The organism is Kitasatospora sp. NPDC056731 (assembly GCF_040687675.1).
GTDB lineage: Bacteria > Actinomycetota > Actinomycetes > Streptomycetales > Streptomycetaceae > Kitasatospora.
In genome coordinates this window covers 1-113,645 of record NZ_JBFBNR010000009.1, presented here as the reverse complement: position 1 = coordinate 113,645, position 113,645 = coordinate 1, and the positions used below count along the sequence as shown (strand labels likewise).

The 113,645-nt window shown below is 73.5% G+C and carries 93 protein-coding genes, 5 tRNA genes and 2 pseudogenes; 49 read left to right on the top strand and 51 right to left on the bottom strand.

Translation table 11 applies throughout. From position 1 onward, the window contains the following. Positions 1-120 precede the first annotated feature (120 nt). A complete protein-coding gene (locus tag AB0R04_RS11750) occupies positions 121-948 on the top strand; it encodes a putative adhesin (RefSeq protein WP_363370216.1) in 828 nt (275 codons plus the stop codon). Positions 949-1,041: 93 nt separating this feature from the next. Here AB0R04_RS11750 and AB0R04_RS11745 read toward each other — a convergent pair whose 3' ends face one another. After that, the gene (locus AB0R04_RS11745; protein WP_363370214.1) at positions 1,042-2,031 is read right to left on the bottom strand and encodes a zinc-binding dehydrogenase; all 990 of its coding nucleotides are present in this window, start codon (positions 2,029-2,031) and stop codon (positions 1,042-1,044) included. Between the two features lie 142 nt (positions 2,032-2,173). Here AB0R04_RS11745 and AB0R04_RS11740 point away from each other — a divergent pair, with 142 nt between their 5' ends. Further along, complete coding sequence (locus tag AB0R04_RS11740; protein ID WP_363370212.1) at positions 2,174-2,551, top strand: helix-turn-helix domain-containing protein; 378 nt, start codon at positions 2,174-2,176, stop codon at positions 2,549-2,551. Between the two features lie 31 nt (positions 2,552-2,582). On the opposite strand, the gene AB0R04_RS11735 is transcribed toward AB0R04_RS11740, so the two are convergent. Beyond that, a complete protein-coding gene (locus AB0R04_RS11735; protein WP_363370210.1) occupies positions 2,583-3,350 on the bottom strand; it encodes a CDP-alcohol phosphatidyltransferase family protein in 768 nt (255 codons plus the stop codon). 261 nt (positions 3,351-3,611) lie between these two features. Here AB0R04_RS11735 and AB0R04_RS11730 point away from each other — a divergent pair, with 261 nt between their 5' ends. Together AB0R04_RS11730 and AB0R04_RS11725 are read left to right on the top strand one after the other, a co-directional pair. Then, positions 3,612-4,202, top strand: coding sequence for an NUDIX domain-containing protein (locus AB0R04_RS11730; RefSeq protein WP_363370208.1), 591 nt, complete (start codon positions 3,612-3,614; stop codon positions 4,200-4,202). Positions 4,203-4,231: 29 nt separating this feature from the next. After that, entirely contained in the window at positions 4,232-4,918 is a 687-nt protein-coding gene (locus AB0R04_RS11725; protein ID WP_363370206.1) for an HAD family hydrolase, read from the top strand. A 69-nt stretch (positions 4,919-4,987) separates the two neighbouring features. Here the strand turns inward: AB0R04_RS11725 and AB0R04_RS11720 are convergent, their stop codons facing one another. Continuing rightward, positions 4,988-5,683, bottom strand: a complete 696-nt coding sequence (locus tag AB0R04_RS11720) for a YidC/Oxa1 family membrane protein insertase (RefSeq protein WP_363370204.1) — start codon at positions 5,681-5,683, stop codon at positions 4,988-4,990. Between the two features lie 81 nt (positions 5,684-5,764). After that, positions 5,765-6,058 (bottom strand): DUF6412 domain-containing protein, encoded by a 294-nt coding sequence (locus tag AB0R04_RS11715; protein WP_363370202.1) that lies wholly within the window; start codon positions 6,056-6,058, stop codon positions 5,765-5,767. A 209-nt stretch (positions 6,059-6,267) separates the two neighbouring features. Between AB0R04_RS11715 and AB0R04_RS11710 the strand changes: the two genes are divergently transcribed. After that, on the top strand, positions 6,268-6,552 hold the full coding sequence (locus AB0R04_RS11710) for a type II toxin-antitoxin system prevent-host-death family antitoxin (RefSeq protein WP_063349249.1): 285 nt from the start codon (positions 6,268-6,270) through the stop codon (positions 6,550-6,552). Continuing rightward, the gene (locus tag AB0R04_RS11705) at positions 6,545-6,967 is read left to right on the top strand and encodes a type II toxin-antitoxin system VapC family toxin (protein WP_363370200.1); all 423 of its coding nucleotides are present in this window, start codon (positions 6,545-6,547) and stop codon (positions 6,965-6,967) included. The genes AB0R04_RS11710 and AB0R04_RS11705 overlap by 8 nt, the downstream gene beginning before the upstream one ends. 97 nt (positions 6,968-7,064) lie before the next feature. Here the strand turns inward: AB0R04_RS11705 and AB0R04_RS11700 are convergent, their stop codons facing one another. Beyond that, positions 7,065-8,153 carry a Gfo/Idh/MocA family oxidoreductase gene (locus AB0R04_RS11700; protein ID WP_363370198.1) on the bottom strand — a complete coding sequence of 363 codons (1,089 nt, stop codon included), beginning with the start codon at positions 8,151-8,153 and terminating at the stop codon, positions 7,065-7,067. Positions 8,154-8,339: 186 nt separating this feature from the next. Here AB0R04_RS11700 and AB0R04_RS11695 point away from each other — a divergent pair, with 186 nt between their 5' ends. From AB0R04_RS11695 to AB0R04_RS11680, 4 genes are all read left to right on the top strand, one after another. Beyond that, positions 8,340-9,119, top strand: a complete 780-nt coding sequence (locus tag AB0R04_RS11695) for an HAD-IIA family hydrolase (RefSeq protein ID WP_063349252.1) — start codon at positions 8,340-8,342, stop codon at positions 9,117-9,119. 83 nt (positions 9,120-9,202) lie between these two features. After that, entirely contained in the window at positions 9,203-10,471 is a 1,269-nt protein-coding gene (locus tag AB0R04_RS11690; protein ID WP_363370196.1) for a low temperature requirement protein A, read from the top strand. A gap of 78 nt (positions 10,472-10,549) precedes the next feature. Next, complete coding sequence (locus tag AB0R04_RS11685; protein ID WP_363370194.1) at positions 10,550-11,278, top strand: uracil-DNA glycosylase; 729 nt, start codon at positions 10,550-10,552, stop codon at positions 11,276-11,278. A 195-nt stretch (positions 11,279-11,473) separates the two neighbouring features. Continuing rightward, on the top strand, positions 11,474-12,571 hold the full coding sequence (locus AB0R04_RS11680) for a glycoside hydrolase family 6 protein (RefSeq protein WP_363370192.1): 1,098 nt from the start codon (positions 11,474-11,476) through the stop codon (positions 12,569-12,571). A gap of 104 nt (positions 12,572-12,675) precedes the next feature. Here AB0R04_RS11680 and AB0R04_RS11675 read toward each other — a convergent pair whose 3' ends face one another. The 4 genes from AB0R04_RS11675 to AB0R04_RS11660 form a co-directional block, all read right to left on the bottom strand. Beyond that, a complete protein-coding gene (locus AB0R04_RS11675) occupies positions 12,676-14,535 on the bottom strand; it encodes a galactose oxidase-like domain-containing protein (RefSeq protein ID WP_363370373.1) in 1,860 nt (619 codons plus the stop codon). 156 nt (positions 14,536-14,691) lie between these two features. Continuing rightward, positions 14,692-16,776, bottom strand: coding sequence for a cellulose synthase catalytic subunit (locus AB0R04_RS11670; protein WP_363370190.1), 2,085 nt, complete (start codon positions 16,774-16,776; stop codon positions 14,692-14,694). A 623-nt stretch (positions 16,777-17,399) separates the two neighbouring features. Then, complete coding sequence (locus AB0R04_RS11665; RefSeq protein WP_363370188.1) at positions 17,400-18,119, bottom strand: 3-oxoacid CoA-transferase subunit B; 720 nt, start codon at positions 18,117-18,119, stop codon at positions 17,400-17,402. Between the two features lie 4 nt (positions 18,120-18,123). Next, the gene (locus tag AB0R04_RS11660) at positions 18,124-18,885 is read right to left on the bottom strand and encodes a CoA transferase subunit A (RefSeq protein ID WP_363370186.1); all 762 of its coding nucleotides are present in this window, start codon (positions 18,883-18,885) and stop codon (positions 18,124-18,126) included. 332 nt (positions 18,886-19,217) lie between these two features. On the opposite strand from AB0R04_RS11660, the gene AB0R04_RS11655 reads away from it, so the two are divergent. From AB0R04_RS11655 to AB0R04_RS11630, 6 genes are all read left to right on the top strand, one after another. Continuing rightward, positions 19,218-20,492, top strand: coding sequence for a substrate-binding domain-containing protein (locus AB0R04_RS11655; protein ID WP_063349258.1), 1,275 nt, complete (start codon positions 19,218-19,220; stop codon positions 20,490-20,492). Positions 20,493-20,497: 5 nt separating this feature from the next. Beyond that, a complete protein-coding gene (locus AB0R04_RS11650) occupies positions 20,498-21,310 on the top strand; it encodes an ABC transporter ATP-binding protein (protein WP_363370184.1) in 813 nt (270 codons plus the stop codon). 59 nt (positions 21,311-21,369) lie between these two features. Next, positions 21,370-22,176, top strand: a complete 807-nt coding sequence (locus tag AB0R04_RS11645; RefSeq protein ID WP_363370182.1) for an ABC transporter ATP-binding protein — start codon at positions 21,370-21,372, stop codon at positions 22,174-22,176. Then, positions 22,176-23,042, top strand: a complete 867-nt coding sequence (locus AB0R04_RS11640) for a branched-chain amino acid ABC transporter permease (protein WP_063349260.1) — start codon at positions 22,176-22,178, stop codon at positions 23,040-23,042. Before AB0R04_RS11645 ends, AB0R04_RS11640 begins: the two co-directional genes overlap by 1 nt. A 251-nt stretch (positions 23,043-23,293) precedes the next feature. Beyond that, positions 23,294-24,379, top strand: a complete 1,086-nt coding sequence (locus tag AB0R04_RS11635) for a branched-chain amino acid ABC transporter permease (protein ID WP_347878547.1) — start codon at positions 23,294-23,296, stop codon at positions 24,377-24,379. Continuing rightward, positions 24,376-25,281 carry an alpha/beta hydrolase gene (locus AB0R04_RS11630; protein WP_363370179.1) on the top strand — a complete coding sequence of 302 codons (906 nt, stop codon included), beginning with the start codon at positions 24,376-24,378 and terminating at the stop codon, positions 25,279-25,281. The genes AB0R04_RS11635 and AB0R04_RS11630 overlap by 4 nt, the downstream gene beginning before the upstream one ends. A gap of 106 nt (positions 25,282-25,387) precedes the next feature. Here the strand turns inward: AB0R04_RS11630 and AB0R04_RS11625 are convergent, their stop codons facing one another. Both AB0R04_RS11625 and AB0R04_RS11620 read right to left on the bottom strand, forming a co-directional pair. Further along, positions 25,388-26,668, bottom strand: a complete 1,281-nt coding sequence (locus tag AB0R04_RS11625; protein WP_063349262.1) for a hypothetical protein — start codon at positions 26,666-26,668, stop codon at positions 25,388-25,390. Between the two features lie 389 nt (positions 26,669-27,057). Then, complete coding sequence (locus tag AB0R04_RS11620) at positions 27,058-27,648, bottom strand: VTT domain-containing protein (protein ID WP_244293667.1); 591 nt, start codon at positions 27,646-27,648, stop codon at positions 27,058-27,060. Between the two features lie 511 nt (positions 27,649-28,159). Here AB0R04_RS11620 and AB0R04_RS11615 point away from each other — a divergent pair. After that, entirely contained in the window at positions 28,160-29,251 is a 1,092-nt protein-coding gene (locus tag AB0R04_RS11615) for an LLM class flavin-dependent oxidoreductase (RefSeq protein ID WP_363370177.1), read from the top strand. A gap of 88 nt (positions 29,252-29,339) precedes the next feature. Here the strand turns inward: AB0R04_RS11615 and AB0R04_RS11610 are convergent, their stop codons facing one another. Then, a complete protein-coding gene (locus tag AB0R04_RS11610; protein ID WP_363370175.1) occupies positions 29,340-31,298 on the bottom strand; it encodes an EAL domain-containing protein in 1,959 nt (652 codons plus the stop codon). 591 nt (positions 31,299-31,889) lie between these two features. Then, positions 31,890-32,315, bottom strand: coding sequence for an OsmC family protein (locus AB0R04_RS11605; RefSeq protein ID WP_363370173.1), 426 nt, complete (start codon positions 32,313-32,315; stop codon positions 31,890-31,892). Between the two features lie 263 nt (positions 32,316-32,578). Between AB0R04_RS11605 and AB0R04_RS11600 the strand changes: the two genes are divergently transcribed. Beyond that, on the top strand, positions 32,579-32,914 hold the full coding sequence (locus AB0R04_RS11600) for a chorismate mutase (protein WP_063349265.1): 336 nt from the start codon (positions 32,579-32,581) through the stop codon (positions 32,912-32,914). Positions 32,915-33,071: 157 nt separating this feature from the next. Further along, positions 33,072-33,881, top strand: a complete 810-nt coding sequence (lepB, locus tag AB0R04_RS11595) for a signal peptidase I (RefSeq protein ID WP_363370171.1) — start codon at positions 33,072-33,074, stop codon at positions 33,879-33,881. Here the strand turns inward: lepB and AB0R04_RS11590 are convergent. The 3 genes from AB0R04_RS11590 to AB0R04_RS11580 form a co-directional block, all read right to left on the bottom strand. Beyond that, positions 33,844-34,920 (bottom strand): DMT family transporter, encoded by a 1,077-nt coding sequence (locus AB0R04_RS11590; protein WP_363370169.1) that lies wholly within the window; start codon positions 34,918-34,920, stop codon positions 33,844-33,846. The genes lepB and AB0R04_RS11590 overlap by 38 nt on opposite strands. A 153-nt stretch (positions 34,921-35,073) precedes the next feature. After that, on the bottom strand, positions 35,074-37,515 hold the full coding sequence (locus tag AB0R04_RS11585) for a transglycosylase domain-containing protein (protein WP_363370167.1): 2,442 nt from the start codon (positions 37,513-37,515) through the stop codon (positions 35,074-35,076). Positions 37,516-37,738: 223 nt separating this feature from the next. After that, a tRNA-Lys gene (locus AB0R04_RS11580) sits at positions 37,739-37,812 on the bottom strand. Between the two features lie 202 nt (positions 37,813-38,014). Here AB0R04_RS11580 and AB0R04_RS11575 point away from each other — a divergent pair. Both AB0R04_RS11575 and AB0R04_RS11570 read left to right on the top strand, forming a co-directional pair. Then, on the top strand, positions 38,015-38,755 hold the full coding sequence (locus tag AB0R04_RS11575; RefSeq protein WP_363370372.1) for a DUF998 domain-containing protein: 741 nt from the start codon (positions 38,015-38,017) through the stop codon (positions 38,753-38,755). Then, complete coding sequence (locus AB0R04_RS11570) at positions 38,752-39,633, top strand: alpha/beta hydrolase (RefSeq protein ID WP_363370165.1); 882 nt, start codon at positions 38,752-38,754, stop codon at positions 39,631-39,633. The genes AB0R04_RS11575 and AB0R04_RS11570 overlap by 4 nt, the downstream gene beginning before the upstream one ends. A gap of 101 nt (positions 39,634-39,734) precedes the next feature. Here the strand turns inward: AB0R04_RS11570 and AB0R04_RS11565 are convergent. From AB0R04_RS11565 to AB0R04_RS11550, 4 genes are all read right to left on the bottom strand, one after another. Beyond that, positions 39,735-39,808 (bottom strand) — tRNA-Lys (locus tag AB0R04_RS11565). 97 nt (positions 39,809-39,905) lie between these two features. Further along, a complete protein-coding gene (locus tag AB0R04_RS11560; protein WP_363370163.1) occupies positions 39,906-41,987 on the bottom strand; it encodes an ABC transporter ATP-binding protein in 2,082 nt (693 codons plus the stop codon). Further along, on the bottom strand, positions 41,984-42,913 hold the full coding sequence (locus AB0R04_RS11555; RefSeq protein WP_363370161.1) for an ABC transporter permease: 930 nt from the start codon (positions 42,911-42,913) through the stop codon (positions 41,984-41,986). Before AB0R04_RS11555 ends, AB0R04_RS11560 begins: the two co-directional genes overlap by 4 nt. 16 nt (positions 42,914-42,929) lie before the next feature. Further along, complete coding sequence (locus AB0R04_RS11550) at positions 42,930-43,910, bottom strand: ABC transporter permease (RefSeq protein WP_063349271.1); 981 nt, start codon at positions 43,908-43,910, stop codon at positions 42,930-42,932. A gap of 346 nt (positions 43,911-44,256) precedes the next feature. Here AB0R04_RS11550 and AB0R04_RS11545 point away from each other — a divergent pair, with 346 nt between their 5' ends. Beyond that, the gene (locus AB0R04_RS11545) at positions 44,257-45,960 is read left to right on the top strand and encodes an ABC transporter family substrate-binding protein (protein ID WP_363370159.1); all 1,704 of its coding nucleotides are present in this window, start codon (positions 44,257-44,259) and stop codon (positions 45,958-45,960) included. A 453-nt stretch (positions 45,961-46,413) separates the two neighbouring features. Further along, the gene (locus tag AB0R04_RS11540; protein WP_363370157.1) at positions 46,414-47,604 is read left to right on the top strand and encodes a low temperature requirement protein A; all 1,191 of its coding nucleotides are present in this window, start codon (positions 46,414-46,416) and stop codon (positions 47,602-47,604) included. Between the two features lie 82 nt (positions 47,605-47,686). On the opposite strand, the gene AB0R04_RS11535 is transcribed toward AB0R04_RS11540, so the two are convergent. Then, the gene (locus AB0R04_RS11535) at positions 47,687-48,661 is read right to left on the bottom strand and encodes a LysR family transcriptional regulator (RefSeq protein ID WP_244293453.1); all 975 of its coding nucleotides are present in this window, start codon (positions 48,659-48,661) and stop codon (positions 47,687-47,689) included. Positions 48,662-48,921: 260 nt separating this feature from the next. Here AB0R04_RS11535 and snpA (AB0R04_RS11530) point away from each other — a divergent pair, with 260 nt between their 5' ends. From snpA (AB0R04_RS11530) to AB0R04_RS11510, 5 genes are all read left to right on the top strand, one after another. Beyond that, on the top strand, positions 48,922-49,563 hold the full coding sequence (snpA, locus tag AB0R04_RS11530) for a snapalysin (RefSeq protein ID WP_363370154.1): 642 nt from the start codon (positions 48,922-48,924) through the stop codon (positions 49,561-49,563). 341 nt (positions 49,564-49,904) lie between these two features. Beyond that, positions 49,905-50,528, top strand: a complete 624-nt coding sequence (snpA, locus tag AB0R04_RS11525) for a snapalysin (protein ID WP_363370153.1) — start codon at positions 49,905-49,907, stop codon at positions 50,526-50,528. 182 nt (positions 50,529-50,710) lie between these two features. Next, positions 50,711-51,370, top strand: a complete 660-nt coding sequence (locus AB0R04_RS11520; protein ID WP_363370151.1) for a pentapeptide repeat-containing protein — start codon at positions 50,711-50,713, stop codon at positions 51,368-51,370. 207 nt (positions 51,371-51,577) lie between these two features. Further along, the gene (locus tag AB0R04_RS11515) at positions 51,578-53,653 is read left to right on the top strand and encodes a phosphocholine-specific phospholipase C (protein ID WP_363370149.1); all 2,076 of its coding nucleotides are present in this window, start codon (positions 51,578-51,580) and stop codon (positions 53,651-53,653) included. Between the two features lie 226 nt (positions 53,654-53,879). Further along, positions 53,880-54,689: a hypothetical protein gene (locus AB0R04_RS11510; RefSeq protein WP_363370147.1), complete on the top strand. Its 810-nt coding sequence runs from the start codon at positions 53,880-53,882 to the stop codon at positions 54,687-54,689. A gap of 29 nt (positions 54,690-54,718) precedes the next feature. Here the strand turns inward: AB0R04_RS11510 and AB0R04_RS11505 are convergent, their stop codons facing one another. Then, a complete protein-coding gene (locus tag AB0R04_RS11505; RefSeq protein WP_363370145.1) occupies positions 54,719-55,753 on the bottom strand; it encodes a helix-turn-helix transcriptional regulator in 1,035 nt (344 codons plus the stop codon). A gap of 323 nt (positions 55,754-56,076) precedes the next feature. Here AB0R04_RS11505 and AB0R04_RS11500 point away from each other — a divergent pair, with 323 nt between their 5' ends. Beyond that, positions 56,077-56,226 (top strand): hypothetical protein, encoded by a 150-nt coding sequence (locus AB0R04_RS11500; protein WP_363370143.1) that lies wholly within the window; start codon positions 56,077-56,079, stop codon positions 56,224-56,226. Continuing rightward, positions 56,223-57,353 carry a protein-L-isoaspartate(D-aspartate) O-methyltransferase gene (locus AB0R04_RS11495; RefSeq protein ID WP_363370141.1) on the top strand — a complete coding sequence of 377 codons (1,131 nt, stop codon included), beginning with the start codon at positions 56,223-56,225 and terminating at the stop codon, positions 57,351-57,353. The genes AB0R04_RS11500 and AB0R04_RS11495 overlap by 4 nt, the downstream gene beginning before the upstream one ends. Positions 57,354-57,530: 177 nt before the next feature. Here the strand turns inward: AB0R04_RS11495 and AB0R04_RS11490 are convergent, their stop codons facing one another. Continuing rightward, a complete protein-coding gene (locus AB0R04_RS11490) occupies positions 57,531-57,659 on the bottom strand; it encodes a DUF397 domain-containing protein (protein WP_363370139.1) in 129 nt (42 codons plus the stop codon). Positions 57,660-57,711: 52 nt separating this feature from the next. Continuing rightward, positions 57,712-57,987 (bottom strand): annotated as a pseudogene (locus AB0R04_RS11485) (Scr1 family TA system antitoxin-like transcriptional regulator); the annotation flags it as partial. Between the two features lie 29 nt (positions 57,988-58,016). Between AB0R04_RS11485 and AB0R04_RS11480 the strand changes: the two are divergent. Beyond that, positions 58,017-58,247, top strand: coding sequence for a hypothetical protein (locus AB0R04_RS11480; RefSeq protein ID WP_363370137.1), 231 nt, complete (start codon positions 58,017-58,019; stop codon positions 58,245-58,247). 9 nt (positions 58,248-58,256) lie between these two features. Here the strand turns inward: AB0R04_RS11480 and AB0R04_RS11475 are convergent, their stop codons facing one another. Next, complete coding sequence (locus tag AB0R04_RS11475; RefSeq protein ID WP_363370135.1) at positions 58,257-59,063, bottom strand: phosphoribosyl-dephospho-CoA transferase MdcG domain-containing protein; 807 nt, start codon at positions 59,061-59,063, stop codon at positions 58,257-58,259. Positions 59,064-59,236: 173 nt separating this feature from the next. Between AB0R04_RS11475 and AB0R04_RS11470 the strand changes: the two genes are divergently transcribed. Continuing rightward, on the top strand, positions 59,237-59,470 hold the full coding sequence (locus AB0R04_RS11470) for a hypothetical protein (protein WP_063349281.1): 234 nt from the start codon (positions 59,237-59,239) through the stop codon (positions 59,468-59,470). A gap of 40 nt (positions 59,471-59,510) precedes the next feature. Here the strand turns inward: AB0R04_RS11470 and AB0R04_RS11465 are convergent, their stop codons facing one another. Continuing rightward, positions 59,511-62,714 carry a S41 family peptidase gene (locus AB0R04_RS11465; protein WP_363370133.1) on the bottom strand — a complete coding sequence of 1,068 codons (3,204 nt, stop codon included), beginning with the start codon at positions 62,712-62,714 and terminating at the stop codon, positions 59,511-59,513. A 234-nt stretch (positions 62,715-62,948) separates the two neighbouring features. Here AB0R04_RS11465 and AB0R04_RS11460 point away from each other — a divergent pair, with 234 nt between their 5' ends. Both AB0R04_RS11460 and AB0R04_RS11455 read left to right on the top strand, forming a co-directional pair. Next, entirely contained in the window at positions 62,949-64,658 is a 1,710-nt protein-coding gene (locus tag AB0R04_RS11460) for a glycosyl hydrolase family 18 protein (protein WP_363370131.1), read from the top strand. Between the two features lie 62 nt (positions 64,659-64,720). Next, entirely contained in the window at positions 64,721-65,911 is a 1,191-nt protein-coding gene (locus tag AB0R04_RS11455) for an MFS transporter (RefSeq protein WP_363370129.1), read from the top strand. Here the strand turns inward: AB0R04_RS11455 and AB0R04_RS11450 are convergent. The 4 genes from AB0R04_RS11450 to AB0R04_RS11435 all read right to left on the bottom strand — a co-directional run bounded on the left by AB0R04_RS11450 (position 65,908) and on the right by AB0R04_RS11435 (position 68,711). Next, positions 65,908-66,543: a DJ-1/PfpI family protein gene (locus AB0R04_RS11450; protein ID WP_363370127.1), complete on the bottom strand. Its 636-nt coding sequence runs from the start codon at positions 66,541-66,543 to the stop codon at positions 65,908-65,910. The two genes, AB0R04_RS11455 and AB0R04_RS11450, sit on opposite strands and share 4 nt — an antisense overlap. Further along, positions 66,543-67,514, bottom strand: a complete 972-nt coding sequence (locus tag AB0R04_RS11445) for a GlxA family transcriptional regulator (protein ID WP_363370125.1) — start codon at positions 67,512-67,514, stop codon at positions 66,543-66,545. The genes AB0R04_RS11450 and AB0R04_RS11445 overlap by 1 nt, the downstream gene beginning before the upstream one ends. A gap of 141 nt (positions 67,515-67,655) precedes the next feature. Next, positions 67,656-67,729, bottom strand: a tRNA-Lys gene (locus AB0R04_RS11440). 73 nt (positions 67,730-67,802) lie between these two features. Next, on the bottom strand, positions 67,803-68,711 hold the full coding sequence (locus AB0R04_RS11435) for an NADP-dependent oxidoreductase (RefSeq protein ID WP_363370123.1): 909 nt from the start codon (positions 68,709-68,711) through the stop codon (positions 67,803-67,805). Positions 68,712-68,904: 193 nt separating this feature from the next. Here AB0R04_RS11435 and AB0R04_RS11430 point away from each other — a divergent pair, with 193 nt between their 5' ends. Both AB0R04_RS11430 and pgi read left to right on the top strand, forming a co-directional pair. Then, positions 68,905-70,488 carry a Na+/H+ antiporter gene (locus tag AB0R04_RS11430; RefSeq protein WP_167745871.1) on the top strand — a complete coding sequence of 528 codons (1,584 nt, stop codon included), beginning with the start codon at positions 68,905-68,907 and terminating at the stop codon, positions 70,486-70,488. 175 nt (positions 70,489-70,663) lie between these two features. Continuing rightward, the gene (gene pgi / locus AB0R04_RS11425) at positions 70,664-72,325 is read left to right on the top strand and encodes a glucose-6-phosphate isomerase (protein ID WP_363370121.1); all 1,662 of its coding nucleotides are present in this window, start codon (positions 70,664-70,666) and stop codon (positions 72,323-72,325) included. Positions 72,326-72,448: 123 nt separating this feature from the next. Here the strand turns inward: pgi and AB0R04_RS11420 are convergent. From AB0R04_RS11420 to AB0R04_RS11410, 3 genes are all read right to left on the bottom strand, one after another. Then, a tRNA-Lys gene (locus tag AB0R04_RS11420) sits at positions 72,449-72,522 on the bottom strand. Between the two features lie 68 nt (positions 72,523-72,590). Further along, complete coding sequence (locus tag AB0R04_RS11415; RefSeq protein ID WP_347878548.1) at positions 72,591-73,271, bottom strand: bifunctional DNA primase/polymerase; 681 nt, start codon at positions 73,269-73,271, stop codon at positions 72,591-72,593. A gap of 47 nt (positions 73,272-73,318) precedes the next feature. After that, positions 73,319-73,693, bottom strand: a complete 375-nt coding sequence (locus AB0R04_RS11410) for a hypothetical protein (RefSeq protein ID WP_063349289.1) — start codon at positions 73,691-73,693, stop codon at positions 73,319-73,321. 250 nt (positions 73,694-73,943) lie between these two features. Here AB0R04_RS11410 and AB0R04_RS11405 point away from each other — a divergent pair, with 250 nt between their 5' ends. Further along, positions 73,944-74,276, top strand: coding sequence for a hypothetical protein (locus AB0R04_RS11405; protein ID WP_363370118.1), 333 nt, complete (start codon positions 73,944-73,946; stop codon positions 74,274-74,276). 17 nt (positions 74,277-74,293) lie between these two features. On the opposite strand, the gene AB0R04_RS11400 is transcribed toward AB0R04_RS11405, so the two are convergent. Genes AB0R04_RS11400 through AB0R04_RS11390 form a run of 3 tightly spaced genes read right to left on the bottom strand, consistent with a single transcriptional unit; the run spans position 74,294 to position 78,577 of the window. Continuing rightward, positions 74,294-75,658, bottom strand: a complete 1,365-nt coding sequence (locus AB0R04_RS11400) for an AAA domain-containing protein (RefSeq protein WP_363370116.1) — start codon at positions 75,656-75,658, stop codon at positions 74,294-74,296. Beyond that, on the bottom strand, positions 75,655-77,280 hold the full coding sequence (locus AB0R04_RS11395; protein WP_363370115.1) for a hypothetical protein: 1,626 nt from the start codon (positions 77,278-77,280) through the stop codon (positions 75,655-75,657). The genes AB0R04_RS11400 and AB0R04_RS11395 overlap by 4 nt, the downstream gene beginning before the upstream one ends. Before the next feature lie 55 nt (positions 77,281-77,335). Further along, the gene (locus AB0R04_RS11390; protein ID WP_363370113.1) at positions 77,336-78,577 is read right to left on the bottom strand and encodes a hypothetical protein; all 1,242 of its coding nucleotides are present in this window, start codon (positions 78,575-78,577) and stop codon (positions 77,336-77,338) included. Between the two features lie 287 nt (positions 78,578-78,864). Here AB0R04_RS11390 and AB0R04_RS11385 point away from each other — a divergent pair, with 287 nt between their 5' ends. Further along, positions 78,865-79,521, top strand: a complete 657-nt coding sequence (locus tag AB0R04_RS11385; protein ID WP_363370111.1) for a histidine phosphatase family protein — start codon at positions 78,865-78,867, stop codon at positions 79,519-79,521. A 21-nt stretch (positions 79,522-79,542) separates the two neighbouring features. On the opposite strand, the gene AB0R04_RS11380 is transcribed toward AB0R04_RS11385, so the two are convergent. Beyond that, positions 79,543-81,138 carry a tetratricopeptide repeat protein gene (locus AB0R04_RS11380; protein ID WP_363370109.1) on the bottom strand — a complete coding sequence of 532 codons (1,596 nt, stop codon included), beginning with the start codon at positions 81,136-81,138 and terminating at the stop codon, positions 79,543-79,545. Positions 81,139-81,577: 439 nt separating this feature from the next. Between AB0R04_RS11380 and AB0R04_RS11375 the strand changes: the two genes are divergently transcribed. Both AB0R04_RS11375 and AB0R04_RS11370 read left to right on the top strand, forming a co-directional pair. After that, positions 81,578-82,102, top strand: a complete 525-nt coding sequence (locus AB0R04_RS11375) for a hypothetical protein (RefSeq protein WP_208869100.1) — start codon at positions 81,578-81,580, stop codon at positions 82,100-82,102. Between the two features lie 140 nt (positions 82,103-82,242). After that, on the top strand, positions 82,243-83,169 hold the full coding sequence (locus AB0R04_RS11370; RefSeq protein ID WP_363370107.1) for a fused MFS/spermidine synthase: 927 nt from the start codon (positions 82,243-82,245) through the stop codon (positions 83,167-83,169). Positions 83,170-83,246: 77 nt separating this feature from the next. On the opposite strand, the gene AB0R04_RS11365 is transcribed toward AB0R04_RS11370, so the two are convergent. The 5 genes and pseudogenes from AB0R04_RS11365 to AB0R04_RS11345 all read right to left on the bottom strand — a co-directional run. Next, complete coding sequence (locus AB0R04_RS11365) at positions 83,247-84,146, bottom strand: hypothetical protein (protein ID WP_363370105.1); 900 nt, start codon at positions 84,144-84,146, stop codon at positions 83,247-83,249. 109 nt (positions 84,147-84,255) lie between these two features. After that, the gene (locus AB0R04_RS11360; RefSeq protein WP_063349298.1) at positions 84,256-84,702 is read right to left on the bottom strand and encodes a DUF4442 domain-containing protein; all 447 of its coding nucleotides are present in this window, start codon (positions 84,700-84,702) and stop codon (positions 84,256-84,258) included. A 133-nt stretch (positions 84,703-84,835) separates the two neighbouring features. Beyond that, positions 84,836-84,911: transfer RNA gene (locus tag AB0R04_RS11355), tRNA-His, on the bottom strand. Between the two features lie 127 nt (positions 84,912-85,038). Then, the gene (gene orn, locus AB0R04_RS11350) at positions 85,039-85,641 is read right to left on the bottom strand and encodes an oligoribonuclease (RefSeq protein WP_063349299.1); all 603 of its coding nucleotides are present in this window, start codon (positions 85,639-85,641) and stop codon (positions 85,039-85,041) included. A gap of 935 nt (positions 85,642-86,576) precedes the next feature. Beyond that, positions 86,577-87,575, bottom strand: a pseudogene (locus AB0R04_RS11345) (helix-turn-helix domain-containing protein); the annotation flags it as partial. A 985-nt stretch (positions 87,576-88,560) separates the two neighbouring features. Here AB0R04_RS11345 and AB0R04_RS11340 point away from each other — a divergent pair. After that, positions 88,561-89,361, top strand: a complete 801-nt coding sequence (locus AB0R04_RS11340; protein WP_363370102.1) for a GNAT family N-acetyltransferase — start codon at positions 88,561-88,563, stop codon at positions 89,359-89,361. A gap of 144 nt (positions 89,362-89,505) precedes the next feature. Here AB0R04_RS11340 and AB0R04_RS11335 read toward each other — a convergent pair whose 3' ends face one another. Both AB0R04_RS11335 and AB0R04_RS11330 read right to left on the bottom strand, forming a co-directional pair. After that, positions 89,506-90,573 (bottom strand): HAD-IA family hydrolase, encoded by a 1,068-nt coding sequence (locus tag AB0R04_RS11335; protein ID WP_363370100.1) that lies wholly within the window; start codon positions 90,571-90,573, stop codon positions 89,506-89,508. Positions 90,574-90,999: 426 nt separating this feature from the next. Next, positions 91,000-91,551: a hypothetical protein gene (locus AB0R04_RS11330; RefSeq protein WP_363370098.1), complete on the bottom strand. Its 552-nt coding sequence runs from the start codon at positions 91,549-91,551 to the stop codon at positions 91,000-91,002. Positions 91,552-91,623: 72 nt separating this feature from the next. On the opposite strand from AB0R04_RS11330, the gene AB0R04_RS11325 reads away from it, so the two are divergent. Further along, the gene (locus AB0R04_RS11325; protein WP_063351389.1) at positions 91,624-92,103 is read left to right on the top strand and encodes a universal stress protein; all 480 of its coding nucleotides are present in this window, start codon (positions 91,624-91,626) and stop codon (positions 92,101-92,103) included. Positions 92,104-92,286: 183 nt separating this feature from the next. On the opposite strand, the gene AB0R04_RS11320 is transcribed toward AB0R04_RS11325, so the two are convergent. From AB0R04_RS11320 to AB0R04_RS11305, 4 genes are all read right to left on the bottom strand, one after another. Beyond that, positions 92,287-93,477, bottom strand: coding sequence for an acyl-CoA dehydrogenase family protein (locus tag AB0R04_RS11320; protein ID WP_063349303.1), 1,191 nt, complete (start codon positions 93,475-93,477; stop codon positions 92,287-92,289). Positions 93,478-93,649: 172 nt separating this feature from the next. Next, positions 93,650-94,636, bottom strand: coding sequence for a hydroxymethylglutaryl-CoA lyase (locus tag AB0R04_RS11315; RefSeq protein ID WP_363370095.1), 987 nt, complete (start codon positions 94,634-94,636; stop codon positions 93,650-93,652). Next, positions 94,633-96,942 (bottom strand): biotin carboxylase N-terminal domain-containing protein, encoded by a 2,310-nt coding sequence (locus AB0R04_RS11310; RefSeq protein WP_363370093.1) that lies wholly within the window; start codon positions 96,940-96,942, stop codon positions 94,633-94,635. Before AB0R04_RS11310 ends, AB0R04_RS11315 begins: the two co-directional genes overlap by 4 nt. 187 nt (positions 96,943-97,129) lie before the next feature. Continuing rightward, positions 97,130-98,842 carry a carboxyl transferase domain-containing protein gene (locus AB0R04_RS11305; protein ID WP_363370091.1) on the bottom strand — a complete coding sequence of 571 codons (1,713 nt, stop codon included), beginning with the start codon at positions 98,840-98,842 and terminating at the stop codon, positions 97,130-97,132. Between the two features lie 132 nt (positions 98,843-98,974). Here AB0R04_RS11305 and AB0R04_RS11300 point away from each other — a divergent pair, with 132 nt between their 5' ends. Both AB0R04_RS11300 and AB0R04_RS11295 read left to right on the top strand, forming a co-directional pair. Then, positions 98,975-99,616, top strand: coding sequence for a TetR/AcrR family transcriptional regulator (locus AB0R04_RS11300; protein WP_107452927.1), 642 nt, complete (start codon positions 98,975-98,977; stop codon positions 99,614-99,616). Between the two features lie 345 nt (positions 99,617-99,961). Further along, positions 99,962-104,023, top strand: a complete 4,062-nt coding sequence (locus tag AB0R04_RS11295) for an ABC transporter transmembrane domain-containing protein (RefSeq protein WP_363370089.1) — start codon at positions 99,962-99,964, stop codon at positions 104,021-104,023. Positions 104,024-104,078: 55 nt separating this feature from the next. Here AB0R04_RS11295 and AB0R04_RS11290 read toward each other — a convergent pair whose 3' ends face one another. Further along, positions 104,079-105,068, bottom strand: coding sequence for an ATP-grasp domain-containing protein (locus AB0R04_RS11290; protein ID WP_363370087.1), 990 nt, complete (start codon positions 105,066-105,068; stop codon positions 104,079-104,081). A gap of 95 nt (positions 105,069-105,163) precedes the next feature. Here AB0R04_RS11290 and AB0R04_RS11285 point away from each other — a divergent pair, with 95 nt between their 5' ends. Beyond that, a complete protein-coding gene (locus tag AB0R04_RS11285; protein ID WP_363370085.1) occupies positions 105,164-105,697 on the top strand; it encodes an NUDIX domain-containing protein in 534 nt (177 codons plus the stop codon). Positions 105,698-105,807: 110 nt separating this feature from the next. On the opposite strand, the gene AB0R04_RS11280 is transcribed toward AB0R04_RS11285, so the two are convergent. Beyond that, complete coding sequence (locus AB0R04_RS11280) at positions 105,808-107,022, bottom strand: hypothetical protein (protein WP_363370083.1); 1,215 nt, start codon at positions 107,020-107,022, stop codon at positions 105,808-105,810. A gap of 118 nt (positions 107,023-107,140) precedes the next feature. Then, on the bottom strand, positions 107,141-108,256 hold the full coding sequence (locus AB0R04_RS11275; protein WP_363370081.1) for an iron-siderophore ABC transporter substrate-binding protein: 1,116 nt from the start codon (positions 108,254-108,256) through the stop codon (positions 107,141-107,143). A 321-nt stretch (positions 108,257-108,577) separates the two neighbouring features. Between AB0R04_RS11275 and AB0R04_RS11270 the strand changes: the two genes are divergently transcribed. The 4 genes from AB0R04_RS11270 to AB0R04_RS11255 all read left to right on the top strand — a co-directional run bounded on the left by AB0R04_RS11270 (position 108,578) and on the right by AB0R04_RS11255 (position 113,296). Beyond that, positions 108,578-110,149 (top strand): APC family permease, encoded by a 1,572-nt coding sequence (locus AB0R04_RS11270; RefSeq protein WP_363370079.1) that lies wholly within the window; start codon positions 108,578-108,580, stop codon positions 110,147-110,149. 229 nt (positions 110,150-110,378) lie between these two features. Next, positions 110,379-111,461: a tryptophan--tRNA ligase gene (trpS, locus tag AB0R04_RS11265; protein ID WP_363370078.1), complete on the top strand. Its 1,083-nt coding sequence runs from the start codon at positions 110,379-110,381 to the stop codon at positions 111,459-111,461. A 172-nt stretch (positions 111,462-111,633) separates the two neighbouring features. Next, on the top strand, positions 111,634-112,590 hold the full coding sequence (locus AB0R04_RS11260; protein WP_363370076.1) for an LD-carboxypeptidase: 957 nt from the start codon (positions 111,634-111,636) through the stop codon (positions 112,588-112,590). Positions 112,591-112,621: 31 nt separating this feature from the next. Beyond that, positions 112,622-113,296 carry a nucleoside/nucleotide kinase family protein gene (locus tag AB0R04_RS11255; protein ID WP_363370074.1) on the top strand — a complete coding sequence of 225 codons (675 nt, stop codon included), beginning with the start codon at positions 112,622-112,624 and terminating at the stop codon, positions 113,294-113,296. Positions 113,297-113,645 lie beyond the last annotated feature (349 nt).

Here is a 113,645-nt window from a genome sequence, read left to right as displayed (position 1 = left end):
GGCGCGGCAGGGCACCGCGCGGTGCGCCTTCAGGCAGCGGGCACTGCCCGTACGGACCTGGCGCCCGGGCCGACGCCACCGATATCCAGGAGAGTGAGCTTTCGAGTCGAGAGGGGGACGATGCACGCCCACGACAGGACCAAGGGTGCCGCCGGCAAGGCCCGCACGCCAGCCCGCACTTCGGAGTCGGCGACCAGGAACCCGAACCGGGCGCAGGCCGCCGCCCAGTCGCTGCTCGGCCTCCAGAGCAGCCATGGCAACGCGGCCGTCGTGCAGATGCTCCGCGCGACCGGGATCCAGCGTGCGGCCGACCAGAACCGGCCGATGATCAATCACCAGAACCCGGACGACGACTGGGAGGCCGACAACACCGCGCCCGCGCGTACGGACGGTCTCGTGCTCAGCGGTCACGGCGCCTGGGAGGCCGCGAACGGCAGCTTCCGGGTGCCCGCGGGGACGAGGGTGCACTTCTACACGCAGCACGGGATGGTCCTCCCCGACGACCTGGGCGGGCAGGTGGAGAACGGCGCCAACCGGGGCGGCAGCGTGGAACAGGGGCAAGATCGTGGCGCCACGCGCACCGTGGTGGGCGGGCGGAGCCTGCAGAACTACACCATCTCCTACCCCAGCGGCCTCACCATCCGGGGGAACCCGGCGATCGCCAGCCCGGTGGGCGGCGGGTACGACGTTGAACTCGACCCGGGGACGCCGGCCGCCGCCGTCATCAACGTCGCCACGCTGACCGACCCCCAACTCGCGGGCCGCTCGATCGTTTTCGACGGCGATGTGCTGCTGAGCGACATCCTGCGGCCCGGCATGGGGGACGTGCACTTCGCGGCCTGCCGCTTCGTCGAGACCAACAGGCCCGGGACGCGCAACCAGGGCCGTCCTCAGGGCTACAACGGCCCCGGCGATCCCGGCGAGGCCGGCGGCCTCTACAACCCCTGACCCGCCCGGCCTCCAACGCTCCGGGCTCCGCGCTCCGCGTAGGAAGTCGGCCGCGCCGACTTCCTACGCGAGGGGCGCCGCCCCGAGCAAGGCTCAACCGGCCACGCGCACCACGTACTTGCCGGTGGCCCGGCCCTCCGCCATGGCATCGTGCGCGGCGGGGACGGCGGCCAGGCCGGGGACTTCGGTGACCGGTAGCGTGAGGTCACCGGCGGCGAGCAGGTCGAGGACCGTGCGGATGGCGCGGGCCAGCCGCTCGGGGGCGGTGGCGGCCAGGGCGCGGTGGCTGAAGCCGGTGACGGTGAGGTTCCCGGCCATCAGGCGGCCGAGCGGCGGCAAGTCGGCGACGGCGCCGCCGCCCGCGTTGCCGAAGAGGACGATCCGGCCGCCGGGTGCGGTGAGTTCGAGGTCGAGCTCCAGGGCCTCGGTGCCCAGCGGGTCCAGCACGAGGTCGACGCCCCGGCCGCCGGTCGAGGCCCGGACGGCCTCGGGCAGCGCCTCGTCGCGGGCGAAGGCGTGGTCGTAGCCGGAGGCGACGGCGGCCGCCGCCTTCTCCGGTCGGCCCACCGTGCCGATCAGCCGACCGCCACCCCCGATCAGCGGGACCAGTTGGGCGACGGCGTGGCCGATCCCGCCGCCGGCCGAGTGCACCAGGACGGTGTCCCCGGCGGTGAGCCGGCCGGCGTCGGTGAGCAGCAGCACGGCGGTGGCCAGGCCCAGCGGGGCGGCGGCGGCCTCGCGCAGCGCCAGCCCGTCCGGGACGGGCACGGTGAGCGCGGCTTCGGCGAGCACCACCTCGGCCAGGCCGCCGCCGACGGGCGCGGCCGCCACCCGGTCGCCCACCGCCAGCCCGGTGACGCCCTCGCCGACCGCCCGGACGGTGCCGGCCACCTCCTTGCCCGGCCGGTACGGCCAGGCGGTGACGTAGCCGGCGTCGCCCCGGCGGCCCATCACGTCGACGAAGTTCAGCCCGGCGTAGGCGACGTCGACCGCCACCTGGCCGGGGCCGGGGCTCGGGGCCTCGACCTCCCGGATCTCCGTGTGCTCGGCCCCACCGGGTGCGGTCATCACCAGTGCGCGCATGTCGGTCCCCCTCGGCTACGATGTTCGACGAACGGCGAAATTGACGTGAGACAGTGGTACCACGCAGTTTCGATGATTGTCGAACATTGCAGATCAAGCGCGGATCAGGCGCAGGTCAAACGCAGATCAGAGAGGTCGGATCATGCCCCGCAGCACCCGGCGCCGACCGGCGCTCGCCCACCCCGCGACCGGGGAGATCGACCTGCTCGACGTCCTGCACGCGCTCTCCGACCCCACCCGGATGACCATCGTGCGCATCCTGCGCGCCGAACCCGAGCGGGCCTGCGGCACCTTCCCGGTGGACGTCGCCCCCTCCACCCTCAGCCACCACTTCAAGGTGCTGCGTGAGTCCGGCCTGATCCACCAGCGCGAGGAGGCCAACCGCAAGCTCTCCGCCCTGCGCGCCGTCGACCTGGAACAGCGCTTCCCCGGCCTCCTCGACACCATCCTCGCCGCCCACGCGCGGGCCGAAGCCGACGCGCAGGCCGAGACCTACGCGCGGGCCGAAACCCGCGCGTAGGCAGCCGCCCGCGCGCAGCGGCGCGGCCCGCTCAGCGCAGGCGCGAGGAGGACAGGATCGACGCCAGGTGCGCCACCACCATGCCCCAGGTGATCACCGCGATCCCCGCGACCGCCGCCCGCGTCGCGTCCAGGTTGCCGAGCGCCGCGTCCACCACGGCCGCCGCCAGCAGCACCAGGGAGGCCTCGATGCCGTTCGTCACCCGGTGGATCTTGAACACCGAGGCGAGCCGGCGCGCGGTCGCGATGCCCTGCGAGCGCGGCTGGGTGGACTCCTCGTCCGCCGGGGCCTGCCCGCTGCGGGCCCGGGCCACGTCCACCAGGTCCGTCGAGGCCTTGAGCAGCACCACGCCCAGCGCGGCCGCCAGGCCCACCGACACCCACAGCTCCGACCCGCCCCGGGCCGCCCGCACGCCCGCGCCGATCATCAGCGCCGCGTCCGCCAGATAGGCGCCGAGCCGGTCCACGTAGACCCCGGCCATGCTGAACTGACGCTTCCAGCGCGCCACTTCGCCGTCGACGCAGTCGAAGAGCAGGAACAGCTGGAACAGCACCGCCGCCAGCACGGCGCCGGTCAGACCGGGGATCAGCAGGGCCGCCCCACCGCCGACCCCGCAGACCGCCATCACCCAGGTGAGGGTGTTCGGCGACACCGAGGTCCGCACCAACTGCCGGGTCGTGCGCAGCGAGATGCGGCGCATGTACAGCCGTCCCGCCCAGTGCTCACCGTTGCGGCTCTGCAGCTTGGCCTGCGGCTGGCACACCTCGCGCAAGTCCGCGAGCGCCGGAGCAGCCACCATGACGACATCCCTCCACCTGTCCCGAAACGATCACCACAGGCTACGGCCTCCCGGGCGCTGCCCCGACCGGCCCTTCGTGGCCGTCCGGAGGCGGGGGAGCTGGTTGTCGGGCGGCCCCGGGAGGAAAACCGGTGGGCCGCCGGAAGGCCCCGGGGCTAGGCTTCGCGGGTTCGCCGGAACCGGAAGCCCCGGCCCCGATCACCCGCCCCCGCAAGCCGGTTGACGTTGACGTGGTCCGGAGCGCAACGAGGAGTGCTGATCATGGTGACCACAGGCGGCGCGGCGCACAGCCCGGGCCTGACCGAACTGCTGGCCGGCCACCGGCCGCAGGGCCCGACGGAGACCGCCGACCACGAGCGCGTCCGCCACCTCGCCGGGGCCGCCGACGCCTGGGACCGCGGGACGCCGCTGCACTTCACCGCCTCCGCGCTGATCGTCCACCCGCCGACCCGGCGCGTCCTCCTGCGCTGGCACGTCCGCCAGCAGGCCTGGCTCCAGGTCGGCGGCCACGGCGACCCGGGGGAGACCCGGCCGCTGGACATCGCGCTGCGCGAAGGCCTGGAGGAGACCGGGCTCACCGACCTCACCCCGTGGCCCGACGCCGCCCTCGTCCACCTCGCCGTCGTCCACCTCGCCGTCGTGCCCGTCCCGGCCTCGCCCGTCGAACCGGCCCACGAACACGCCGACCTGCGCTTCCTGCTGGCCACCGGCACCCCGGAGCGGGCGCGGCCGGAGAACCCCGCCGCCCCGCTGGAGTGGCTCACCATCGCCGAGGCCCGGCAGCGGACCACCGAGGAGAACCTCCGCGAGACGCTCGACCGGGCCGGCCGCCTGCTCGACGCCCCCGCCTGACCTTCCGAACCCCGCTGGAGCACACCCGGATGCACACCGACCAGACCCTCATCTTCGACGCCGACGACACGCTCTGGGAGAACAACGTCCTCTTCGAGCGCGTCATCGACGGCTTCCTGGACTGGGTCGCCACCCCGGCCGACCGCGACCGTGCCAGGGCCGTCCTCGACGAGATCGAAGCCGCCAACTCCGCCGCCCTCGGCTACGGCGCCGCCGTGTTCCGGCAGAGCCTCGCCGACTGCCTGCGGCGGCTGAACGGCGACCGCACCCCCACCCCGGTCGAAGAAGCCCGGATCGACGGCCTCCTCACTCCGCTCAGCAGCCGCGAGATCGAGCTGATCCCCGGCGTCGCCGACACCCTCGCCGACCTCGCCGGACGCCACCACCTGCTGCTGCTCACCAAGGGCGACCTCGACGAGCAGCAGCGCAAGGTGACGGCCTCCACGATCGACCACCACTTCCGCGGCGTCCACATCGTGGCCGAGAAGTCGGCGGACACCTACCGGCGGCTCAGCGCCGAGCTCGGCCTCGACCCCGACCGGACCTGGATGATCGGCAACTCGCCCAAGTCCGACATCGCCCCGGCCCGCCGGGCCGGCCTGCGTACGGTCTTCATCCCGCACCAGCACACCTGGGTCCTGGAACACCAGGACCTCGGCCCCGACGAGGCGACCCTGCAACTGGCGGCCTTCCCCGAACTGCTGCGGCACTTCTGACGCAGGCCGGCGGGGTCGGCGGCCTCGGCGAGATCGGCGGGTTCGGCGGCGGTGTTCACAGCGCGAGGCTCACAGCGCGAGCGCCGCCGCCGTCGGCGCCGGTGCGCCGCCCCGGTGCAGCCAGGCCCGCTCCGCAGCCGTCCACGTGCTCGTCGTCACCAGATGGAGCGCCGCGGCCACCGGCACCAGCATCGCGAACAGCACCGACCCGAAGGACAGGTACGGCAGCAGCCCCGCCCCCGGCTGAGGGGTCGGCTGCGCGGCCGCCGCCCGCCTGGCCCGGCGGAAGTTGACGTACCCGACCGCCGCCAGCCCGGCGTACAGCAGGCCGAACACCGTCAACTGCCCGGCGCCGTGCGCGCTCCCGACGTGCAGGCCGAGCGGCACGCCGAACAGGGTGTGGTCCAGCAGGCCGTTCGGGGTGGTGAACAGGCGGTACATCACCGAGAAGAACGGAACCTGCACCAGCATCGGCAGGCACCCCGCGAACGGCGAGGCCCGCTCCTCCCGGTACAACTCGGCGAGCGCCTCCCGCAGCTTCTCCGGGCGGTTCTTGAACCTCCGGTTCACCTCGGCGACCTTCGGCGCCAACCGCGCCCGGGACTTCTCCCCCCGCGCCGCCGCGCGCGCGAAGGGATGCAACGCCAGCCGGACGGCGACGGTGAACAGGACGATCGCCAGCGCGGTCGGCAGTACCTGGGCCAGCGCAGCGACGGCGGCATGGGCGACGGCGACGGCCGGGTCGAGAACAGCGAGAACGGACATGGTGGAGCGAGCCCTCCGGGGGTCTCGGAAAACGAGTGGTCGACGGAGGACGGCCGCGTGGAACGGCGGAAGACGACGAAGCTACGCGGCCGCCGGGGCCGCACCCGGCGCCCTCGGGCGTCGCCTGCCCCGGGCATCGGGATCGCGCTGCGGCAGGAAGGCCGTACGGAACGCGCGCCGCCGCAACACCCCGCTGCGCACCGCCGTGGGCGCCCGCGGGCCCAGCAGCCGCGCCCCCGCCAGCGTGCCCGCGACCGCACCGGCCAGCAGCGCCACGGCGGCGACCGCAGCCACCGACGCGACCGTCCCGCCCTCGGTCACCAGCTCCCCGGTCAGCACCCGGAGCAGCCCGAGGAGCATCGCGACGACGGTCATGCGCTGCTCCTCCTTCGACGTGACGGACTTGGGGCCCCACGGGCTTGGGGCCGGACTTCAGACGTTCAGGACGATCGCCGAGCCCGCCGAGTTCCCGCCCGGCGCGGAATTCCCGTGGCGCACCCGTGGCGCACCCGTCGCGCCGAGGTGCTTTCGCGGGGCGGTGCAGGGGCGTAGCCGCGGGTGCTACGCGGGGCTACCGTGGAGGGATGAAGACGATTACCCAGCGGGAGTTCCGGAACAACTCCGCCGCGGTGATGGATGCGGTGGAGGCCGGGGAGACCTTCCACATCACCAGGAACGGGGTCGAGGTCGCGGAGCTGCGACCGGTGTCCGGGCGGCGGCGGCTCACGGCGGAGGAGCTGGTGGCGCGGCACGTGAAGCTGCCGCGGGTGGACTACCAGCAGATGCGCAAGGAGGCCGAGGAGTACTTCGGCCCGGAGGAACTGGTGGGCGACGAGGGCGACGACCCGTTCGAGCGGCGGCGTGGCTGAGCGCAGGCGGGCAGCCCGGCGGCGGCCGGCCGGGGTGCTCGACACCTGTGTCTATATCGATCTGGCCCTGCTCTCCCCGGCGAACCTGCCGGCTGTGCCGGAGCTGACCGCGATCACCTTCGCTGAGCTGCAACAGGGCGTGTCGATGGCCCGCGACGCGGTCAGCCGGGCCGCGCGGCTGGAGGTGCTGGGCGCGGCGATGGCCGACTTCGACCCGCTGCCCTTCGACGCGGCGGCGGCCGCCCGCTACGGCACGCTGGTGACCCTCACCATCGCGGCCGGGCGGCAGCCGCGCCCGCGCCGGATCGACCTGATGATCGCGGCCGTGGCCTCGGCCCACGGCCTGCCGCTGTACACCCGCAACGTCGCGGACTTCCGGGGCCTGGGCTCGGCGGTGGAGGTCATCGGGGTGTGACGGCCGCCGCTCTTCGCGTCGGTGGCCTGCCGCCCCCTCTGGTTGATCATCTAAGCAGCTTAGAAGTGGAATTGGGGGGCGGCAGGCCCGGCAGCCCTCAGCCCAGGCGGACCGTGGTGCCTGTGGCGGCGGAGGCCCGGGCGGCCTCCAGGACGGCCAGGGTGGCCACCGCGTCGCGCGGGTCGACCGGGGGCGGGGTGCCCGGGGAGGCCAGGGCGGCGGCGATGCCCGCGTAGAAGGCGGGGTAGTCGCCCGGTTCGGTGGGCAGCGCGATCGAGGACTCGTCGGTGCCGAGGGTGCCGTACTGCGAGGGCTGGTCGGCACCCCACGGGCGGGCGCCGTCCGGTCGGTGCCCGGCCCGCAGCTCCGCCTCCTGCGGGTCCATGCCGGGCTTGACGTACCCGGCGGCGTCGCCGAGCACCCGCAGCCGGGGGCCGATCAGCGGGGTGATGGCGCTGGTCCACAGGTGCGAGCGGGTGCCGGAGGCGTGGGTGAGGGCGAGGAAGGCGTCGTCGTCGACGACCGCGCCGTCCCGGCGCACGTCGACCTCCGCGTACACCGTCTCCACCGGGCCGAACAGCGTCAGCGCCTGGTCCACCAGGTGGCTGCCCAGGTCGTACAGCGTGCCGCCGACCTCCGCCGGGTCGGCGAGCTCGCGCCAGCCGGGCTTGGGCTTCGGGCGGAACCGCTCGAAGCGGGACTCGAAGCGGTGCACCCGGCCGAGCGCGCCGCCCCGGACCAGCCGGGCGGCGGTCAGGAAGTCGCCGTCCCAGCGCCGGTTCTGGAACACGGAGAGCAGGGTGCCCCGGGCCTCGGCGAGCTGGCACAGCTCCAGCGCCTCGGCGGCGGTGCCGGCCAGCGGCTTGTCGACGACGGTGGCCAGCCCGGCGCGCAGGGCGGCGCGGGCGAGCGGGGCGTGGGTGCGGTTGGGCGAGGCGACGACGACGAGGTCGAGCGCGTCCGGGTCGGCGAGCAACTGCTCGGGGGTGTCGACGGCGCGGGCGCCGGGGTGCTCGCGGCTCAGCTGCTCGCGGCGCTCGGGGCTGGCGGTGACCACGGCGTCCAACCGCAGCCCCGGCGTGGTGGCGATGAGCGGGGCATGGAAGGCGGAGCCGGCCAGGCCGTAGCCGATCAGGCCGACGCGGAACGGGCGGTCCGGGGAGGACGAGGGGGTCGAGGCGCTCATGCGCCCACTCAATCACGAGGCGCCCGGTTGCTCCCGGTTTCGCAGGGGGCGGGGCCAGGGAGGCGGGGCGGGGCGGTGGTGCCGGTCCCGTGGGACGGAACGCGCTGTCGTCGGGCAGGCGTGCGGATTAGGCTGTGCCGCGTCAGGGCCTTCGACAGACGTTGCAACACTTCGGGAGACACGCACGTGGCAGACCGCAAGCCCATCGAGTCCTGGCTGACCGACATGGACGGCGTCCTCATCCACGAGGGCACGCCCATTCCCGGTGCGAAGGAGTTCCTGCGCAGGCTGCGGGAGTCCGGCAAGCCGTTCCTGGTCCTCACCAACAACTCCATCTACACCCCGCGCGACCTCAGCGCCCGCCTGGCCGGGATGGGCCTGGAGGTGCCGGAGGAGTGCATCTGGACCTCCGCCCTGGCCACCGCCAAGTTCCTCAAGGGCCAGCGTCCGGGCGGCACCGCCTACGTGATCGGCGAGGCGGGGCTCACCACCGCGTTGTACCAGGCCGGTTACGTGCTGACCGACAACAACCCGGACTACGTCGTCCTCGGCGAGACCCGCACCTACAGCTTCGAGGCGCTCACCAAGGCGATCCGCCTGATCAACCAGGGCGCCCGGTTCATCTGCACCAACCCCGACGAGACCGGCCCGTCCCCCGAGGGCGTGCTGCCGGCCACCGGCTCGGTCGCGGCCCTGATCACCAAGGCGACCGGCGTCGAGCCGTACTTCGTCGGCAAGCCCAACCCGCTGATGATGCGCGAGGCGCTGAACACCGCCGGGGCCCACTCCGAGACCGCCGTCATGATCGGCGACCGGATGGACACCGACATCGTCGCGGGCATGGAGGCTGGCATGGAGACCATCCTGGTGCTCACCGGCCTGACCGCCGCCGCAGACGTCGAGCGCTTCCCGTACCGGCCGACCCGGGTGGTCAAGTCGATCGCGGACCTGGTCGAGCTGGTCTAGCCTCTGCGGTGCTGTCATGGGCCCCGTCCCGGCCGGTCGCCGGGCCGGGGCCCGTTTCGTACCTGTGGGGAGGCAACGGCGCAATGAGTGCGACGGGGGATGCGGGGCCGCCGGAGGCGCGGCGGGATGCCGGGGGCGTCGGCGGGGAGGCCGACGAGAAGCGGGTCACCTGGGCTGAGCTCTACTTCGACCTGGTCTTCGTCTTCGCGATCACCCAGGTCTCCGGGCTGCTGCACCACCACCACGACGCCACCGGGCTGGCCCGGGCGCTGGTGGTGTTCGTGCCGGTGTACTGGTGCTGGGTGGGCACCACCGTGCAGGCCAACATCCGGGACGTGGACAACCTGCGGGACCGCCTCGGCATCCTGGCGGTCGGGCTGGCCGGCCTGTTCATGGCGCTCGCCGTCCCGGGCGCGTACGGCGGGCGGGGCGTGCTGCTCGGCGCCGCGTACTGGCTGGCCCGGCTGGTGCTGCTGCTCCTGCTGATCCGCCTGCCGGGCGTCTGGCGCGGCCCGTACGGCGCCGGCGTGCTGGTCAGCGGGCCGCTGCTGGTCGTGGGCGGGCTGTTGCCGGACGGGCCGCGGCTGGCCCTGTGGGCGGCGGCAGCGCTCTGCGACCTGGCCGCGCCGCTGGTGTTCCGGCGGCGGCTGGCGGCGGTGGCGTACCACCCCTCGCACATGCCGGAGCGGTTCGCGCTGTTCCTGCTGGTGGCGCTCGGCGAGTCGATCGTCGGCATCGGCGGGACGGCGGCCGGCGCCCGGCTGGACATGGCCGAACTCGCCGCCGTGGCCGTGGCGTTCACCATCTCGGCGGGGCTGTGGTGGCAGTACTTCGTGTACGCGGCGGACGCCATGCGGTACGCCGTCGAGGTCGCCGACTCCCGGCGGGACGTCGTCCGGCGGATCTTCCAGTACGGGCACCTGGCGCTGGCCGCCGGAGTGATCGGGGTGGCGGTCGGCTTCGGGGAGACCGTCGCGGACCCGTGGCAGGCGCTCGGCCCGGGGTCGGTGGCGCTGCTGTACGGCGGGTGCGGGCTGTACCTGCTGACCTTCGGATACACCCGCTGGATGATGTTCCGCAAGGTGGCGGCGACCCGGCTCGGTGCGGCGGCGGTGGTGCTGGGGCTGGCGCCGGCGGTGGTGCGGCTGCCGGCGCTGGCGGTGCTGGTGGCACTGGCGGTGCTGCTGGTGGCGCTCAACGTGGTGGAGCACGTCCGGGTGGTGCGGGCGGCCGGTTCGGGCCCCGCGCCGGTGGCTCCCTCGGGGTCGGCGCTGCCTGTAGTTCCCGCTGGGGCCCCGCTGCCTGGTGGGTCCGCGCTGCCTTCTGCGGCTTCTGCGGCTTCGGCGGAGTGAGTTGTCGGTGGGGCTGTGTAGCGTTCGGGGTGAAAGAGGGCGTGCGGCACAACAGCCGCGGTGTGGGAGGTAGATGTCGTGACGGACACGGTCGAGGCGGGCGTGGTGGAGGCCGGCGAGGGCGGCGGGCTGGAGTTGCCCGAGTCCTGGCGCCCGGTGCTGGGCACCGAGACGGAGAAGCCGTACTTCGCCGAACTGGCGGCCTTCGTGGCGGCCGAGCGCGCGCAGCACCAGGTGTTCCCGCCGAGCGGCCAGGAGTTCGCCGCGCTGGAGGCCACGCCGTACGAGAAGGTCCGGGTGCTGGTCCTCGGGCAGGACCCGTACCACGACGACGGCCAGGCCCACGGCATGAGCTTCTCGGTGCTGCCCGGCACCAGGACGCCGCCCTCGCTGCGCAACATCTTCAAGGAGCTGGACGCCGACCTCGGCATCCCCGCCCCGGACAACGGCTACCTGATGCACTGGGCCGAGCAGGGCGTCCTGCTGCTCAACGCGGTGCTCACGGTGCGCGCGCACGAGGCCAACTCGCACAAGGCGAAGGGCTGGGAGAAGTTCACCGACGCCGTGATCAAGGCGGTGAGCGAGCGCGAGGAGCCGGTGGTCTTCGTGCTGTGGGGCAACTACGCGAAGAAGAAGCTGCCGCTGATCGACACGTCCAAGCACGTGGTCGTGCAGGGGGCGCACCCGTCGCCGCTGTCGGCCAAGCTGTTCTTCGGCAGCCGTCCGTTCTCGCAGATCGACACGGCGCTGGACGGCTTCGGCGGCGAGTCGATCGACTGGCAGGTGCCCAACCTGAAGCAGGGCTGAGCACCTGGGGCTGAGCGCCCGGGAGTTGGGTGAGGGGTGGTCCGGGCGGGCGGGGTCGCCCGTCCGCCCGCTCACGGCCACCCGGCGTTCACCGCCCGTCGCGGGCGGGCGGTGGCCGGTGTGCTTAGCTGGTGCCGACCGGTCGCCGGACCGGTTCTGGGGGAGGGGCGGTACGTGCGCCGGGTGGGACGGGTAGTGGCAATCCGACGGGCCGTGGGGGCGGCCCTGGTCGTGCTGTTGGCGGGGGCCGCGGGCTGTAGCGGTTCGACCGCCGGATCGGCCAAGGGATCATCCGGCGGCCCGGGCGGCGGGGCCTCGGCCGGTGCCGCGGCCGGCGGGACCGCCGCCGTACCCACAGCCGCGCCCACCGCCTCCGCCGCGAACCCGGGCACCGGCCCCGCGAGCCTCGCCCAGCTCCCCGGCCAGGCCTTTTACGTCTCCGACCAGACCAACGCCGCCCGGCAGGTGACCGTCCTGCGCGGCCAGGGCCGGCCGGCGGAGGCCGACACGCTGCTGCGGATCGCCGCCCAGCCCTCCTCGCAGTGGCTCGGCGAGCAGGGCGCCAAGGAGATCGCCGAACAGGTCAGCCGCCGGGCCGCCGAGGCGGACCGGACAGCGGTCTTCGTCGCCTACAACATCCCGCACCGCGACTGCGGCCTGTACTCGGCCGGCGGCGCCGCCGACGCCGCCTCCTACCGGGCCTGGATCAGCGGTGTCGCGGAGGCCCTCGGCGACCGCAAGGCCTGGGTGGTGCTGGAGCCGGACGCCGTCGCGCACACCCTGGACAGCTGCGGGATCAAGGGCGACCTGGCCGCCGAGCGGTACGGCCTGCTGGCCTTCGCCGTGCAGGAGCTGAAGAAGCGTCCGCAGGTGCGGGTCTACCTGGACGCGGGCAACCCCGGCTGGTCGCAGGACCCGGCCGAACTGTCCACCGCGCTGCGCAAGTCGGGGATCGCGGCGGCGGACGGCTTCGCGGTGAACGTCGCCAACTTCTACGACACCGGCCGCAACACGGCCTACGGCGGCCAGCTTTCCGCCGCCCTGGGCGGGAAGCACTTCGTCATCGACACCAGCCGCAACGGCAACGGCCCGCTGGGCGGCGACGCCTGGTGCAACCCGCCCGGCCGCGCGCTCGGTGAGCGGCCGACCGCCGACACCGGCCGGGCCGGGGTCGACGCCTACCTGTGGATCAAGAACCCGGGGGAGTCGGACGGCGAGTGCGGGCGCGGCGAGCCCCGGGCGGGCGAGTTCTGGCTGCCGTACGCGCTCGGCCTGGCGCAGGCCGCCCGCTGAGGGGGCTGATCCGCACCAGTGCCGGCCCGCACCAGTGCGGGTACGTGCCAGGCCGCGACGCGCCAGTGCGAGTCCGTACCAGGCCGTGACGCACCCGGTGTCGCTCAGCCGGTCACCTGGATCCAGCGCGCGACCGACGGAGTGCCGGCGGCGTCGGTCAGGAACAGCATGTACCAGCCGGGCGGCAGCAGGTTGGGGTTGGCGGGGAGCGTGAGCGAGACCCCGTCGGCCGTGCGACCGCTGATGTCCAGGGCCACCGACCGCTGTTCGACGTCGGTCACGTGGGTGACCGAACTCGGCCGGATCAGCTTGGCGGTGGCGACCGCGTCCGGCCGGGCGGTGCCGATCCGCACGGTGGTGCCGAGCTTCGCGGCCTCCGGCGCGGCGGCCACCTGTGGGCGGTCGCCGTGGAACAGGTACGGCGGGGTGTAGATCTCGATGCGCTGCTCGAAGCCGCCCGGCGTGGTCTCGGCCTTGTCCGCGAACAGCGGGTTGGAACCGAGCACGGCCACCCGGCCGTCCGGCAGCAGCAGCGCCTCGGAGTGGTAGTTGCGGCCGACGGCGGGCTCGGCGGCGGTGCTGAAGCTGTTGGTGTCCGGGTGGTACACCTGCGCCTTGAGCAGGTCGCTGGCGCCCCGGCCCCGGTAGCCGCTGGAGCCGCCGGTGGTGAACACGGTGTCGTCCGGGAGGATCACGCTGTTCAGGTAGCGGGTGCCGCCGGCCGGCAGGTCCGGGCCCGGGGTGAAGGCGGGCTTGGCGGCGGAGAGGTCGACGATGTCGGTGCGGGCGGTGGACAGCGGCGACTCGCCGACGCCCCCGCCGCCGAGCACCATCACCTTCTGGGCCTGCGCGGGCGGCAGCAGCACCGAGGACGAGGTCTCGGTGAGGGCGGGGTCGCGCAGGCCGGGGACGGGCTGGAAGCCGTTGTTCGACAGGTCCCACACCCCGGGGTCGCGGCCCTTGTCGGCCGGGCCGTAGCCGCCGTTGGAGCCCGAGTAGAAGAGCTTGCCGGAGGCGGTCAGGAAGATCGACGGGTAGGTCGGGAAGTAGCGGTCCGGGCCCTTGGACCAGGTCTTGTTCTTCGGGTCGTAGATCTCGTTGTCGTTGCCGTTGAGGATCTCCCCGGTGTCGTCCAGGCCCGAGACGGTGACCACCCGTCCGTCCCCCAGTCCGGTGAGCGTCGGGTACCAGCGGGCGTACGCCATGTCGGTGACCTGCTCGTACAGCTCGGTGTCCGGGTTGAACTCGAACGCGGAGCGGATGCCCTGGTACTCCTGCTTGTCCAGGGTCAGCTTCGTGCTCTGCCCGTACAGGTTGTGGGCGTCGACCCCGGCCAGGCCCTTGATCCGGTACTGGGCGGGGGAGTCGGTGACGTAGTCGGCGCCCTCGCCGACCGCCTCGACGAACACGTGCTGCTCGCCGGCGGTGACGACGGCCTGCTTGCCGGCGCCCGTCTTCACCGCGGCCGGGACGGTCACCGGCACGGTGGAGGCGTACTCGCGTCCGTTCGGGCCGACGAAGACGGTGCCCTTGGGGAACGTCCTGGCGCGCTCGGGGCTCTCGTTGCGCACCCGCATGACGCCGGCCGCCCTCTTCACCACGCCCGCCAGCTTCTCGTACCGCTGGGTGCCGCCGGCCACCAGGACGCGGCCGTCCGGCAGCGAGGCGTGGCCGCCGCAGAACATGTCGGCCGGGGTGGGTATCAGCTTGTAGGTGTTCGCGGCCGGGTCCCAGAGCAGGCTGCGGAAGCTGCCCGCGTCGAAGCGCTTCTCGTCGTTGCCGGAGCCGGCCACGATGAGGACCTTGCCGGTGCGCAGCAGCGTGGCGTGGACGGCGTTGACCCGGAACTCGGCGGGGAGCGTGAGGGTCTGCCAGTGGCCGTACTCCGCCTTGTAGTCGGGGCGGTTGATCACGTACTGGTGGTACTGCTGGCTGGCGAAGCCGAGGACGGCGGGCGCGTTCATCCCGGCGACGGTCAGCGCGACGGTGCTGCCGAGGGCGAAGCGCTTGGTCCGGCCGGTCTTGTGGATCTTCACGGTGGTTGGTCCCCTCGTGAGGTTCGGGAGCTCGTGAGGTTCGGGGTGGCTGGCGGGTCGGGGGTGCTGGCGGGTCGGGCGGCTTCAGCGGGTGGTGGTGGTGCGCTCCGCCCGGTCGGGTGCCGCGGGGACGCCCAGCGGCGCGGCCGGCGCGGCCCGGCCGTGCCGGGGATCGCGGGCGTGCCGGGGACGGCGCTTCTCCAGGACGACCCTCGGGGTCGCCGCCGGACCGCCGGTGACGGTGAGCGTGGCCGTGGGCCGGGTGCGCCGGCGGCGGACGGCGTCGCCGGCCAGCACCAGGATCGGCAGCACGGTCAGGACCAGGGCGATCCAGGCCCAGGTGCGCATCGCGACGTGGTCGTAGCCGGTGAAGAAGGAGGCCGCTATCGCGCCGCCGAACACCAGCGTCCAGAACAGGTGGAAGCGGAAGGTGCTCACCCGGTCCGTGCTGGCCGAACGGCCCTTCGGCGTCACCACGAAGCGGCTGCGCCGCCGCAGCAGCGCCTGCACCAGCGAGGCCGCGTAGACCGGGCCGCAGAGCGCGGACATCAGCATGCCCGCGACCCCGGAGGAGCCGGCCGGCTCGTGCGGGCTCACGTTGTGCTTGCGGTTCCAGGTGTAGAGCAGCAGTTGGAGCGCGGCGGCGTCGCTGTACAGCATCATCCAGATCTCGGAGGACACGTGGACCCCCGAGGCGCCGAACACCAGGTAGAGCACGCTGGACAGACCGCCGAGCAGCCAGGTGAGCGCCGCCATCGGGTAGAAGCCCACCATCAGCGAGTAGTTGAGCAGCCGCCCGGGCGACAGCCGCCAGAGCACCCGCCAGTACTGGGTGAGCAGGGTCTCGTAGGTGCCGCGGCTCCAGCGCAGCTGCTGGGAGAAGAAGTCGGTCCAGGAGGACGGGCCCTCGCCGACCGCGAGCACGTCCGGGGTGTACACGGATTTCCAGCGTTCACCGGTCTCGGCGTTCCGGCTCCGGTGGAACTCCAGGCCGGTCGCCATATCCTCCGTGATGGAGTCGTACAACCCGCCGATCGACTGGAGCGCACGGATTCTGACGGCGTTGTTGGTGCCGACGAACATGGGCGCGCCGTAACGGTTTCCGGCGCGCTGGATGAGTGCGTGGAAGAGGTACTGCTGGCTCTCGGAGAATTTGGTGACGGCCGATCCCGAGCTGCGGTAGTTCCCGTACACCTGGGGTCCGACCACGAATGCCACGTCGGGGTCGCGGAAGTAGCCGAGCATCCGCTCGCAGAAGTCCGGCAGCGGGACGTGGTCGGTGTCCACCGAGACCCAGAAGTCGTAGTCGTCGCCGTGCGCCTGCAGCCAGGCGTTGTAGTTGCCGTGCTTGGTGCCGGTGCGGAACCGGCCCTTGGGCTGGTTCCAGTACGGGCGGCCGAAGCGGCTGAAGTGGCGGACGCCCAGCTCGGTGCAGAGCGCCTGCATCGCAGGATCGTTTCCCTCGTCCAACAGCCAGACGTCGTACGGGCCGTCGTGCCGGACGGCGCGGGCCGCGACCAGCGTGGCCCGCACCATCTCCGCCGGCTCCTTGCCCGGCACGCAGGCGGTGACGAACGCGACCCGGGTACCGGACTCCGGCGTCACCGGTATCGGATCGCGGGCGACGAGCGTGGCGTGGGTGTTGGACACGACGTTGACCAGCCGGAACACCTCGACCACGGCGATGATCCCGATCATCACCTGGTCTCCCAGCAGCACCAGGGTGTGCGTCTCGCCGGGGCGCTCCGGCCAGTGCTCCGGCAGCAGCAGCCACACCAGCAGCACCACCTCCACCAGCGGGGCCGCCACCATCAGCAGGGCGGCGCGGATCCGGTGCGGCTCGCGGCGCAGCAGGCTGCGGTACTGGACGCGGTAGGGGGCGGTGGGGGGCTCTTGCGCGGCCTCTTGCGCGGCCTCTTGTACGGCCTGGTGCGCGTGCCACGGTGTCGGCGGGGCTCCGTGCCGGGCGGGCTCGGGCCGGTAGACGCCGCCACCGAGGTCGTCCTCCTCGTCCGGGTCGTGCGCCGGGCCGGCCAGCCGGCTGAAGTGACCGTAGTCGTACGGGGCTTCGGGTACGGGAACGGCGGCCAGGTCGTCGTCGAGCCGCCGCCCGGCGCCTCGCCCGCGGGCCGTCACGGCGTCCTTCTGTCGCGCGAACGGCGTGGTCATCGTCTGCTCCCCCCGGCCGGGGCCCGGCCGGGGCGGCGGGCCCGTTGGTACGTGTTCAGACCGGGGGTATGCGATCCGCCGTCCCGTGGCGCGCCTGGCCGGCCGCGTTCGGCGGGGCTGGTTCGCTCCCCCCGGAGCTTTGCTTCGCCTTGCCTCTTGCCTCGAAAGCCGTCCCCGTGAAACACCGCCCGGTGGACCGCCGTTGTTTCCAAGCGGTTTTCGGGCCGTCATTCGCGTCATGCGTCTGCTTGCGCCGGTGGGCGTTTGCGAGCGGAATTCATTGCGCGCCTGCGGGGACTTCGAATGCGGATCCCGGCGCGCTCCCGGCTTCCCCTCCGGGCACGCGGGATCCACAGCGCCCCCAACTCTCCCGGAGGGCAACCGTGATCGCAACCGGTCTGGGAAATGATCACCGCGCAAGCATGAAGATCCTACGGTTCCCGGCCAATCCGCACCGCAGTGGTGCTAATGCAGCGAATTCGGCGGACGGGGCGACGGCAGCGGCGGCACGGAGGCAAAGCGAACGGCCGGACCTCCCCGACGGGAGGTCCGGCCGCTGCTGCGGGGCGGGGTCGGTGTGTCCGGTCCGGTTGGTGCTGGCCGGTCCGGTCGACCCGGTCTGGTCAGAGCGGTGGAAGGAGGGCGGCGCCCGTCGCGGCCTGGACGTCCGCGAACCCCGTGCCCGGGGCCGTCTCCACCACCCGCAGCCCGTCCGGCGTCACGTCGATCACGGCCAGATCGGTCACGATCCGGTTGACAACTCCTCGGCCGGTGGCGGGAAGTGAGAGTTCCTCGACGATCTTCGGGGAGCCGTCCCGGGCGGTGTGCTCCATGACCACGATCAGTCGACGGGCCCCGTGCACGAGGTCCATCGCGCCGCCCATGCCCTTGACCATCTTGCCGGGGATCATCCAGTTGGCGAGGTCGCCGGCAGCCGAGACCTGCATGGCGCCGAGCACCGAGACGTCGATCCGGCCGGCCCGGATCATGCCGAAGGAGAAGGCGGAGTCGAAGTACGAGGCGCCGGGGGCGATCGTCACCGTTTCCTTCCCGGCGTTGATCAGATCGGCGTGCTCCGCGCCCTCGACCGGGTACGGGCCCACGCCCAGGATGCCGTTCTCCGAGTGCAGCACCACCTCGACGCCCGGCGGGAGGTGACTGGGGATCAGGGTGGGCAGGCCGATGCCCAGGTTCACGTACTGGCCGTCGCGCAGTTCGCGGGCGGCTCGGGAGGCCAGGGCGTTGCGCGGGTCGAGGCCGGGCTGCGGGTGGCGGACGGCCTGCGGTCGGTGGGCGGTCTGCGGGGTGGGCGCGGGGGACCGGGTGCTGGTCGGGGTGGACATCGGTTCAGGCCTCCTGGAGTGCTGGGCGGACGGTCCGGCGCTCGATACGGCGGTCCGCGGGATCGGCGGCCACCACCCGGTCCACGTACACGCCGGGCAGGTGCACGGCGTCCGGGGCGAGTTCGCCCGGCTCGACGATCCGGTCCGCCTCGACCAGGGTGATCCGGCCCGCGGTCGCGCAGAGCGGGTTGAAGTTGCGGGCGGCGGCGTGGAACACGCAGTTCCCGTGCCGGTCCGCCACCTCGGCCCGGACCAGCGCGAAGTCCGCCGTGATGGCCTCCTCCAGCAGGTACCGGCGGCCGCCGAACTCCCGGACCTCCTTCGCCGGTGAGGCCAGTGCCACCGAGCCGTCCGCCGCGTAGCGCCAGGGCAGCCCGCCCTCCTCGACCTGGGTGCCGACCCCGGCCGGGGTGTAGAACGCGGGGACGCCGGCGCCTCCGGCGCGCAGCCGCTCGGCCAGCGTGCCCTGCGGGGTGAGCTCCACCTCCAACTCGCCGGAGAGGTACTGCCGGGCGAACTCCTTGTTCTCGCCCACGTACGAGGAGGTCATCCGGGCGATCCGGCCCGCCCGCAGCAGCAGGCCGAGCCCCCAGTCGTCCACCCCGCAGTTGTTCGAGACCACCTGGAGGCCGGTGGTGCCGGTGTCCGCCAGGGCACCGATCAGGGTGCTCGGGATGCCGCAGAGGCCGAAGCCGCCGACGGCCAGCACCGCGCCGTCGGGGATGTCCCCGACCGCGTCGGCGGGGGAGTCCAGGACCTTGTCCAAGGGATCACCTCGTGAGGAGTGGGATACGGGAGAGGGCACGCCCGGGCCGGGCCCGGTGGGATGGCTCGGCGGCCGCCGCCGGACGGCTGCCGAGCCCCTCCACCGTCACCGGACGCGGGCCGCCGCAGCCATGGCGGCTCCCGCCATGGGCGGGTACCAGCCCGTGTCGGCCGGCCACACCCGGACGTCCGGGGAGCGGCGCTGCCCGGGTGGTATGTCGGCCGGAGCCACATCACGATGGGCCGATGCGTCGCCCGGGCACATGTCGCCAGTCCCACCGCACACCTACGGTTCCGGCATCCACCCCGCCGCACCCTCAGGAGTCGGTCATCATGCGCAGCTCGACAGCCCCCACTCGGCCCGCCTCCGGCGCCCGCCCGGGCGAGACCCTGACCGGCGGCCCGGCCCGGAAGCTCGCCGCCGTCGCGGCGTGCGTCCTGCTCGCCGCGGGCTGCGCCAAGGCCGGCACCGCCGGGACGGCCTCGGCGGACGGTGGTGGTGCGAAGAGCCCGGTCAAGGTCGGCCTGGTGTACTCCAAGACCGGACCGCTGGCCGCCTACGGCAAGCAGTACCTGGAGGGCTTCAAGGCGGGGCTGAGCTACGCGACCAAGGGCACCGGCGCGGTCGACGGACACAAGGTCGAATTCGAGGAGCAGGACGACGCGGGCGACCCGGCCAAGGCGGTGTCCGCCGCCAAGGACCTGATCGGCAAGGGCTACAAGGTCCTGGCCGGCTCCACCGCCTCGGGCGTCGCCCTCCAGGTGGGCCCGATCGCCGCCCAGAACAAGGTGCTCTTCGTCAGCGGCCCGGCCGCCGCCGACAAGGTCACCGGTTTGAACAAGTACACCTTCCGTTCCGGCCGCCAGTCCTTCCAGGACATCCGCACCGCGGCCTCGTTCATCGGTGACGCCAAGGGCAAGAAGGTCACCGTGCTCGCTCAGGACAACGCCTTCGGACAGGCCAACGTGGCTGCCGTCAAGGCCGTGCTCGGCGCCCAGGGCGCGACGGTCGACCAGGTGCTCGCCCCGCCGAGCGCCACCGACCTCACCCCGTTCGCCACCCAGGCCAAGACCGCCAAGCCCGACCTGCTGTTCGTCGCCTGGGCCGGCGACAGCTCCTCGGCCCTGTGGACAGCGCTCAACCAGCAGGACGTGTTCGCCGACACCAAGGTCGTCACCGGCCTGGACCTGGCCGCCTCCTACCCGCTGTTCGGCCCGGCGGCCGAGAAGATCTCCTTTCTGAACCACTACTTCAGCGGCGCCGCCGGCACCCCGGTGGAGAAGGCCATGGACGAGGCCGTCACCGCCGCCGGCGGGAAGACCGACATCTTCACGCCCGACGGCTTCACCGCCGCCCAGCTGATCGTGCACGCCGTCGAGGCCAACCACGGCTCCACCGACGACACGTCGGCCCTGGTCAAGGCGCTGGAGGGCTGGAGCTTCGACGGGGTGAAGGGGCGCACCACGGTGCGCGCCGAGGACCACGCCCTCCTCCAGCCGATGTTCCAGGCCCGGCTGACCGGCACCGGGGCCGCCGCCAAGCCCTCGGTGGAGAAGGCCCTGACCGCGGACGAGGTGGCGCCCCCGGTCACCCCGATGGCGGGCTGATCCCGATGCCCGCTCCCACCGCCCCCACTCCCTCCCCGGCCGGTTCCCCGGCCACGGCCACGGCCTCGCCCGCCCCGGTGCTGCGGCTGGACGGACTCGGTTGGTCCGTCCGCGGGGTGCCGATCGTCGAGGACGTCTCCTTCTCGGTCGGCGAAGGCGAGTTCATCGCCTTCATCGGCCCCAACGGCGCCGGCAAGACCTCCCTCTTCAACCTGATCTCCGGCATCTATCCGGCGACCCACGGCAGCCTCCACCTCGACGGCGTGGACGTCACCGCCGAGGCCGTGCACGCCCGGGCGCGCCGCGGCCTCGGCCGCACCTTCCAGACCTCCTCCCTCTGGCCGGGGATGACCGTCGCCGACCACGTCCGACTGGCCGCCCAGGCGGCGGCCGGACCGCGCGCCTCGTACCGGCTCTGGCGCCGTGCCGACCGGTACCAGGAGCAGCTGGCCGAGACCCTCCACCGCACCGAACTCACCCACCGTGCGGACACCTTGGCGGGCGCGCTCTCGCACGGCGAGAAGCGCAAACTGGAACTGGCCGTCCTCCTCGTCTCCGATCCGCGGCTGATCCTGCTGGACGAGCCGATGGCCGGGGTCAGCGCCGAGGAGGTGCCGGCCCTCACCGAGCTGATCCGGTCCGTGCACCGCGACCTGGGCCGGACCGTCCTGATGGTCGAGCACCACATGGACGTCCTGCTCGGTCTGGCCGACCGCCTCGCGGTGATGCACCACGGCACGCTGCTCGCGCTGGACACCCCCGAGGCCGTGATGGCCGACCCGACCGTGCAACAGGCCTACCTGGGCGAGGCGCTGTGACCTCCTCTCCGCTTCCCTCGCCCGTTTCCACCTCCACCGCTGCCTCTGCCTCCGCGGCCGTGCCTACGTCTCCTGCCGCCCCTCTCCTGTCCGTTCGCGATCTGCGGGTGGTCATCGGCGGGCTGCACATCCTGCACGGTGTCGACCTCGACGTGGCCCCCGCCGGGGTCACCGCGCTCCTCGGCCGCAACGGCGCCGGCAAGACCACCACCGTCAAGGCCGTGATGGGCCTGGTGCCGCGCACCGGAAGCGTCCGCTTCTCCGGTGTCGAACTCGCCTCCCTTCCGACACATCTGGTGGTCCGTCACGGCATCGGCTACGCCCCCGAGGACCGGGGGATCTTCGCCGGCCTGACGGTCGCCGAGAACCTCCGCCTCGCCGAGCGCGCCGTCCGGGGCGGGGGCGAGGCGGACGAGCCGAACTATCCGCTCGTCCACGAGCTCTTCCCCGAACTCAAGCAGCGGGCCGGCCAGTTGGCCGGGACGCTCTCCGGCGGCCAGCAGCAGATGGTGGCGATAGGCCGGACGCTGCTCAACCGCAACCGGTTGATCATCGCCGACGAGCCGACCAAGGGTCTGGCGCCGAAGATCGTGGCTGAGGTGGCCGAGGTGCTGGCGCGAGCGGCCGAGGCCGTGCCCGTTCTCCTGGTTGAGCAGAACCTCGCCCTCGTCCGACGGCTGGCCGGCACCTGCGCCGTCCTGGCCGACGGTCGTACCGCCCACCGGGGCGACACCGCCGAGCTGTTGGCCGACGAGGAGGCCGCCCGCCGCCTGCTCGGCGTCGGCTCCCGTCACCCGCTCGCCGGCGGACCCCGGCCCGCCGCTTCTCCGGCCGCCCCTGTCGTCACCGTGGAGGTGAAGCCCTGATGGACACCGTCGTCCTCCTCTCCTGTACCGGACTAGGTCTTGGTGCGCTGTACTTCCTGGTCGCCTCCGGTCTGTCGTTGATCTTCGGTCTGATGGACGTGCTCAACTTCGCGCACGGCGCCCTGCTCTCCATCGGCGCCTACGCCACCTGGTGGGCCGGTACCGAGGCCGGCCTCTCCTTCTGGCTCGCGGTGCCGTTCGGCACCCTGGTCGGAACGGCCGCCGCCGTCCTGCTGGAGCTCTTCCTGATCCGCCCGCTCTACAGCCGGCCGCGCGATCAGATCCTCGCCACCGTCGGGGTCGGGCTCGCCGTGCCCGCCCTCCTGATGGGGGTCTGGGGCGCGGACGCCCGCCCCTTCCCCCAGCCGGCCGTGCTCTCCGGCACCTGGCACGTGCTCGGTGCGACCGTCCCGGTCAACCGCTTCGTGCTCGTGGCCGCGGCCGCGCTGCTGCTGCTCGCTCTTCGGTTGTTCCTCGCCCGTACCCGCTACGGGCTGATCGTCCGGGCCGGCGTCGAGGACCGGGCCATGGTCACGGCGCTCGGCATCGACGTCCGGAAGGCGTTCACCCTCGTCTTCGCCATCGGCGGGGCGGCCGCCGCGCTCGGCGGTGCCCTCGGTGGCCTCTACTTCGGTTCGGTCAATCCCGGCCAGGGGACCGGGCTGCTCATCTTCGCCTTCGTCGTCGTGGTGATGGGCGGCATGGGCTCCGTCACCGGGGCCGCCGTCGCCTCCGTGGGCGTTGGTCTCGTCCAGCAGTTCGCCAACTACTACACCGGCGCCGGGCTCGGCGACCTCTCGGTCGTCGTCCTGCTCGCCGTGCTCCTTCTCGTCCGACCCCGTGGACTCACCGGGAGGCTCGCGTGAGCGCCGAAACTCCGATCACGAGCACCGGTGGCCCCGCGGCCGACCGCAGCGCCGCCACCATGACAGAGGGGACTGACACCAGCCCTGCCATGACCGCCATGCTGGCAGAGGGGACTGACACCAGCTCCGCCAACACCGTCACTGTGGCAAGGGGGACTGACACCAGCCTTGCCGAGACCCATTGTGAACACACGACCGACCTCGGCGCCATCCCTCGAACAGGTGATTCAGTCACTAATCGCTGGACGCCGGTGCACAGAGCGCTACGCTGGTGGCCGATCGCCCTGCTGATCACGCTCCTTGTCGCCCCATATAGTGCGCTTCCCGTCCCGGGACTGCTCGACGGCCCGCTCGGCAGCCCCGGCAGCCTGCAACTGCTCGCCCTGTGCCTGCTCTACGGGGCCCTCGCCTCCGGCTACGACCTCCTGCTCGGCCGTACCGGACTGCTCTCCTTCGGCCACGCGCTCTACTTCGCGACCGGCCTCTACGCCACCGACCTCGGGATGCTGGAACTGCGACTGCCGTTCGCCGCCGCGGCGGTCTTCGGTGTCGCCTGCACCGTCGCGCTGGCCCTGCTGCTCGGCTCGGTCAGCCTCCGCGTCACCGGCATCGGCTTCTCCATGGTCACCCTCGCCTTCGCCCAGGCCGGCTCGATCCTCGTCCAGCGCAACCCCGGTGGCGTCACCGGCGGTGAGGAGGGCCGCTCCGCCCCGGCCGACCTGCTGCCCTCCGGCCTGCTCGGGATCGAGAACACCGCCAACCTCTACTGGATCGCCGTCGGCTACCTGGTGCTGACGGTCGCCGTGGTCCACTGGGCCGTCAACTCGCCGGCCGGTCGGGTCTGGGAGGGGATCAAGGAGAACGAGCGCCGGGTGGAGGTGCTCGGACTGCGCCCCTACGGCTACAAGTTGGTCGCCTTCGTGCTTGCCGGCGGCCTCGCGGGGCTGGGCGGGGTGGTCTACCTGCTGCTGACCGGCGGCGCCACCCCGCAGGCCGCCGGCTCCGACGCCACGCTCGCCCTGCTGGTGATGGTGGTGCTCGGCGGCTCGGGGACCCGCTGGGGTCCGCTGCTCGGCGGTGTCCTCTACACCTGGGCCAGCCACCGGCTCGGCGACCTCGCCAACTCGACGACGATCGCGGACCTGCCCGCGGTCCTGCGGGTGCCACTCTCCCAACCCCTGTTCCTGCTGGGCACCCTGTTCGTCGCGGTGGTCTACCTGCTGCCCGGCGGCCTGGCTAGACTGCCTGCCCGCATCCGCGCCGCCCGATCCGCCCGTGCGGTCCGCACTCCGGCCGCTGCCCGGACCGCCCGTCCCACCGGAGGTACCCCCGCGTGAGCCAGTCGCCCCTGAAGCCCGAGGAGTTGACCGTCGCCGTGCCCGGAGGGGAGCTGGCGGTCCTGCGCTGGCCCGCCGCCGAGCCGGGCGCCCCGACGATCGTGGCGGTGCACGGCATCACCGCCAACGGCCTCGCCTGGTACGAGGTCGCCCGTCAACTCGCCGGGCGGGTCACCCTGCTCGCGCCCGACCTGCGGGGGCGCGGCGGGAGCCGCGCGGTCGCCGGGCCGTACGGGCTGGCCCGGCACGCCGACGACGTGGCCGCACTGATCACGGCCCTCGGCACGGGCCCGACCACCGTGGTCGGCCACTCGATGGGAGCCTGGGTCACCGCCCTGGCCGCCGTCCGGCACCCGGAACTCGTCCGCCGGGTGCTGCTGGTGGACGGCGCGCTGACCTTCCCGCTGCCGGAGGGCATCCGTGAGGAGGACGCGCTGGCCGCGGTGCTCGGCCCCGCGCTGGCCCGGCTGTCGATGACCTTCCCGGACCGGGACGCCTACCGGGAGTTCTGGCAGCAGCACCCGGCCTTCGGGACGGCCTGGTCGGCGGAGATCGACGCCTACACCCAGCGCGACCTGGTCGGCGTCGAGCCCGAACTGCGCTCCTCCTGCGTGCTGGAGGCCGTACAGACCGACGGCGCCCAGGTCCTGCTGGACCGGGACGCGGCCACCGCAGTGCACCGGCTGCCCTGCACGGCCGAACTGCTCTGGGCCGAGCGCGGCCTGCTCGACGAGCCCCAGGGCCTCTACGACCACCAGCGGATCGGGCTGGCCGGGCTGGACCAGGCCCGGGTGCCGGCCTCACTGGTGCCGGACACCAACCACTACTCGATCCTCTGGGGAGAGCCGGGGGCCGAGCGCATCGTCCGCGGCCTGCTCGCGGACGTCACCGCCGCGGGGTAGCGGGCCCGGCTCCGACGACGGCGGCCGGCGGGGTCCGTCCACCCCGCCGGCCGCGCCTGTCCCGGTCTGCCCTGTCCCGGCCCGCCCTGTCCCGGTCTGCCCCGTCTCAGCCCGCGGCGCCGAGGAAGGTCTCCCAGCCGCCGCTCGGCGCCTGGCCGACGTTGAGCGTGCGCAGCTTGCGCAGGGTGGACTGGTCCTGCACCTCCAGCCACTCGACCAGCTGCCGGAAGGAGACCAGCCGGACGTCCGGCTTGCCCGCGATGGTCTTGAGGGTCTCCTCGACGGCGTCCATGTAGATGCCGCCGTTCCACTGCTCGAAGTGGTTGCCGATGAAGAACGGCGCACGGTTGCTGTTGTAGGCGCGGTCGAAGCCGGCCAGGTAGGAGTCCTTGGCCTGGGTGCGCCAGTCGTTGTACTTGGACGGGTCGCCCTTGGTGCTGCCCGCGGACTGGTTGGCCAGGATGTTGTAGTCCATCGACAGCACCTGGAAGGTGTGCCCGGGGAACGGGATGGACTGCAGCGGGAAGTCCCAGACCTTGCCGTCCTGCACCTTCTGCGGCCATATCTGCAGGCCGCCGGAGGAGCTGGCGTCGTACTTCCAGCCCAGCTTCGCGGCCGTCGGCAGGAGCGCCTTCTGACCCTCCAGACAGGGGGTGCGGCCGCCGATGAGCTCCTTCTTGTAATCGAAGGGGAGCGGGTCGACGTCGGTGAAGCCCGTGTTGGTCCGCCACTGGGTCACGAAGCCGATCGCCTGGTCGATCTCGCTCTGCCAGTCCTCCGGGGTCCACATGTTGACCCCGTTCTTGTCCGGGCGGCTGGAGCAGAAGTGCCCGTTGAAGTGGGTGCCGATCTCGTGCCCGGCCAGCCATGCCTGGCTGACGAGCTTGAGCGTGCTCTTGACCGCACCGTCCGACAGGTACGGGATGTCGGAGGCGCCGACCGAGTGCTTCGGCGGGTGGTACAGGTCGGCCTTGCCCTTGGGCAGGGCGTAGATCCCGGAGAGGAAGAAGGTCATCGTGGCCTTGTACTGCTCCGCCAGCTTGAGGAAGCGGGGGAACTGGCCGTCGTCGGTGCCACCCGCGCCGTCCCAGGAGAACACCACGAACTGCGGCGGCCGCTCACCGGGCTTGAGCTTCTCGGGCTTCGGCTGGTTCGGCTGCGGGCCGGTGTCGGCGTTGGAGCCGTCGCCGATCGGAGTGCCCTTGGGCACCCCCGTCTTGGTCGGGTCGGTCGTGCCCGCCGGGGTGGTGCCGGGGCTGCCGCCGGTCGTGGGGGAGGAGGAGTTCTGGCTCGAACCGGATCCGCTGCTGGAACAGGCCGCGACCGCGCCGAGGGCCGCGGTCGCAGCGGTCGCACTGAGCACCGTCCTGCGCGAGATGCTGGTCATGGTCTCCCCTGGGTGCCGATTCCGGTGGTGAGGGCGGCCCGGGGCCGCACCGGTCAAATCGGGCAATTGATGAATTTTCCGCCGTTAGCATGCCATGTGGCCGCAGCGGCCACCAAGGCCGTCGACCCTCTACGAGAGTCAACACGTCAGCAGGGCCGGGCTGGGCTGCAAGGATTCGTCGTCTGTTGCCGTCCTGTGACGCTTCGCTCCTCGCGCCGCCAGGGGAGTACGGTACCGCCGGTCCGGCGGGGCGGGTCAGAGTTCGTCAGCGCTCGGTACGGCTCGTCGCCCGTCCGGGCAGATCTCGCCCATGGCGGGGGCGCGGCGAGGGGCGAGGCGAGGGGCGACCGGGACGCCCGGGGCCGGGGGTGCAGGCCGAGGCGCAGCGGTCAGAGCGCGGCGAGCCGTCGTCGGTTGCGGCGCACTATTCGCGCGATCGCGGTGCTGACGATGGTGGCAGCGGTGCAGGACACCGCGAGGCTCAGCCAGGCGGTGTCGAACCAGTGGCTGTTCAGCCAGCCCAGCGTCACGATGTAGGCGGCCCAGACCAGCGCCGCCAGTGCCGACCAGTGCAGGAAGCGGTGCGGGTGGGCGGGGGAGTGGCCGATGGCCACGTCCAGGACGGTCCGCCCGGCCGGGACGAACCGGGCGACCACCACCATGGCCGCGGCCGCCCCGTGAGGGCGTTCGACCAGGGCCTGTTGGACCCTGGTCACGCTGGCCGCCAGTTCCGGGCGCCGGGCGAGCCGGCGCTGGAGCAGCGGGGCACCGCGCCGGGCGAGGTGCAGGAGGAGGAGGTCGCCGAGGAAGGAGGCCACTGCCACGCCCAGGCCGAGCAGCACCGGGGCGCCGTCGATCCGCGCCGTCTTGAGCACCGCCAGGATGACCAGTGTCCCGCTGGGGATGAAGGGCAGGAGGGCGTCTCCGAGCACGGCGAAGAGCGCCAGGGCGCAGATCCACGAGGATCCGATCGCCGCCACGAAGTTCAAGGCCTGTACTCCCTCCACGCCGCCCGGGGGAGCAGGTGGCCGCTGAGGTCAACGCTAGCGCCTCGACTTTTCATGCCATGAAGCACCCCGGTATGCCGCGGGTCACAGACCCCGGCCCCGACCTGCGCAAAGGCGCGAGCCCTCCACCCGGTGACTTCCGGCGCCGGCATGAAGTCGCCAGGAGTGTCCGCCCGCTGGCTCTCCGTCATCCGAATGGTCGGTCGGCGGCACCGTACCGGGCCGTGCCCGCCGGCGCTGGGCGGGATCGAAGCGAGGCCGAAGCGGGGCCGGCGTACGGGTCGGAGCGGGCCGCTGCACGGGCCGCGGTGGAGCGGGCGTGAGGTCGGCGCGGTGGTCGGTGTGCAGGTCGGAACGTGCCGGATGCGGGAACAGTCGGCCCGGCGCGGTGGTTGACCCCGGTCGGCAGCAGCGACCGCCGGGCCACCCGAGACCCGCGGTCGCCCACCAGGGCCGGCTCAAGAAAGCCAGAAGGGCGGACGGCATGACCACCGAGGACCAGCAGGAGCACCCGACCGAACCGCGGACCGGCGCGGCGATCCGGGGCACCGCCCGCGGAACGGCGCCCGCCCCGCTCTCCATCCTCGACCTGGCCACCGTGGGCGTCGGCTACACGCCCGCCGAGGCCCTGGCCGCGACCACCGCGCTGGCCCGCAACGCCGAGCAGTGGGGCTACCACCGCTTCTGGGTGGCCGAGCACCACGGCATGCCGGGAGTGGCCAGCTCCACCCCGGCCGTCCTGCTCGCCCACCTCGGCGCCAACACCACGACCCTGCGGCTGGGCTCGGGCGGGGTGATGCTCCCCAACCACGCCCCGCTGGCCATCGCCGAGCAGTTCGGCCTGCTGGAGGCCCTGCACCCGGGCCGGATCGACCTGGGGCTCGGTCGCGCCCCCGGCACCGACCCGGCCACCGCCCGGGCGCTGCGCCGCGGCCGCGCCGAGGGCGCCGACGACTTCCCGCAGCAACTCGCCGAGCTGACCCACTTCCTCGACGGCGACTTCCCCTCCGGCCACCCCTACGCCCAGCTGACCGCCGTCCCCCAGGGCGACGGGCGCCCGCCGGTCTGGCTGCTCGGGTCCTCCGGCTTCAGCGCCCAGCTGGCCGGCCGCCTCGGCCTGCCGTTCGCCTTCGCCCACCACTTCAGCAGCGTCAACACCATCCCGGCGCTCGACCTCTACCGGGAGTCCTTCCGGCCCTCCGCGGTGCTCGCCGAGCCGTACGCGCTGATCGGTGTGAGCGCGGTCGCCGCCGAGGACGAGGGTGCGGCCCGTCGCCTCGCCCGCTCCGCGGCCCTCGGCATGCTCCGGCTGCGGCGCGGCAACCCCGGCCCGATCCCCACCCCGGAGGAGGCCGAGGCCTACCCGTACAGCCCGGCCGAGGCGGAGTTCATCGACAGCTGGCTCGACAACGTGGTGCTCGGCGCCCCGGGCGAGGTCGCGGACGGGCTGGAGGCCCTGCGCAAGCGGACGGGCGTGGACGAGCTGATGGTCACCTCGCACATCCACGGCCACGAGGCCCGGCTCCGCTCCTACGGCCAGATCGCCGAGGCGTACGGCCTGACGGCGGAAGCCTGACGGTCGAGGCCTGAGCACGGAAGGCCTGGGCACGGAAGGCCTGAGCGGAGAGGCCCGGCCGCCGGGTCCGCAGTGGGGCCGGCCCTGGCTACCGGCTGGTGTCCGGGCCGGGGCGGTCCTTGCGGAGTATGGCGGCGACGAGCTCGGCCTCGCCCGGCCGGGCGAAGTACCAGCCCTGGGCGGTGTCGCAGCCGGTCAGCCGCAGCCGTTCGGCCTGCGCGGCGCTCTCGATCCCCTCGGCGGTGACGGTCAGGCCGAGGGTGTGGGCCAGCTGCACCATCGCGCCCACGATCTGCTCGTCGGCGTCGCTGCGGCGGGAGCCGAGCTCGGGGAGTTCCGAAGGGTTCGTCGCCGGGGCCGGGTCGCGGAACCCCTCGATGAAGGTGCCGTCGAGTTTCAGGACGTGCACCGGCAGCCGGGAGAGGTAGGCCAGGTTGGAGTAGCCGGTGCCGAAGTCGTCGATCGCGATCCGCACGCCCATGTCCGCGAGCGCCTGGAGCGCCTGCAACGGCCGTCCGCCGGGGCCGAGCAGGGCGCTCTCGGTGATCTCCAGCTGAAGCAGCCGGGCCGGCAACCCGGTGCGTTCGAGGGCGCGGGCGACGTCGGCGACCACGTCGGAGTCCCAGATCTGGCGGGCGGCCAGATTGACGCTCACGAAGGTCTCGGTCTCGGGGAACTCGGTGAGCCACTGCCGGGCCTGGCGGCAGGACTCCTCCAGCACCCAGGTGCCGAGGGGCACGATCGCGCCGGTCTCCTCGGCGAGCGGGATGAAGCGGTCAGGCGAGAGCGTCCCGTAGCGGGGGTGGCGCCAGCGGACGAGGGCCTCCGCGCCGTGGACGGCTCCGTCGGCCAGGCCGACCAGCGGCTGGTACTCGATGGTGAACTCGCCGCGCTCCAGGGCGGGCCGCAGTGCGGTGGCGAGGAGCTGGCGGGTCAGCTGGTGGGCGCCGCGGTCCGGGTCGTAGAGGGTCCAGCGGGCGCGGCCGTCGGCCTTGGACCAGTAGAGCGTGGCGTCGGCGTCCTTGACCAGGTCGGTCGGGGTGGTCTCGTGCACGGACCGTTCGACGACGCCGACGCTGGCCGTGATGACCAGCCGGTGTCCGGCGACGTCGAAGGGGTGTTCCAGTTCCTGGAGGATCCGGGCGGCCAGGTCGGTCAGTTGGTCGCTGCCCCGGCTGTCGGTGACCAGGACGGCGAACTCGTCACCGCCCATCCGGGCCACCAGGTGGGCGTCGTGCCCGGAGAACCCGCCGCGCAGCCGGGCGGCGACGGCGATCAGCAACTGGTCGCCGATGTGGTGCCCGAGCGTCTCGTTGATCGCCGCGAAGCCGTCGAGGTCCAGGTAGCAGACGCCGACCCGGCGCCCGTCCGCCGGCGCGAGGACGGTGTCGCTGGTGCCGGCGGTGCCGGCGGTGTCGGGAGCCTCGGCGGGCTCAGCGGTCCCGGTGGCCCCGGTGGCCGTGACGCAGGCGGCGTCGAGCCGCTCGAAGAAGGACGTCCGGTTGGGCAGTCGGGTCAGCGGGTCGTGCAGGGCCTGGTACTCCAGACGGTCACCGAGCCGGCGCTGCTCGGTGATGTCCTCCACCAGTGCGAGGGTGTAGAGCGGCTGGCCGGCGCCGTCCCGGATCAGCGAGACGGTGACCTTGCTCCAGACGGTGCGGCCCTCGCGGTGCTTGAGCTGCTTCTCCACGCGGAACCGCTCCCGCCCGCCGTGGACGAGTTCGGGGAAGAGCCGGTGCGGCATGCCCTCCGGATCGATGATCTCGTGCAGGTGGGTGCGGACCAGTTCGCCGACGCTGCGTCCGATCAGGGCGGCGAAGGCGGGATTGACCTCGATGATCCGGTCCTCGGGGTCGATCAGGGCCATCCCGATGACCGCGTTGCAGAAGGCGGCCCGGAAGCGGGATTCGCTGGCCCGCAGCGCGGCCAGCAACCGGTCGTTGCCGCCGTTCTCCTGGCCTGGGCCGTCGACGGCGCTCCGGTGGGGGCCGTCGGTCAGCGGCGCCGAGCAGGTGGGGCAGAGCAGCATCCCGGGGTCGTCCAGCACGGTTCTCGTCGCACCCGCCGTACCCGCCGCACTCGCCGTGCCGACGGCCCGGCCGCCGGTCGCGACAGCACCGACGACGCCAACCGGACCGACCGGACCGACGGTGCTGATGTCCGGGCCCAGGAGGGGTGTTGTGAGGTGACGGTGGTGCGGTGTTTCCTCGTGCCGCACGCCCGGGTGGTGTGCGTCGGCCCCCTCGTTCTGGCCCGGCACGGCATGCTCCCGTCCGCTGCTGACGCTGGATGCTGGTCCGGCCGGCCGATCGGGACTCCGGCGGCCGGCTCCGCACTCTGTCGCGGTCCTCGGAGTCGGTCCGGTGCGGGGCGCCCGCCGTGGGGCGCTGTCGCGCGGAGACCCGCGTGAAGAACAGGGCGCTGCGGCCGATCATAGGCCGCGGCGGCAACGCGCGGTGACCGCCGCCAGGGTGATTCGCCCGCTTTGTGATCATGTGCGGCGGTACGCGCAGACGCCCCCGGTGCACATCACATGATGTGCGCCAGGGGCGCGTGCGCCGAGATCGCGCCCCCGGGCGCCGACCGCGCGCCCGGAGCGGCCGGAGCGCGCCGGGATCCGCCGGGATCCGTCGGGGCGTCAGGCCAGCTTGGCGGTGAGGGTGATGGTGGTGCCGGTGAGCGCCTTGCTGACCGGGCAGTTGGCCTTGGCGTCCTCGGCGGCCTTGGCGAAGTCGGCCTCGTCCAGTCCGGGCACCTCGCCGGTGACGGTCAGGTGGATGCCGGTGATGCCGGTGCCGGGCTGGAAGGTGACGTCGGCCTGGGTGTCCAGCTTGACGGGCGGGGTGCCGGCGCCGGTCAGGCCGTGCGAGAGGGCCATCGAGAAGCACGCGGAGTGAGCGGCGGCGATCAGCTCCTCCGGGCTGGTCTTGCCGTTGGGCTGTTCGGCCCGGGCCGGCCAGGAGACGGGGTACTCGCCGATCCCGGACGAGGCGAAGGTCACCTGCCCCTTGCCGTCGAGCAGATTGCCTTCCCAAGCGGTGCGGGCGGTGCGGGTGGTTGCCACGATCGGTACCTCCGTTACTGAGGGACTGCTGAGTCGTCACTTCCGGTCATGCGCGCACCAGCCTACGGGGCGGCCCCCGTTCGGCCCGGGGTGGCGCGGGCCCGGATCGGCGCCGGGTGCCGGGCGGTGCGGGCAATGTCCGGATTGTGGACGGATCCGCCAAAAGGTGCGGCTCCACCACGGGGGCCCTGTTAGATTTGCCCGGGCCCGAGCCCGGCCGCCGTACGGCCGGGTGCCCACTTCAGACACCGGGAGCCGCCCCGATGACGGACCACCCCACGACCCCCGACGCCGGCCTGACCGACGGGGTCGACGCCGCCGTGCGGGCGGAGCTGACCAGCCTGCGCGAGAGCATCGACAACATCGATGCCGCGGTGGTCCACATGCTGGCCGAGCGCTTCAAGGCGACCCAGCGGGTCGGCCGGCTCAAGGCCGAGCACAAGCTGCCGCCGGCCGATCCGGCGCGTGAGCGCGACCAGATCAAGCGGCTGCGGGAGCTGGCCGCCGGGGCCAAGCTGGACCCGGTCTTCGCCGAGAAGTTCCTGACTTTCATCATCGCCGAGGTCATCCGGCACCACGAGGCCATCGCCCGCGCTTGAGAGCGCACCCCTGAGGGGGTCGGTGGTGAGCCGTCGAGGACGGCCCCGGCGCCGCCCGGCCCGGACATGTCGGGGGCGGCTAAACGCCGGATTTCGTGAGGCTCCGGGGTTGGCGTAGCGTGCAGGTTCCCCCAGCCGGAGAGGTGGAGCAGCGACGATGGCGGTGAACCTGCCCGAAACGCCGAGCGATGCCGGGTCCGGTCCGGCCCCCGCCGCCGGACGCGGCCCCGGTGCTTCCGAGGCCCCTGACGCGCCCGGAGGCCGCGCCGAGGCCCGCCGCCGTGCGCGCGGTTCGCGTGGCCGCAAGGCCCGGCGGACCGGGCGTCGGCCTCGGCCCTGGTGGATCGAGATCCCGGCGATGGCGGCGGTGGGCCTGGTGGTCGCGCTGCTGATCAAGACCTGCCTGTTCCAGGTGTTCACCATCCCGTCCGGCTCGATGGAGAACACGCTGCGGATCGGCGACCGGGTGGGCGTGAACAAGCTGGCGCCGCTGACCGGCTGGAAGCCGGAGCCCGGGCAGCCGGTGGTGTTCAAGGATCCGGGTGGCTGGCTCCCGCCGCAGCCCGTCGACTCGAACCCGTTCACCAACGCGGTCGGCTCGGTGCTGAGCTTCGTCGGCCTGGTGCCGCCGAAGGACGACAACTACCTGGTCAAGCGGGTCATCGCGACCGGCGGCCAGACCGTGCAGTGCACGGGCACCACGCTGACCGTCGACGGGAAGAAGGTCGACGAGCCGTATCTGCACCCCGGCGACGACTCCTGCGCGGGCCTGGACTTCGGGCCGGTGACGGTGCCCTCGGGCCACGTCTGGGTCGAGGGCGACCACCGCAGCGACTCGGCGGACTCCCGCTACCACCAGCGCGGTCCGGGGGGCGGGGCCGTGCCGGTGGACAACGTGGTCGGGCCGGTGTCGGCCGTGGTGTGGCCGCTCAATCACCTCGACTGGTTCGGCTGGGTCGGCCGCTGACCTGCCGCTCGGCGGCGACCCGCTCCGGAGTGTCCGGAGCATCCCGGGAGTCCGGAGCGTCTCGGGCGTCCCGGGAATCCCGAGCACCCTTGGCGTCTGCGGCCTCCGCGGCCGCCGGCTTGCCGGTCTGCGCCGCGAAGGCGCCGGTCAGCACGAGCAGGCCGCCCGCGATCTGCGGCAGACCGAGGTGCTCGCCGAGCAGGACCCAGGCCAGCACGGTGGCGACGACCGCCTCCAGGTTGGCCACCACCCCGGCGACCGGGGGCGAGAGGTGCCCGACGGCGATCACGCCGGTCAGGTAGGCGAGCACGGTCGCGATGAGGATCATCCAGGCGGCCGGGAGCAGCGCGGGCAGGGTGTGCCCGTTCATCACCACGGACCCGCCGAGCGTGCTCCAGTCGGCCTGCCAGGGCCGGGTGGAGACGGTGAGCAGGACGGCGCCGATCAGCAGCCCGAACGCGCTGACCGCCAGCGGGTCGACCGGGCGCTCGCCCCGGCGGCCGGCGTCGGCGAGCACGAAGTAGCCGACCTGGCAGCAGGCCGCGCCGAGGGCGAAGAGCACGCCCAGCGCGTCGAAGCTCAGGCCGTTCCAGACCTCCACCACGCAGGCCAGCCCGGCGACCGCGACGCCGGCGCCGATCGCGGCGCCCCGGCTGATCGGCTTGCGCTGGACGAACTTGACGTAGCCGATGAGCAGCGGCGGTCCGAGGTACTCGATGAGCAGGGCGACGCCGACCGGGATGCGGGAGATCGCCGCGAAGTAGCAGGCCTGGACGCCGGCCACGGCGAGCAGGCCGAACCCGATCAGCAGGCCGGGGCGGCGCAGGACGGCGTCACGGTGGCGGTAGGCGATGGGGAGCAGGACCACGGCGGCGCCGGTGACCCGGAGCCACACCACGTGCAGCGGTGAGAGGCCGGCCTCGATCAGCGGTTTCGCGGCGGTGCCGGAGCCGCCGAAGGCGAACGCGGAGATCAGCGCGAGGCTGAGGCCGAGGGTTCTGCCCGTGGGGAGGGTGGGCGAGGCCGTTGATCTGTGCACCGACGCATTGTGACAGTCATACCGGGCGTTCAGTAAGGTGCCATTCCGTCATTTGGTCCTGCACGGAACTGTGCGCAGCGGCGCACTCACCCAGCCCGCGCACGACCCTCCCGCCGTCCGCGCCCCCTCGCCGCCCGGGCGCCCCCCCCGCCGCTACCCGGCGTTCGCCCCCGCCCCGGTGAGCGTGTCCGGCCCGCCCGTGGGCTGGGTGGTCGGCTGCGTGGTCGGCGCCGTGGTCGGGCCGGTGGAGGGTGTCGGCCGGCCGGTGGGCCGCCCGGTGGGCCGCGTCGTCGGTGGGGCGGTCGGTTGTTGGGTGGCCGGGGGCGCGGTCGGCGGGCTGGTCACGCCGCCGCCGCCGGAGTTCGAGCCGCCGGCCGGCGTGGTCGGACCCGAGCCCGATCCGCCCCCGGTCCCGGCCCCGGCGCCGTCGCTCGGCGGGGTGGTCGGCGCCGCGGGGGCGGTCGAGCCGCCGTTCGAGCCGGTCCCGGTCGACGGGGTGGCGCTCGGCGAGGACGGGGCCGTCGGCAGATCGGTGGCGCCGGCGGAGTCGCCGCCGTCGGCCGGGGTCTGGAAGTCGCTGACCGGCACGCCCTTGAGTGCCGCCTTCATGTAGCTGGTCCAGATCTGCGCCGGGAACTGGCCGCCCGCCGCGCCGTCGATCCCGCCGACGCCGCTCAGGCTGACCTGGGCGCCGCTGCCCGGGTCCTGGCCGAACAGGGCCACCGAGGTGACCAGCTCGGGGGTGTAACCGACGAACCAGACCGACTTCTGGTCGTCGGTGGTGCCGGTCTTGCCGGCCACCGGGCGACCCAGTGCCTTCGCTCGCCAGCCGGTGCCGCCCGGGTCGCTCACCACGCCCTGGAGCATCGAGGTGACCTGGTTCGCGGTGTCCGTGCTGATCGCCTGGGTGGTCTTGTGCGCGGGCAGCGGGACGGCCTCGCCCTCGCGGTCCACGGACTGCACCAGCCACGGGGTGATCTGCTTGCCGCCGTTGTCCAGCGCCGCGTACACGCCGGCCATGTCGAGCACGCTCGGGGTGGCCGCGCCGAGCGGGATGGACGGCACCGGGTCGAGGCCCGGGGTGCTGCCGGGCAGGCCCAGCGCGATGCCGGTGTCCTTGACCTTCTGGAGCCCGGTGTCCTGGGCCAGCTGGGCGAACGCCGAGTTGACGGACCAGTCGGTGGCCTGCTGGAGGGAGATCTGGCCGTAGCTCCTGTCGCCCTCGTTCGGCGGCGCGTACGGGGTGCCCTTGCCGCCGCGGACCTTGCGGCCGCTGGTGCCGTCGTAGACGGTGCGCGGGGTGACGGTCCGGCCGTCCTGGGTCTTGGCGTTGTTCTCGAACGCGGCCGCCAGGGCGATCGCCTTGAAGGTCGAGCCGGCCTGGTAGTCCCGCCGGGTCGCGTTGTCGACGTAGTGCTTGACGTAGTCGACGCCGCCGTAGAGGGCGACGACCGCGCCGGTCTTCGGGTCCACGGAGACGGCGCCGGCCTGGGCGGCCGCGTCCTTCTTCCGCTTGTCCGGGTTCAGGGTGTCGCGCAGCTGCGCCTGGACGGAGTCCTGGAGGGCCTGCTGGCGGGCCGGGTCGATGCTCAGCTTGATCGTGTAGCCGCCCTTGGCCAGCTCGGTCTCGCTGATGACCTGGTTCGAGGTGAGGTACTGGGTGGCCTCGTTCACCAGGTAGCCGGTCTGGCCGGACAGGCCCGGGTTGGGCTGCGGGTCCTTGACGTCCGGGAACGTGATGGCGGACCGCTCCTCGGCGGAGAGCCAGCCCTCCTTGACCATGCCGTCCAGCACGTAGTTCCAGCGGTTGACGGCGTTCTGCTTGCCGGCCGGGGTCGCGGTGGCCACGTCGTAGGCGCTCGGGGCGTTCAGCAGGGTGGCCAGGTAGGCGCCCTGGGCGGGGTCGAGCGCGGAGGCGTCGACGCCGAAGTACGCGTGGGCGGCGGCCTGGATGCCGTAGGCGCCGCGGCCGTAGTAGGAGGTGTTCAGGTAGCCGGAGAGGACGTCGTCCTTGCTCTCGGTGGCGTCCACCTTGATGGCTATGAAGAGTTCCTTCACCTTGCGGGTGACCGACTGCTTCTGGTTCAGGTACGTGTTCTTCACGTACTGCTGGGTGATCGTGGAGCCGCCCTGGGTGCCCGCGCCCTTGGCGGTGTTGACCGCGGCCCGGAGCAGGCCCTGCACGTTGACGGCGCCCTCGTGGTAGAAGTTGCGGTCCTCGGCGGCCAGTGCGGCGTGCTGGGCGGCGGGGGAGACCTTGTCCAGGCTGACGTTCTGCCGGTTGGTCTGGCCGGTGCGGGTGATCACGGAGCCGTCGGCGTAGAGCCAGGTGTTGCTCTGCGCGGTCGCGGCGGCGTGCGCGTCGGGGACCTTCACCAGCGTGACCCCGAGCGCGAACAGGCCGACGCCGAGCAGCAGGGCCACGGCGAGGCCGAGCAGGCTCATCCGCCAGGTGGGGATCAGCCGGCGCCAGCCGGTGCGCTTCGGACGGCGGGGCTTCCTGCCGCCGGTCGCGGGGGCGGCGCGCTGGAAGCGTTTGACCGGTCGGAGGCCTGTCGACGGCGTGCGACGGCCGCTCTGGGCGTTCTCGGACAAGGCGCGGCCTTTCCTGCGGGCGGAGCGGGTCAGCCTGCACGGACGGGGACATCGGTGGTTAGGGACCTTTGTCCCGATTCCGGTTTACTGCCCTGGACGAGCCGGGCGGGCCGATTGGCTCCACCGGAACGGCAATCGAGACCGACATCACACGCAAAACGGACGTCGAAGGCCAAAAAATTGAGGAGCCCCTCGCTGCTGCGAGAGGCTCCCCAAATGTCTGTGCGCCGCCAGGGACTCGAACCCCGGACCCGCTGATTAAGAGTCAGCTGCTCTAACCAACTGAGCTAGCGGCGCCTGCTGACCTGGAAAACAATACACGGTCCCGGCGGGTGCCTCGAACCGCCCGGAACCGCCCGCATCCGCGCGGGAGCCGGCCCGCCGCCGAGCTGTCCGTTTCCGCCCGGTTGGGGTGCAGTTCGCCGCCGGTTAGGGTGGAACGGTGCCCAGCCCCAAGCCCGGACACCCGAACGCGCGGAAGGCGGTCGCCGCGCTGCTGATGCTCAGCGCCACGGCGTACACCGCGTGGGTGCTGGAGGTCGTGCTGAGCACCGGACTCGACCCGGTGCAGGCGTACATCAGCGAACTCGCGGCCGAGGACCAGCCGCTGGGCGGCCTGTTCCGGGCCACCGACCTGGTCGCCGGGCTCTGTGTGCTCGCCGCGGCCGTCACCGCCCTCGCCGGCGGGCAGGCCGGGCCGCGCGGTGCCCGGCGCGGGTGGGCGGTGGTCGGCTGGTCCGCCCTCGCCCTGTTCGGCGCGGCGACCGCCGCCGACTCTCGGCTGCCGCTCAGCTGCGCCCCCACCAGCGACGAGATGTGCGCCGCCCGCGAGACCGCCGGGCTCGTCCCCGCGACCCACACCGCGCACGCCGTCACCAGCAGCCTCGCCATGCTCGGTGCGCTCACCGGGCTGGCCGCGCTCACCGTGGCCGCCCGCCGCTACGGCTGGTGGCCGCCGGTGCGCCGGATCGGGCCCTGGCTGCTCGGCGCCGAACTGCTGGCCACCGGCTGGAGCCTGGCCGCGATCGCCGCCTTCGAGGCCGGGCGCGGCACCTGGGCGCTCGGGGCCGGCCAGCGGCTCCAGGTGCTGCTGGTGGCGCTCTGGCTGGCCGTCCTGGCAGTGAGCCTGGCCCTCCCCGCGGGGGTGCCGGGCGACGAATCCACCTGGTCCGACGCTTCTCCGCCGGCGCACCGGGGGCCCCGGTCGGCCGAACGGCCCCCGGGCCGGGAGCCGGCATGACCGCACCCGACGACCCCCGCGCCCGGGCGCGCTTCCTGCGCGTCGACGGCGTCCCGCTGCACGTCCGCACCGAGGGCAGCGGCCCGGTCTGCCTGCTCACCGGGGGCCTCGGCAGCAGCTGGTTCGACTGGGACCTGGTCGTCCCCTTTCTCACGCCCTACCGCACCGTGGTCCGCTTCGACCGGCCCGGCTACGGGCTGAGCGCCCCCGAGCCCGCCACCGGGCGGCCCGCCCCGACGGCCGCCGGCGAGGCCGAGCGGATCCGCGCGGTGCTGGACGGCCTCGGGCTGCGCGGGCCCTGCACCGTCGTCGGCCACTCGATGGCCGGCTTCCACGTCGAGGCCTTCGCCCGGTTGCACCCCGACCGGGCCGCCGGGCTGGTCCTGGTGGACAGCAGCGTCGAGCCGGCGGCCCGGCCGTACCCGGCCCCCGGCGCGCGCGACCTGGCGGCCCGGGCGCTCGCGGGCGCCGCCACCGCCGTCGCCGTGCCGTACCTGCTCGGCCCGGCCGCCCGCCGACTGACGGCCCGGCTGTCCACGGTCTGCCGCGAGGACCTCGCCCCGGCGCCGCTGGTGCGGCACTGCTACCGCACCGGCCGGGCCCTGCGCGCCCTGCTGCGGGAGAACGCGCGCTACCTCGACCTGGCCGCCGAGGTGGACGGGCTGCGGCGCACCCGGCCGCTGCCCGAGGGCCTGCCGGTCACCGTGCTCGCCGCCGACGACGGCTGCCGCAGCCGCCGCACCGAGGAGTGGCTGGCCGGCCAGCGGGAGCTCGCGGCGCTGCTCGGGGCCGACTACCGCACCACCGCCCCGGCCGGGCACCTGGTGATGTTCGACCGCCCGGACGCGGTGGCCTCCGCGGTCCTGGACACCGGCTGAGGCCGGGCACCCGCTGCGGCGCCCACCGAAAGGCCTACTGAAAGGCCCACTGAAACGCCTCAGGCCGCCCACCGAAGTGAGCGGCCTGAGACCTTGCCATGTGCGCCGCCAGGGACTCGAACCCCGGACCCGCTGATTAAGAGTCAGCTGCTCTAACCAACTGAGCTAGCGGCGCCTGCTGACTCGGAGAACTTTACACGGCGCCCGGTCGATCCGCCGAATCGCTTTCGAGTGGTCACCCGTAGTGATCGCGGGCGGCCAGCTACGGCCGGCTACGACTCCGGGTAGTGGCAGGCCGCCTGGTGGTCCTGTGCCGGGGTGTCGCCGAGGAGCGCCGGCCGTTCCTGTTCGCACCGCGTGCGGGCGGCCGGGTCGGCGAGGCGGGCGTACACCGGGCAGCGGGTGCGGAAGGGGCAGCCGGTGCGCCGCTCGGTGGGGGAGGGCGGGTCGCCGGCGAGCAGGATGCGGTCGCGGGCGCGCTCGGCGGCGGGGTCGGGCAGCGGGACAGCGGAGAGCAGGGCGCGGGTGTACGGGTGCCGGGGGCGGTCGAAGACGGCGGAGACCTCGCCCTGTTCGACCGTCCGCCCGAGGTACATGACGCTGACCCGGTCGGCGAGGTGCCGGATCACCGAGAGGTCGTGCGAGACGAACAGGTAGGAGAGGCCGAGTTCGGCCTTGAGCGCTTGCAGCAGGTTGAGCACCCCGGCCTGGATGGAGACGTCCAGGGCGGAGACCGGTTCGTCCAGGACCAGCAGTTTCGGCCGGACGGCCAGGGCCCGGGCGATGGAGACGCGCTGGCGCTGCCCGCCGGAGAACTGGTGCGGGTAGCGGGTGGCGTGGTCCGGGTCGAGACCGACCTGGTGCAGCAGTTCGGGCACCCGGCGGGCGATCTCCTCGCGTGCGGCGTGCTGGGCGCGCAGCGGTTCGGCGATGATGTCGCCGATCGGCATCCGCGGGTCGAGGCTGGCCATCGGGTCCTGGAAGACGATCTGCAGTCGGGCGCGCAGCCGGTGGGCCTCGGCGCGGGAGAGCTTGGCGGTGTCGTGGCCGAGTAGTTCGATCCGGCCGGTCTCGGGGGCGGTGAGGTTCAGCAGTTCGAACAGCGTGGTGGACTTGCCGGAGCCGGACTCCCCGACCAGGCCGAGGGTTTCGCCCTCCCGGAGGTCCAGGTCGACGCCGTCCACCGCGTAGACCTCGCCGACCCGGCGCTTGAACACCGTGCCCTTGAGGAGCGGAAACGTTTTGCCCAGGCCGCTCACCGCCAGCACCGGCGCCCGCGAGCCCCGGTCCCTCGGGTCTCCCCGGTCCTCCGGAGCGGCCGACGGGGCCGGAAGCGCCGGCACCGGGTAGACGTCGGCCGGCGCGGGCCGCCGCTCGGCCAGCTCCGCCGACCGGACGCAGGCCGCCAGGTGACCGTCGCCCCCGGCCAGTTCCGGCTCCGCCGCCGAGCAGCGCTCCTCCGCGAGCGGGCAGCGGGCGGCGAACGGGCAGCCCGGCGGCAGGTCGGCCATCGGGGCGGGTGCGCCGGGGATCGGGACGAGCGGGCCGCCGAGCCCGTCCAGCCGGGGCACCGCGCCGATCAGGCCGAGTGTGTACGGGTGGCGCGGGGCCGCGAACAGCTCGTCCACCCCGGCGGTCTCGACCACCCGCCCCGCGTACATCACCGCGACCCGGTCGGCCATCCCGGCGATCACCCCGAGGTCGTGGCTGACCAGGACGAGGGCCGCGCCGGTCTCCCGCTGCGCGGTGCGCAGCACGTCCAGCACCTGGGCCTGGATGGTGACGTCCAGCGCGGTGGTCGGCTCGTCGGCGAGCAGGATGTCGGGGTCGTTGGCGATCGCCATGGCGATCATCGCGCGCTGGCGCATGCCGCCGGAGAACTCGTGCGGGAAGCTGTCCAGGGCCCGTTCGGGGGCCGGGATGCCCACCAGGTCGAGGAGTTCGGCGGCCCGGCGGCGGGCGGCGGCCCGGTCGACCCGCTGGTGGATGCGGACGGCCTCGGCGATCTGGTCGCCGATCCGGTAGACCGGGGTGAAGGCGGACAGCGGGTCCTGGAAGACCATGGCGATCCGGCGACCGCGGATCGCGGCGAGCTCCTTGCCGGGCAGCCCGACCAGTTCCCGCCCGTCCAGCTGCACCGAGCCCTGGACGCCGGCCGTCTTCGGCAGCAGTCCGAGCACGGACAGCGCGGTGACGGACTTGCCGGAGCCGGACTCGCCGACGATGCCGAGGGTCTCGCCGCGCCGCAGGGTGAGGTCCACCCCGCGGACGGCGGGGACGGGGCCGTGCGGCCCGGCGAAGTCCACCCGCAGGTCGCTGACGGCGAGCAGGGGGGTGTCGACGGTGGTGGTCACGGCTTCTTCCTCCGGGCGGAGCGGCGGCGGGGCGCGCCCCCGGCGGTGGGGTCGAGGGCGTCGCGCAGCCCGTCGCCGATCAGGTTGACGGCGAGGACGAACAGCACCAGCAGGCCGGCGGCGAAGTAGAACAGCCAGGGGAACACCGGGGCTTCGCTGGTCCCGGCGGCGAGCAGGGTGCCGAGCGAGACGTCCGGCGGTTTGACGCCGAAGCCGAAGTAGGAGAGCGCGGTCTCGCTCATCACGGCGCCGCCGACCGCGATGGTGGCGTCGATGATGAGGAAGGAGGCGACGTTCGGCAGGATGTGGCGGGTGATGATCCGCAGCGGCCGCACCCCCATGAACCGTGCGGCGCGGACGAATTCGCGGTCGCGCAGCGAGATGGTCATCGAGCGGACCACCCGGGCGGTGATCATCCAGTTGAACAGGGCGAGCAGCAGCACGAAGGCGATCCAGCCGGCGCTCTTCAGCCGGGGCGAGACGATGGTGATGATCAGGAAGCTGGGGAAGACCAGCAGCAGGTCCACCGCGAACATCAGCGCGCGGTCGGCCCAGCCGCCGAAGTAGCCGGCGCAGGCGCCGACCAGGGAGGCCAGTACGGTGGAGAACAGCGCCACCAGCAGGCCGATGACCAGCGACTTCTGCAGGCCGCGGACGGTCTGCGCGAAGACGTCCTGGCCGATCCCGTTGGTGCCGAACCAGTGCTCGGCGGACGGCGGTTGGTGCAGCGCGCCGAAGTCGGGGGCGGCGTAGTCCCAGGGCGTCAGGTACGGCCCGCCGAAGGCGAGCGCGAACAGCAGCAGGACGATCACGGCTCCGGCGACGGCCCCGCGGGCGGCGAGCAGCCGGGCGAGGACGAGCCGGGCCCGGCCGGTGGTGCGGGGGGCGGCGGCCGGGGCGGCCGGTTCCACGGCGACGGTGGTCATGTCAGTTCACCTCCGGTCAGGACCGCACGCGCGGGTCGAGGGCGGCGTGCAGGGTGTCGGCGAGGAAGCCGGAGGCGAGGACGACGACGGCGGTGAACAGGTTGACGGCGACGACCGAGTTGACGTCCTGTTCGTTGATCGACTGGATCAGCCACTCGCCCATGCCGTGCCAGCCGAAGATCGTCTCGGTGAAGATCGCGCCGGTGAAGATGCCCAGGAAGCTGTAGGCGAACATGGTCGACATCGGGATCACCGCGGTCCGCAGCCCGTGCTTGACCAGCGCCCGGCGGCGGGTGAGCCCCTTGGCCTCGGCGGTGCGCAGGTAGTCGGAGCCGAGCACGTCGAGCATGGTGCCGCGCTGGTAGCGGCTGTAGGTGGCGAGGCCGCCGAGTGCGAGCGAGATGGTGGGCAGCAGCAGGTGCAGCGCCCAGTCGGCGAGGTGGGCGCCGAGGCCGCCGGTCAGTCCGGGGGTCTCGTAGCCGGTGAACGGGATGACGTCGTGGCCGGCCGCGTCCTTGGCGGCGATCGCGCCGTTCTTGAGGAACAGCGCGACCAGGAAGACCGGGGTGGAGAGCAGGACGAAGGAGAGCACGGTGAGCAGCCGGTCGGAGATCCGGTACTGGCGGACGGCGCTCCAGGCCCCGGCGGCGATGCCGAGGACGATGCCGAGCAGGCTGCCGAGCAGCAGCAGCCGCAGCGAGACCCAGACCCGGCGGCCGAAGTCGTCGGTGACCGGGGTGTCGTGGATGGTCCGGCCGAGGTCGCCGTGGAGCAGCCCGTCGGCCCAGTGGCCGAAGCGTTCGACGACCGGGGTGCGGTCGTTCAGGTTGAGCGCGGTGAGCTGGCGCTCGACCGACTCGGCGGCCGGGCGGGGGACCTTGGCGTCGAAGTAGGTGCGCGGCTGGAGGGCGGTCGCGGAGATCGCGTACGCCAGAAAGACGGCGGCGATCAGCAGCACCGCGTAGTAGCTCAGGCGCTTCGCCAGGTAACGGAACATCAACGGCCGCCCGGGGTGGGGGAGGGGCCGACGCGTCTGGTGGGCATCGGGTGGTTGGCCTTCGGTCGGGGCCCGTTCAGGCCTTCGGACGGCAGGGGGACGGGGCGGTACGGGGAAAGCGCAGGTCAGAGTCTGGCACCGGTGCGAGGCCGGGGTGTTGCGGCGGTATTGCCGCGGATGACTTCTGGATCAGGTGTGCGGTCCTCCCCCTGGTGACGGAACTGATCGGCTGTTACGTTCTGCTGGCCCGGTGCCGACTTGGCTGCCCACGCTCAAGCCCCGCCACACCTAGCGCGGCACAACTGCCCGTTACCGCCCGTTTCGAAGACCTCACCAGGGGGACTCCATGGACGCTTCCACCACGGCCCGCCGCCTCGGCCGGGCGACGGCCCTCGCCGTCGCCGTCGCGCTGGCGGTCACCGCGTGCACCTCGGGCGGGGGCGGCTCGGCCGACAAGGTGGCGAAGAGCGAGCCGCCCCGGCAGGACTCCCAGGACATCAACGCCAAGCCGCTGGACCAGGTCAAGGACGGCGGCGAGGTGCGGTTCCCGCTGTACCAGTGGATCACCCAGTGGAACCCGTTCCAGGTGGACGGCACCTACGGCGACGCGGTCTCGATCATGCGCGCCCTGGAGCCGTCGCTCTTCAACACGGACGCCTCCGGCACCTTCCAGCCCGACACCGACTACCTGCTGGACGCCAAGGTCACCTCGACCTCGCCCGAGGTGATCACCTACAAGCTCAACCCCAAGGCCAAGTGGTCGGACGGAAAGCCGCTCAGCTACCTGGACTTCAAGGCCGACTGGCAGGCCAGCAACGGCAAGGACCCGGCGTACAACATCGCCGACCCGTCCGGCTACGAGCAGATCTCCGCCGTCGAGCAGGGGGCCGACCCGAGCGAGGTCAAGGTCACCTTCTCCGAGCCGTACGCGGACTGGCAGAACCTGTTCCGCCCGCTGATCCCGGCGGCCGGCATCGCCACCCCGGACGACTTCAACAAGGGCTGGGTGGAGAAGATCCCGATCACCGCGGGCGCGCTGAAGGTCGGCGTGGCGGACAAGACCGCGCAGACCCTCACTCTCGTCCCGGACCCGGCCTGGTGGGGCACCAAGGCCAAGGCGGACAAGATCACCTTCCGGGTGATGACCCAGTCCGCGACCACCCAGTCGTACCTCAACAACGAGATCGACCTCGCCACGGCCGGCACCGCCGCCGCGTACGGGCAGCTCAAGGACGCCAAGGACACCGCGATCCGGGCCGCCAGCCCGTGGGACGAGGTGCACATCTCCTTCGGCTCCGGCGGCGCGCTGGCGGACCAGAAGGTCCGCCAGGCGCTCGGCAAGGCGCTCGACCGGTCCGCGCTGATCAAGATCGCCAACAACGGCGTGCCGGTGGAGTTCAAGCCGCTCGGCAACCACATCTTCATGCCCAACCAGACCGGCTACCAGGACAACTCGGGCGAGTGGGCGAAGTTCGACGTCCCCGCCGCCAAGAAGCTGCTGGACGACGCCGGTTGGAAGGAGGCGGGCGCCGGCCAGCCGCGCACCAAGGACGGCCAGTCGCTGCAACTGCACTGGACGGTCAACGAGTCCACCCCGCAGGCCCAGATCGACCTGGCCACCGCCGCCGCCGCGATGTGGCTGCAGGCCGGGGTCAAGGTGAGCCTGGACAAGGTGCCCGCCAACGACTTCTTCACCAAGTACGTGAACCCGGGCAAGTTCGAGATCGCGAGCTGGCGCAACACCGACTCGTTCCCGCTCTCCAAGAGCCTGGGCAACTTCCGTCTGCCGGTGGGGGACAACACCTTCAACAACCCCTCGCGCATCGGCAGCCAGGAGGTCGACGACCTGCTCAAGAAGGCGGCCGGGACGGTCGACCCGGTGGAGGCCGCGAAGCTCTACAACCAGGCCGACGCGAAGATCTGGGAGCTCGGCCACACCGTCGAGCTCTACCAGCGGCCGACCGTGGTGGCGACGCGCAAGGGCCTCGCCAACTACGGTGCCTTCGGCCTGGCCGGGGAGGACTACGCCAAGGTCGGCTGGGAGAAGTAGTCCCCGCCGCGGACGCGGCGAGAGCGACCGGGCGGCAGGCGCTGGCGAGCAGCGCGGTGATCACGAGGCCGGTGGTACGGACACGGGAAGGTCGGCTCTGCCGCCCCCGTTCTCCTGCCACCGGCCTTGACCTTCCGCGTTGCCCGCAGGCCGCCCGTGTCGTGGGGCCCCGCAAGGCCCGCGCTCGCTTCCAACCGGGGACGAATCTAGCGGGGCCGTCCGGCCGGCCGCGGCGCAGCGCGCGGGGCGCGCCCGGAAACCCTCCGTGCTGTCACCCGGTTCGCGCACCGGGGCGTCAACTACGGCTGACGGCAAGGAAAAAAGGGGACGAACGACGCAATCGACCCCGGGATCGCGAACCGCTGCGCCCGTCGCGCCGGTGCGTGCGCGGGGCCCGGGCCGCTGCCAGGATGCGCGGGACAGCCAGCCCCTCCCGAACCCGGAGCAGCACCGATGGCCAGCGAATCCGCCGCCGCCCCCCACCCGCGCCCCGTCGACCCGCCCCCGGTGCGCCGGATGGTCCCGCGCGACCGGGACGAGCCGCACCGGGTCGCCACCCCGCTGGAACTCTTCTTCGACCTCTGCTTCGTGGTCGCCGTCGGCCAGGCCGGGCGCGAACTCGCCCACTCCCTGGCGGCCGGCCACTACGGCGACGGCCTGCGCGGCTACGCGATCGCCTTCTTCGCGATCTGGTGGGCCTGGATGAACTTCACCTGGTTCGCCTCCGCGTACGACTGCGACGACGTGCCGTACCGGGTCACCACGCTGGTGCAGATCGCCGGGGTGCTGGTCCTCGCGGCCGGGGTGCCACGGCTGTTCGCCACCCAGGACCTGACGCTGGCGATCGCCGGGTACGTGGTGATGCGCCTGGCGATGGTCACCCAGTGGCTGCGCGCGGCGGCCGCAGAGCAGGGCGAGGCGCGCCAGGTCGCCGTGCGGTACGCGGTCGGGATCGCGCTCTGCCAGGTGGGCTGGGTGGTGGTGGTGCTGCTGCCGGACGCCGTCCGGCCGGTGGTCATCCCGCTCGGGGTGCTGTGCGAGCTGGCCGTGCCGGTGGTCGCCGAACTGCGGATGCAGACCTCCTGGCACCCGCACCACATCGCCGAGCGGTACGGGCTGTTCACCCTGATCGTGCTCGGCGAGACGGTGGCGGCTGCGACGGTCGCGGTGCAGTCGGCGGTGGACGAGCACGAGGAGCTGGGCCGGCTGCTGCCGGTGGCGATCGGCGGCCTGCTGATCTGCTTCGCGGCCTGGTGGATCTACTTCGCCCGGCCGGTCCACGAGCACCTGCGCTCCAACCGGCAGGCCTTCGCCTGGGGGTACGGCCACTACCTGGTGTTCGGCGCGGCCGCCGCGATCGGCACCGGACTGGAGGTGGCGGTGGAGTCGGCCGTGCACCAGACGGAGATCTCCGCGACGGCCGCCACCGCGACGGTCACCGTGCCCACCGCGCTCTACCTGCTCACGGTCTGGCTGCTGCACTCCCGGCACACCAAGACCGGCGCGGCGCAGGCGCTGGCCCCGACCGGGGCGGTGCTGGTGCTGGCCTGCACCGCGCTCGGCGGCTCCGGCGTGCCGGCGGCGGGCCTGGTCTGCGCGCTGACCGTGGCGGTGGGCCTGCTGCTGCACAGCCGGGAGGGCTGACGGGGGCGCTGGGCGGGTCTGGGGTGCCCGGTGGTTCTGGGGAGCCCGGCCGTCGTTCGTCGGCCGGGCGGCCAGGTGATGCTCAGGCGCAGTCCAGCAGGATCGGCTCGTGCCGGGCCAGCCACGCCAGGTAGGCCGGGTTGACCTTGGCCAGGTCCAGGTAGGCGGCGCGCAGTTCGCCGTACAGCGCGTCCAGCGCGGGCTGGCTGAGCGCGCGCGGGCGCCAGGTGAGCAGCAGCCGGACGGCCAGCGGGTCCCCGTGCACGGGGCGCACCACCGTGCCGGGCCCGGGGGCGGAGGTCGGCTGGCAGGGGCGGACGGCCTCGCCGGAGGCGACGAGTTCGGCGGCGGTGGCGTTGTCCCGCACCTGGACCACCCGGGGGTTGAGCCCGGCCTCGCTGAACACCCGGCGCATCGCCGCGTACTCGTGGTCGGCGGTCGGGTCGACCATCCAGGTGTCCTCGGCGAGGTCGGTCAGGTGGACGACCGGGCGGGCGGCGGCCGGGTGTCCGGCGGCGAGCGCGACGAACTGCGGCTCACGGGCCATCAGCACCCGGTGCTCGGCGTCCGGCGGCACCCGTAGCGGGAAGCCCTCGCTCTCGTAGACGAAGGCCACGTCCAGCTGGTCGGCGGCGACCATCCGCAGCAGGGCGCTGGCCGAGACGTCGACGTGGATGGTGGTGTCGGTGTCCGGCAGCCGTTCGTGCACCCGGCGCAGCCAGGCGGCGACCGCCCGGCTGCCGACGCTGCCGATCCGCAGTCGGCGCTGTCGCCCGGGGCCGGCCGCGTCGCGGGCCTCCTGGCGGGCGGCGGCCACCAGCGCGGCCATCTCGGTGATCACCGGCCGGGCCCGGGACAGCACCGAGTGGCCGAGCGCGGTGGGCCGGCTGCCGGTCTGCTCGCGGGTGAACAGGGTGCCGCCGATGGCCCGTTCGATGCGGTGCAGCTGGGTGGTGAGGGAGGGCTGGGTCATGCCGAGCTGGAGCGCGGCCTTGCGGAGGCTGCCGGTGTCGGCGATCGCGCACACCACCCGGAGGTGTCTCACGTCGAGCTCCACGCCCGGAGCATAGACGCCACCCGGCCACATCGCCAAGGACATGACAGAACAAAACGCGGCAGGAGGGCACGTGGCGGGCCCCGCCGGTATGCGGCCGTGCTATCGCCGGTTGACATCATCCGCCGCGGGCCCGGGCGGGTCGAAGCTCAGGGGCAGCGAATCCGCCCCGGCCCCACCGGGGCGCCCCCACCGTCGCCGAAGCCGTGTCCGGCCCCCACCGGCCCCGGCGGTTCGGCGTACCGCGAATCCGGAGCCCCCACATGAAGCGATCCGTGCTGTCTGCCGCGCTCGGCCTGGCCCTTGCGGCCGGTCTCGCCGTGCTGCCCACCACTGCCGCGTCCGCCGCCACCCCCGGCCCGGCCGTCCAGGGCTACACCGCCTCGACGTACGCCGGTTCGGCCGCCGAGGCCGCGAACAACCAGGCGTTCTTCCACGCCGTGATGGCCTCCGCCAAGGCCAAGCAGGCCGCCAACCCGTGGCTGCAGACCGTCACCGTCACCTACGACACCGCCAGCGCGCCCTCCTTCACCAGCCAGATATCCCAGGCCGCGCAGATCTGGAACAGCTCGGTCAGCAACGTCCAGCTCCAGGCGAGCAGCGGCACCGGCGACTTCTCGTACTACGAGGGCAACGACAGCCGCGGCTCCTACGCCAGCACCGACGGCCACGGCCACGGCTACGTCTTCCTCGACTACCAGCAGAACCAGCAGTACAGCTCGCTGCGCGTCACCGCGCACGAGACCGGGCACGTGCTCGGCCTGCCCGACAACTACTCCGGCCCGTGCAGCGAGCTGATGTCCGGCGGCGGCCCCGGCACCTCCTGCACCAACCCCTACCCCGACAGCAACGAGCGCGGCCAGGTCGACAGCCTCTGGTCGAACGGCGTCGATTCCGTGAACTAGGGGAGTCGGCGAACTCGCGTCGGCACCAACGAAGTTGCCGAAGACCTTCGGGTGCGGCGGGCCGCCCGGCCGGAATCGGGTGGCCCGCCGCTCGGTTGCTTCCCCGATCGGGAGCCTAACCGCCGGTGGAGCGGAATGCCAGGGGCACGCGCGAGTCAAGGCCGGTTAAAGACATCTCAAATCGCTTTACCGCAAGGGGTATTGATCGAAGCTATCGCGGGTTGACATCATCCGCCCGCCCGCCGGGCTGCCCGAAGCTCTGGGGACATCACCCGCTGACCAGGTGTCCCCCAGGGCCGGCCCCCAACCGGCCACGGCACCACCGGAATCGGAGCCCCCACATGAAGCGATCCGTGCTGTCCGCCGCGCTCGGCCTGGCCCTCGCGGCCGGTCTCGCCGTGCTGCCCACCACTGCCGCGTCCGCCGCCACCCCCGGCCCGGCCGTCCAGGGCTACACCGCCTCGACGTACGCCGGTTCGGCCGCCGAGGCCGCGAACAACCAGGCGTTCTTCCAGGCCGTGATGGCCTCCGCCAAGGCCAAGCAGGCCGCCAGCCCGAACCTGGCGACCGTCGTCGTCACCTACGACGCCAGCTCGGCACCGAGCTTCCGCACCCAGATCGCCAACGCCGCGCAGATCTGGAACAGCTCGGTCAGCAACGTCCAGCTGCGGTCCGGCTCGGGCGGCGACTTCTCGTACTACGAGGGCAACGACAGCCGCGGCTCCTACGCCAGCACCGACGGCCACGGGCGCGGCTACGTCTTCCTCGACTACCAGCAGAACCGGCAGTACAACTCGGTCCGGGTGACCGCGCACGAGACCGGGCACGTGCTCGGCCTGCCGGACCACTACTCCGGCCCGTGCAGCGAGCTGATGTCCGGCGGCGGCCCCGGCACCTCCTGCACCAACCCGTACCCGAACGGCACCGAGCGCAGCCGCGTCAACTCCCTCTGGGCGCGCGGCTGATCGTCCGCCAGGCGCCCCGGCCCGGCCGCAGCCCGCAGCGGCCGGGCCGGGGCGCCGTCGTCCGGAGGTCGCCGCTCTTCGGCGGGTGGTCGTCCGGCGGGTCGTCGTCCCGACCGTTGTCGGTGCCGCGTGCGAGCATGCGGGCGAGACCCGTTCGCCCCCGACCGTGAGGTGCCGCCGCCATGCCGCGTTCCGCCCCCGACCAGCTCGCCGACCTGCCGTACGCGGACCTGCTCCGCCCCCACGCCGGGCGGCTGCGCAGCGACGAGCGGTACGACACCACGCACTTCGACGGCGGCGAGCACACCGACGAGTCGGCGGCCGGGGCGGCGTTCCTGGAGTGCGCCTTCACCGGGGTCGCGCTCAGCGGGGTCAAGCTGCGCCAGGCCCGGTTCAACGAGGTCTGGGTGCAGGCCGGCCGCTGGGTGGCCTGCGACCTGAGCGACACCGAGTGGCAGGACAGCGCCTTCGTCGGCGGCGTGCTGGCCGGGGTCGCCGGATACGGCTCGGCGCTGCGCCGAGTGGTGTTCCGCGGCTGCAAGCTGGAGGCGGTCAACCTGCGGGCGGCCGTGCTGCGGGACGTCGTGTTCGAGGACTGCCTGCTGCGCGACGTGGACTTCGGCGAGGCCAAGCTGACCGAGGTGTCCTTCCCCGGCTCCACGCTGGGGGAGGTCCGGCTGCGCGGCGCCACCCTGAAGAAGACCGACCTGCGCGGGGCCGCCCGGCTGGGCCTCGCGGACGGCCACCAGGGGCTGCGCGGCGCGGTCATCAGCTCCACCCAACTGCTGGAACTGGCACCGCAGTTCGCCCACGCGCTGGGAATCGAGGTCAAGGACCGCTGACCAGCCGCCCGCTCCGTCCCTCCCCGCCGTTTCCGCCGCCCGTTCAGCCCGGCGTCGCTCGGTGACGCCCGGACGAACAGTCCGCCAACCCTGCCGCGCGCATCTGGTGGGCGCCTCCGGCCGGGGTGGAAGATGCTGCGCGATCGATGAGCCCCGACTTGTGTACACAACATCGCCAGATCGCCAGTGAAGGGACGGGCCGGGCTGATGGCCGAGCTGAGTCGTAGGAAGTTCGTCACGCTGTCCGGTGCCGCCGCGGCGGGCCTCGCCGTGGCCGGCACCAGCGCCGCAGGGGCCGCCCCCGGCGCACCCGCGGTGGCCTCCACCGCCACGCTCCAGCAGACCGGCACCATCAACGACGTGCAGCACGTGGTGATCCTGATGCAGGAGAACCGCAGCTTCGACCACTACTTCGGCACCCTGCGCGGGGTGCGCGGCTTCGCCGACCGCAGCGCCATCCAGATAGCCGGCGGCTACAGCGTCTTCAACCAGCCCAACGGCCTGCTCGGCCGCCAGTACCCGTGGCAGTTCAGCCAGACCAAACCGGCCGGCGGCGCCGACCCCGAGCGCCTCGCCCAATGCAATGGGGACCTCAGCCACGGCTGGAGCGATCAGCACAAGGCCTGGAACAGCGGCAAGATGGACTCCTGGGTCGCCGCCAAGGGCAACGTCCGCACCCTCGGCTTCCTCACCCGCCAGGACATCCCGTTCCACTACGCGCTCGCCGAGAACTGGACCATCTGCGACGCCTACCACTGCTCCGTGCTCAGCGCGACCGGCCCCAACCGCACCTACCACTGGTCCGGCCAGATCGACCCGGCCGGCAGCGCCGGCGGCCCCGCGTACGACGGCGGCGACGAGAAGGGCCTGCGCTGGCAGACCTACGCGGAGGCACTGGAGAGCGCCGGCGTCAGCTGGAAGGTCTACCAGAACGCCGCCGACAACTACGGCGACAACGCCCTCGCGTACTTCACCCAGTTCTCCGGCGCCCCGGCCGGCAGCCCGCTGGCCGTCAAGGGCATGGGCTCGGTGCCCAAGGCCACCGGCAGGACCCCGGACGACATCGCCGCCGCGATCAAGGCCGACGTGCTGAACGGCACCCTCCCGCAGGTCTCCTGGATCGTCCCCGACCAGGCCTCCTCCGAACACCCGTACGCCACCCCCGCCGACGGCGCGCACTTCCTCCACCTGGTGATCGACGCGCTGAACGCCGACCCGAACGTCTTCAACTCGTCCGTCCTGTTCATCAACTACGACGAGAACGACGGCTTCTTCGACCACGTCCCGCCGCCGGCCGCCCCCGCCGGCACCCCGGGCGAGTTCTACAACGGCACCAACATCGGCCTCGGCTTCCGCGTCCCGATGATCGCCGTCTCGCCCTGGACCCGCGGCGGCTGGGTCAACTCCGAGACCTTCGACCACACCTCCGTGCTGCGCTTCCTGGAGACCTGGACCGCCGCCCTCGGCACGCCCGCGCAATGCCGGAACATCAGCGACTGGCGCCGACGCGTCTGCGGCGACCTGACCAGCACGTTCGACTTCGCCAACCCGGTCTACGGCCTGCCCGGGCTGCCCGACACCTCGCAGACCATCGGCCTGTCGGCGTGCGGCCCGCTGCCCAACCCGGCCCCGGTCAACAACCAGCTGCCGATCCAGGAGAGCGGCACCCGGCCGGCCCGCGCCCTGCCGTACCAGCCGAACGCCAACCTGGACCACCTGGAATTCGGCTCCGGCGGGGTCATGAAGGTCTGGATCGCGATGGACAACGGGGGCACGGCGGCGGCGAAGTCCGCCCACTTCGCCGCCTACGCCAACGCCTACCGCAGCGGCGGCCCCTGGCAGTACACCGTCGACCCGGGCGGCACCACCAGCGACTTCTTCAACTGCGGCACCAACTTCGGCGGCGGCCCCTACGACCTGACGGTGGTCGGCCCCAACCGCTTCCTGCGCCGCTTCAAGGGCGACGCCACCAAGGCCGGCAAGAACGCGGCCGTCACGGCGTCGTACGCGGTCGAGCCGGGCACCGGCAAGCTCGCCGTCTACTTCAAGCTCGCCAACTCCGGTGCGACGCCCATGACCTTCACGATCGCGTCGAACAACTACCGCACGGACGGCCCCTGGACGTACCAGGTCCCCGCCGGCGGCAACGTCACCGACTTCTTCAACGCCGCGGCCTACAACAACGGCTGGTACGACTTCACGGTGACGGTCGACGCCGACAGCACCTGGTCCCAGCGCTTCACCGGCCACCTGGAAACGGGCACCCCCAGCATCACCGGCTGACGCCCCAGGCCCCGCTACCCGCTCCCTTGGGTGGCGGGGCCTCCATCCACTTCTGATCGATCGTCAACTCGGCGCGGAATAGTATTCCGATCCGCCTGCCGACCTTATGGCCGTCCGGGATCCTGCCTACCGTGAGCCCAAGGCGCAGAAGGTATCGCGCCTGAAGGTTCCGGACTATTCCCCGCCCAAGCGTCAGGGCCGCGCGGGGAGGATCGGGGAAACGACCATGGGAACACGTGAACAGCACGGCGCCGGTCGCGCGCCCGGGCTGCGGGCCGCACGGAGGACGTCGATCTCGGCACTGGCCGCCTTCTGCTGCGCCACCGTGCTGACCGTCGCACAGACGCCGTCGGCCAGTGCGACGAGCGAAACCAGGCCGCCCAGCCCGCCCGGCGACACGGACACCGTGGCGACGCCGTACGGCCCCCTCGGAAAGTGGATGCTGCAAATCGACTGCCAGTACCCGGACAACTGCGGAATCTCCAACTGGCTCGGCCACCCGTACAAGGGCAATACGCTGTACGAGCCGATCAACGTCATCCTCGTCGACAAGTCGTCGAGCACCCAGGACGAGGCGATCGAAAAGCTCGGCAAGGACATGAAGGCCGCCGGCTTCCCGGCACGCATCGGTCACACCAACGGCTACCACGCCCTCCTCCCCGACGCCCACGGCACCCCCACGCCCCACGGCCAGCAGCCCAGCGCCTCGGACCACGCCTTCGCCGACGCCTGGTTCTTCGCACCACTCATCGACCACGGCCGGGTCTTCGGCCCGACCCGGACCGGCGACGGCTACGTCTGGACCGCCGCACTCAGCGCCGAAAAGCCCGGCATCTACATCGACCCGGACGGCCGGCCGTCATTCACGCACGACTACGCGTCGTTCAAGGACGCGCGGAACAAACTGTGCGCGGACATGACGGCCAGTGGAGCGGGCCGCTGCGGGTTCCCGGTCGACATGAAGAACGAGTACAACGAGGGTTCCATCACCACCGGCGACCACGACGGCCGGGCCGCCGTCATCGAGCTGAGCTGACCCCCTTCGCCAGTCGCCCGTCCGGGTCCTCACCGGCGTGAACGCACCGGACGGGACGACGGCGCGCTGCGCCTGCCGCGCCGACTCGGCGGCAGGATCAGATCGGCGGGCCCCCGGTCGGCGCTGATCGCGTCCATCCACTGCCGCGCCCAGTGGGCCTGCTGATGCTCCACCGGCATGGCGGCGTAGCCCTGCGCGATCTCCCGCCGGGCCGAGGCGGTGCGGCCCAGGGCGAGCATCGCCACACCCTGGCGCAGGGCGAGCCACCCCGGCGTGTACCAGTAGGCACCCACCGGCAGGTCGGAGAAGTCGATCGTGTCGGCCAGCCGATCGGCCTCCAGCAGGAGCCGGTCGGCCTCCCGGACCTCCCCCGCGTGCGCGAGCGCCCGCGCCTGCTGGCCGGCGTCGTAGGCCCGCAGTGCCGGGTGGGCGCGGGTGTCGCGGCGGGCGGCGTCGAGCATGTTCGCCGCGGCGGCCGGGCTGCCCCAGACCAGCTCCAGCACGCCCCGGTAGCTCATGGTGCGTTCGATCCGGTCAGGTGCCCGGGACTCGTAGGCGTAGGCCACCGCGCGGTCCAGCGCCTGCTCCGCCGCCGCATACCGCCCGGCCGCGAAGTGGCACCAGCCGAGGTACGCGGTCCCCATGGCGGCCGCACCGATCGCCGGAGCCCGCAGGGCGTACGGCGCGTCCTTGGCCGCCTGGACGGCCATCTCGGCCCGCGCCGCCACCATGGGAGTCACATCCGCGGAGGAGGAGGTGTCCTCCAGCTTCCGCAACTGGACCAGCCCCGACTCCGCCTCGACGATCACCGCCCGGTCCACCAGACCCGGCCTGCGGGCCTGGAAGCCGGCCCGATCAGGATCAGCCGGAATCAGGCCGGACAGCGCGCCTCCCGCCCCCAGCGCCCCATCGATCAACCGGGCCAGCGCCGGACCCGGCATCCGGTCGCCCGACTCGAACCGACTGATGGTCGACTGGGACACGAACACCTTCGCCGCCAGCCTCGGCTGGGACATGCCCGCCCGCCGACGCAGCAGCCGCAACGTGCGCCCGAAGGACGTCAAACCCGCCTCCGCTCCTGGCCGTTCACCCGCCCACCAAGTGCCGCCGGAGCCTACCCCCCGACCGGACAACTCGCCACAGCCCCAAGCAGATCGAGGAGCCGGACGCGCCCGGCGGACTCGTAGTCCAGCGGCCAGTTGCCCGTGGCACAGGTCCACAGGGGAGGTGACTCTCTCGGGTGAATCGCCGCAATATCTCGCAAGTTCTTTGAATACAGGCGAGGTTGCTCCCTAGGCTCGTGGGTGTCGCTCAGTGGAAGCGGTACTGGGGCACCCCGGTCCTGGGGCCCGTGGCGCGGCAGCCATTCCTTGGAGAGGAGCCGGTGATGGAGTCGGTTGCACATGACGGTGGAGAGCACGGTGGTGGCGGCGGGGACGGTGGTGACGGGCACCCCGGGACGCCCTGGACGCCGCCGCCGGATCCGCCGACCCCCGACGGCACCACGCCGCCCGGCGACGGCGGGCGCCGCAAGTGACGCTCGAACCTGAGCAGAAGGGCCGCTCGGACGGGCGGCCCTTCCCCGTCGCCGCCGATTGGGTGTCGGCCTTCGAGGCCGTCCCGCGTTCCCTGTTCCTCCCAGACCTGGTGTGGGCGCACGACCTGGCCACCGGTACCAGCCGCCCCGTCGACCGTGCCGCGGACGAGCCCGGCTGGCTCCAGGCCGCCGCCGCGGACATCCCGATCGTCACGCAGTGGGACGACGGTCAGCACCAGGGCCTGGAGCCGGGCACGGTGCCGACCAGCTCCGCCTCCATGCCGTCCCTGGTCGCCTCCATGCTCGACGACCTCCAGATCGAGGCCGGGATGCGCGTGATCGAGCAGGGCACCGGCACCGGCTGGAACGCCGCGCTGCTCGGCCACCGCCTCGGCGACGCGAACGTCGTCACCGTCGAGATCGACCCGCAGATCGCCGCACGGGCTCGCACAGCCCTGGAGCGCGTCGGCCGCCGCCCCACCACGGTCTGCGGCGACGGCCGGTTCGGCTGGAAGCCCGGTGGCCCGTACGACCGGACCATCGCGACCTACGGCCTGCGCGAGGTTCCCTACGCCTGGGTCGAGCAGACCCGGCCCGGCGGCATCATCCTCGCCCCGTTCGGCACCCACTACTCCAACGCCGACGCCCTGGTCCGCCTCACCGTCGCCGGCGACGGCACCGCCACGGGCCCGTTCCTCCAGCCGGTCGAGTTCATGAAGATGCGCTCCCAGCGCCTCGTCCGCCCCGAGAGCCCGGCCAGCGGCGGCACGGTCGTCGAACACCTCACCACCGCCACCCCGCCGCCGCACGGCAAGTTCGACCCCTTCCCGCTCGCCGCCGGACTGCGCCTGCGGGACGTGACACACGCCGTCCAGCCGCGCGACGACGGATCCCGCACCCTGTGGCTGTACTCCCTCACCACCCCGGCGTGGGCCGCCGCGACCTGTCGCGACGGCGACACCGCGCACCAGGTGCGCCAGTACGGTGGCCGGCGGCTGTGGGAGGAGTTCGAGCAGGTTCTCGCCTGGTGGCAGGAGGCGGGCCGGCCCGGTGTCGACCGGCTCGGACTCACCGTCACCCCCGACGGCTGGCGCGCCTGGCTGGACGACCCGGCCCAGGTGATCTGACCCAGGCGATCTGACCTCGGCCAACGCGCCCCGGCAGGGTGTCGACACTGCTTCGGCGATTGCCCGCGCCATCGCCGACCAACGGGAGGAGGGATCCGACTCGTGAGCACGTCGGGAGGAAGTGCGGACGGGCCGGGCTGGAACCTGCCGATCTGACCCTGATGCTCGGACCGGACGTCAGACGGTGCCGAACTCGCCAATGCGGACGGCGGAAACGAAGGATTGCCAGGCCTCGGCCGGGAAGAGGAGGGTCGGGCCGTCGGTGTCCTTGCTGTCTCGGACGAGGACGGTGTCGGACGCGATCAAGTTGCCCGCGACCTCGATGCAGTTGCCTGATGCTGCCTCGGCGGACTGCCCCCGCCGCGATGGCCCGCGCGTAGTCCAACGTCTGAAGCAGCCCCGGCACGGTGCCCAGATCGAACAGCCTCAGTTCCACCGTCCTTGACTCGTGCGCGACGTACTCCGGGAAGCCTTCGAGGAGCGCCGAGGTCTTGAGGTCGAGCGCCTTGCGGGTGAAGACGCGATCCCATCCGAAGGCCTTGTCAAGTCCGCGAGCCCGGCACGATGTTGGGGGACGTCGACCGGTTCTCACGGCCGACACGTGCGTGGGTGAATAGCCGATGGCGCTCGCCAAATCCTCCTGCCGCCACCCCCGTTCCTCTCGTGAGCTGCGGAGGAGCGCGCCGGACTGCTGCGGCCCCGGTCGATCTGCTCAACGACGCCAACGCGGCCGGACGGACGTGGAACTGCCCGAACTGCGCCCGGTGGGGCGTCGCCTGGTCGGCGGGCTACTTGGCGAACCAGCCGTTCGAGGCGATGGCCGGACTCCGCATCCCGGCGGTGTCCCGCCGCAGGCCCCGGGCGGCGTCCCGGCCGCCCAACCGGCCCAACTGACATGATGGCTCAGACGAACGGGCCGCGCGGGAACCACGGGTCGCGGACCTCCCGGGGCCCGTCCGGCGTCAGCAGGGTGAGGGTGTACGGCGAGGCCGCGTACTCGGCGAGCTGGACCGAGCCGTAGCGGGTCTCCAGTTCGGCCTGCACCGGGACCGGCAGCCTGCTGAGCGCCCGCCGCAGTTGCAGCGCGTCCCGGCGGCTGATCGGGTGCGGGGTGCGCAGGACCAGTCGCAGCGGGCTCAGCGGCCCGGCGACCGGTACGCCGGTGCCCAGTTCGTAGCCGACCGCGCCGATCGGGCCCCAGGACAGCCGGTGGTCCGCGACGATCCGGCCGACCGCCGGCAGCAGGGCCAGCGCTGGGATTCCGGAGACCCGCTCGGGGTCCAGCCGCCCGCACCGCCCGGCCAGCTGCTCGGGGCGCAGTGTCCGGGCGACTGCGGCCCAGGGCGCCAGGGCGTCCAGCCGCTGCCCGGGGCGGGGGCCGCGCACGATCACCGGGATCCACTGTTCGGGCGCGGCCTCCGGGTCCCGGGTGCAGCGTTGCGGGTGCGGGACGTCCGCCGGGGTGCCGACCAGGGAGGGGGCCCGGCCGACCGTCACCCACGGGTGCACGCGCAGCACGGCCCGCGCCCAGTCCGGCAGCTCGCCGCCCGCCAGCGGGTGCAGCGAACTGGGGCACTGCATCAGCAGCAGGTCGTGGGCGCCGGGCAGTCGCCCGTCCAGTGCGGCCAGCGGCCCGACCCGCCGGCGCGGCCCGTCGTGGGGGTCCTCGGCGGTGCGCCGGGCTTGGCGGGCGGAAGGTACGACGGTCACGGTGGGCTCCAGACGGTGGCGTCAGTTCGGCCGACGGCTCCAATCTGCGCCGGGTGCCTGCCTCCGCGCCACGGCCGTTGGGCGCGTTCACCAGGGACCAAAGGCTCAACGTGCGGCTCCGGGTGCCCGGTGTGAGAGTGGGGGAAGCCCGGTATCCGTTCGGAGGAGGAGTCATGGGCATCTTCGACAGGTTCCGCCACAAGGCGCACGAGGCGACCGGGCAGGACGCCGCCGAGCGTGCCGCCATCGCCCACGACGAGGCCGCGGACGCGTACAGCCCGGAGATCGAGCGGGCCCGCGAGACCCAGGAGGCCCGCGAGTCGGAGCGGCGTGCCCGTGCCGTCCAGGAGGAGGCCGACCGGCGCGCGGCCGAGAACATGACGGCCGAGGGCGACCCCTGGGGCTGAAAAGCCCAGGAGACCCCGCCAGCCCCTCAAGCCCCGCAGGTCACCGCGCCCGCGGCGGCAGTGGCGGGCGCCGCAGGTCCGGCCGGGGGGTGTCCTCCGGCGGGGGCGCCGCGGCGGGCGCGTCCTCCAGCAGGTCCAGCGCGAGCTGGACGGCGGCGACCAGTTCGGGGTGGCGTCCGCGGGCCCAGTCGCGCGGGGTGCGCAGCACGTGCACGTCCGGTTCGACGCCGCGGTTCTCCACCGACCAGCCGAGTCCGCCTTCGAACCAGGAGGCGTTCTTGGGCACCGAGATCCGGGTGCCGTCGCCGAGGGTGTGCCGCCCGGTCATGCCGACCACCCCGCCCCAGGTCCGGTTGCCGACGACGGGGCCGAGGCCGAGCAGTTTGATCGCCGCGATGACCACGTCGCCGTCCGAGCTGGTCGCCTCGTCGGCGAGCGCCACGAGCGGGCCGCGCAGTGCGTGCCGGGGCCAGCGGACCGGCTGGCGGTCCCGGCCGAAGTCCCAGGCGAGGACGTGCCGGGTGAGTTTCTCCAGGACGAGTTCGGAGACGTTGCCGCCGGCGTTGCCGCGCACGTCCAGGACGAGTGCGGGCTTGTCCAGTTCGCGCCGCAGGTCGCGGTTGAACTGCGCCCAGCCGGAGCCGCCGAGGTCCGGGATGTGCAGGTAGCCGCACCGGCCGTCGCTGAACTCCCGGACCAGGAGGCGGCGTTTGGTTACCCAGTCCTGGTAGCGGACGGCCCGTTCGTCGGTCAGCGGGGTGACGGTGATCCGCCGTACCGGGCCGTCCGGGCTGCCGCGCAGGGCCAGTTCGACGGTGGTGCCGCCGGTGCCGGCCAGCAGTGGCAGCGGGCCGCGCACCGGGTCCACCGGGCGGCCGCCGACGGCGAGCAGTTCGTCGCCGTCCCGGACGCCCTGGGCGGCGAGCGGGGCGCGGGCGCGCGGGTCGGAGGTCTCGCCGGGCAGCACCCGTTCGACCAGCCAGCGCCCGTCGGGGGAGCGGTGTGCGTTGGCGCCGAGCAGGCCGAGCGGTTGCTGGCCGAGCGAGGGCCCTTCGGCGCGCCGGGACGGGGTGACGTAGGCGTGCGAGGTGCCGAGTTCGCCGAGGAGTTCGCGCAGCAGGTCGGCGAAGTCGTCGGGTGAGCAGACCCGCTCCAGCAGCGGTTCGTACTGGGCGGTCAGGGCGGGCCAGTCCAGGCCGGACATCCGCTCGTCCCAGAACTGGTCCCGGACGATCCGGGAGGCCTCGTGGTAGGCCTGGCGCCATTCGGCGGCGGGGTGCACGGTGTGGGTGATCCGCCGCAGGTCGACGGTGCTGCCGGCGCCGCCGGTGACCGGGACGATCCGCAGGGTCCCGGCCGAGTAGACCGCGATGGAGCCGCCGTCCCCGGAGACGGCGTAGCCGTCCAGCTTGTCGACCAGGGTGGTGCGGGTGCCCCGGGCGAGGTCGAAGTACTCCAGCGAGGGGCGGCCGGAGGTGTCGTCGGGGCTGGCGAAGGTCTGTCCGAGGGTGCCGGAGATCGGCCAGCGCAGCCAGACCAGGCCGCCGCGCACCGCGTCGGTGGCCGAGTACTTGGAGGCGATCACCGGGAACTGGAGCAGCCGCTCGCCGATGCCCTGCGGGTCGACGCGGACGGTGCCGTCGCCGCCGCCGTCGCCGCGCGGGGCGCCGTCCTCGGCGGGCGCGGCGAACGGGGACGGCGTGTCGGCGGTGAGCGGGACGAGGTAGGGGCGGCAGCCGAGCGGGAAGGAGAGGTCGCCGGTGTGCACGTCGTGGACGGGGTCGAAGCCGCGCCAGGACAGGAAGGCCAGGTAGCGGCCGTCCCGGGTGAACACCGGCTGCTCGTCCTCGAAGCGGCCGTCGGTGACTTCGGTGACCGGCCCGGGCGCTTCGGTGCGGGTGAGCCGGATCCGGCGCAGCGAGCGCCCGGCCACCGGCTGGGACCACGAGATCCAGTGCGAGTCGGGGGAGAAGCGGGCGCTGGAGACCGGCCCGTAGCCGGAGGCGGCGAGTTCGCGGACGGCGCCGTCGTCGGCGGCGACCAGCAGCAGCCGCCCGTCGGAGGCGGCGACGGCGAGGTGGGCGCCGTCGGGGGAGGCGGTGAGTTCCAGGACGCGGCCGATCCGGTCGGCGGCGAGCACCCGGTGGCGGTGCTTCTCGGTCTCCTCGTGCCCCGGCAGCGGCATCACCTCGATCGCGTCGGCGCCTTCGGCGTCGGTGATCCAGGCGGCCTCGCCGGTGTGTCCGAGGATCACCGGCAGCCGGGTCCGCACCCCGGGGGTGTCGGCGAGCGCGCGGGCCGGGCCGTCCTTGTGGGTGAGCCAGTACTGGCTGCCGCGCACGGTGATCACCCCGGCCCGGCCGCTCTGGTCGCAGGCCAGGTCCTTGACCTGGGCGGCGGCGCCGACCTGGTACGGGCGGCGGCCGGCCCGGGCGCCGCCGAGCGGGACGGCGAGCCGGCGCGGGGCGGGGGCGTCCAGGCCGTCCAGCAGCCAGAGGTCGCCGGCGTGCTGGTAGACGATCCGGGTGCCGTCGGTGGCGGCCTCGCGGGCGTAGTAGGAGGCGTGGTCGGTGTGCCGGCGCAGGTCGGTGCCGTCGGGGCGGCAGGAGTAGACGTTGCCGATGCCCTCGTGGTCGGAGAGGAAGGCGATCCGCCCGGCGACGGGCATGGGGGAGGCGAGGTGGCCGGGGTGGTCGGCGAGGATCTGTTCGCCGTCCGCCCAGAGCCGGCCGGTGGCGCCGCCCCGGTAGCGCTTCCAGGCGGCGGGTTCGTGCGGGGCGGCGCCGGTGAGCAGCACGGTGCGTTCGCGGCTCATCTGGGCGTCGCCGACCGGGCCCCAGGGCATCCGGTGGCCGGGGGAGCCGTCGGGCGGCAGGGCGTGTGCCCAGGTGTAGTGGCCGAACGGCTCGTGGTAGGAGGTGACGGCCAGTACTTCGCCGTCCGGCAGCCAGCCGCGCACCCGGGTGTCCTGGCTGCCCCAGTGGCTGAGCCGTTCGGCCTCGCCGCCCTCGACGGGGGCGGTCCACACCTCGGGGGTCAGGTTCAGCCAGCTGGTCCAGGCGAGGGTGCGGCCGTCGGGGGAGAAGCGGGGGTGGCTGACCCGGGTGCGGTCGCAGCTGACCCGCCAGGCCCGGCCGGTGGCGCCGTCGGCGTCCAGCGGGGCGATCCAGACGTCGTCCTCGGCGGTGAAGGCGAGCAGTCCGCCGTGCAGGTGGGGGTAGCGGAGGTAGCCGGGCGGGGTCACCCCTCCATCCTTCGACGGGGTGTCACCCCCGGCAACCGGGGCGGCCCGTCGGGGCTGCCGGGCGGCCCGGTGCGTAGGCCGCGGACCGGTCTGGACCATTGACACCACAGTGTCGAATCCACTTCAGTGGTCTAGTCCAACTTGGGTGCCAGGCCGGGCCGTTCCCCCCACTGGCGCGTGCTCCGGCGTGCCCTCGGACGTCCCCCACGACCGCGCCATCGCAGGAGCCCCCGCATGCGCAGAACCACACCCGCACCCGCACCCGCACCCGCCCCCGTCCGCCGGAAGCAGTCCCGCACCCTGCTCGCCGCCGGCACCGCCTCCGCCGTCGCCGCGGCCACCCTGGTCGGCGTCACCCTGGGCCTGGCGCCCGCCGCCTCGGCCGGCGAGTTCCTGGTCAACGGCGGCTTCGAATCCGGCTCGCTCGGCCCCTGGAGCTGCACCGGCAACTCCGGCAGCGTCGTCACCAGCCCGGTGCACGGCGGCGGCTACGCCCTCGCCGCCGCGGCCACCGCGGGCGACACCGCCCAGTGCGGCCAGACCGTCACCGTCGCCCCCAGCACCACCTACACGCTCAGCGCGTACGTCAACGGCTCGTACGTCTACCTGGGCGTCGACGGGGGCGGCCCCAGCACCTGGACCCCCGGCACCGGCGGCGGCTACCAGAAGCTCAGCGTCAGCTTCACCACCGGCGCCACCCAGACCAGCGCCACCGTCTACACCCACGGCTGGTACGGCCAGGGGACCTACTACGCGGACGACGTCTCACTGGACGGGCCGGGCGCCCCCAGCCCGACGCCGACGCCCACCGGCACCCCGACCGCGACGAGCAGCCCCACCGGCACGCCCACGGGTACGCCCACCGGCACTCCGACCGGGACGCCGACGGGAACCCCCACCGGCACCCCGACCACCCCGCCGCCGCCCGGCAGTCATGCCCTGGTCGGCTACCTGCACGCCAGCTTCGCCAACGGCGCCGGCTACACCCGGATGGCCGACGTCCCGAGCTCCTGGGACTTCATCGACCTCTCCTTCGGCGAGCCCACCTCCGTCACCTCCGGCGACATCCGGTTCAACCGCTGCTCCGTCGCCGACTGCCCGACCGTGGAGTCCGACGCCGACTTCAAGGCCGCCATCGCCGCCAAGCGGGCCCAGGGCAAGAAGGTGCTGATCTCGATCGGCGGCCAGAACGGTCAGGTCCAGCTGACCACCACCGCCGCCCGCGACACCTTCGTCAGCTCGGTCTCGGCGATCATCGACAAGTGGGGCCTGGACGGCCTGGACATCGACTTCGAGGGGCACTCGCTCTCCCTCAACACCGGTGACAACGACTTCAAGAACCCGACCAGCCCGGTCATCGTCAACCTGATCTCCGCGCTGAAGACCCTCAAGGCCAAGTACGGCCCGGGCTTCGTGCTGACCATGGCGCCGGAGACCTTCTTCGTCCAACTCGGCTACCAGTACTACGGTTCCGGCCCCTGGGGCGGCCAGGACCCGCGCGCCGGGGCGTACCTGCCGGTCATCTACGCGCTGCGCGACGACCTCACCCTGCTGCACGTCCAGGACTACAACTCCGGTTCCATCATGGGCCTGGACAACCAGTACCACTCGATGGGCGGCGCCGACTTCCACGTCGCGATGACCGACCTGCTGCTCAACGGCTTCCCGGTGGCGGGCAACACGAACAACATGTTCCCGCCGCTGCCCGCCTCCAAGGTGGCCATCGGCATGCCGGCCACCACCAACGCCGGCAACGGCTACGTCGCCCCGGCCGAGGTGAACAAGGCCCTGGACTGCCTCACCAGGCTGGCCAACTGCGGTTCGTACGTGCCGCGTTCGGGCGCCCAGCCGAACCTGCGCGGGCTGATGACCTGGTCCGTCAACTGGGACCAGTTCGGCGGCCGGGAGTTCTCCAAGAACTTCGACGGCTACTTCCGCCGCTGAGGTGACGCCGGTGGGAACCGTGCTTGAACCTGACACCGGTGTGAGGATCGAGCATGGTTCCCATGGCGACCACACAGCTCCCGACTCCCGCAATCCGCAACGGTTTCCCGCTGCCCGCCCTGCTCGCCCTGGCCACCGCCGTCTTCGTCACCGCGCTCACCGAGACCCTGCCCGCCGGCGTGCTGCCCGGGATGAGCGGGGCCCTCGGCGTCAGCGAGTCGGCCGCCGGGCAGACCGTCACCGTCTACGCGCTCGGGACCGCCGCCACCGCGATCCCGCTCACCGCGGCCACCGCCGGCTGGGGCCGCAAGCGGCTGCTGCTCACCGCGATGGCCGGCTTCGCCGCCGCCAACACCGTCACCGCGGCCTCCACGAACTACCCGCTCACCCTGGCCGCCCGCTTCCTCGCGGGCGTCGCGGCCGGCCTCGCCTGGGCGCTGCTGGCCGGGTACGCGCGCCGGCTGGTGCCGGTCGAACAGCAGGGCCGGGCCATGGCCGTGGCGATGGCGGGCGTGCCGGTGGCACTGTCGCTGGGAGTGCCGGTCGGCACCTTCCTCGGCCAGGCGCTCGCCTGGTGGGTGCCCTTCCTGGCCATGACGGCACTGGCGCTCGGCGTGATCGGCTGGATCGCGGCCCTGCTGCCGGACCAGCCCGGACAACCCGCCGGTGAGCGCGCCCCGGTGCGGAGCGCGCTCACCGTGCCCGGGGTGGCGCCGGTGCTCACCGTGACGGTGCTCTTCGTGCTCGCCCACACCATCCTGTTCACCTACATCGCGCCCTTCCTCGACCGGACCGGCCTCGGCGACGCGACCGACACCGTGCTGCTGGTCTTCGGCCTGGCCTCGCTGGCGAGCATCTGGTTCACCGGTGCCCACATCCACCGCCGGCTACGGCAGTTGACGATCGGCGGCGCGCTGCTGGTCGCCCTGACCGCGGGCCTGCTCGGCCTCTGGTCGCACAGCGCACCGCTGGTGTACGCCGCCGCCGCGCTCTGGGGCCTGGGCTGGGGCGGTGCCCCGACCCTGCTGCAGACCGCCGTCGGCGACGCGGGCGGCGAGCGGGCGGACGCCGCCCAGGCGGTGCTGGTCACCCTGTGGAACGCCGCGATGGCGGGCGGCGGCGTGGTCGGCGGCCTGGTGCTGGGCCGCCTGGGCACCGGCGCGCTGCCCTGGACGGTGCTCGCCCTGATGCTGCCCGTCCTGGCAGTGGTCACCGGCGCCCGCCAACACGGCTTCCCGGCTGACCGCGGTTAGCGCAGCTGCAGCCCGTTGGCCAGCAGTTCGGCGACCAGCTCGGGCCGGGCCGTCGCGATCGAGCCCGCCGAGTACGGCGGCTGCGGGTCGTACTCGATGACCAGCTGGATCGCCTCCGCGGTCGCGTCCCCGGCCATCAGGCCGGTCAGCGTCAGCGCGAGGTCGATCCCGGCCGAGACCCCGGCCGCGGTCGCGTACTTGCCGTCGACCACGACCCGCTCCGTCCCGGTCGGCTCCGCCCCGAACTTCTTCAGCGCGTCGAGGCAGCACCAGTGCGAGGTGGCCCGGCGCCCCGCCAGCAACCCGGCGGCGCCCAGCAGCAGGGAGCCCGAGCAGACCGAGGTGGTCCAGGTGGTGGTGGCGTCCACCGCGCGCACCCACTCCAGCACGGCCTGGTCGGCCAGCCGGGCCTCCGTCCCGGGCCCGCCCGGGACGAGCAGCACGTCGGCCGCGTCCACCTCGTCCAGGGCGGCCTCCGCGGTCAGCGACAGGGTCTTCATGTCGGTGCGGACGGGGCCGCGCTTCGCGGCGGTGAACACCACCTCGGCGCCGGGGATGCGGGACAGCACCTCGCAGGGGCCGACGGCGTCCAGGGCGGTGAACTCGTCGTAGAGCAGAACGGCGATGCGCATCAGTGTCCTCCAACAGGATCGGGTCGGAAGCGGCGTCGGTACTCGGCGGGCGGGGCGGCCAGGGACCGGACGAAGGCGCGCCGCATCGCCTCCGGGGTGCCGTAGCCGCAGGAGCGTGCGATCTCCTCGATGCCGTCGGCGGTGTCCTCCAGCAGCCGCCGGGCGGCCTCCAGCCGGACCCCGTCCACGTACCGGCCCGGGGTCACCCCCACCTCGGTGGCGAAGGCCCGGGCGAAGTGCCGCGGTGACAGCGCCGACCGGCGGGCCAGCGCCTCGACGGACAGGTCGGCCTCCGGGTGCTCGGCGATCCACCGCTGCACCTCGCGCAGCGGCTGCCGGGCCGCGACCTGGGCGGCCAGCTGGGTGCTGAACTGGGCCTGGTTGCCCGGCCGGCGCAGGAAGACCACCAGGTGGCGGGCGATCAGCAGGGCGGCGTCGCGTCCCAGGTCCTCCTCGACCAGGGCCAGCGCCAGGTCGATCCCGGCGGTGACCCCGGCCGAGGTGGCGACGTTCCCGTCCCGGACGTGGATCGGGTCCGGGTCCACCTCGACGTCCGGGAACCGCCGGGCCAGCGCCTCGCAGTACGCCCAGTGCGTGGTCGCCCGGCGCCCGGCCAGCAGCCCGGCCTCGGCGAGTAGGAAAGCCCCGGTGCACACCGACACCACCCGCTCGGCCCGGCCGGCCAGCTCCCGGATCCGTGCGACCAGCGCACCGTCCGGGAGATCGCTGCCCAGCCCGCCGGGGACCAGCAGGGTGTGCACCGGCCCGACCTCGGCCAGGTCCGCGTCCGGCAGCAGCCGCAGTCCGCTGTGGCTGCGCACCGGCCCGCCGCCCGGGGAGGCGGTGGTCACCCGGTACGCCCCCGGCTGCCCGGCGGCCGCGCCCGCCCCCGTGAAGACCTCCACGGGACCGGTCACGTCGAGGCTCTGCACGCCCTCGTAGAGGACGACGACCACGCTGCGCGCTCTCATGCGACCAGCCTGTCACCGGGCCGCAGTGGCAGCAATGACCCGTTTCCCACCTTTCCTGCCACCCGTCGGTGGGGGCGCCGGCGGGGAGCGCGGAAACGCCGGAAGGCCCCTCGCTCTCGCGAAGGGCCTTCCGGTTGTCTGTGCGCCGCCAGGGACTCGAACCCCGGACCCGCTGATTAAGAGTCAGCTGCTCTAACCAACTGAGCTAGCGGCGCCTGCTGACGCGGAGAACATTACCTGGTCAGCAGCCGAAACACACAATCGGCCCGGGCGGCTGGGTGCGCAGCGTCACGGCACCAGGACCACCTTGCCCCGGACGTGCCCGGTGCCGACCAGCCGGTGGGCCTCGGCGGCCCGCTCCAGCGGCAGCGCCTCGGCGATCTCCAGCCGCAGCCCGCCCGCCTCCCACAGTCGCACCAGCTCGGTCAGCCGCGCGGCCGTGCGCGGCCCCCGCAGCCCCCGGACGCCCAGCCGCTCGGCCTCCGGGTAGTCGACCACGGTGCCGATCCGGCTCCGGTCGGAGACCAGCTCGACGGAGGCCGCCAGCGCGCCCCGCCCGGCGGCGTCGAAGGCGGCGTCCACGCCCTGCGGCGCCACCGCCCGGACCCGCTCGACCAGCCCCTCGCCGTACGAGACCGGGATCGCGCCCAGGTCGCGCAGGTAGTCGTGGTTGCGCTCGCTCGCGGTGCCGATCACGGTGGCGCCCCAGGCCCGGGCGAGCTGGACGGCGACGGTGCCGACCCCGCCGGAGGCGCCGTGCACCAGCACGGTGTCGCCTGGGCCGACCGCGAGCAGGGTGAGCGCCAGGTGCGCGGTCTGGCCGGAGGCGGAGAGCGAGCCGGCCTGCTCCCAGGGCATGCCGGCGGGCTTGGCCACCAGTTGGGCGGCGTCCACCGTGACGAGCTCGGCCTGGCTGTCCAGGAAGCGGAAGCCCAGCACCTCGTCGCCGACCTGCCAGCCGGAGCCGTCCGGTCCGAGCCGGTCCACCACTCCGGCGAACTCGTTGCCGAGGACGAACGGCGGCTCGACGACGGCCCCCGGCGGGCGGAAGCCCTCCCGGATCGCGAGGTCGACCGGCTGCACCCCGGCGGCGAAGACCCGCACCCGCACCTCGCCCGGCCCGAGTTCCGGGTCGGGCACCTCGGTGACCCGCAGGACCTCCGGACCGCCGGACCCCGTGACGGTGACCGCCTTCATGTCTGCTCCCGCCCTCTCGAATGTTCGACATTCGACTGCTTGACTGTTCGACCGCCCCCGATCCTCGGACCTGAAGTCCGCTTGAGGTCAAGCCGCTGTTCGGCCCGCTGTTCGGCGCGTCTTCGCCGATGGGCGCATTGTCAGATTTATCCTGGGCGGCGCTCAGCCGTCCGTTGTCGAGAGGAACGTTTCCGTGGGCCAGCTGCCCCTGTTCTTCCTGGTGCTGCTCGCCTCCGTGGTGACCATGCCGCTCGCACGCAAGACCGGAGTCCCGCAACCGGTCCTGATGACCCTGCTCGGCATCGTCATGGCGCTCGTCCCGCAGATCCCGGACGTCACCATCGAACCCGAGCTGATCCTCCCGCTGGTGCTGCCGCCGCTGATCTTCGCGGTCGCCCGGCGCTCCTCGGTGCGCTACTTCAAGGCCAACGTCCGCTCGATCCTGCTGCTGGCCGTCGCCCTGGTGGTGGTCACCACGGCCGCGGTGGCCGGGGCGGTGCACTGGCTGCTGCCCGCCCTGCCGGTCGCCGCCGCGATCGCGGTCGGCGCGCTGGTCTCCCCGCCCGACCCGGTGGCCGCCGTCGCGGTGGCCGGCAGCGTCGGCCTGCCCCGGCGCCTGGTGTCGATCCTGGAGAGCGAGGGCCTGTTCAACGACGTCACCGCGATCGTCGTCTACTCGCTGGCCATCGAGGCCGTGGTCAGCGGCGACTTCTCGGTCGGCCACGCGGTGCTGCGCTTCATCCTGTCCGCGGTGCTCGCCGTGGTCGTCGGCATCGCCCTCGGCTGGGTCAACACCAAACTCGCCGAGCGCCTGGACGACCCGACCCAGCAGGTCGCGCTCAACCTGCTGGTGCCCTTCGCCGCCTACGCCATCGCCGAGGAGATCCACGGCTCCGGCGTGCTCGCCGTCGTGGTCTGCGCGCTCTACCTCGCCGAGCGGGCCTCCGACGCCGACGCCGTCTCCTTCCGGCTGGTCGGCAACGCCTTCTGGGAGGTCGTCGAGATCCTGATCACCGGCGTCGCCTTCGGCCTGATCGGCCTGGAGCTGGCCACCGTGCTCAAGGAGGCCGGCCGCGGCTGGACCGGTTTCATCGGCGACGCCGCCGTGGTCATCGGCGTGGTCGTGGTGGTCCGGCTGCTCTGGCTGCTGCCGGCCGGCTGGCTGTCGAAGAAGCTGCGCAGCGGCGACGACGAGGACACCCCGTTCAGCTGGAAGGAGAGCGTGATTCTCTGGTGGTCCGGCATGCGCGGCGTGGCCACCGTCGCCCTGGCCCTCGCCATCCCGCTCACCCTGCACTCCGGCGAGGAGTTCCCCGAGCGCGGCCGCCTGGTCTTCATCGCCTTCAGCGTGGTGTTGTTCACCCTGCTGGTGCAGGGCCTCACCCTGCCCTGGCTGGCCAAGCGGTTCGAACTGGACATCGACCAGGACAAGCACGAGCAGGCCGTGCGCCAGCTCTGGTGGCGGGCCGCCAAGGCGGGGCTCAGGCGGCTGGGCGAACTGGAGGAGCAGGACCGGCTGCCCGCCGAGGTCGCCGACCGCCTGCGGGACCGTCAGCACGACCGGCTGGCCCGGCTCTGCCCGGAGAACTACGCCGAGGAGGAGGCCGCCGAGGCCAAGCTGCGGCTCAGCCAGTGGCGGGCCGCCCGGGAGGTCGAACAGGAGATGATCGCCGCCTCACGGCGCGAGATGCTCGCCGCCCGCAGCGAACTCGGCGCTGACCCGGAGCTGGTCGACCAGGTGCTGCGGGGGCTGGACCTGCGCTCGGAACGCAAGTGACGGCCTGTCCGGCCCCGCCGGGCGGAATGTGCGCGACCGGCTCCGCGGTTGCATAGGCTGAGCCCGGGCAGGCCGTCAACGGAGTCGGCGCACCACCAGTACCCGCACGACCTCGCGAGACCCTCACCGCCTGGCCCTGCCGGTTTCCGCACCCAGATGAATCGAGGAACCACCGATGTCGGAGACCCGTGCCGACGCCCGCACCCCGCTCGACCGCACTCCGCAGTGGGCCGCCCTCGGCAAGCACCGGGCCGCGCTGGGCGAGACGCACCTGCGCGAGCTGTTCGCCGCCGACCCGGAGCGCGGCCGCCGCTACACCCTCCAGGTCGGCGACCTGCACGTGGACTACGCCAAGCACCTGGTCACCGACGAGACGCTGGAGCTGCTGCGCGAACTCGCCGCGGCCACCGGCGTCGCCGAGCTGCGGGACGCGATGTTCCGCGGCGAGAAGATCAACAACACCGAGCACCGCGCCGTCCTGCACACCGCGCTGCGCGCCCCGCGCGGTGCCGTGATCGAGGTCGACGGCGAGAACGTGGTGCCCGCCGTGCACGCCGTCCTCGACAAGATGGCCGGCTTCGCCGAGCGGGTCCGCGGCGGCGAGTGGCGCGGCCACACCGGCAAGCCGATCCGCACCGTCGTCAACATCGGCATCGGCGGCTCCGACCTCGGCCCCGCGATGGCCTACGAGGTGCTCCGCTCGTTCGCCAAGCGCGACCTCGACGTCCGCTTCGTCTCCAACGTGGACGGCGCCGACCTGCACGAGGCGGTCCGCGACCTCGACCCGGCCGAGACGCTGTTCATCGTCGCCTCGAAGACCTTCACCACCATCGAGACCATCACCAACGCGGTCTCGGCCCGCGACTGGCTGCTCACCGGGCTGGGCGCCGGCACCGAGGCGGTGGCCAAGCACTTCGTCGCGCTGTCCACCAACGCCGAGGGCGTGCGGGACTTCGGCATCGACACCGACAACATGTTCGAGTTCTGGGACTGGGTCGGTGGCCGCTACTCCTTCGACTCGGCGATCGGCCTCTCGCTGATGATCGCCATCGGCCCGGACGCCTTCCGCGAGATGCTGGACGGCTTCCACCTGGTCGACGAGCACTTCCGCACCGCGCCGCCGGAGCAGAACGTCCCGCTGCTGCTCGGCCTGCTCGGCGTCTGGTACGGCGCGTTCTTCGACGCCCAGGCGCACGCCGTGCTGCCCTACTCGCACTACCTGTCGAAGTTCACCGCCTACCTCCAGCAGCTGGACATGGAGTCCAACGGCAAGTCGGTGACCCGCGACGGCTCGCCGGTGACCTGGCAGACCGGCCCGGTGGTCTGGGGCACCCCCGGCACCAACGGCCAGCACGCCTACTACCAGCTGCTGCACCAGGGCACCAAGCTGATCCCGGCCGACTTCATCGGCTTCGCCAAGCCGGTCGCCGACCTGCTCCCGGGCCTGGTCGCCCAGCACGACCTGCTGCTGGCCAACTTCTTCGCCCAGACCCAGGCGCTGGCCTTCGGCAAGACCCCGGAGGAGGTGGCGGCCGAGGGCGTGCCCGCCGAACTCGTCCCGCACAAGACCTTCCAGGGCAACCACCCGACCAGCACCATCCTGGCCGCCGAGCTGACCCCCTCGGTGCTCGGCCAGCTGGTCGCGCTCTACGAGCACAAGGTCTTCGTCCAGGGCGCGATCTGGAACATCGACTCCTTCGACCAGTGGGGCGTCGAGCTGGGCAAGGTGCTCGCCAGGCGGATCGAGCCGGTGCTGCTGACCGGCGAGGGCGCGGAGCAGCTGGACAGTTCCACCGCCGAGCTGGTCGCCCGCTACCGCGCGCTGCGCGGCCGCTGAGCCCCGGTCGGGCCGTCCGCTCCGGCGGGCGGCCCGGTCCTGTTTCCTTGCTCGCCGGCTCGCGGTTCGCGCGGGAAACGTCGAGAGGCCCCTTGCTTTCGCAAGGGGCCTCTCGACTGTCTGTGCGCCGCCAGGGACTCGAACCCCGGACCCGCTGATTAAGAGTCAGCTGCTCTAACCAACTGAGCTAGCGGCGCCTGCTGACAGAGAAGACTTTAGCAGCGCCCGGGGTCCGCGCCAAAATCGAATACCGGCCGTCCGCCGTTCACCCCCCGGTCACGGCCGCCGCGCCGGCCGGCACGGCCGCGGCCGGCTCCCGGGCCGCCCGCACGCACGCCCACAGCACCACCGAGGCGCCCGGCAGCCACGGCTCCCGGTCCTCCGGGGCGACGATCCACCGGCCGGAGCCCAGCCCGGGGGAGTCCGGGCCGTTCACCATCCGCTGCACCGGCGGCACGGTCACCGCGTCGCCCTTGCCGTGGCACAGCAGGGGCGGCACGTCCCGGGCCCACTCCTCCCAGGCCAGCAGCCGGCGCAGCCGGGGCCCCGCACCGGGCTGGACGAACAGCAGTGTCCGCCCCCGGTAGGAGGCGACCGGCCCGCAGCCGGGCCCGGAGGCCCACAGCTCGTCCAGCACCCGGCGGCCGAACAGCGACGGCATGCTGATCACGTCGAAGGCGCGCCCGCAGGGCAGCACCGAGGGCGCCCACGGCCGGGCCTCCCAGAGGGCGCGCATGCTGCGCGGGTACTCGCTGGCGGAGGCGAGCCAGGCCTCGCCGGCCACGGTGACGTACTCCACCGACTGATACGTCCAGATGTCCACGGACAGCAGCCTGTGCCGTCCGGGGGCCGGACGGGAGGGAAAGCACGGTTTGCCGGACAGGACGACGGGGAACGGCGTACCCTTCCCCGCTCGCGCATATGCCAGCGGCCGATGCCGGGGCACCGGAGCGCCGGGTGCCTGGCGCTCCGGCGCCTTGTGCCCGGCGGCGCTCAGTCCTCGTGGCGGCGGGGCTGGAGCAGCCCGCGGCCGTACTCGATCATCTTGGCCGCGTAGTCGGGCGTCCAGTCCGCCCGCTGCGCGATCTCGGCGTCGGACAGTGCGTCGAAGCGGCGCGGGTCCGCCAGCTGCGCGGCGGCGACCGCCTGGAAGTCGGTGGCCCGCTCGGCGGCCGTCCGGAAGGCCAGGGCCAGCTCGGTGGAGCGGCGCAACAGCTCCGTGGGGTCGTCGATCGACTCCAGATCGAAGAATCGTTCCGGCTCCGGCTCGGCGGACTGCGGCTCGAACAGCAGCTGCACCGGACGCAGACGCCGCGCGGGGTCGGCCTGACCGCCGTGGTCGGACGCCTTCGTGTGGGAGTCGGGCATGGACGGACACCTCCGGGTCTCGGTGGGGGTGGGCGGCGGCTGCTCCGGGCCGCGCCGCACGGCCGTGGCCGCCGTCCATTGTCGCGCGGCGGCGGCCGGTAACGGAACGGTGCGCGTGCGGGCGCTATTCCCCCGTACGCGCCGGGGTCGCGCTACTCCTTCGGGTGGTCGGGCGCGTGCGGTGGCGTCGGGGCGTCGGGGCCGTCGTTGTCCCGGGTGTCCCAGCGATCCACCACCCCAGGGAGAACCCATGCCCGTACGCAAGGGCCTCGCGGCCGGACTCCTGCTGATCACCCCGGCCCTCGGACTGGCCGCGGCACCTGCGGCCGGGGCCGCCGAGACGACCATCGTGGTGACCGGGCCGTGGAGCGGCCCGGGCGGCTGGTCGACGGCGACCTGCCCCGAGGGTTCCCACCTCACCGGGGGCGGCTACGCCTTCCGGCCTGCCGGCTCCGGCGACGCCGTCCTGGTCAACGCGCCGAACCCCGACGACCCGAGCACCTGGGCGGTGCGGGCCGGGCGCGGGACCGTCCAGGCCTACGCCGCCTGCGAGACCGAGACCGAGACCGAGATCAAGGCCTGATCCGCCCGCCCGGCCGCTCAGCCCAGTCGCACCCGGTGGCCGCTCAGGTGGTGCAGCACCTGATGGTTGGCCTCCCAGCCGTCCGGAAAGGCGACCGGGACGCCCAGCTGGACCGGCTCGGTGGACGGGTGCTCGTCCAGCAGCTCGCCGATCCCGGCCCGGGCCACCACGATGCAGGCGTGCCGGTGTCGGGAGGCGAGCACGCACAGCCGGCCGGTCTCCAGGTGGAAGGCCGTCGCGTCGGGCCGTCCGGAGAGCGGGTGCAGCACCACCGTGACGTCGTACTCGCGGCCCTGCAACCGGTTGGCGGTGTCCACCGTGACGGCCGGGCCGGCCGCCTGGTCCACCGGGACGCCGACCTTGAGCAGGGCCGCGCGGACGGCCGCGGCCTGGTCCCGGTGGGCGGTGCCGACCGCGATCCGGTCCGCGGTGAGCGGGGCCTCGCCCTGCTCGGAGCGGGCCGTCAGCCCGCGCTCCAGCAACCGCCGGACGACGGCCGCGACAGCCGCCACCGCCTGCGGATCGGTCCGCACGGTGTGCCGGGCGGGCAGCTCCAGCAGCGCCCAGCCGTGCTCGGCGGCCCGGTCGATCGCGGCGTCCAGCGCGCCGCCGTCCGGCCGGACGGCGGCGGTCAGCCGACGGTCGTCCGGGCCGGTGCCGGAGCGGAACGGCGTGTACGGGTAGAACGCCCGCGAGATCAGCGGCGCCGCGCTGGCCGGCAGCCGCCAGGAGACCGGCAGCCGGTGCGGCTCGATCTGCGGGTTGTGCGCCAGCATGGTGACCACGGCGCTGCTCGACGGGTCGTACGACAGGCCCGCCCACTGCTCGGTGCCGACCACGGTGAACGGGTCCAGCTGGCCCGGGTCGCCGACGAACAGCGCCCGCTCGAACAGCCGGGCCACCGCGAGCAGGGCGTCCGAACGCATCTGGTACGCCTCGTCGACGATCGCGTGCCGCCACGGCGCCTCGGCCCGCACCCACTGCCACTTCGCCGAGGTGGAGACCACCACGTCGTGCTCGACCAGCTCGGTGACCTTGTCGGAGGGCGTGACGTTGGCGTGCTTCAGCACCTCCGGGCCGGGCCGGGCGTCGGCGGCGTGCAGCCGGCCGATCGTCAGGTCCGGTGCCTTCTCGGCGAGTCGGCCGACCAGGTCGTCCACCTGGCCGTTGGTCTGGGCGACGATCATCAGCCGCTCGCCGGCCTCGACCAGCTCCCGGGCCGCCCGCACCACCAGCGTCGACTTCCCGGCGCCGGGCGGGGAATCGACCACCACGCCGCGCGGGGCGCCGGCCGCCGGGTGGACGGTCGCGGCCAGGATCCGGGCCACGGCGGCGTCGGCGGCCGCGCCCGGTGCCTGCTCGGCGCTCAACTCGGCCATCATTCCCACTCCTCGGAGACGGACGGGGCGGGTACGGGGGCGGCGCCGGGCGGGCCGCCGTGCGTCCACGGGGTGTCGTCCGGCTCGGGCAGCGGCGCGGACTGGCGGACCGTCAGCTCGAACAGGGTGAAGGTGACCGGATCGCCGGGCTCGGGCAGGCTGCCCGGCTCGGGCTCCTTCCTGCGCCCCATGCCGGACAGCAGGCGCAGGGTGATGGTGCCCCCGGCCGGGTCGACCGCCGCGATCTCCGCCTTCTGCGGGGGCCGGCCGCCGCCGGCCTCCGGCTGGGGGGACCCCCACACCCGGTGCGCCTCCCGCCCGAGGTCCGCGTGCGGGCGGTCGGCGGTGCGCAGGGTGATCAGCGGGCGCGGCTTGGGGGAGCGGCCGGTGGTGTCGTAGTCCGGCACCACCTCGGTCACCACGCCGCTGAACGCCTCGCCGGACAGCCGGTGTTCGGCCATCGCCAGCGGATCGTCCAGAGCCTCCTGGACGTCCAGCCGGGTCTGCTCGCGCTCGCGCTGGGCGAGCTTGCGGGCGGCCGTGACGGCGTCGTCCTGCCGCGGCTGCGGCGGCTCGCCGGCCGCCAGCCGGTCCCGGTGGCCGGTGTAGGACCAGCGGTCGCCGGTCCAGCGCTCCGCCAGGTGCCCGGCGGGCGGCAGCCCGCGCAACAGGTCCAGACCGCGCCAGACGTCCCGCCAGGTGGGCAGCAGCACGGCCGCCAGCACCTCGCGCAACTGCTCGACCGCCGCCCGGACGGCCGCCCGGGCGCGCTCGGCGGCGGCCTCGTCGCGCTGCTCGGCACTGTGCTGAAGGGCGGCCGTCGCGGTGTCGTAGCGGGCGATCGCCGGGGCGAGCACGAACTCGTCGAAGCGCGGATCGGTGGCCGGGCCGGCCGGCGGGTGCAGCAACTGCCCCCGGTCGTCCCGGGCGGACTCGGCGCGCTCGGCCGCCTCGGCACCGGTCAGGCCGCCCGGCGGGGCGTGCCAGGCCAGGTGGGCGGCCAGGTGCTGGTCCTCCAGGTGGCTCTGGCCGGTGGCCCAGTGCCGGGCCAGCAAGCCGGTCATCGGCAGCAGCAGGCTGGTGCCGGGCACCTGGGCGCGGTCGGTGAGGTGGGTCAGCCAGCGGCCGAGCAGCGGCACCCGCACCGGCGCGGGGTACGGCCCCGGCTCGTCGTCCTCGACCGTGCGGCGGAACCGGGTGGAGCGGCCGAGCAGGGCCAGGTGCCGCACGCCCGCGCCGTTCGGCACGATCAGCTGCGGCGCGTCGGCGCACAGCTCGCGGAACACCTGGGTCTTCTCGCCGGTCTCCGGGTCCTTCTCGGAGCCCTCGATCTGCTCCACGTCCTCGGCGAAGGACTCCAGGTACGGCAGCAGGTCGGCGGCCAGCTCGGCCAGGAAGTCGAACCGCAGGGTGCGGTTGAGCGGCTGCGGCACCAGGTGCAGCCGGGGCGCGTCCCGGTCGGTGCCCAGCAGCACCGCCAGCGGCGCGCCGGCCTCACCGGCGGCCGTCAACGGCACGACCACCATCGGGCGGTCGGACAGGTGCCGGTGCCGGACGGTGGCCAGCGGCTCGGCCCGCCCGCTGCGGACGGCCTCCAGCCGGGCGAGGGTGGTCAGCAGGCTCATGCGCGCGCCCCCGCTTCGGGCCCGCCGCGTTCGCGCACGGCCGTGCTGCGCCCGCTCATGCGTGACCCGCCGTCGGGGCCTTGCCCAGCGCCTCGGCGCGCAGCGCGGCCGCGTAGGCCAGCCGTTCGGCCGCCTCGTCCACGTCCGCGTCCTTGCCCACGTCGGCGGTGTCAGTGTCCAGGCTGATGACGGCTTCGGCGGCGGCCAGGGCCCGCGTCACCGTCCGGATGCTGCCCAGTTCGCCGCGCACGCCCCGGCCGAGCTGCTCGACCCGGTCGCCGCAGCGGGCCTGGGCGCGGCAGTGGAAGCCGAGCTCGCAGGTGGAGAGGCAGTCCGGGCCGTACGCGGCGGGCACCGCCTCGACCGAGGCGGTCAGCTCCTCGGCGGAGCGGGCCGGCACGCCCTCCTCGTCGGCCGCCAGGTCGAAGTCGGCGCCCGCCGGCAGCTCCGCCAGCAGCCGGTCGATGCCGGTCATCCGGCTCAGCTGGCGGCGGGTGGTGGCGAGCTCGCGGCGGACGTCGACGGCGACGGCCGTCGGCCGGTTGCCGAAGTCCTTCGGGCAGACCAGCAGCACGCTCGACCGGGGGCTGCCGGGCAGCCGCTGCTCGGTGTACGGGTCGTCGGCGAGCGGGTGGCCGGCCAGCGCGGCGGCGGTCCGCTGGAGCGCCAGCACGTACACGGCGGCCTGGCGGGCGGCGGCGCCGACCTTGGCCGGGTCCGCGCCGCCGTCCAGCACCGGGAAGGACTTGATCTCGACCACCGTGCACCGGCCGCCGTGCACCACGACCGCGTCCGGCTCCAGGTAGGCGGTGCCGCCGGCCACGTCCAGGCGCAGCATCGGGTGGTCCAGCAGCGTCCAGGCGTCCGGGTCGGCGGCGGCCCGGGCCAGCGCCTCGACCGTCCGGTCGGCCCGGACGGCGGGCCCGGAGCGGTGCAGCAGATCCGGCACCTGCAAGGGGGTGCCGCCGTCCGCCGGGACGCCGAGGTGGCCGCGCAGCGGCTCCAGCAGCGCGGCGTAGTCGTCCGCCTTCAGCCGGGACTCGAAGATCACGCCGCGGGCGATCGCGAACGGGGACTGCCCGAAGGGCGCGGGGCGGCCGAGCCGGGCGGCCAGCGTCGACTTGTCCACCCCCGCCGCGTCGAGCACGGCGCGGCGGTGGCAGCCCGGATTGGCGGCGAGCGCGGCGAGGGAACGGGCGTTCAGGCTGCGCTGCGGCGCGGGACCGCGCAGTTCGGCGAGCCGCTGGGCGAGCGGCTCAGCGTGCCCGGTGGACGGGACGTTCGTCGAGACGTTCATGGTGCGGCCCAGTGTCGCACCCGGGTCCGACAATGCGGTGCGGACCGGTCTGTTCCGGCCTGAACCGCGCGTGCGTGCCGGATGGGGGACACCTCGCGCCCCGGTCGGCCCGGGTGCCGAGACCGTTTCGGACCGGCGCCGCCTCCGGACCGTTTCGATCCGGGGCCGCCTTCGGACCGTTTCGGTCCGGCCCGCGATCGTGCCCGCCGTCCGGGTGAGGGATCATGGAACCCGGTGCTCAAGGGTGAGACCGACCGTTGCCACCACCCCGCTGCGAGGAGCCTGCCATGCCCGCCCGAATCGTGCTGGTCCGCCACGGCGAGACCGAATGGTCGGCCACCGGCCGCCACACCGGCCGCACCGACATCCCGCTGACCGAGGAGGGCCGGGCGATGGCCCGGGCGCTCGGCGCCCGCCTCGCCAAGGCCCCCTGGAACGGGCTGCCGGACGCGCTCGTCTACACCAGCCCGCTCGGCCGCGCCAAGGAGACCTGCGCCCTGGCCGGCTTCGGCGACCGGGCGGTGGAGCGCCCGGAGCTCCTGGAGTGGGACTACGGCCAGTACGAGGGCCGCACCGGCGCGGACATCCGCGCCACCGACCACCCCGGCTGGCTGATCTGGCGCGACGGCGTGCCAGGCGGCGAGAAGCTCTCCGAGGTGGCCGCCCGGGTGGACGCCTTCCTCGCCGGCCTCAACGAGGAGCACGGCGTCCCCGAGCCGGACACCACCGTCATGCACTGCGCGGACCGGGACGTCGTCCTGTTCGCGCACGGCCACCTGCTGCGCATCCTGACCGCGCGCTGGCTGGGCCTGCCGCCCGAGTTCGCCCAGCGCTTCAAGCTCGGCACCGCCGCGCTCTGCGTGCTCTCCTGGGAGTACGGCGCGCCGGCCGTGGAGGTCTGGAACGACCTCTCCCACCTGGAGGGCCTGGCCGCCGGTCACTGACTGACCGTCAGGAGCCGTGCCTCAGGCGGCCGCCGCCTGGTCGTACCCGGTCAGGAAGTGGCGGACCTCGGTCACGCCGGCGTGCGGGCGCAGCCGTTCGGCGGTGTCCGCCAGCATGCTCCGGATCCGGGCCGAGCGGACCTCGCCGAACAGTGCCACGGCGGCCGAACCGTGGTGCGCCGCACCCGCCAAGTCGCCCCGGCCGAGCCGGTCGTGGGCCAGCTCGGCGGTGTACAGCACCCGGTTGCGGACGAAGTGCGGCTTCTGCAGCGCTATGGCCAGTCCGGCCTGCTCGCTGGCGCGGTCCCAGTCGCCGAGTGCGGACCAGCACTGCGACTGCAGGCCGGCGATCTCCGCCTCGCCGAAGAAGGACATCCACTCCGGATCCCCCTCGGCGCGGCCGCGGTCGAACAGTGTGTACGCCCGGGTGATCGCGCGTTCGCAGGCGGCGCGGTCCTGCAGCAGTGCCCAGCCGCCGGCCTCCCGCATGGCCAGCAGCGCGAGCAGCCGGGCGGAGTCCAGCTGGCGGGCGGCGACCTGCCCGGCCTGGGCGGCGCGCAGCGCCTCGCGGGGGCGGCCGGCGTCCCGGGCGAGGAAGGCGCTGTTGCAGAACACGTGCGCCTCCAGTGCGGCGTCGCCGGCCATGCGGGCGGTGGCGAGCGCCTCGGCGTAGAGCGAACGGGCGTCCGCCAGCCGGTTCGAGTCGTGCGCCAACCAGCCCACCGAGATGGCGAGTTCGCCGGCCCCGGCCTGGAGCCGGCGTTCGGTCTCCGCGCTGTACTCGCCCTCGTTGAGCAGCAGGTAGGCGGTGCGCAGCGACTGCCCGGCGCGTTCGAACAGGGTGTCGCCGCCGTGCGCGTCGTCGGCCAGCCGGATCTCCCGGACGGCCTGCTCGACGCCGAGCACCTCGGCGGCGCCGACCTTGCGGGGTGGCGGTACCGGCCCGGGGCGGCCGGGCACGAAGGCGCCGGGGACGGGCTCGAACAGCACCGGCGCGGCAGGGGCGGCGGCGGCACCGCCGGTGGCCGCGGCGGCGGCCACGGTCGGCCGGTCGATGCCGATCACGGTGGCCAGCGCGGTCGGGCCGCCGGCCAGGAACGTACGGCGACGCACGTCGTCGTTCTCCTCGTCGAGATAGGGCGATCCATCAGGCCCCCGGGGCGCCGCGACGACCCTCGGCCACGGGGGCCTGTTCGGAGCGGCTGGATCCGCGTACGGCGAGGCAGCGTACGGGAGTTGAGTGGAGAGCGGTGAGCGCGGGGCGGGCGGGGGCGGGAACGGTGGGTGGAGCGGGGGGGCTTGGGCTCTCCCGCCGGCGCCGGCGCCGTCCGCCGGGCGGCGGCGGACGGCGGTCCGGGGGGAGAAGCCGAGTTCGGTGAGCGTGCGGTCCGGCCACATGTGCCGGAAGACCCGCTCGTAGGCGTAGTTGGGGCAGCGGATCTCGCCGGATTCGACCCGTCCGACGTAGCGGGCGTCGCAGGACACGTGCTCCCCGATCTCCCGGGCCGCCCGGCGCACGGCCATGGCGAACTCGCCGGGTGAGCGGTTGCCGCGCAGTGCGCGCATCACGGCGTTGGGTGACGGGCGGTTCGGCTCGGCCGGTGGGGTGGCTGCCATGGTGCGCTCCGTGGTCGTGCGGAGGGTGGTGGTGCGGGCGCGCGGCCGGCGGCGCCGGAGGTGCGCGGGTGTCGGGTGCGGGGGCGAAGTGCGGGTACGGTCCGGGTGTCGCCACGGTGGTGCGCGACGGTGCGGGAACGGCCCGGTGTGGCCGGTGGGGTCGTCGTGATCCGCCACCGACAGTACCGGGCGTGACCGGTCGACCACAGCCGGTTTATGGGAGATGTGCCCCCAATTCGGTATAAAGCGGGCGTGGTTGCGGGTTATCCGCCATGAAATGCCATGCCTTGCTGTAAGGCGCCCCGTGGCCTGTGAGGTGTCCGCCGCGTTGTCCTGATACGTGGAAGCCCAGGCCGTCGCCCCGGCCTGCCGTCCGTCCCCGCGGCCCCCCACCTCCCGGGCGGCGGCGCTTTTGACCCGACGAGGTACAGGAGGGCCCATGATGGCCACCGGACTGTCGCAGTACCGACCGGCCGCCGGCGGCGTGCTCGCCGGCGCCGCCCCCGCCCTGCTCCCCGACCCGGCCGACGACCGGATCCCCGGCCGGGGCCCGGTCGAAGGCGGACGCGCCCCCCGCGGCGGCCGGCACCCCGGCCACCGCCTCGGCCCCGGACCGGACCAGGACACCCTCGTCACCAGCTGCGACACCGTGACGGTCGCCCTGCGGCACGGCTTGGAAGCGGTGGACATCCTGCGGCTGCGCAGGGCCTGCGGGGCCGTCCTGCAGAGCCGCAACGGCAGCACCGTCACCTTCCTCGTCCCCGTCGGCACCAGCGAGACCTGGCACCTGCCAGGCAGCTCCTGTACCGCCGGCGCCCTGCTGCCGACCGCCACCGACCCGCGGTGGGTGATGCCCCCCTCCGGCGCCGCCTGCGCCGCCCGCCCCACCGACGCCTGGGTGCTCCGCTCCGCCCTCTGCGAGGCCGCCTGCACGCTCACCGCAGGCGGCCTCGGCCCGTTCTAGCGGGCGTGCCGTGCGGATCCCGCCGGGCCCGCGAGCCTGGCCCGCCCCTCCGGCCGGATCCACCTGGCACGCCCCCCGGACCTCCTCCCGGACCTCCCTGACCAGCGAGGCCGCCCCGCCCGGCGGTGATAATGGCGGTCATGGGACGAAGCAGCAGAGCAGCCCGGGGCACGGGCCGCGGCACCGAGCGCGACACCGAGCCGGACGTCACCGGCCCCGGCGGCCGCACCCACGCCCAGGGCCCGCTCACCCGCCCGGTCGGCTCCGGCCTCGCCGAACTGCGCCCCGACCGGGACCGCCCCGCGGCCTGGTCGCTGCTGATCGACGGCGCCCCGCAGTCCATGGTCGACCTCGCCGACCCCACCCACCTCGGTTTCGAGTACCAGCGCCGGCTCGGCCACCTGATCGACCTGGTCGCCCCGTCCGGCCGCCCGCTCACCGTGCTGCACCTCGGCGGCGGCGCCCTCACCCTGGCCCGTTACGTCGCGGCCACCCGGCCCCGCTCCCGCCAGCAGGTCGCCGAGATCGACACCGCGCTCACCGAACTCGTCCGCACCGAGCTGCCGTTGGAGCGCGGCTGGCAGATCAAGGTGCGCGGTGCCGACGCCCGCAGCGTGCTCGAACGCACCCCCGAGGGCAGCGTCGACCTGGTCATCACCGACGTCTTCTCCGGCGCCCGCACCCCGGCCCACTGCACCACCGTCGAGTTCACCGCCCTCGCCGCCCGCGCCCTCGCCCCCGGCGGCTGGTACGCGGCCAACATCGCCGACGGCTCGGCGCTGCCCTTCGCCCGTTCCCAGATCGCCACCCTCGGCGCGGTCTTCCCCGAACTGTGCCTGGTCGCCGACCCCGCCGTCCTGCGCGGCAAGCGCTTCGGCAACCTCGTCCTCGCCGGCGCCCACGCCCCCCTCCCGATCGCCGACCTCACCCGCCGCGTGGCCTCCGACGCCGCCCTCGGCCGGGTCGAACACGGCTCCGCCCTCACCGCGTTCGCCGCCGGGGCCGTCCCCGCCACGGACGCCACCGCCGCCCCCTCCCCGGCCCCGCCCCCGGGCGTCTTCCGCTGACCACCCCGAGGAGGGTTGCCCCCGGGCGTGAACGTCCGCGGCCGGCGCTGGAACCGTCGCCAGGAGCGCGAGCCCGGTCAGTGCCCGCGCGGCAGGCCGCGGTGCTTGCACATGGCCGCGCCGGTCAGCAGCAGCCCGGCGGCGATCGGCGCGAGGACGGCGGTCGCGGTGGCGGAACCGTCGCCCACGGCCGTCACCGTGGCGGTGTCGGCGAGCGCGAGGGTTTCGGACGGCTGGGCGGGTGCGCCGGGCCCGACCGGCAGGGCGGTGGTGGCGCCCGTCCGGTCAGGTCCGGCCGCGCTCCGCCCGTCCGGGGCGGTGGCCTCCTGGACCGGGGGCGCACCGGCCGCCCCGGACGGGCGGGCGGTGGCGGCCGGTGCGGCGGAGCGGACGCCGGTGGCGCCGGACCGTGCGGTGGCGGGCAGTTCGGCGGGCCCGCCCTCCCGGGAGGCGCGGGTCTCGGCGGGGCGGTCCTGGGCGGGGATGGTGTCGAGCAGGCCGGAGGCGATCGCGAAGGCGTCGGGGACGGCGGCCCGTTGCCCGGGCAGGGGGAGTCCGCCGGCTCGGATCCGGTCCTGGAAGACGCTGCCGACCGTGCCGGTGGCGCCGTCGATCCCGGCGTCGGGGACGGTGCCGGTCAGTTCCCCGACGAGCCCGGGGGAGGGGCGCTCGGCCTCCTCGGCCGCCGGGCGCCCGGGGTCGTCGGACCGCTCGGCCGACGGACCGTCGTACGCGGGCCGCCCGGCCTGGACGAGCCGGCCGGGCGCGGGCCCGCCGGCCAGGGTGCGGCGGACGGCGGGTCGGGTCTGGTCCGGCAGCGGGTCGGCGCAGGCGGCCTGCGCGCCGAAGCCCCCGAGTTGGGCGAGGAGGGCGCCGCCGGCGGCGAGGACGCGGGGCAGCCACCGGCCGATCGCGCGCCGTGCGCCGACGCCGCGGGGGGCGGGTTCCTGGGGCTTGGTCGCGTGATTGGCTCGCATGTGAGTTGAGAACGAGCGGACGGGTCGTGAGGTCACGCCCGCCGTCACGGACAGTCATCGCGCGGGTGGCCCCGGGCCGGGTTGTCCGGGGCCACCGGCCGTGGCGCGATCAGGAGTTGGGGCGCAGGGTCCAGGTGACGGTCATCACGCCGGTGACGGCGCCGTCGGCGCGGGTGATCTCGACGGTGACCGGGAACTCGGGGCGGCCGCCGGCGTCCAGCTCGGCGACGACCTCGGCGGCGGGGCGGCCGAGGACGGCGGTGGCGGTGACCTCGCCCATGGCGAGCTTCTTGTAGGCGATCTCGGCGTTCACCGCGAGCGGCACGGCCCGGGAGAGCTGGTCGCCGAAGGCGGCGAGCACGATGCAGCCGCTGGCGGACTCGGCGAGGGTGAACATCGCGCCGGCGTGCGGTCCGCCGACGTGGTTGTGGTACGCGGGCTGGTCGGGCAGTCGCAGTACGGCGCGGTCCGGGGTGGTCTCCAGGTACTCCAGCTTGAGGGTGTGCGCCATCGGCACGGTGGAGTCGAGGAGCTGGCCGATCGAAGGTGTGGTCATGGCAGGAATGTTACTAGCCGGTAGCTTCTGGTGGCAGGCCTGCGCCGGGAAAACCCGAACCGCGGTGGAGAGTTGAGGGAACGCGAAAACGCCTGAGGGGCCGATCTCTCGAAGAGATCGGCCCCTCAGGCTCTGGGGTGAGTGACGGGACTTGAACCCGCGGCCACCTGGACCACAACCAGGTGCTCTACCAACTGAGCTACACCCACCATCTGTCCGGCCCGTTCCCGCTTCCGCGTTCCCGTTCCGACAGGAAGAACTCTACAGGATCCGGGAGGGTGCTCGCGCCAGGCTTTCGTCCGGGCGAACGCGGGCACCTCCCCCGGGCTCCTCGGGTCAGCCCTCCGGGGCCTGGTACTTCTCGGCGATGGCGCGCGCGGTGTCGGTGTCCGGTCCGGGCTGCGGGACGAACACCGCCTCGCGGTAGTACCGCAGTTCGTCGATGCTCTCGCGGATGTCGGCCAGCGCCCGGTGGTTGCCGCCCTTCTGCGGGCTGTTGTAGTACGCCTTCGGGTACCAGCGGCGGGCCAGCTCCTTGATCGAGGAGACGTCCACGATCCGGTAGTGCAGGTGCTTCTCCAGGGCCGGCATGTCCCGGGCGAGGAAGCCGCGGTCGGTGGCCACCGAGTTCCCGCACAGCGGCGTCCGGCCGGCCTCCGGCACGTGCTCGCGGATGTACGCGAGCACCCGCGCCTCCGCCTCGGCCAGCGTCACACCCTGCTCCAGCTCCTCCAGCAGGCCGGAGGAGGTGTGCATCGCGCGCACCACCTCGGGCATGCCCGCCAGCGCCTCCGCCGGCGGGCGGATGATGACGTCCACACCCTCGCCGAGGATGTTGAGCTCGGAGTCCGTCACCAGTGCCGCGACCTCGACCAGGGCGTCCTGGTCGAGGTCGAGGCCGGTCATTTCACAGTCGATCCATACCAAACGGTCATTCACACAACTCACCCTACGGCGCGATCACGCGCCGCGGGGACCGGCGGAGCCGAGCGGGGCTCCGGGGCACAGCCCTCGGCCTGGTGCTCCTCCGCGCCGCCGTGCGGTCCGTGGCCGTCCGGCCGCTCGCCCTCCCGCCCGGTCCGGACCGCGTGGCCGTCCCGAGTCGGACGGGCCTCGCGCGCCGCCCGGGCACCGTCGGCCGCCGCCGCCCGGCCGCCCTGCGGACGGGCCTGCGGCACCCGCGCCTGCCGGCCCCGGAGCTCGCCCGCCCCGGTCGCCGGCTGCCCGGCGGGGGCGGGGGCCGGCACCCGGCCGGTCGCCGAGCCGTGACCGCGGGCGGAGCCCGCCGCGGCACCCGGCTCGTCCGCGGGCCGTTCGACCGCACTGCGGTGCCCCTGCCCCTGGCCGCGCGCCCCCGGCTGGGGGTGGCCGTCCTCCGCCGCCGCGTGCTCCGCGGTGCGCGGCGGACGCCCCGCCCCCGACCCGGCCTGCGGCGGCACCAGCGGCGACCGCACCGGACCGCGCCCCGCACCCTGCTGCCCGGGGTGCGGCTGCTGCGCGGCCTGCTGGTGCGGGTACGGCTGCCCGGCCCGGGCGTGGAAGGCCCGGTCGGCCGGCGTCCCGGCCTGCCCCGGACCGAACGGGCCGGGCTGGCCGTGCGGGCCCGGCTGCCCCGCCGCGGCCGGCGACGCGCCGTGCGGCAGCGGCTGGCCGTGCGGGCCGACCTGCGCCGGTGCGCCGTTCCCGGCCGGGAACGGGTACGCGGGCTGCGCGCCGTGCTGTGCGCTGTGTTGCGCGCCGTGCTGGTTGCCGTGTGCCCCGCCGAACAGCGCCGCGCCCGCTGCCGACCCGGCCGTGGCCGCCGCGTGCGGCAGGGCGCCGGGCAGCCGCAGGTCGCCGCCGTGCGGACCGGTCGGCACCGCCGACTGCGGCCCGGGCCGACGCGCCCGGTAGCTGGTCCGGTACGCGGCCGGCGAGACCCCGAGCTGGCGGCGGAAGTGCCCGCGCAGCGCCACCGGCGAACGGAACCCGCACCGACGGGCGACGTCGTCCACCGACAGCTCCGAGGTCTCCAGCAGCCGCTGCGCTTGGAGCACCCGCTGGGTGATCAGCCACTGCAGCGGCGCGCTGCCGGTGAGCGTGCGGAACCGCCGGTCGAAGGTGCGTCGGCTCATGTACGCGCGTGCAGCCAGCACCTCGACGTCGAACTGCTGGTTGAGGTTCTCCAGCGCCCAGGTGACCACCTCGGCCAGCGGGTCGTTGCCGATCTCCTCAGGTAAAGACTGGTCGATGTACTGGGCCTGTCCGCCGCCGCTGCGACGGCTCGGGACCACCAGGCGGCGGGCCAGCGCGTTGGCCGCCTCGGCGCCGTGGTCGCTGCGCACCACGTGCAGGCACAGGTCGATGCCGGCGGCGGTGCCGGCCGAGGTGAGCACGTCGCCGTCGTCGACGAAGAGCTCGCGCGGGTCCACGTGCACCCGGGGGTAGCGCTTGGCCAGCGTCGGCGCGTACATCCAGTGGGTGGTCGCCGGGCGGCCGTCGAGCAGGCCGGCGGCGGCCAGGACGAAGGCGCCGGTGCAGAGCCCGATGATCCGCGCGCCCTCGTGGTGGGCCTTGCGCAGGGCGGTGATCGCCTCGACCGGCGGGGGCTGCGAGATCGAGCGCCAGGCCGGTACGACGATCGTGCCGGCCCGGGCGAGGGCCTCCAGGCCGTACGGAGCGGAGAGGGTGAGGCCGCCGGTGGTGGCGAGCGGGCCGTCCTCGCCGGCGCAGACCAGCAGCCGGTAGCGCGGCACCCCGGCGTCCTGGCGGTCGACGCCGAAGACGGACAGCGGGATCGAGCTCTCGAAGATCGGGGCGCCGCCGAAGATCAGCACCGCGACGGTCTCCCGGCGTCGGCGGCCGGAGAGCTTGCGCGGGGCGGAGACCGTCATCGGGGTCGACGAGCCGTTCGCGCCCGGCCCGCCGTGGCCCAGCGGGTCGTGACCGGGGGAGCCCAGGGGGAGGCCGGCGAGGGGGCCGCCCAGGGAGCCGGTGGGGGCGCCGTTCAGGCCAGGGGTGCCGTTCGCGCCGATCGCGCCATTCGCGCCGATCGTTCCGCCCGCCCCCGGGTAGCCGGGATAGGCCGGGAAGTCGGCGCCGTAGGCCTGCGCCGGGCTGACGGTGCCTCGGCTGACGACCTGTCCGGAGTGCGCCTGCTGGCCGCCGTGCACTGCTCCGCCGTGTGCCGACCCGCCGTACGCGGGACCGCCGTACGCCTGCCCGCCGTGTGCCGCTCCGCCGTGCTCTGCGGCCGCCGCCGAGGTGCCGGTGGCGGCGATGCCGGGGGAAGGCACTGTGGGGTACGAGGAGTGCGAGACGGCGCCCGGGGTGCCGGAGTTGCGGGTGGTGGCGGCGGTCGCGGAGGTGCCGGTGCTTCTCGCGGACCGAGCCGCGATACCGGCCGCCGCCTGGCCGCTGTCAGGACCCGCGTCGCTCCTGCTCACCCTGCTCAAGGCGCTCAAGCCCCCTCGGTGGTGTGGTGTGGGTGGTGCGGCACTGCTGCTCGCCAAGATCGAAATCTATCGGGTGGACCATTGCCGTTGTGACAAGTTCACCATCCGACGCTATGTCGACATGGCAATTTGGCGTGATGCATTCGATCACGAAGCGTGGCACCCGTCGACCCTTCTGGGAAGAGGGCCGGTGCAACGGTGGCTGGTTGTCGCGGGGCCGGTCCTGGGGCGTCCGGCCCGCGCGCGCCCGGTCGGCGGGTCTGGGCTGCGGATTTGCCCAAGCGGGAGGGACCGGCGCGAAATTGACCGAAAATCGGCGGTGCACGAGAGGGCGCACGAAATGAGATCGTGCGCCTCCCAGGCTTCATCCGGCCAGGGCCGGGGCGGCAGAATCGGGGCGCGACCTCCGGGTTACCGTCCTGCCGTGAACACCAACAGCCGGCTCGAACAGGCCAACGACAACGCCGCCGCCTTCTGGCTCGCCCAAGCCCGCGTGCACGGCTGGCGGTTCCGCACCCACCCGGGCCTGACGGCGGTCCGCTGCGCCCGCACCCCGGAGGACTCGCACCGCTTCGTGGTCACCAGTCCGTACGTCGAACCAGCGCTGGTGGAAGGGGAGTTGGCGGACCTCCTGAAGGAGTGGGAGACCATCTGCTTCACCCTGGAGGACCCGTACGGCGCACTCGACCTGACCCGGTTCGGCGCCACCCGGATGCCGGTCATGCCGGTGATGACCCGTGAACCCGGCCCGGTCGACGGCGTCCCGGCTGTCCTCCCCTCGCTCTCGGAGGCGCACGGCGGCGGCTCCCTGACGGTCGATGAGGCGTTGGATGGCGATGCTTTCGCGCAGGTCGAGCGTGCGATCGTGGACGGCTTCCCGCTGCCCGCCCGGCAGCCCTGGACCCGTGGCGACGCGCTCCCGGAACAGCTCCTGCGCGAACCCGGGCTCCGTGCCTGGCTGGGCCGCGTCGACGGCGCCACCGCCGGCACCTGCCTCACCTACGACGACGGCCAGGCCACCGGGGTGTACTGGGTCGCCACCCTGCCCGACCGGCGCGGCCAGGGCGTGGCCCGCGCCGTCCTCCAGACCGCCCTGGCCCATGCGCACCCCGACCGCCCGGCCACTCTGGTCGCCACCTCGCTCGGCGAACCGCTCTACCGCAAGCTCGGGTTCACCGCGCAGGCCCGCACCTGCTGGTGGACCCGGACCTCCGCGCACGGCTGACGGCCGGGCCGCCCCGCGGCGGGGTCGTCGCTGGTTGCGGTGCGGGGCGCCAGTTGCGGTGCGGTGCGGTGCGGCGGGGTGCGTGAAGGGCGTGCGGTGCGTGTGTGGGGCGGGGTGCGCGAGGTGGCGCGTTCAAGCGGGGTGCTACGGGGCGGCCGCCGCCGGCGCCACGGCGAACGTGGTCCGCGCGGGCCCCGCCCCATCCGCCGCCGTACGGACGGCCGTTGGGTGCGCCACCGCGACGGGGCGCAGCACGCTCGCCCCCGGGTCCGTCGCCGGGCCCGCGCCCGGGACCAGGCCAGGACGGCTGTCGGCGACCACGGCAAACTCGCCGGTGCGGTTTCGGACATCCGACCCCGCCATCGAACCACCGGGGGCACTGGCCGTTCCGGCGTTCACGGCAGCAGGCGCGAACGGGCCGTCAGGGGCGGATTCCATCGGCCGTGCGCCGGTCTGCGCGCCGAGGAGCGCCCCAGCGCGCACCGGCACCCCGGTGGACCGCCGCTGGACCGGCCCGCCCGCGCGCAGACCCGGCCGGGCCGACGGCGCGCCGCGTGCGGCGAGCACCTGACCGACGGCCTCCGGCAGGCCGGCCGCCTTCAGCGTCGGCCGGTAGCCGCTCTCGGCCCAGGGCCGACCGTGGTGCAGCCAGACGCTGCGCAGGCCGGCCAGTTCGGCGCCGGCGATGTCCGCGGGCGCGTGGTCCCCGACCATCCAGGTGTGCGCGGCCCACGTCCCGGTGGGCACGACGCCGCACCGCTGGGCGGCTATCTCGAAGATCAGCGGATCCGGTTTGACGCAGTCGGCCTCCTCGGAGATGACCCAGCCGTCGACCAGCGGCCCCAGCCCGGTCCGCCGGATCTTCTCCAACTGCGGCCGGGTGCCGCCGTTGCTGACGATGCCGAGCGTCCACCCGGCCGCCCGTGCCGCCTGCAGCGCGTCGACGTGTCCGGGCGGGCAGTGGATGTGGGAGTTGATGCCGTGTCGGTAGTGGGCGAGCAGGAACTCGGTGGAGACGTCCAACCCGTAGCGGCGCCGGACGGCGGACAGTACGGTGCTGCGCGGCACGTAGCCGCCGCCGTCGAGAGTGACGAACCATTCGAGGTCTCCGGGCGGCAGGTCGCGCTCGGACAGAAAATCCTGAGCCCAGGCCCGGAAAGCGGCGTCCCTGGGGAGCAGCGTGTTGTCGAGGTCGAACAGGAGCAGGGGCATGCCAAGCATGGTGCCAGCGGCCGCGCCTATGCACCTGGCAAATGCCAGACCGCGTCGCGAAGCCGTACGTAGTGGCTGAAACGGGTTCCAGGACCTGGCGTACGGGTGGGTCCGGGCGGGCCGGCTGAGGCTGGCGGGGCGTGACGGTTCGCGACGTGTCGCAACGGATCGTCGCCGATCCATGACAGTCCGGTCACGGTGTCCGGCAGGCCTGTTGCGTCGCCCGGTCCGCTCAGTCAAGCTCCAGGGAACCTCCTTTCTGGAGGGGGCGCGTGGCCTGCGGGCGGGGCGCACTGCCGACGGCGGGCGCATCCTCCTTTCGCGGGAACAATGCCGCTCCGAGGCTTCACCGCTGGGCTGGGCCTCACACCCGTCGTACTCTGAAAGGAACAGGTCACATACGGTGCTGCGCGGCGCAGACCGACGTCATCCCGTGGGCGGGCCTGCTGCCCGGGCGGCGTTGTCCTCTCCTGTCGGCCCCTCTCCCCTGAAGAGCCGTGAGCCATGGCTGGTTTTGAGTCCTTCCGACCGGTGGAGCCGGACGCGCCCCGCAGCGTGGGCGCAGGCGCCGGGGACGACGGCGGCCGCGCGGACCTCGCTCCAGCCGACGGGCACGCCGATGTATCGGGTCGCCTGCCCGCCAGCAGGCAGGCCGACGACCAAGTCGACGCCCAAGCCGACGAGCCCGGCTGCGCACCGGCCGACGAGCGCGGGGGTGAGCACAGGGGCGAGCGGGCTGATGACCGTGTCGACGAGCACGCCGGCGAGCGGGTTGGCGACGCCGCCGCCCAGCGAGCCGACGCGCCGGCTGGTACCTCGGGCGTCGCTGGTACCGCCGATCGCACCCCGGGAGCCGAGGAAGCCGGCCCGGAGCCGGGTGCTCCCCAGGGCCTCGTGCGCGCTCTGTGCGGCCTGGTCCGACGGGGCGGCCTCGCCCGGCACGACCGTCCAGGGCCTCGCCAGCGGCGTGGCGGGCACCCGGCCGACCCTGCAGGGTCTCCGGTGACGGGCCGCCTGGGCCCGGGCGCCGAGCGCCCGGAGGCGTCCGGCCTGCCCGGCGCGCACACCGAGTCGACGGCCCGGGACGCGTCCGCGCGCTCCCTCGACCCGGTCTTCCAGCACGGCGTGGTCGTCGGCTTCGACGGCTCCCTGTCGAGCGAGCGCGCCCTCGCGTACGCGGTGGGCATGGCGCGCCGTTCGCAGTGCGGCCTGGTGATCGTGCACGTCGCCAACCGCCTGCCCGCCACTGTCTGGGCAGGCTGTGAACCTCCCGTCTTCGTCGACCTCCCCGACCACCGGACCGAGGTCCTGGGCCTGGAGCTCGCCTGCGCGGACTTCCTCACCGGGGTGCCGTGGATCCTGATCGAGCGGGGCGGCGACATCTGCCACGAGATCGAGGAGGTCGGCCGCGAGTACGCCGCCGACGCGATCGTCGTCGGCACGACGCACGGCCTGCTCGGCAAGATCTTCGGCTCGGTCTCCGGACGGCTGGCGCGGCGGGCCAACCGCCCGGTGATCGTGATTCCCTGACGCTCCGTCGGGCGCCGCATTTCCGCGCCCCCGGAGGCGTCTCCCCGTTGTCGGCCGATGGGGTCGACCGATGGTGTCGGCCGCTACTGGTGTCGACCGCCCCGCAGGCGTCGGCCCGCTCCTCTGCGTCGGGCGCTCCTCAACGCCGCCTGAGGAGCGGGGTGTTGAGCCGGTTGGGCCGGATCAGAACCCGGCGCCGATCTCCCGGGCGATGAGCATGCGCTGAACCTCCGATGTGCCCTCCCCGATTTCCAGGATCTTGCAGTCGCGCCAGAAGCGGGCGACCGGGAACTCGTTCATGAAGCCGTACCCGCCGTGGATCTGGGTCGCCTCGCGGGCGTTGTCGACGGCGGCCTCGGACGAGTACAGCTTCGCGATCGCGGCCTCCTTCTTGAACGGTTCGCCGTGCAGCAGCCGGGAGGCGGCGTCCCGCCAGGCCAGGCGGGAGGTGTGGGCGCGCAGCTCCATGTCGGCGAGCTTGAACTGGATGGCCTGGTTGGCGCCGATCGGCCGGCCGAAGGCCCGGCGCGTGCCGGCGTACTTGACGGACTCGTCGACGCATCCCTGGGCCAGGCCGGTGGCCAGGGCCGCGATCGCGATGCGGCCCTCGTCGAGGATCCGCAGGAACTGGGCGTAGCCTCGGCCACGCTCGCCCAGCAGGTTGGCCGCGGGGACGCGGCAGTCGGTAAAGGACAGTTCGCGGGTGTCGGATGCGTTCCACCCGACCTTCGAGTACTTCTTCGATACCTGGAACCCCGGGGTCCCGGTGGGCACGATGATGGAAGAGATTTCGCGCGTTGGCGAGCGGAATTCGCCTTCTTCACTCGAACGAGCGATCGGTTCCGTGAGTGCGGTGACGGTGACCAGACCGGTGATGTCCGTGCCGGAGTTGGTGATGAAGCACTTGGTGCCGTTGATGACCCACTCATCGGTGGTCTCGTCGTACCGCGCGGTCGTGCGGGTCGCGCCGGCGTCCGAGCCGCCCTCGGGCTCGGTCAGGCCGAAGGCGCCGAGGAGTTCGCCGGAGGTCAGCCGGGGCAGCCACTCGCGCTTCTGCTCCTCCGTCCCGAACCGGTGGATCGGCATCGCGCCGAGCGAGACGGCCGCCTCCAGGGTGATCGCCACCGAGGAGTCGACCCGGGCGAGTTCCTCCAGGGCGATGCCCAGCGCGAAGTAGTCGCCGCCCATGCCGCCGTACTCCTCCGGGAAGGGCAGGCCGAACAGGCCCATGCGCCCCATCTCGCGGACGATCTCGTAGGGGAACTCCTCCCGCTCGTAGAACCCGCCGATCTTCGGCGCCACCACGTCCTGGGCGAACTCGGCGACGGTGCGCCGCAGTTCCTCGTACTCGCTGCTGAGCCGGTGGTCGAACACGGTGATCCTCCTGGAGCCCGGCCGGGGTGGCCGCGGGCGTGAGCGGGACGACCGGCGTCCGTCTGACGGTGTGACGGTCGCACGGTGTGGTTGGACGATGAACGTGGTGCCCGGTGCCGGCCGCGGCCGGGATTCCGCGCGGCCGGCACCGGGGAGCGGTGGTGGGGCGGGGTCAGCCCCGGGCGGCGCCGAGCAGCGCCTGGACGGTGCGGGACGGGCTCGGACGGCCGAGCCGCTCGGCCATCCACCCGCTGGTGGCGACCAGCGCGCGCAGGTCGACCCCGGTCCGGATGCCGAGCCCGTGCAGCATCCACACCAGGTCCTCGGTGGCCAGGTTGCCGGTGGCGCTCTTCGCGTACGGGCAGCCGCCGAGGCCGCCCGCCGACGCGTCCACCGTGGTGACCCCCTCGCGCAGGGCCGCCAGGGTGTTGCTGAGCGCCTGGCCGTAGGTGTCGTGGAAGTGCACGGCGAGCCGGCCGGCCGGCACCCCGGCCCGCGCGAAGCCGGCCAGCAGGGCGCCGACCTGCCCGGGGGTGGCCACGCCGATGGTGTCGCCGAGGCTCAGCTCCGCGCAGCCCATCTCCAGCAGCCGCACGCCGTACCCGACCACCTGGGAGACCGGGACCGGACCTTCCCAGGGGTCTCCGAAGCACATCGAGAGGTAGCCGCGGACCGCCAGCCCGGCCTCGGTCGCCCGCGTCACGACCGGGCGGAACATCTCCATCGCCTCGTCCGCCGAGCGGTTGAGGTTGCGGCGGGCGAAGGTCTCGGTGGCGCTGGCGAACACCGCGACGTCGGCGGCGTGGTGGGCGAGCGCCCGGTCGAGGCCGCGTTCGTTGGGCACCAGCACCGGCAGCCGCAGGCCGGGGTGGCGCTCCGGCAGGCCGGCGAGCCGGGGCATCAGCTCCTCGGCGTCGGCCAGCTGCGGGACCCATTTCGGGTGGACGAAGCTGGTCGCCTCGACGGTGCGCAGCCCGGCGGCCGCGAGCCGGGCGATGAACTCCGCCTTGACCTCCACGGGCACCAGGGAGCCCTCGTTCTGCAGCCCGTCGCGCGGTCCGACCTCGTGGATCCGGACCTCCTCGGGCAGGCCGGGGGCGCGGACGGGGTCGGGCAGGCCCAGGTCCAGCGCGTCGGGCTCGCGGGCGGGTGCGGTCATGACCGCACCCCGGCGGGCGCGGGGGCGGCCTGCTCGTCGGCGCCGTCCCCGGCCGGGGCGACCACGACCAGCAGTTCCTCCATCGCGACGGTGGCGCCCGCGGTGGCCCGCAGCTCGGCCACCACGCCGTCGTGCGGGGCGGCGATCACGTGTTCCATCTTCATGGCCTCCAGCACGAGCAGGGGCTGGCCCTTGCGGACCGTCTCGCCCGTCGTGGTCTTGACGACGGTGACGGTTCCGGGCATCGGGGCGGTCAGGGCGCCGTGGTGGGCGGCGGTTCCGGCGGCGCGCTCGCCCACCGGGTCGTGGGCGTGCAGCGACCAGGCGTCGCCCTCGATGCCGAGCCAGGTCACCGGGCCGGCGGCGAGGCCGGGAGCGGCGTCGGTGGCCAGCGCGAACGTGGTCTGCAGGCCGTCGACGGTCAGGTGCAGCCGGTCGGCGGTCCGGGTCGCGCGGGCCCGGTGGACGGGCCCGGCGCCGAGCCGGAGCTCGACCTCGCGGGTGAGCTCGGCGGGATTGTCAGTGGCATCGGCTACGTTGCCCGCAGTGATCGAACGGATGCGCACCGAAACCGGATCCTGGCCGGGGGTACGGAGTCGGTGGGTGGTCCAGGCGGGGGTGCCGCTCAGGCGCCAGCCGGAGGGAAGGGAGAAGGGGTCGGTCCAGCCGCCGGGGTCGGCGGCCGGGGTGAGGTCCAGGTGCCGCGCCAGCGCGGCCGCGTAGTAGAGGAGGTGGGCAGGTGGTGGCGTCTCGGCCGTCAGCGGGTCGGCAGTTGTGGCGTCGGCCTCGTGCGCGTCATCGGCCTTGTTGGCCTCGTCGGCCTCGCCGGTCTCGTTCGCGCCGTTCGGCGCGTTCGCGGGGGAGTACGGCGAGGCGAGCAGGGCGGGCTGCTGTTGGGCCGTCTGTTCCACCAGGCCGGTGTCCAGCCGGCCGGCGACGACCTCGGGGTGTGCGAGCAGCCGTCGTAGGAAGCCAGTGTTGGTGGTGACGCCCAGGATGCGGGTGTCGGCCAGCGCGGCGCGGAGCCGGCGCAGCGCGGTCGGGCGGTCGGGCCCGTACGCGATGACCTTGGCGAGCATCGGGTCGTAGGCGCTGGTGACGACGGATCCGGGGGCGACTCCGGAGTCGACGCGCACGCCCTCGCCCTGGGGCTCGTCCAGGACGAGGATGCGGCCGCCGGTGGGCAGGAAGTCCCGTTCCGGGTCCTCGGCGCAGATCCGGGCCTCGATGGCGTGGCCCAGGAAGGAGATGTCGGACTGATCGAAGGAGAGCCGCTCGCCCGAGGCGATCCGCAGCTGCCACTCGACCAGGTCGAGTCGGGCTGAATCGTCGCCGACGGCGACGGCGAGTTCGGTGACGGGGTGTTCGACCTGGAGGCGGGTGTTCATCTCCATGAAGAAGAAGTCCCGCACCCCCTCGGTGGAGGCGGTGGCGGGGGAGTCCGGGTCGATGCCGGGAACGATGAATTCCACGGTGCCGGCCCCGGTGTAGCCGCAGGACTCCGCGGCGCGGACGGCCGCGGCGCCCATCGCGGCGCGGGTCTCGGCATTGAGCAGAACGGAGGGAGCCTCTTCGATCAGTTTCTGATGGCGGCGCTGGAGGCTGCATTCGCGCTCGCCGAGGTGGACGGTGGTGCCGTGGGCGTCGGCGAGCACCTGCACCTCGATGTGGCGCGGCCGGTCGACCCAGCGTTCCAGCAGCAGGGTGTCGTCGCCGAAGGCGGTCCGGGCGACGCGGCGGGCGGCGGCGATCTCGGTGGGCAGGTCGGCGCGGTCCCGCACGAGGCGCATGCCCTTGCCACCGCCTCCGGCGGACGGCTTGAGCAGGACGGGGTAGCCGATCTCCTCGGCGGCGGCGAGGAGATCCCCGTCGGTGGGCGCGGTGGCCTGGCTGCCGGGGACCACCGGAACGCCGGCGGTTCGGACGGCTTCCTTGGCGTTGATCTTGTCACCCATCAGCTCGACCGCACCGGGAGGAGGTCCGATGAAGACGAGGCCGGCGTCGGCGCAGGCGCGGGCGAAGCCGGCGTTCTCGGCGAGGAAGCCGTAACCGGGGTGGACGGCCTGGGCCCCGGTGCGGCGGGCGGCGGCGAGGATCTGGTCGGTGCGCAGGTAGGTCTCGGCCGCCGAGCTGTCGCTGCGGTCGGCCGGGCCGAGCCGGACGGCGACGTCGGCCTCGCGGACGTGCGGCGCGTCGGCGTCGGCGTCGCTGAACACGGCGACCGAGCGCACGCCGAGCCGCCGCAGGGTGCGGATCACCCGGAGGGCGATCTCGCCGCGGTTGGCGACCAGAACTGTGTCGAACATGGGAGGCGTTCCTCCGGGTCGAGGGGAGCCGTACGAAGGAGGTGGCGGCGGGGTGGCGGCGGTGGAGAGGAGGGCGCCGGCCCGGGTGCGCCGGCGCCGCGGGAGTCACGCCCGCAGGAGCGGGGTCACACCGACAGGAGAGGAGAGGTCGCGTGGGAGGGGGCGGGTCACACCCGCCGGGGCGGGGTCACATCCGGAAGACCCCGTACGGGCCGGGCGGCGGGAGCGGGGCGTTGGCGCAGGCGGTGAGGGCGAGGCCGACGACGGTGCGGGTGTCCATCGGGTCGATCACGCCGTCATCCCAGAGGCGGGCGGTGGCGTAGTAGGCGTTGCCCTGGCGCTCGTACTGCTCGCGGACGGGGCGCTTGAACTCCTCCTCCGCCTCGGCCGGCCACTGCTCGCCGTGGGTCTCCAACTGGTCGCGGCGGACGGTGGCGAGGACGGACGCCGCCTGCTCGCCGCCCATCACGGAGATCTTCGAGCCCGGCCACATCCACAGGAAGCGAGGTGAGTAAGCCCGGCCGCACATCGAGTAGTTGCCGGCTCCGTACGAGCCGCCGATCACCACGGTCAGCTTCGGGACGCGGGTGCTGGCGACGGCGTTGACCATCTTGGCGCCGTGCTTGGCGATGCCGCCCGCCTCGTACTGCCGGCCGACCATGAACCCGGTGATGTTCTGCAGGAAGAGGAGGGGGATGCCGCGCTGGTCGCACAATTCGATGAAGTGGGCGCCCTTGAGGGCCGACTCGGAGAACAGCACGCCGTTGTTGGCGACGATGCCGACGGGGTGGCCGTGGATCCGGGCGAAGCCGGTGACCAGGGTCGCGCCGTACTCGGCCTTGAACTCGGCGAACCGGCTGCCGTCGACCAGCCGGGCGATCACCTCGCGCACGTCGTAGGGCGTGCGCGGGTCGACCGGGACGGCCCCGTACAGGCCGGCCGGGTCCACGGCCGGCGGCTCGACCGGGGTGAGCGGCCACGGCCTGGCCGAGCGCGGGCCGAGCCCGGCCACGATCGTGCGGACGATGGAGAGGGCGTGGGCGTCGTCCTCGGCCAGGTGGTCCGTCACCCCCGAGGTGCGGGAGTGCAGGTCACCGCCGCCCAGTTCCTCGGCGGTGACCACCTCTCCGGTGGCGGCCTTCACCAGCGGCGGCCCGCCCAGGAAGATCGTGCCCTGGTTGCGGACGATCACGGCCTGGTCGCTCATCGCCGGGACGTACGCCCCGCCAGCCGTGCAGGAGCCGAGCACGGCGGCGATCTGCGGGATGCCCGCGGCGGAGAGCCTGGCCTGGTTGTAGAAGATCCGGCCGAAGTGGTCGCGGTCCGGGAAGACCTCGTCCTGCATGGGGAGGAAGGCGCCGCCGGAGTCCACCAGGTAGACGCAGGGCAGCCGGTTCTCCAGCGCGACCTCCTGGGCACGCAGGTGCTTCTTCACGGTCATCGGGTAGTAGGTGCCGCCCTTGACGGTGGCGTCGTTGGCGACCACCACCACCTCGCGTCCGGCGACCCGGCCGATGCCCGCGATCACCCCGGCCGCGGGCGCCGCCCCGTCGTACATCCCGTCGGCGGCCAGCGGGGCCAGTTCCAGGAAGGGTGAGGCCGGGTCGAGCAGGGCGTCCACCCGGTCGCGGGGGAGTAGCTTGCCGCGCGCGGTGTGCCGGGCGCGGGCCCTGGCGCCGCCGCCGAGGGCCGCCGCGTCGAGCTTCTCGCGCAGCTCGGCGACCAGGGCCCGGTGCGCCTCGGTGTTGGCGCGGTAGGCGGTGGAGCCCGGGTCGACCGCAGTGCCGAGCCGGGGCGCGGGAGCGGCGGCTCCCGGCGGTACGGCACCCGGCGCCGCCGTGGTGCCGGCCGCTGCGCTGCCATGGACGCCGGTGGGTACACCGGCGGTTGAGATGACCATTCCCAAGAGCTCCCTTGCCCTCGGCACCAGGCGGGCGGCCGGATGCGGTGCGCCCATGGACCCCACGTTAATTAACGTTAACTCACGCGCCCAGGTTAACGGCCGATAACCCCACTGTCTACGATGGGCAGCATGCCGAACGTCCCCGCAGCCTCCGCGCTCCCACGCCGCGACCAGATCCGTCGGGAGGCCGCGCGACTCTTCGCGGCCCGGGGTTTCCTCGGGGTGGGTGTGGACGAGATCGGCAAGGCCGTCGGCATCAGCGGCCCCGGGCTCTACCGCCACTTCGCCGGAAAGGACGCGATGCTCGCCGATCTGCTGATCGGCATCAGCGAGCGCCTGCTGGAGGAGGGGCGGCGCCGGGCGGGGGGCGGTGATGGTCCGGCCGCCGCACTGGACGCGCTGATCGGCGGCCACGTCGACTTCGCCCTCGACGACCGCGACCTGATCACCCTCCACGACCGCGAGCTGCTGAACCTCAAGGAGGAGGACCGCCGCACCGTCCGCCGGCTCCAGCGCGGCTACGTCGAGCTGTGGGTGGACGTGGTCCGGCAGGTCTATCCGCAGCTGACGGGCCCCGCCGCCGAACCGGTGGCCAGGGCCGCCGTCCATGCCGTCTTCGGCCTGATCAACTCGACCCCGCACAGCCTAGGCCCGGGCCCCGCCCAGGACGAGCGCTCCGGCCTCCAGCGCGACGGCATGGCCGTCCTGCTGCACGCCCTCGCCCACGGCGCCTTCGCGGCGGCGGCCGAGTCGGTGTCCGCGCAGGCCTGAGTCCTGCGCACCCGGACGGCCCGCTCGGTATTCCAAGCCCAAGGTTGGCGGTCCGGCTCCGAGGTCGGAGGTCTAGGACCAAAGGACGGCGCCCGCCCGCCCCGGGCCGCTGGGCCTTCGGCGGCCCGTCCGCGACCCTGGAGGCGGGCGACCCCGGAGGCGGGCGACCCTGGAGGTGGGCGGGTCGGCGGGCCGTGCGTTCGTTCGGCCGGGAATCACCGCAGGCCGCAGGCTGTTGGCCAGTCCGCCGGACCGGACGATCCGGGCCGCCCCGGCCCGCTCCGGCCCCATCCGGGCCGGAAACGCCATGGCGGCCACCCGACGAAATGGTTAGCATCCCTAAATATGCCTGAGACTCACGGATCCACGGTGGAGCAATCCCCGAGCGGCTCACCGGACCCCGGCGCGAGCCCGCAGCCGGACGGCGCCCACCCGCAGCCGGACGGCAACGACCCGCAGGCCGTCGGCTGGCTGCGCCGCCTGGTCGGCTATTGCTGGCGCTCCCGTCGCAGCGTGCTGCTCGCCTTCGGCGCCTCGCTCGTCGGCATGGCCGTCACCTCGCTGGTGCCGCTGGTCACCAAGCTGATCATCGACGACGTCATCACCGCGCACACCCGTTCGCTGGTCCCCTGGGCGGTGGTGCTGCTGCTCGCCGCCGTCGTCGTCTTCGGTTGCACCCAGGTCCGCCGCTACTACGGCGGCCAGCTCGCCCTGGACGTCCAGCACGACATGCGCAGCGACCTGTTCCGCTCGCTCGGCCGGCTCGACGGCCACCGCCAGGACCGGCTGGACACCGGCCAGGTGGTCGGGCGCGCGACCTCCGACCTCCAGCTGATCAACGGCCTGCTCTCGATGCTGCCGATGATGACCGGCTACCTGCTGATGTTCGTCATGTCGCTGGCCGTGATGGTCTGGCTCTCCCCGCCGCTCACCCTGATAGCCCTGGTGATGGCCCCCGCGCTGTGGTGGATCACCGTCCTCAGCCGGAAGCGACTCTTCCCCGCCACCTGGGCCGCCCAGCAGGAGGCGGCCGCCGTCGCGGGTGTGGTGGACGGCGCGATCGGCGGTGTCCGGGTGGTCAAGGGCTTCGGTCAGGAGGCGCAGGAGCTGGACAAGCTGGAGCGGGCCTCCCGCAACCTGTTCGCGGCCCGGCTCCGGTCGATCCGGCTCAACGCCCGTTACAACCCGGCGATGCAGGCCGTCCCGGCGCTCGCGCAGGTCGCGGTGCTGGCCTTCGGCGGCTGGCTGGCCGTCGACGGCCAGGTGTCGCTCGGGACCTTCGTGGCCTTCTCCACCTACGTCGCGCAGATGACCGGACCGGTGCGGATGCTCACCATGGTCATCACGGTCGGCCAGCAGGCCCGGGCCGGCGTGGAGCGCGTCCTCCAGCTGATCGACGAGCGCCCGCTGGTCCAGGAGCGCCCGGACGCGCTCACCCTGGACCTCACCGGGGACTTCACCGGGGACGGCACCCGCGAAGGCAGCACCGCAGGCCCCCGCGCCACCGCAAGCCCCCGTGCCACCGCAGACACCCGCGCCACCACAGGCCCCCGAACCTCCGATGTCGCCCTGGAGTTCGACCAGGTCGAGTTCCGCTACGACCCCGAGCACCCCGCCCCCGTCCTGCACGGCCTCAGCCTGAAGCTCGCCCCCGGCGAGACCCTCGCCCTGGTCGGGGCTTCCGGCTCCGGCAAGTCGACGGTGGCGCAGCTGGTGCCGCGCTTCTACGACCCGGCGGCCGGCGCCGTCCGCCTCTACGGCCACGACCTGCGCGACCTCACCCTGGACTCGGTCCGGTCGGCGGTCGGCATCGTCCCCGAGGAGAGCTTCCTGTTCTCCGAGTCGGTCCGCACCAACATCGCCTACGGCCGTCCGGACGCCACGGACGAGCAGGTCGTGGCGGCCGCGCGGGCCGCCCAGGCCGACGAGTTCGTCCGCGCGCTGCCGGACGGCTACGAGACCAAGGTCGGCGAGCAGGGCCTGACCCTCTCCGGAGGCCAGCGCCAGCGGATCGCGCTGGCCCGGGCGATCCTCACCGACCCCCGGATCCTGCTGCTGGACGATGCCACCTCGGCGGTGGACCCGCAGGTCGAGGCGGAGATCCACGACGCGCTGCGTTCGGTGATGACCGGCCGCACCACGCTGCTGATCGCCCACCGCCGCTCGACCCTGCAGCTCGCCGACCGGATAGCCGTCCTGGATCACGGCCGGCTGCTGGACATCGGCACGCACGAGGAACTCGACGCCCGATGTCCCCAGTACCGGGCTCTGATCACCGACCCCGAGGCCGGCCGCACACCCCGGTCGTCCGAGGCCCCGCAGACCGTCGCGCAGACCTCTCCGCAGACCCCCGAGCAGCCCGCTGGGCAGCAGACCCCCGAGCAGCAGACCGCTGAGCAGACCGCCGAGCAGACCGAGGCGCGGTCCGCCTCCGAGCCCGTCGACGAACCGACCCCCACGCAGGCCCCGGCCCCGGAACCCGTCGCCCCGGAACCCGCCGCCCCGGCCACCCTCGACCTCCCCACCCCCGCCCTGGTCAAGGCGGCCCGCACCGCCGACCCCGACCTGCTGGCCAGGGTCGCGGCCCTCCCGCCGGCCGCCGACTCCCCGGCGGTCCAGCGCGCCGAGGCCGAGGCCGGTGACCCGGACTTCACCCTCCGCCGCCTGCTGCGCCCCTTCCGCGTCCCGCTCGCCCTGGCCCTGCTGCTCGTCGCGCTCGACGCGGCTTCCGGCCTGGTGCTGCCGGTGCTGATCCGGCACGGCATCGACCAGGGCGTCAGCAAGGCCCTGATGTCGGGGGTCGCCGTGGCCGCGCTCGCCGCGCTGGTGGTGGTGCTGCTGGACTGGTTGGTGCAGAGCGCCGAGAACCGGGTCAGCGGCCGTACCGGTGAGCGGGTGCTGTACCTGCTCCGCCTCAAGATCTTCGCCCACCTCAACCGGCTCGGCCTGGACTACTACGAGCGCGAGCTGTCCGGCCGGATCATGACCCGGATGACCACCGACCTGGACTCGCTGACGTCCTTCCTGCAGACCGGTGTGGTCACCGCCGTGGTCAGCCTGCTGACCTTCGGCGGGATCTTCGCCGCGCTGCTGATCATCGACGCCGGCCTGGCCCTGGTGGTCTTCGCGGTGCTGCCCCTGCTGGTGATCGCGACGCTGGTGTTCCGCCGGAAGTCCAGGGACCAGTACGAGCTGTCCCGGGACCTCATCAGCACCGTCAACGCCGACCTCCAGGAGAACGTGGCGGGCATGCGGATCGTCCAGGCCTTCCGTCGCCTGGATACCAACACGGACCGCTTCGTCGCCCGGGGCGTCGCCTACCGCGAGGCCCGGGTGCGCGCGCAGCTGTACATCTCGCTGTACTTCCCGTTCGTCCAGTTCCTCTCCAGCGTGGCCGCCGCGCTGGTGCTGATCGTGGGCGCGGCCCGGGTCGACGCCGGGACGCTGACGGTCGGCGCGCTGGTCGCGTACCTGCTGTACATCGATCTGTTCTTCGCGCCGGTCAACCAGCTGTCCCAGGTGTTCGATGGCTACCAGCAGGCTTCGGTGGGCCTCGGCCGGATCCGGGAGCTGCTGCGCACCCCGACCGCCACGGCCGAGGCGGCCGACCCCGTGCCGGTGCCCGAGGGGCTGCGCGGCGAGATCTCCTTCGAGGGTGTCGGCTTCGCCTACAACGGCGGTGCGGACGGCGCCCCGAACGTGCTGACCGGTGTGGACCTGCACATTCCGGCCGGGCAGACGGTGGCGCTGGTGGGCGAGACCGGTGCCGGCAAGTCGACGCTGGTGAAGCTGGTAGCCCGGTTCTACGACGCGACGGAGGGCACCGTGCGGGTGGACGGGGTCGACCTCACCCGCTTCGACCTGGCGCAGTACCGCCACCGGCTGGGCGTGGTGCCGCAGGAGGCGTACCTGTTCGCGGGCACGGTGCGCGAGGCGATCGCGTACGGCCGGCCCGACGCCTCGCCGGCCGAGGTGGAGGCGGCGGCCCGGGCGGTCGGCGCGCACGACATGATTGTCCGGTTGTCCGGCGGCTACGACCACGAGGTCGCGGGTCGCGGCCGCAACCTCTCGGCCGGCCAGCGGCAGTTGATCGCGCTGGCCCGGGCCGAACTGGTCGATCCGGACGTCCTGCTGCTCGACGAGGCGACCGCGGCGCTCGACCTGGCCACCGAGGCGGTGGTCAACCAGGCCGCGGACCGGCTCAGCGGCGGCCGCACCACGCTGGTCATCGCCCACCGGCTGACCACCGCCGAGCGCGCCGACAGGGTCGTCGTGCTGGACCACGGCCGGGTGGTCGAGGACGGTACGCACACCGAGCTGCTCGCCCGGGGCGGCACGTACGCCCGGCTCTGGCAGGCGTTCATCGCGGACGGCCATCCGGCGGTCGAGGCCGTCGCCGCGGGGTAGCCGACTGCCCGCGATCAGTCTGGCGGGCCGTCGCCGGCGGCCGCCAGACTGATCGTCAGGCGGCGATCAGCGAGGCCAGCAGGCCGGTGGCGTCGATCCCGTGCGGCAGGTCGCTGACCTGTCCGTCCCCGACCTCGACCACGCGCCAGCCGGAGCCGTCGGCCCGGCGGGCGAGGTCGGTGGTGACGAAGCGGCAGCCGAGCATCCGGACCAGGGGGCGGACGCCGGTGAGGTCGGGTTCGACATCGTGATGGGGTGCGTCGGGGTGCGGCCCGACCAGGACGGGTTCGCCGTCCAGCCACCACACCCGCGCCTCCACGGCCCGCCCGCTCCCACGGCCCGAACGGCCATCCGACCCTCCGCCCGAGTCGTCGCCCGATCCTTCCTCCGATCCTTCGCCGAAGTCGTCGACCGAGCTGCCGCCCGGCCCGTCGGCCGGCCGCTCGAACTCCTCGTACCGCCGCAGCACCACCCCGCCGGTCAGGAACTCGCCCTGGAGCTCGACGAACCGCGCCACCACCCGCCCGACGCTCGCCAGATCGGCCAACTCGGGGACGTAGCAGGCCTCGTGCCACTCGTGCTTGCGCGACTTCACGTAGTCCTTGACGATCGCCGGCCCGCTCCCGCCGAGCCGGGCCGCGGCGGCCGCCAGCTCTTCCGGCCCGGGCACCGCGGAAGCGGCGGTGGGGATCCACGTGCTGGGCGGAGTCGCCCCCTCGAACACGTCGTACCAGCCCGGCAGTTCGTGTGCCGTCGCATAGCCGGCCGGGCTGGTCAGCAGGGCGCAGCCGCGCGCGGCGAGCGCGGTGGCGAAGCCGGTGTAGCGGGCGGACGGAAGCATCCAGCCCCGGTACCAGAGCGGACCCCGGTCCTGCGGCACCCACCGGACCGCCTGCTCGGCGTGCCCGGCGAGCAGCGCGTCGTGGTCGACCAGGTGGTGCTCGCCGCCCAACTCCCGCAGCAGCCTGGCCTCCCAGGCGAAGTGCGGGTCGGGCCGGCGCGGGTTGAGCGGGTCGGCGGGGAAGAGGATCGCGGGTACGGGCATGGCCGTCAGGGTAAGGCCCGGGCGGGGCGGCGTCGGCGGCTTTCGGCGCGTCAAACCCGCTCGACGGCCCGGCCGGGTGCTGGGAGAGTGATCCGATGCGAAATCTGCTGAGACTCCGTACACGTGTCCCCCGGCAGGCGGCTCGCACGGTGGTCCTGGACGAGGACGGCTCGGTCTTCCTGCTCCGTTCGGACAACGACGAGGTCGGCGTCCACTGGACCATGCCGGGCGGCGGGCTGGAGCCCGGCGAGACCCCGTGGACCGGCGCCCGGCGCGAACTCTGGGAGGAGACGGGCTGGAGCGACCTCGAACCGGGCCCGCTGCTCTGCACTTGGGAACACGACTTCACCTGGCACGGCACCCCGGTCCGTCAGCACGAGCACATCTACCTCACGGGCGGACCGCACCGCGGCCCGGTCGGTGACGTCAGCGCGGTGCACGCCGAGGACCGGATCCTCGACTGGCGCTGGTGGACCCCGGCCGACCTGGCCGACGAGCACGCCGACGCGCTCTGGCCGCCCCGGCTGCCGGAGTTGCTGGCCGCCGTCCGCGAGGGCTGGGCCGTCGACGGGCGCCCCCCGGTACCCGTCGACCTCGGCTTCATCCCGAACGCCCCGGCCGCCCGCTGACGGCCACCCGCTGACCGCTCCCCGACGCACGGCCGACCGCGATCTCCTGGCTGACGTCTCCTGACCGTTGCCGACGGGCCCCGAACGCGCGCTGCTACGAACGCACGCCCCTACGGGCGCCCGCCGCGTCGCGCCCGCCCACCCGGGCCGGATTCCCAACCGTGCAGGTCCAGCTCCCGGTCGTGCAGCGCGCAGGGGTTCATCAGCACGGTCAGTTGCGCGTCGGCCAACTGCTCGAAGGCGAGCCCGGTGGCGGACAGCAGCTGCTCGGTCGGCACCGAGACGGCGATGGCGGCGCGCCAGGAGGGCAGCACGATCAGGCTGGTGCCGCGGCCGATCCGGACCGGTTCCGCCGTAACCCGGACCGGCGCCCGCTCCTCCGGGCGGCCGACGGCCTCGGGCTGGTTCGGGCTGCCGCCGATCAGGATGCCGAGTGGTGTCTCGGCCCACGCCGCCTCAGGGGCGGCGGCCGACGGAGCCGTCACCGCCCCCGTGCCTCCGATGAGTTCACCTGTACCGGGTGCGGCTGCCGCCCAGACCTCGGCCGGGAGAGCGGCGGAGGTCACGGGTGTCGTAGGTGCTGTCCCGATCGGTTCGGTCGCGGCCGTCTCCCGTGCGGCCGCCCCCTGCCCGGTCGCGTCGGCCTGCGGGTGCATCCGGCGCAGCCGGCGCGAGGGCGCGGGGCGCCGGGAGCCGGCGGCCCGGAGTTCCTCGCGCGCCGCGCGCAGCACGGGCACGGCCCGGTCGCCCTCGGGCGCGACGGCCGGCCGACCGAACCTGCCGGCCCCGGTCCCGGCCCGCCCGCCCACGGCCTCGGCCTCGCCACCCGGAACGTCTCCACGGTGCTCAACACGCTCACCGCCCGCGCCGCCCTCACGGACCGCGCCGTCCTCGCCGTCCCCGTCCTCGGCGCTCTCGCCCAGCAGCGCCCGGACTTCCGTAGCCGGTCGCCGGCACGCGGCCGCCAGGTCGGCGACCGAGCGGCCTTGGGCGCGGGCGGCCCGCAGCCGGTCGGCGAGCGCCGCTCGCAGCCGCGAGGTCGTCGGATCGTCCGCAGCCGCCTCGCCCCCCGCCGCCGCGAGTCCGCCGTCTGCCCCGCCGTCCTCCCGTCCGCGCGGCTGCGGCACCGAGTCGTGGCGTGAGCCGCCGGCCTGGCGCGGCCCGCCGGCCGTGCCGGACGGGGCGGCGCCCGGAGTGCCGGCCGGGCCGGTCTCGGCGGCCGTCGTGATGGAGCAGCGTGCGGCGTGCGGGGGCGCGGATCCGGCGCTGTCCCCGGGCGGGCCGGGCAGGGACGGGTCGGTTGCGGCGGGGTGGAGCGAGGTCATCGGCACGGGCCCTTCGGCGGACGGTCCGGATGATCCTCCCGCACCGCGCGACCAGCTCCAAGCATCAATTCCGGGGGTGTGCGCGAGACCACTGCCCGCCCCTACGCCCCGTGTCGGCTCAAGTGCCGGGCGCGACGAAGCCCTTGAGGTCGGCGAGCACCGCGTTGGCCGCCATGACACCGAGCCCGAGGAACCAGGTTTCGTCCGAAACCGGCCGGGCCTGACCGGACTTGACCGCGCCGAGGGTCTTCCAGAGCGCGCCGCCGAGCACCGCGTCCTGGTTGGTGGAGCTGGGGCTGCCGTACACGCCGTAGAAGATCCAGTCGGCGTCGGCCTTGTCGATCTGCTCCGGGCTGACCTCCACCGCGAGTTCCTTGACCTGTTCGATCTTGGGCTGTGGCAGCGGGATGTCGGTGAGGATGGTGCCGATGAAGGACAGCTCGGCGTACAGCCGGGTCCGGCCGGGCATGAAGCGCAGCGGCGTGATGGTGGGCCGCTTGTCGCCGAGCTTGGCGCCGATCGCGGTGGCGGCCGCCTGGTACGCGTCGAGCTGGGTCTTGGCCTCGGCCTCCAGGCCGAACGGGCTGGCGTTGAGCTGGAAGTTCTGCTTCCAGGGGTAGCCGGGGCGCAGCGAGAAGACGGTCGGCGCGATCTTGGACAGCTGCGCGTACTGGTCCTGGGCGCGCAGCTGGCTGCCGAGGATCAGGTCGGGCTTGAGCGCGGCGATGGCCTCCAGGTTGAGGCTGTTGATGGTGCCGACGTTGGCCGGGTTGCCGGCCTTGTCCTTGAGGTAGGACGGCAGGGACTTGGAGCCGTCGGTGTAGACGATGCCGACCGGCTGGATGCCGAGTGCGACGACGTTGTCGAGTTCGCCGGTGTCCAGGACCACGACCCGGGTGGGCTTGGCGGGGATGACGGTCTCGCCCATGGCGTGCTTGACGGTGCGCGGGTAGACGCCGGGGGCGGCGTCGGTGCCGAAGCCCTTCATCTTCTCGATCACGGTGGCGTAGTCGTCGCCGCCCTGCTTGACCGACTTCTGGTCGGGCGATGCGCCGCCGGTGCCGGGGGTCGCGCCGCCGGAGCCGCCGCTGCTGCCCGAGCCGCCGGAGCTGCCGCAGGCGGTGAGCAGTCCGCCGAGGCCGAGGACCGCCCCGCCGGCGATCCCGGCGGAGAGGAACCTGCGGCGGGAGGGGGTGCGGGGGGCGAGGACCAGGCCGTCGGGGTGGGGGGCCACGCGACGCTCCTTCGAATCGAGGTTAGGTGAGGCAAACCTATCCGAAGCGCCCGAGGGGGGCGTAGTGGCCCGTCCGGGCCGAGGGCGAACCATCTCAAACCTTGACATAAGGGAGAAATTCTCTTGACCCTGATCCTTTGAAACCAAGGTACACCGCTTAACGCGCCGTTAATGCTGCACCTTGATGGCCTTCGCCGAGAACGAATCGAAGCAAGTGGTTTAGATCACCAAGGGTTGGTCTACTCAACCTTCCATGCTCGCGCCTAGGGTGCGCTGGTGTTTGATCAGCAGCTCTCAGAGCACGGAAGCAGCGGCCGGGCAATGGCGCCCGACGCTCCGCAGGGTGCCCCGGTCAGTGGCATCAGTGGTGGAGTCCCCGACCAGGGGACAGCTGGGGGAGCGGGGGACAAGGGTCTACGGGGCAACTCGGTGGGCCTGCTGGGCAGTGTGGTCCTGGGCGTCTCCACGGTCGCCCCGGTCTACTGCCTGACCGCGACACTCGGGCCGACCGTCACCGCGGTCGGCGTCCAGATGCCCGCCGTGTTCCTGGCCGGCTTCCTGCCGATGCTGCTCGTCGCGTTCGCCTACAAGGAGCTGAACAAGGACTTCCCGGACTGCGGCACGTCCTTCACCTGGACGGTCAAGGCCTTCGGCCCCCGGGTCGGCTGGATGGCCGGCTGGGGCCTGACCGTCGCGACCATCATCGTGCTCTCCAACCTGGCCGGGGTCGCGACCGACTTCCTCTACCTGATGCTCGGCGAGATGACCGGCAGGAGCTGGGTCGCCGAACTCGACCAGAACCAGGCCGTCCACCTGCTCACCGTCGTCCTGCTGATCGCCGGCGCCACCGCGATGAGCTACCGGGGGATGACCGCCACCAAGTGGTTCCAGTACAGCCTGGTGGGCCTCCAACTCGCCGTGCTGGTGCTCTTCTCGGCCATCGCCATCGGCAAGGCCGCCGCCGGCGACCTGCCCGACTCGATCGGCTTCTCGTTCTCCTGGCTCAACCCGCTCCAGGTCAGCTCCTTCAGCGCCTTCACCGCCGGTCTGTCTCTGTCGATCTTCATGTACTGGGGCTGGGACACCTGCCTCACCATGAACGAGGAGACCCTCGGCAGCGCCAAGACCCCCGGCCGTGCCGCGATGGTCTCCATGGTCACCCTGGTCGGCTCGTACCTGCTGGTCGCGATCGCCGCCCAGATGTTCGCGGGCGTCGGCTCCACCGGCTCCGGCCTCAGCAACCCGGAGACCTCCGACAACGTCTTCGCCGCGCTCGCCCGCCCGGTCCTCGGCTCGCCGTGGAGCGTCCTGCTCTTCCTGGCCGTCGTCGCCAGCGCCGCCGCCAGCCTCCAGACCACCTTCATCCCGGTGGCCCGCACCCTGCTCGCGATGAGCGCCTACCGCGCCGTGCCGCCGCGCTTCGGCGCCGTCCACCCGCGCTTCCGCACTCCCGGGTACGCCACCGTCGCGGCCGGCATCGCCACCGCCGTCTTCTACGTCGGCATGAGCCTGATCAGCGAGAACGTCGTCCAGGACACCATCCTGGCGCTCGGCCTGATGATCTGCTTCTACTACGCGCTGACCGCGTTCGCCTGCGTCTGGTACTTCCGCCACTCGCTGCGCACCGGCCCCCGCGACCTGTTCCTCAAGGGCATCGCCCCGCTGCTCGGCGGCGTGCTGCTGAGCGGGGTCTTCCTGCAGACCCTCACTGACGCCTGGAGCCCGGACTACGGCAGCGGCGCCGTCTTCGGCATCGGCTCGGTGTTCGTCATCGGCGTCGGCATCCTGCTGCTCGGCGCCGTCCTGATGACCTGCTACGGGCTGGCCCGGCCGGAGTTCTTCCGCGGCGAGACGCTGCGCAAGGACACCCCCGCGCTGGTCGTCGAGGACTGAGAGGACCGGGAGGACCGGGAGCGCCGAAAACCGACCACGCCGCCGGGCATCGACGCTATCCTCGACCGCATGAAGCTTTACGCGGGCCAGTGCTGGTGGCCGTCCTGAGGGACGGCCACCTCACCCGCTCGACCAGGGCCGTCCGGATTGGACGGCCCTTTCGCGTTTCCCACGGAACGGGCCCCCGCCCCGGACGGCCGCCACCGCCGCCGTACCGAGGAGAAACCCGATGACCACCGCGACGACCGCGACCAACGCGACGACCCCGACGACCTCGACGACCCCGTCCGTGGCCACCACCGCCACCTTCACCGCCGACCCGGCCGGCCACCGCGTCCTCACCGGGGACCGCCCCACCGGACCGCTGCACCTCGGCCACTACTTCGGCACCCTGCACAACCGCGTCCAGCTCCAGAACCAGGGCGTCGAGATGTTCGTCGTGATCGCCGACTACCAGGTCATCACCGACCGGGACATCGCCGACCGGCTCGCCGAGCACACCGAGAACCTCGTCCTCGACTACCTCGCGGCCGGCCTCGACCCCGACCGCGCCACGATCTTCGCGCACAGCGCCGTCCCCGTCCTCAACCAGCTGCTGCTGCCCTTCCTCAGCCTGGTCAGCGTCGCCGAACTGAACCGCAACCCCACCGTCAAGGACGAGATCGCGCACTCCCGCCAGTCCGCCGTCAACGGGCTGATGTTCACCTACCCCGCCCACCAGGCCGCCGACATCCTCTTCTGCAAGGCGAACCTCGTCCCGGTCGGCCAGGACCAGCTGCCCCACCTCGAAGTCGCCCGCACCATCGCCCGCCGCTTCAACGAGCGCTACCCGCACGCCGACGGCGGCACCGTCTTCCCCACCCCCCGCGCACTGCTCTCCGACGCCCCGCTGCTGCTCGGCACCGACGGCGGCAAGATGAGCAAGAGCCGGGGCAACTCCGTCCCCCTCGGCGCCACCGAGGACGAGACCGCCCGGATCATCCGCGGTGCCAGGACCGATGCCGACCGCCGGATCAACTACGACCCGGCCAACCGGCCCGAGGTCTCCAGCCTCGTCCTGCTCGCCGCGCTCTGTCAGGACCGCGCACCCGAGGAGATCGCCGAGGAACTCGGCGACGGCGGGGCCGCCGCGCTCAAGCGCACCGTCACCGACTCCGTCAACGAGTACCTCCGCCCCCTGCGCGCCCGCCGTGCCGAACTCGCCGCCGACCGAGGCCACCTGCGCCAGGTCCTGCGCGACGGGGCCGAACGCGCCAACGCCGTCGCCGACGCCACCCTCGACGAGGTCAGGAAGGTGATGGGGGCGATCTGAAGAACCGCCCCGCACCGTCGGGGCACCTCCGGCGTACCTTCGGCGTACCTCCGGCCCGAAGACGTCGGCTCGCGGACATCGGCCCGTCGAAACGGGGGCATATCGTCACCGGGCGGCCTCGACCACACCGAGGCCGCCCGTACCCGGCCTCCCCCGAAAGGCGTCCCGGCCCATGGACCAGCACCCGACCACGCCCGGCCAGGGTCTGACCCGCCCGCCGCACCTGCGCCCCGGCGACCACATCGCCGTCGTCGCCCCCAGCGGCCCGATCGACTCCCAGCGACTCACCGACGGCTGCGCGATCCTCCGCTCCTGGGGCCTGCGAGTCACCGTCGCCCCGCACGTCCTCGACGCCCACCCCACCCTCGGCTACCTCGCCGGCACCGACGCCGACCGCGCCGCCGACCTCCAGTCCGCCTGGCTCGACCCCACCGTCGACGCCGTCATCTGCGCCCGCGGCGGCTACGGCGTCCACCGCATGGTCGACCTGCTCGACTGGGACGCCATGCGCGCCGCCCCGCCCAAGCCGTTCATCGGCTTCAGCGACGTCTCCTCCCTCCAGGAGGCCTTCGCCCAGCGGCTCGGCATCGCCACCCTCTACGGGCCGATGAGCGCGGCCGGCTCCTTCATCGCCGACGGACCGACCGCCGAGCACCTGCGCCGCACCCTCTTCGAGCCCACGGCCACCACCGTGCTCACCTCACCGACCGCCACCGCCCTCGTCCCCGGCCGCGCCCGGGGTGTCACCGCGGGCGGCTGCGTCCACGTCCTCGCGGCCGAGCGCGGCACGCCCGCCGCCCGGCCCTCCTACGCCGGCGGCATCCTGATCCTGGAGGACGTCAACGAGCACCCGTACCAGCTCGATCGGCTCCTCACCCAGTTCCTGCGCTCCGGTGCGTTCGACGGGGTCGCCGGCATCGCGCTCGGCTCCTGGGACGGTTGCGGACGGCTCGACCGCGTCCGGGACGTCATGCTCGACCGCCTCGGTCCGCTCGGCATACCCGTCATCTGGGAACTCGGCTTCGGCCACTGCCCCTCCACCCTGACCGTCCCGCTCGGCGTCCCCGCCGTCCTCGACGCCGACGCCGGCACCCTCACCCTGGAGATGCCCGCCCTCGCCGAGCGGTGAGGCCCGGGCCGGCGGTGAGTAGGGTGCGGCCATGAACGAGGACCGCCTCACCGCCCTCGCCCTCGGCTTCCTCCGGGGCCCGGGCAGCAACGCCCGTACGATCTTCGGACTTGCCGGCCCGCCCGCCGCCGGCAAGTCCACCCTGGCCCGGCACCTGGTCGCCGAGATCGAACGCGCCGAAGGCCCCGGCAGCGCCGCGTACGTCCCGCTCGACGGCTTCCACCTGTCCGCCGCCCAGCTGGACCGCCTCGCCCTGACCCACCGCAAGGGCGCCCCCGCCACCTTCGACGCCCACGGCTACGTCGCCCTGCTGCGCCGCATCGCCGCCGACCGCTTCCAGGACATCTACGTCCCCGACTTCGACCGCACCCTCGATGAACCGGTCGCCGCCCGCCACGTCGTCCGCCCGCACACCCGCCTCGTCATCACCGAGGGCAACTACCTCGCCTCCACCGGCACCCCGTGGCCGGAGGCCCGCCGCCTGCTGCGCGAACTCTGGTACGTGGACACCGACGACGCCCTCCGTGAGGAGCGGCTGCTCCGCCGCCACCGCGACGGCGGCCGCGACGAGGCCACCGCCCGCCACTGGGTGACCGGCAACGACCACCCCAACGGCGAGTACGTGAAAGCCGGCCGCGCCCTCTGCACCCGGACCGTCCCCGGCAGCGGCTTGCCCGTGACGCCGGCCAGGGGTAGTGTTCTCTAGTCGCTCGGCAGGGAGCACCGGACACGCATCGGCGCGGACGGTCCCGGGGCGGCCAATCCTCTTGAAACACCATTTCCCGGTTCGGGCTGGGTCGCGTCTTGTCGCGGCTTGGTTCTTATTCGGCGTGTTCGTTTTATTGGATTGCGGCCGATTCGCTTTTCGGAGCAGGGATCGGCTAGAGTTTGAAACGTCGGACGGGGCATCAAGCCGCAGAAGACACCAGCGAGTTGGATGAACGAAGCGCCGGAAACGGAGCGGAAAACATCTGGTAAGCTGGAAACACGAAAGAACGAAGCGCCCGGAGGGCCCGCTGGAAGGCGGTCCGAAGGAAGTGTCCGTTCCTTGAGAA

Coding starts and splice junctions, on each gene's coding strand:
- AB0R04_RS11395 (WP_363370115.1), bottom strand. CDS start 77,280: ATGAGCCTGCTGACCACCCTCGCCCGGCTGGAGGCCGTCCGCAGCGGG.
- AB0R04_RS11735 (WP_363370210.1), bottom strand. CDS start 3,350: ATGGTGGCTGCTCCGGCGCTCGCGGACTTGCGCGAGGTGTGCCAGCCG.
- AB0R04_RS11625 (WP_063349262.1), bottom strand. CDS start 26,668: ATGACCAGCATCTCGCGCAGGACGGTGCTCAGTGCGACCGCTGCGACC.
- AB0R04_RS11575 (WP_363370372.1), top strand. CDS start 38,015: ATGCTCAGCGCCACGGCGTACACCGCGTGGGTGCTGGAGGTCGTGCTG.
- AB0R04_RS11335 (WP_363370100.1), bottom strand. CDS start 90,573: ATGCCCCTGCTCCTGTTCGACCTCGACAACACGCTGCTCCCCAGGGAC.
- AB0R04_RS11300 (WP_107452927.1), top strand. CDS start 98,975: ATGCCGAACGTCCCCGCAGCCTCCGCGCTCCCACGCCGCGACCAGATC.
- AB0R04_RS11365 (WP_363370105.1), bottom strand. CDS start 84,146: ATGCGAGCCAATCACGCGACCAAGCCCCAGGAACCCGCCCCCCGCGGC.
- AB0R04_RS11745 (WP_363370214.1), bottom strand. CDS start 2,031: ATGCGCGCACTGGTGATGACCGCACCCGGTGGGGCCGAGCACACGGAG.
- AB0R04_RS11540 (WP_363370157.1), top strand. CDS start 46,414: ATGGCCAGCGAATCCGCCGCCGCCCCCCACCCGCGCCCCGTCGACCCG.
- AB0R04_RS11570 (WP_363370165.1), top strand. CDS start 38,752: ATGACCGCACCCGACGACCCCCGCGCCCGGGCGCGCTTCCTGCGCGTC.
- AB0R04_RS11385 (WP_363370111.1), top strand. CDS start 78,865: ATGCCCGCCCGAATCGTGCTGGTCCGCCACGGCGAGACCGAATGGTCG.
- AB0R04_RS11615 (WP_363370177.1), top strand. CDS start 28,160: ATGACCACCGAGGACCAGCAGGAGCACCCGACCGAACCGCGGACCGGC.
- AB0R04_RS11450 (WP_363370127.1), bottom strand. CDS start 66,543: ATGCGCATCGCCGTTCTGCTCTACGACGAGTTCACCGCCCTGGACGCC.
- AB0R04_RS11725 (WP_363370206.1), top strand. CDS start 4,232: ATGCACACCGACCAGACCCTCATCTTCGACGCCGACGACACGCTCTGG.
- AB0R04_RS11670 (WP_363370190.1), bottom strand. CDS start 16,776: ATGACCACGCCGTTCGCGCGACAGAAGGACGCCGTGACGGCCCGCGGG.
- AB0R04_RS11315 (WP_363370095.1), bottom strand. CDS start 94,636: ATGACCGCACCCGCCCGCGAGCCCGACGCGCTGGACCTGGGCCTGCCC.
- AB0R04_RS11295 (WP_363370089.1), top strand. CDS start 99,962: ATGCCTGAGACTCACGGATCCACGGTGGAGCAATCCCCGAGCGGCTCA.
- AB0R04_RS11410 (WP_063349289.1), bottom strand. CDS start 73,693: ATGCCCGACTCCCACACGAAGGCGTCCGACCACGGCGGTCAGGCCGAC.
- AB0R04_RS11740 (WP_363370212.1), top strand. CDS start 2,174: ATGCCCCGCAGCACCCGGCGCCGACCGGCGCTCGCCCACCCCGCGACC.
- AB0R04_RS11690 (WP_363370196.1), top strand. CDS start 9,203: ATGAGTGCGACGGGGGATGCGGGGCCGCCGGAGGCGCGGCGGGATGCC.
- AB0R04_RS11390 (WP_363370113.1), bottom strand. CDS start 78,577: ATGAACGTCTCGACGAACGTCCCGTCCACCGGGCACGCTGAGCCGCTC.
- AB0R04_RS11510 (WP_363370147.1), top strand. CDS start 53,880: ATGGGAACACGTGAACAGCACGGCGCCGGTCGCGCGCCCGGGCTGCGG.
- AB0R04_RS11545 (WP_363370159.1), top strand. CDS start 44,257: ATGGACGCTTCCACCACGGCCCGCCGCCTCGGCCGGGCGACGGCCCTC.
- AB0R04_RS11435 (WP_363370123.1), bottom strand. CDS start 68,711: ATGAAGGCGGTCACCGTCACGGGGTCCGGCGGTCCGGAGGTCCTGCGG.
- AB0R04_RS11655 (WP_063349258.1), top strand. CDS start 19,218: ATGCGCAGCTCGACAGCCCCCACTCGGCCCGCCTCCGGCGCCCGCCCG.
- lepB (WP_363370171.1), top strand. CDS start 33,072: ATGGCGGTGAACCTGCCCGAAACGCCGAGCGATGCCGGGTCCGGTCCG.
- AB0R04_RS11305 (WP_363370091.1), bottom strand. CDS start 98,842: ATGGTCATCTCAACCGCCGGTGTACCCACCGGCGTCCATGGCAGCGCA.
- AB0R04_RS11285 (WP_363370085.1), top strand. CDS start 105,164: ATGCGAAATCTGCTGAGACTCCGTACACGTGTCCCCCGGCAGGCGGCT.
- pgi (WP_363370121.1), top strand. CDS start 70,664: ATGTCGGAGACCCGTGCCGACGCCCGCACCCCGCTCGACCGCACTCCG.
- AB0R04_RS11640 (WP_063349260.1), top strand. CDS start 22,176: ATGGACACCGTCGTCCTCCTCTCCTGTACCGGACTAGGTCTTGGTGCG.
- AB0R04_RS11455 (WP_363370129.1), top strand. CDS start 64,721: ATGGCGACCACACAGCTCCCGACTCCCGCAATCCGCAACGGTTTCCCG.
- snpA (WP_363370154.1), top strand. CDS start 48,922: ATGAAGCGATCCGTGCTGTCTGCCGCGCTCGGCCTGGCCCTTGCGGCC.
- AB0R04_RS11460 (WP_363370131.1), top strand. CDS start 62,949: ATGCGCAGAACCACACCCGCACCCGCACCCGCACCCGCCCCCGTCCGC.
- AB0R04_RS11360 (WP_063349298.1), bottom strand. CDS start 84,702: ATGACCACACCTTCGATCGGCCAGCTCCTCGACTCCACCGTGCCGATG.
- AB0R04_RS11555 (WP_363370161.1), bottom strand. CDS start 42,913: ATGACCACCGTCGCCGTGGAACCGGCCGCCCCGGCCGCCGCCCCCCGC.
- AB0R04_RS11715 (WP_363370202.1), bottom strand. CDS start 6,058: ATGACCGTCGTCGCGATGCTCCTCGGGCTGCTCCGGGTGCTGACCGGG.
- AB0R04_RS11255 (WP_363370074.1), top strand. CDS start 112,622: ATGAACGAGGACCGCCTCACCGCCCTCGCCCTCGGCTTCCTCCGGGGC.
- AB0R04_RS11750 (WP_363370216.1), top strand. CDS start 121: ATGCACGCCCACGACAGGACCAAGGGTGCCGCCGGCAAGGCCCGCACG.
- AB0R04_RS11380 (WP_363370109.1), bottom strand. CDS start 81,138: ATGGCAGCCACCCCACCGGCCGAGCCGAACCGCCCGTCACCCAACGCC.
- snpA (WP_363370153.1), top strand. CDS start 49,905: ATGAAGCGATCCGTGCTGTCCGCCGCGCTCGGCCTGGCCCTCGCGGCC.
- AB0R04_RS11280 (WP_363370083.1), bottom strand. CDS start 107,022: ATGACCTCGCTCCACCCCGCCGCAACCGACCCGTCCCTGCCCGGCCCG.
- AB0R04_RS11730 (WP_363370208.1), top strand. CDS start 3,612: ATGGTGACCACAGGCGGCGCGGCGCACAGCCCGGGCCTGACCGAACTG.
- AB0R04_RS11650 (WP_363370184.1), top strand. CDS start 20,498: ATGCCCGCTCCCACCGCCCCCACTCCCTCCCCGGCCGGTTCCCCGGCC.
- AB0R04_RS11400 (WP_363370116.1), bottom strand. CDS start 75,658: ATGATGGCCGAGTTGAGCGCCGAGCAGGCACCGGGCGCGGCCGCCGAC.
- AB0R04_RS11500 (WP_363370143.1), top strand. CDS start 56,077: ATGGAGTCGGTTGCACATGACGGTGGAGAGCACGGTGGTGGCGGCGGG.
- AB0R04_RS11445 (WP_363370125.1), bottom strand. CDS start 67,514: ATGAGAGCGCGCAGCGTGGTCGTCGTCCTCTACGAGGGCGTGCAGAGC.
- AB0R04_RS11520 (WP_363370151.1), top strand. CDS start 50,711: ATGCCGCGTTCCGCCCCCGACCAGCTCGCCGACCTGCCGTACGCGGAC.
- AB0R04_RS11375 (WP_208869100.1), top strand. CDS start 81,578: ATGATGGCCACCGGACTGTCGCAGTACCGACCGGCCGCCGGCGGCGTG.
- AB0R04_RS11260 (WP_363370076.1), top strand. CDS start 111,634: ATGGACCAGCACCCGACCACGCCCGGCCAGGGTCTGACCCGCCCGCCG.
- AB0R04_RS11515 (WP_363370149.1), top strand. CDS start 51,578: ATGGCCGAGCTGAGTCGTAGGAAGTTCGTCACGCTGTCCGGTGCCGCC.
- AB0R04_RS11700 (WP_363370198.1), bottom strand. CDS start 8,153: ATGAGCGCCTCGACCCCCTCGTCCTCCCCGGACCGCCCGTTCCGCGTC.
- AB0R04_RS11550 (WP_063349271.1), bottom strand. CDS start 43,910: ATGTTCCGTTACCTGGCGAAGCGCCTGAGCTACTACGCGGTGCTGCTG.
- AB0R04_RS11720 (WP_363370204.1), bottom strand. CDS start 5,683: ATGTCCGTTCTCGCTGTTCTCGACCCGGCCGTCGCCGTCGCCCATGCC.
- AB0R04_RS11470 (WP_063349281.1), top strand. CDS start 59,237: ATGGGCATCTTCGACAGGTTCCGCCACAAGGCGCACGAGGCGACCGGG.
- AB0R04_RS11665 (WP_363370188.1), bottom strand. CDS start 18,119: ATGTCCACCCCGACCAGCACCCGGTCCCCCGCGCCCACCCCGCAGACC.
- AB0R04_RS11310 (WP_363370093.1), bottom strand. CDS start 96,942: ATGTTCGACACAGTTCTGGTCGCCAACCGCGGCGAGATCGCCCTCCGG.
- AB0R04_RS11405 (WP_363370118.1), top strand. CDS start 73,944: ATGCCCGTACGCAAGGGCCTCGCGGCCGGACTCCTGCTGATCACCCCG.
- AB0R04_RS11290 (WP_363370087.1), bottom strand. CDS start 105,068: ATGCCCGTACCCGCGATCCTCTTCCCCGCCGACCCGCTCAACCCGCGC.
- AB0R04_RS11710 (WP_063349249.1), top strand. CDS start 6,268: ATGAAGACGATTACCCAGCGGGAGTTCCGGAACAACTCCGCCGCGGTG.
- AB0R04_RS11675 (WP_363370373.1), bottom strand. CDS start 14,535: ATGAACGCGCCCGCCGTCCTCGGCTTCGCCAGCCAGCAGTACCACCAG.
- AB0R04_RS11270 (WP_363370079.1), top strand. CDS start 108,578: ATGGCGCCCGACGCTCCGCAGGGTGCCCCGGTCAGTGGCATCAGTGGT.
- AB0R04_RS11600 (WP_063349265.1), top strand. CDS start 32,579: ATGACGGACCACCCCACGACCCCCGACGCCGGCCTGACCGACGGGGTC.
- AB0R04_RS11370 (WP_363370107.1), top strand. CDS start 82,243: ATGGGACGAAGCAGCAGAGCAGCCCGGGGCACGGGCCGCGGCACCGAG.
- trpS (WP_363370078.1), top strand. CDS start 110,379: ATGACCACCGCGACGACCGCGACCAACGCGACGACCCCGACGACCTCG.